Here is an 82,677-nt window from a genome sequence, read left to right as displayed (position 1 = left end):
AGGGGCGGTTCGTCGTCGGGGGAGTGCCCGTCGTCGGTGGGCCTACAGGTCGAGCGACTCGTGGGCCTCGAGTTTCACGGCATCACCGCCGACCGACTGCGCGGAGGCCTTCATGCGGTCGAAGTGCATGGCGAGTCCGGGCGCGGAGAGGGTCTGCTCGTGGGTGGGGAAGGCCAGTCGGGGCTTGACCGCCGCGACGTAGTCGATCACCTCGGCCACCTTGAGCCACGGTGCGCCGACGGGGGTCGCGAGGACGTCGACCGGCACCGGCGGCACCGTGAACTGGTCGCCCGGGTAGAACAGCGAGCCGTCGACGAGCACGCCGACGTTGTCGATGACCGGGATGCTCTCGTGGATGACCGCGTGGCGCGAGCCGTGGAACGCGAGCGTGAAGGGGCCGACCTCGACGGTGTCGCCGTCGGCGACGACGTGCACGTCGAAACCTTCGGCGGCCGTGGCCACGCCCGCCGGGCCGTAGACGGTCGCGTCGGGGTTCGTGGCGAGCAGGTGGGTCAGCTGGTCGGGGGTCCAGTGGTCGGCGTGTTCGTGGGTGACCACGACGGCGTCGACGTCGTGCAGGTCGATCAGGGGGGCCGTGAACGACCCGGGGTCGACGACGAGCTTGCGCCCGTCCTTCTCGAGGATCAGGCAGGCGTGTTCGAGCTTCGTGAGGCGCATGAGAGCGACTGTACGCGCGTCGAGTGGGTCGATCTCGACGCGCCGGTGTCTCGATTTGTGACGGACTCGCGGGGTGTGGCATACTCGACGAGTTGCAAATACGGCCCCATCGTATAGCGGCCTAGTACGTCGCCCTCTCACGGCGGTAACACGGGTTCGAATCCCGTTGGGGTCACCACCAGCACCGACAAGAAACCGCCAGGCTCTCGCCTGGCGGTTTCTTCGTTTCCGGCCACTGCACGAGACGACCCGACACGGCACGAGACCGCCGGGCTCGCGCCGGGCGGTCTCGTGTCCTGCGTGGTGGGTCAGCCCTTCGTGGCACCTGCCAGCAGGCCGCGCACGAAGAAGCGCTGCAGGGCGAAGAACACGATGAGCGGCACGATGATCGAGATGAACGCGCCGGCCGTCAGCAGCTCCCACGACTGGCCGTACGACCCCGAGAGGTCTTGCAGGGCCTTCGTGATCGGCAGTCCCTGACCTGACGTGAAGACGGTGGCCACGAGCAGGTCGTTCCAGACCCACAGGAACTGGAAGATGCCGAACGAGGCGATCGCCGGCATCGACAACGGCAGCACGATGCGGAAGAACACCTGCCCGTGACCGGCGCCGTCCATGCGGGCGGCCTCGATCACCTCGGCCGGGATCTCCGAGATGAAGTTGTGCAGCATGAAGATCGCCAGCGGCAGCGCGAAAATCGTGTGCGCGATCCAGACCTTCGCGAACGAGCCGTCGAGGCCGTTCACGCCGAGCCCCGGCAGGATGTACAGGCCACCGATGCGCAGGCCGTCCGAGAACAGGCGGAGCAACGGCACCAGTGCCATCTGGATCGGGACGATCTGCAGGGCGAAGACCAGCACGAACATCGTGTTGCGTCCCTTGAAGTCGATCCACGCGAACGCGTACGCCGCGAGGCTCGCGATCGTGATCGGGATGAGCGCCGCCGGCAACGTGATCACCAGCGAGTTCAGGAACGCCTTGCCGAGCGTGAGGCTGTCGCCCGAGTTCAGGGCGTTCACGTAGTTGTCGAGCGTGAACCCCGGGTTGGCGAAGACGGTCCACCAGCCGGTGGTCTTGATGTCGTTCGCGGGGCGGAACGACGAGATGAACAGGCCGGCCGTGGGCAGGGTCCAGATCACGGCGATGATCAGCGCGGCGATGGTCGCGCCGCGGCTCGTCGAGCCCTTCTTCAGCTTGCCGCTCGAGTTCTCGATCTTCGCGACGCCGCGCTTCAGCTGGCTCTCGGTGCGCGGGGTGACGGCGACCCCGACCGGGGTGGGCGTGGCGGTCATCGGATCTCCCTCTGCTTCTGGATCTGACGGGCGTTGTAGATCACGATCGGCAGCACCAGCACGAACAGGATGACGGCCAGCGCCGAGCTGTAGCCGGTGCGGCTGCCGAGCTGGAACTGCCGGACCATCTCGAACGCGAGGATCGTCGTGTCGTTGCGTCCGCCGGTCATGGCCGAGACGATGTCGTAGACCTTGAGCGACGCGATCGAGATCGTCGTGAGCACGACGATGATCGTCGTGCGGATGCCGGGGACGGTGATGTGCCGGAACGCCTGGAACCCGTTGGTGCCGTCGAGCGACGCCGCCTCGAGTTGTTCGGCGGGAACCCCCTTGATCGCGGCCGACAGCACCGTCATGGCGAACCCGGCCTGCGTCCAGATCAGCACGATCACGAGCAGGAGCGTGTTCCACGGTTCGAGCCCCAGCCAGTCGACCGGCTGACCGCCGAAGGCGACGAGGATGCCGTTGAGCAGACCGATCTGCTCGCCCTGGCGGATGTCGTAGAAGAACTTGAAGATGATCGAGGCGCCGACGAACGAGATGGCCATCGGCATGAACACGAGCAGCTTGAGGAACTTCTCTCCCCGGCTCTTGTCGATGAAGACGGCGTAGGCGAGACCGATCGCGGTCGCCGTGATCGGGGCGAGCAGCACCCAGATCAGCGTGTTGCCGAAGGCGGTGAGGCCGTCGGGGCTCGTGAACACCCAGACGAAGTTGTCGAGGCCGGCGAAGCCCGAGCCGTCGTTCTTCATGAAGGCCTGGCCGGCGGTCGTGATCGTCGGGTAGATGAGCCCGATGATCAAGAAGAAGACCGCGGGTGCCATGAAGGCGATCAACTGCAGCGAGTACCCGGCACCGCGCTTCGAGCGGTAGTCGAGCAGGAACAGGCCGCCGCCCAGGACGGCCGCGATGGCGGCGACCCAGATGACCGAGTTGTAGAGGCCGAACGCCAGCAGCACGACGACCGGGACGACCACGCAGACGGCCAGTCGGATGATCGTGTACTGCGGGCCTCGGCGGGGGGCGAACTCGACGAAGACGAGCACCACGGCCACGAGGGCGGTGAAGGCGACGAGGATCAAGGGGATCTGCGCCAGGGGCGGGATTCCCGCCAGCCACTGGAAGAAACTGGACATCTCTGTCCTTTCACGTTCGGGTCCGAGCAAGACGCGGCCGGTCGCCGTCACCCGGGGTGGCGAGCGGGGTGGCGAGCGGGCGCGGGGTCAGGGGCCACCGACGTGCGGTGGCCCCCGTGGCGCGGGTGTTACGAGGTGTAGCCGGCCTGGATCTCGTCGAGCACCGTGTCGGTGTCGGTGCCGTCGATCCAGTCGACCATGCCCTTCCAGAAGCTGTCGGAGCCGACCGACTTGGGCATCAGGTCGGAACCGTCGAAGCGGAAGGTGGTGTCGGTGCCCTGGAGGATCTCGACGGCGCCCTTGAGCAGGTCGCTGCCGGCGTTCTCGGGGTCGAGGCCCTTGTTCGCGGAGATGACGCCGCCGAGGGAGACGCGGCTGTTGGCCCAGTCGGCACTGGCGAGGTACGCCTGCACCTTGGCGGTGTCGTCGTCGTTCGAGAACGCGGCGACGAACTCACCACCACCGGTGACGGCTGCCGGGTCGTCCTCCTTCATCGGCGGGGTGAGGAAGGCCCAGACGTCGCCGTCCTCGGCGACCGTCGCCGGCTGACCGCTCGCGTTGTTCGCGGCCGTCAGGAAGCCCTCGAAGAACGAGGCCTGGTGGGTCAGGGCGCAGCTGCCGTTCGCCACGTTCGTCGCGACGTCGCCGAAGGCGGTCGAGTTGATCGACTTGACGTCGCCGTAGCCGGCGTTCACGAGGCTCGGGTCGAGCAGGATGTCGCCCACCGAGTCGAAGGCGGCCTTGATCTCGGGGTCGGTGAACTTCGTGTCACCCGCGACCCACGAGTCGTAGGCGTCGGGACCGGCCTCGCGCAGGACGAGGTCCTCGACCCAGTCGGTGCCGGGCCAGCCCGAGGCCTCGCCCGAGTTGAAGCCGGCGCACCACGAGGGGCCGCCGGTCTTCTCCTGGATGGTCTTCGACAGGGCGACGAGCTCGTCGTAGGTCTTGGGGACCTCGACACCCCACTCCTCGAACTTGGCGGGGGAGTACCAGACGTAGCCCTTGACGCTGGCCATCAGGGGGGCGCCGTACTGCTTGCCGTCGACCTGACCGTACTTCTGCCAGTCCTCGGACCACCCCTCCTTGACGTTGGCCAGAGCGTCGGCGGGCAGTTCTTGCACCTTGCCGGACGCGACCGTGTCGGCCAGCAGGCCGGGCTGGGGGAAGATCGCCAGGTCGGGGGTGTCGCCACCCTGGACCTTGATGCCGATCTGCTTCTCGAACTCTTTGTCGCCCGTGTACTTGATCTCGATGTCGTTGGCTTTTTCCCAGTCGGCCCAGGACTGCTCGAGGAGCGTGGCCTCGTCGCCGTTGATGGTGCCGTAGACGTTGACGACGCCGTCGGCGGTTCCGACGTCCCCGGCACCCGCGCCTCCGGCGTTCGGGTCGTTGGGGTCGGCCGTGCCGGAGCATCCGGCCAACAGGAAGCTCGACGCCGCCAGGATGGCCAGGGGGCCCGTGAAGCGGCGGTGCAGGGATGCTCGCATTGGTGTCTCCTCATTGAGTCGCAAGAGCGGACGGCCCGTGCTGTCGGGGTGATCGTCCGCCGCACGTCGTCGTCGACGCGCGTCGACGATGAGTGTCACACACTCGCAGGAGGCGCGCAACCGGGTCTGCTAGGTGGTCCGTTCGGGGGAGCGACGGCCGAGGTGCCCCGCACGACGAGACGTGGTGCCACGAGGACGTGGGGGGCGTCGTGGCGTCGACCCTCGATGCGGTCGACGAGGTCGTCGACCGCGGCGGCGGCGATGTCGGCGCCGGGCGGGTTGACGGTGGTGAGCGGGGGTGAGGTCATCTCGGCGGCCAGGTCGCCGATGCTCAGCGCGACCACCGTGAGGTCGTCCGGGATCGACCGGCCGGCCGCCGCCGCGGCCTGCACGAAGCCGGCGAGCGCCATCTCGTTGAAGGCGAGCACCGCCGTCGGCCTGGCTGCCGAGGCGACGAAGGCGTCGAAGGCCCGGCGGCCACCCGGGACGGAGTCGTCCGCCGCATGCGTCTCGAGCGTCAGGCCCCTCTCGCCGACGGGGCCGACCAGCGCCCTCGTCGTCCGGTCGAGCGGACCGGACCCGCGCTCGGGGGCCCGGATGCTCTGTCCGAGGAAGAACACGCGTCGGTGACCGAGGTCGGCGAGGTGGTCGACCGCCTGACGAGCCAGCGAGTCGTAGTCGGCGTCGACGAACCAGAGCCCTTCGACGTCGTCGGGGCGCCCGATGTTCGTGAACGGCAGGCGCGACCGCGACAGCACGGCGACGCGGTCGTCGCGCGCCGTGAGCTCCATCAGGATCACCCCGTCGACCAGGCCCTCGCTCACGAGGCTGCCGAGTCCCTCGACGTCGTCGATCGGGTTCGACCACAGCAGCAGGTGGTAGCCCCGGCGCCTCGCCCGGTCGGTGGCCGCCGCCACGTACTCGAACTCGGACGACGTGACTCCGCGGCGCCCGTACGGGTAGTGCAGGGCGAGGATCCCGCCCCGGGCGCCGGCGAGCCCCCGGGCGAACGCGTTCGGCGTGTAGTTCAACTCGGCCATCGCCGCTTCGACGCGCCGGCGCGTGGCGGCCGAGATGGTCCGTCGCCCGCTGATGGCGTACGACACGGTGCTCGACGAGACGCCTGCCAGACGCGCCACGTCGTCACGGGTTGCCGGCATTCTCGTCCACCTCGTCGTCGATCGTGTGCACAGCATACGAGCGACGGCCTCACGGTCCGCGCGGCGGAGGGGCTCGTCAGGGGTGGGTCAGGTGGGCCACACCGGTCGGAACTGCACGCTGATGCGGGGACCGACGGCCTTCTTGGTCTTCGCGATGGCGTGCTCGTGGGTCCGTTGGCAGCTGCCCCCCATGACGAGCAGGTCGCCGTGGCCGAGCGGGAACCGCCTGGTCGTGCCGGTGGACCGGGACCGGACCGCGAGCGTGCGCGGCGCCCCGAGCGAGAGGATGCCCACCATCGTGTCGCGGTCGATCGTGCGCCCGACGCTGTCGCCGTGCCAGGCGATGCTGTCGTCGCCCGTCCGGTAGAAGCACAGCCCCGCCCGGTCGAATCGCTGCTCGACGGGGGCGCCGCGCTCGTGCGCGTAGTAGTCGTTGAGGTCGTCCCGAGCCCGGGCCAGCACGGGGTCGGGTAGCGGGTCGCCCGCGCCGTAGGACGAGACCAGCCGCGGAACCTCGACCACCCGGTCGTACATCTGCCGTCGATCGGCCCGCCACGGCACGTCGGTCACGAGACGCTCGAAGAGGGCGTCGGAACTCGACGCCCAGCCGGGGACGACGTCGAGCCAGGCGCCCTCGCCCAGGTCGAGGTGGTCGACGCGCCCGACGAGCGGCGCGAGGTCGGGACCGTCCGACAGGCCGTCGAGCAGCGAGGCGGTGAAGGGGATGCTCATGCCGTCATCCTACGTCGGATTCGAACACGTGTTCGAACGGGGCCGGTGGTGGCGTCACCCACCGCCCGAGCCCGTCGGGACCGCCAGGCGCTCGGGCGAGACGAGCTCGCGGGCGACCCCGTCGACGTCCACGTCGACCAGGCGCCCCGCCCACGCGTAGACCTGGAGCTGCGCGGCGTGCTGCCAGAGGGTGCGCCCGCTCGAGAGGTCGAACGCCACGAGCGTCGACCGCCCGCCCGAGCTGCCGTACGCCAGCGCGTAGCCGACCGTCCGGCCGGCCGCCGCGAGGACGGCTCCGTCGGGCAGCGACACCCGGGCGCCGGCCGAGCCGGTGGACCCGTCGAGCGCGCGGACCACGACCGGGCCGGGGCCCGCGGCGGTCGCCGTCGCGAACAGGCGGTCGTCGGTCTGGCCGGGCAGGCCCTCGAGGGCGGACGAGCTCGACGCCGGGTCGGTCCACCGCACGTCTCCCGTCGCGAGGTCGAGGCACGTCACCGTCCGCGAGCGCACGTCGGTGACGGCGAGGCACGACCTCGTCACCGAGTAGCCGCCCCGGACGTCCCGGTCCGAGCTCCAGAGGCGCTCGCCGCCGGCGGTCAACGCGACGAAGCCCGCGTCCCCGCGTCCCGTGGCCGCGCCTCCTCGGGGGGCGTAGACGACGTCGTCGTGGACGACGTAGCCGATCAGCCGGTCGAGTCGGGCGCCCCAGGGGCGTTCGACGCCGGTGGCCAGGTCGACCTGGACCGAGCCGTCCGCCCGGGCCACGACGAGCCGGTCGCTCAGGGCGAGCGCGACGCCCGTGGTCGAGGCGGTCCCGCTCCACACCACCCGGTCGAGGTCACGCGCGTCGCGCAGGTCGTAGCGGTAGACGCCGCCGACGCCCTGCTGCCGTCCCGTGACCACCACGGCTCCGACGGTCTGGAACTGGTCCCCGTCACCGGCCGAGCCGGTCTCGACCACCTCGACGGGACGCCCGGTCTCGAGGGACAGCGTCGCCAGCACCTGCTCGCCGTCGACCGCCGCCCGGACGAGCACGAGTCCCGCCTCGGGCACCGCCGTCACGGACGACACGAGGGCGGGGCCGGTCAGGCCGAGCCCGTCGAGGTCGTCCGCGACGTCGTGCACCCAACGGAAGGCACCGCGGTCGACGTCGAGCGCGCCGATGCGCGTGCCGACTCCCTGGGTCGGGGTGGCGCAGTCGCCGTCGTTGGCGAAGCCGTAGGTCCAGGCCCCGGCGGCGCTCACGAGCGCGAGCCCCTGCTCGACGGGTGTGGCCCGGTAGCGGAGGCACTCGGCCGGGGCCTCGGGTGCGAGGGCGGCCCGCAGGTCGACCCGCCACCCGGTGGTGCCCGGTTCCTGCCGGAGGTCGTCGACCGTGACGCCCTGCCAGGGTGGGTCGGCGCCGTACTCGGGCTGCGTCGGCGCGACGAGCACCGTGGTCGCGAGTGCGGCCAGGACCACGGCGGCGTAGGCCACCGCGAGCCGGCGTCCCGGTCTCACGACGTCGCCCCGACGCGGGCGGTGTCGACGAGCCGTCGAGCGACCCCCTGCTCGTCGATCCGCACGAGATGACCGCCCCAGAACGCCACGGTGCCCGACGTCGAGGTCGCCCAGAGCGGTCGGCCGTCGTCCAGGTCGAGGGCCGCCACGTCCCGCCCCGACGAGCGACCGTCGTCCGTCTGCAGGTAGAGCACCGAGCGGCCCGCCGCCGCGAGGTCGTCGAGCAGTCCGACGGACGAGCTGAAGCGGGTGTGCCCGTCGGCGCCGTCGAGGGCGAGCAGGCGTGACCCACCCGATCGCTGCACGACGACGAACACGTCGGCCGCACGCTGACCCGGCACGGCCTCGACCGCGAACGGGGCGCCCAGGTCGGTCGTCCAGCGGACCGTGCCGTCGCGGGGGTCGAGGCACTCCGCCGCCGTGTCGCCTCCGGTGACGACGATCACGCAGGAGGGCGTGACCGCCAGGCGGCGTCCACCGGTCGGACGGCTCCAGACGGCCTCACCGTCGTCGTCGAGGGCCTCGACGGTGCCGTTCGCGCGGGTGCGCTCGATGCCGAAGGCGACGACGCGGCGCCCGTCGTCCGTCGTCACGGACGAGCCGACGGGCGGCACGGCGATCTCGTCCGGTGACGCCGCGAACGGTCGTTCCCGTCCCGTCGCGGCGTCGACGAACACGGTCTCGCCGCCCCGCGACACGAGGGCGCCGTCGTTCAGCAGCGCCGGCGAACTGCCCGAGTCGACCCCGCCCTCCCACACCGGGTCGGCGAGACGCGAGGCCTCCACGAGTTGGTACCGATCGCCCGACCCGGCGATGCCCGAGAACGTGCGCAGCTGCAGGGGGCCCCGCGAGTCGACGCTGACGCTGGGCAGGTCGCGCCGGCCGCGGGTCGACTCGACGAGCGAGCCGTCGCGCAGGTCGAGGGCGGCCAGCACGGTCGCCCCCGTGGTCTGGGTCTGCACCAGCACGCGACCGGCCGAGGGGACGACCTGCGTCGCGGGGATGCTCAGCGCGTCGGTGTCGGGGACGTCACGGGCCAGGTCGTGCACCCAGCGGACCCTCCCCGTGGCCGTCTCCACCAGCCCGATCAGGCTCGAGTCCGCCTCGGACGCGTACGAGCGGCAGGCCGGCGCGCCCAACGCGTCGCCGAAGTCCAGGTCGACCGAGGTGCCGACCGCCACGAGTCCGTCGACCGCCGGGGACGCCCAGAAGTTCAGGCACCGACGCGGCGCGTCCGGCGCGAGCGTCGCCGCCAGGTCGAGCGTCCAGCCGGTCGCGTCCGGCGACCGCCTGAGGTCGTCGACCGCGAGCCCCGTCCAGGGGCGGCCGTCGCCGTAGTGCGGAGCCACCGAGACCGCCCCGGCGGCCACGAGCGTGGACGCCACGACCAGGGCGCCCAGCACGCCCACGAGGCGACGACCCGGGGAGGCGCGGTGCCAGCGACCGGCGACCCGCGCCTCCCGGGGGTGGTCGCGTGCGCGCTCGGGGTGGCTCATGGTCGGCCTCCTCGGCGAGCGTGCCCGTCGTCCGCCCGACGGGTGTCGTCATGCTATTCGGAGCCCTCGCCCCGGGCGCTCGCCGCAGCCCCCGGGGGCGCCGGGAATGGCCGTCGCCGGAGCACGGTTCACCCCGTGACCGTCGAGAGGCCCGCCGGAGACACTGGCGTAGACTCCACGGATCATCTCGACGTCGAAACAGGAGAAAGGGCGTGCCCGTGGGTAGGACGCTGGCCGAGAAAGTGTGGGACGACCACGTCGTCGTCAAGGGCGAAGACGGCGCCCCCGACCTTCTCTACATCGACCTCCACCTCGTGCACGAGGTCACCAGCCCCCAGGCGTTCGACGGACTGCGGCAGGCCGACCGGCCGCTGCGCCGTACCGACCTGACGATCGCGACCGAAGACCACAACACGCCGACCCTGGCGATCGACAAGCCGATCGCCGACCTCACCAGTCGCACGCAGATCGAGACGCTCCGCCGCAACACGGCCGAGTTCGGCGTCCGCCTCCACCCGCTCGGCGACGCCGAGCAGGGCATCGTGCACGTGGTCGGCCCGCAGCTCGGCCTGACCATGCCGGGCATCACCGTCGTCTGCGGCGACTCGCACACCTCGACCCACGGGGCCTTCGGGGCCATGGCGTTCGGCATCGGCACGAGCGAGGTCGAGCACGTCATGGCGACGCAGACGCTGCCGCTGAAGCCGTTCAAGACCATGGCGGTCACCGTCGAGGGCACGCTCCGTCCCGGCGTCACCGCGAAGGACATCATCCTCGCCGTCATCGCCCAGATCGGCACCGGCGGCGGGCAGGGCTACGTGCTCGAGTACCGCGGCAGCGCGATCCGCGCCCTCTCGATGGAGGGGCGCATGACGATCTGCAACATGTCGATCGAGGCAGGTGCCCGGGCGGGCATGGTCGCGCCCGACCAGACCACGTACGACTACCTGCAGGGTCGGCCGCACGCTCCGACGGGTGCCGACTGGGACGAAGCCGTCGCCTACTGGGACACCCTGCCGACCGACGACGACGCCGTGTTCGACGCCGAGATCTTCCTCGACGCCGACACGCTCGAGCCGTTCGTCACGTGGGGCACCAACCCGGGCCAGGGCGTGTCGCTCAGCGACTCGGTGCCCGACCCCGAGTCGGTCGTCGACCCCAACGAGAAGGCCGCGGCGACGCGTGCGCTCGAGTACATGGCCCTCGAGGCCGGCACGCCGATGAAGGCCATCCCGGTCGACGCCGTGTTCATGGGGTCGTGCACCAACAGTCGAATCGAAGACCTCCGCGCGTTCGCGTCGATCATCCGCGGCCGTACCAAGGCCGAGGGCGTGCGCGTCATGGTCGTGCCGGGGTCGGCTCGCGTCCGCCTCGAGGCCGAGGCCGAGGGGCTCGACCGGGTCTTCACCGACTTCGGCGCCGAGTGGCGCTTCGCCGGGTGCTCGATGTGCCTCGGCATGAACCCCGACCAGCTCGCACCGGGCGAGCGGTGTGCATCGACCTCGAACCGCAACTTCGAAGGTCGCCAGGGCAAGGGCGGTCGCACGCACCTCGTGTCGCCCCTCGTCGCCGCGGCCACCGCGGTGCGCGGGACCCTGTCCTCGCCGTGGGACCTCCAGGCCGACGACGACCACGCCGCGGCGGCCTCCGCCGACGTCCGGGCGACCGACGAACCCGTCCTCGCCGACGGCACCGATCGAGCAAGGGCCCTCTGATGCAGAAGTTCACCACCGTCACCGGTGTCGCCGCTCCGCTGAAGCGTTCGAACGTCGACACCGACCAGATCATCCCGGCGCAGTTCCTCAAGCGGGTCACCAAGACCGGCTTCGAGGACGCCCTGTTCTTCGGGTGGCGCAACGACCCCGAGTTCGTGCTGAACCGGCCAGAGTTCCAGGGCGCGCGCGTCCTCGTCGCCGGCCCCGACTTCGGCACCGGTTCGAGTCGTGAACACGCCGTGTGGGCGCTGCGCGACTTCGGCTTCGACGTCATCATCAGCTCGCGCTTCGGCGACATCTTCCGGGGCAACTCCGGCAAGCAGGGACTGCTCGCCGCAGCCGTCGCCGAGGACGACGTCGAGCGCATCTGGGCCGAGATCGATCGCCGGCCGGGCGTCGAGATCACGGTCGACCTCGTGGCGCAGACCGCCACGATCGGCAGCCTCACCGTCGGATTCGAAGTCGATGCCTACACTAAGTGGCGACTCCTCGAAGGCCTCGACGACATCGGCCTGACCCTCCGCGACGAAGCGGCCATCACAGAATTCGAATCCCGCCGCGCCGCCTGGCGCCCGAAGACATTGCCGGTGAAGTAAGTGAACTCTCTCGTCCAAGACGCAGCAGCAGCAGGTGCCCGTGTGGGGCTGACCTCCGATGAGATCGTCATCCGGGGTGGCAAACCGCTGATCGGTCGCATCGAGGTGCGTGGTGCCAAGAACCTGGCCACGAAGGCCATGGTCGCGGCCCTCCTGGGCGACACCCCCAGCATCCTGAAGGACGTCCCGGACATCAGCGACGTCAACGTCGTCCGGGGCCTGCTCTCGGTGCACGGCGTGCGCATCACCGACCCGGCTCGCGGCGAGATGATCCTCGACCCCTCCGCCGTCGAGTCCGCCCACTTCGCCGAGATCGACGCCCACGCCGGCTCGAGCCGCATCCCGATCCTCTTCTGCGGACCGCTGCTGCACCGCCTGGGCGAGGCGTTCATCCCCGACCTCGGCGGCTGCCGCATCGGCGACCGGCCCATCGACTTCCACCTCGACGCCCTGCGTGCCTTCGGTGCCGTCGTCGACAAGTCGTACAACGGCATCCACCTCACCGCGCCCAACGGCCTCACCGGCGCCAACATCGAGTTGCCCTACCCGAGCGTCGGCGCCACCGAGCAGGTGCTGCTGACCGCGGTGCTCGCCAAGGGCGTCACCGAACTGCGCAACGCCGCGATCGAGCCCGAGATCATGGACCTCATCGCCATCCTGCAGAAGATGGGCGCCGTCGTCTCGGTCGAGCCGAACCGCGTCATCTTCATCGAGGGCGTCGAGAAGCTCCGCGGCTACACGCACCGGGCGATCAACGACCGCAACGAGGCCGCGAGCTGGGCCTCGGCCGCACTCGCGACCAAGGGCGACATCTTCGTCGAGGGCGCCGACCAGAAAGACCTGATGACGTTCCTCAACGTCTTCCGCAAGGTCGGCGGCGACTTCGACGTCCACGAGGACGGCATCCGGTTCTTCCACCCCGGTGGCGAGCTCAAGCCCGTCGTCGTCGAGACCGACGTCCACCCCGGCTTCATGACCGACTGGCAGCAGCCGCTCATCGTCGCCCTCACCCAGGCACAGGGCACCTCGGTCGTCCACGAGACGGTCTACGAGAACCGCTTCCAGTTCACCGAGGCCCTCAACGACATGGGCGCCGACATCACGGTCCACAAAGACGGACTGCCCGACCACGACCGCCGTGTCGCACGTCGCGAGTTCGAGCAGGCCGCGGTCATCAACGGCCCGACGGCCCTGCACGGAGCCGACATCCGCGTGCCCGACCTGCGCGGCGGGTTCAGCCACCTCATCGCGGCGCTGACCGCCGAGGGCGAGTCGAAGATCAGCAACGTCGGCATCATCAGCCGCGGCTACGAGCACTTCATCGCGAAGCTGCGCAAGCTGGGTGCCGACTTCGACTTCAAGGGCTGATCGACCGGTGTCGACAGCCGACCCCGACGCCCCCGTCGTCCCGGTCCCGGCGCGCAGGCGTCGCAAGGAGAAAGGCGCGTTCTTCCGCGTCCTCGCGACGCCTGCCGCGCCGCTCTTCGACCTGATGGCCCGGATCGACATCGTCGACGGCGACAAGCTACCGGCCGAGGGGTCCTTCGTCCTGACCCCGAACCACTACACGAACATCGACCCGGTGGTCGTCGGTCGTGTGATGTGGTCACTCGGTCGGGTCCCGCGCTTCCTCGCCAAGGCGTCCCTGTTCCGGGTGCCGGTGTTCGGCCGCATGATGCACGCCATGGGGCACATCCCCGTCGAGCGGGCGGGGCGCACCCACGACCACGACCCGCTGGCGGCCGGTCGCCTGCTCGTCGCCCGGGGCGGCGGCGTGATCGTCTACCCCGAGGGCACCCTCACCCGCGACCCCGACCTCTGGCCGATGAAGGGCAAGAGCGGCGCCGTCCGCCTCGCCCTCGCCGCCGGGGTCCCGCTCATCCCGATGGCGCACTGGGGCAGTCAGCACCTCATGGGCCGCTACTCGAGCCGCCTCCACGCCTTCCCGCGCAAGCGCATCACCGTCGTGATCGGCGATCCGGTCGACCTCTCGGCCTACCGCGATCGTCCGCTCGACCAGGCCTCCGTCACGGCCGCCACGGCCGCGGTGATGGACGCCGTCACCGAGCTCGTCGAACGGCTGCGAGCAGAGAAGGCCCCGGCCGAGCGGTGGAACCCCGCCAAGAACCATCAGAAGGAGACAGGCCGCTTTGAGTAGCTCCGAGTCACGCGAAGGCGCCATCGAGGCTCTCGGAGAAGGGGCGGTCACGACCGAGGCGATCTCGATCGTCATGCGCGACTCGATCCCGCGCCGGGTGGCCGTCCTGGGATCGGGCAGCTGGGGAACCACCTTCGCCAAGGTCCTCGCCGAGGGCGGCGCCGACGTCACCCTCTGGGCCCGTCGACCCGAGGTGGCCCGCGAGATCACCGAGAGCAAGCGCAACAGCGACTACCTGCCGGGCATCAACCTGCCCCGCACCCTCGTCGCGACCCCGTCTGTCGAGCAGGCACTCTCGGGTGCCGAGCAGGTCTACCTGTCGGTCCCCAGCCAGACGTTGCGCGACAACCTGACCGCGATCCGCGGCATGGTCCCGTCCGGGGTGCCGGTCGTCAGCCTGATGAAGGGCGTCGAGAAGGCCACCGGATTGCGCATGAGCGAGGTGATCGAGGCCGAGCTCGGCATCGATCGCGACCTGATCGCCGTCGCGTCGGGGCCCAACCTCGCCCTCGAGATCGCGAAGCGGCAGCCCACGGCTGCCGTCGTGTCGTCGTACAGCCTCGACACGGCGACCCTGGTGGCGGCCACCGCCACCAACCCGTACTTCCGCTCGTTCGTGAACACCGACGTGATCGGGACCGAGTTCGGCGGCGTCCTCAAGAACCTGATCGCCGTCGCGATCGGCATCGTCGACGGTGTGGGGTACGGCGAGAACACGAAGGCGTCGATCATCACGCGCGGACTGGCCGAGATGACCGCGTTCGCCGTGTCGTTCGGGGCCAAGGCCGAGACCCTCGCGGGTCTCGCCGGGCTGGGCGACCTCATCGCTACCTGCGAGTCGCCGCTCTCGCGGAACAACACCGCGGGTCGGTTGCTCGGGCAGGGTTACGCCTTCGGTGACGTCGTGCGCCAGATGAACCAGACCGCCGAGGGGCTGGCCTCCGTCGCGCCGATCCTCGAACTCGCGCGGTCGCGCGGCGTCGACATGCCCATCGTCCAGCAGGTGGCCGAGGTGCTCGCCGGTACACTCGACCCGCGCAACATCGCCCCACACCTCACCGAGACGGACGAGCCCCAGGGCGAGTGACCGCAGGTCGTCCGTGCCGGGGGCATGCGACGACCAGAGCCCGCTCACCGCGGGTCGGCCCGCGGGCCGTGACACCGACGAAAGGCCCTCCATGGCGAGCACCGAGCCCACCGCGACCACCCGCCTCGCCGCAGCCGACATCTCGTCGGTCGACATCTCGCCGGTCGGGGTCTCGGCCACCGAGACGGCCAAGACCGTCGTGGTCGTCCTCTTCGGTGGCCGCTCGAGCGAGCACTCGATCAGCTGCGCGACGGCCGGGGGAGTCCTCTCGGCGATCGACCGCACCCGCTACGACGTGGTGCCCGTGGGCATCACCGTCGACGGGGCGTTCACCCTCCAGCCCGACGACGCGGCGAGGTTCGCGCTCGACGCCGAGACGCTGCCGACCGTCGTCGACAACGGCACGCGCGTGCACTGGCCCGAGTCGTCCACCACCCGCGAGCTGACCGTCACCGAGCGCGACGGCACGACGCGCCTGCTGGGCGAGGTCGACGTGGTGTTCCCGATCCTGCACGGTCCGTTCGGCGAGGACGGCACGGTGCAGGGCCTGCTCGAACTGACCGGGCTGCCCTACGTCGGGGCGGGCGTGCTCGCCTCGTCGCTCGGCATGGACAAGCACTTCACGAAGACGGTGCTGCAGGCCGCCGGCGTGACCGTCGCCCCGTGGCGCACCGTCCGTCGTCGTGACTGGGACGCCGCGCCCGAGCGCGTGACCGCCGACGTCGAGCCGCTCGGCTACCCGATGTTCGTCAAGCCCGCCCGAGCCGGGTCGAGCGTGGGGGTGTCGCGCGTCGACGCGCCCGCCGACCTCGCCACGGCCATGGCCAAGGCCTTCGCCGAGGACCACAAGGTCCTCGTCGAGTCCGCGGTCGTCGGCCGCGAGATCGAGTGCGCCGTGCTCGGTGGACGCGACGGGGCGTCGCCCCGCACCTCGGTCGCGGGCGAGATCGTCCTCGCGAGCGACACCTTCTACGACTTCGAGTCGAAGTACCTCGGCGCCCCCGGGGCCGACCTGGTCTGCCCCGCCGACCTCTCCCCGGGCGACCTCGCCGAGATGCAGCGGCTCGCCGCGCTGGCCTTCGAGGCCATCGACGGCACGGGCCTGGCTCGCGTCGACTTCTTCCTGACCGACGACGGCTGGGTGATCAACGAGGTCAACACCATGCCCGGCTTCACGCCCATCTCGATGTTCCCCGCCTGCTGGCTCGCGAGCGGCCTCAGCTACCCCGAGCTGATCGACGAACTCATCGCCCTCGGCCTCGAGACCGAGCGCTGACCGAGCCCGAGGGCTGACGCAGCCTGTCCGCCCCCGCGACCGGCCCTACGGCGTCGGCGTGGGCGTCGTCGACGGGTCGTCGGCCGACCCGGCCGAGCCGGGCAGGTCGCCGGCTCCGACGCACTTCTTGCCGTCGTTCGGCAGGTAGCCGACCGCGTCGGCCAGGTCGCGCAGCACGTTGCCGCCGTTCGCCTTGGTGGTGTCGACGATCACCTGGACGCCGGGTTCGCGGCCGAACGTGGTGAGGATCGAGGTCTCGGCGTCGTCCGGGTCTTGATCGACGAGCCAGTCGACGCCCTGGATGTCGTAGCAGGGCAGGTCGGACACGGCGGGCGTCTCGACGCCGCAGTGCAGCAGCACGCTCGTCGGCGAACCCCAGGCGCCGGTCGCCTGGGCGTCGGTCTCGCGGCGGCCTTGCCCGTCGTCGACGACCTCGGGCAGGTGGACGGTGACCTGGGCGCAGGCCGGGTCGTTCGCCCCCGCGGCGGGCTGCATCGGGACGGCTTGCGAGCAGCCGACGAGCGTCGTCGCGAGACCGGCCCCGACGAGCACGAGGGCCGAGACGCGAAGACGGGGACGGAGGCGCGCGGCGAGGCGCGAGGACGGGTTCGACATCGCATCCAGGCTACCGTTCAGCACATGGAACGACGCTCCACGGACCCCCGCCCGGACGACGCCGACACCGTCGAGGGCGTCGGCGAGCTCGCCACCCTGGCCCGCATCCTGCCGCGCCTGCCCCGAGGCGACGACACGTTGCTCGGCCCCGGTGACGACGCCGCCGTGGTCGCGGCGCCCGACGGCCGGTTCGTCGTGACGACCGACCTCATGGTGCACGGCCCCGACTTCCGTCGTGCCTGGTCGACGTCGTACGACCTCGGGTGGAAGGCCGCGGCGTCGAACCTGTCCGACGTGGCGGCGATGGGCGCGCGGCCCACGGCGCTGGTCGTCGCCCTCGCGGTGCCCGGCGACACGAGCGTGACCGAGCTCGAGGCCTTCGCGGACGGCCTCCGCGAGGGCTGTTCCGTGATGGCCCCGGGCACGGGTGTCGTCGGCGGTGACCTCTCGGTCTCGCCGACCTTCACGGTCGCGGTGACGGCGTTCGGCGACCTCGAGGGGCGCGCGCCGGTTCGGCGGGACGGAGCCCGACCCGGCGACGTCGTCGCGGTGTCGGGCGCGCTCGGCTGCTCGGCGCGTGGACTCGACCTGCTGTTCCGTCTCGGCGTCGACCACGACGGGGTGCCCGACACCGCGGCGGCCGCCGCCCTGCGCGAGCGCGACCCGGACGTCGGCTGGCACCTCGCCCCCACACCACCCGTGGCCGACGGTCGCTCGGCAGCGCTGGCCGGGGCGACCGCGATGCTCGACCTGTCGGACGGCCTCGCCCTCGACGCCGGTCGGGTGGCCCGCGCCTCCGGTGTCGTGGTCGACCTGTCGGCCGGGGCGCTGGGTGACGACCCCCGGCTCGCCCTCTCGGGCGGTGAGGACCACTCCCTGTTCGCCACGTTCCCGCCCGAGGTCGCGTTGCCCGGTGGTTTCCGCGCCGTCGGCACGGTCCGCGATCCGGCAGGAGGCGCGCCCCGCGTCACCGTCGACGGTTCGGACCTCGGCGAGGCCGGCGGGTGGGACCCGTACCGACTGTGGTCCGGGGCGCAGGGCTGACGAGCCGACCCGCGCCTCCTGGTCCGGGTCAGTCGCGCAGCGCGAACCAGACGGTCGTGTCGCCGTACTGCTTCTTGACGTCGAGGGTGAGGCCGTCGGGCCAGCCGGGTTCGCCGTCACGCGAGGCGCGCTCGACGACGACGAGGGCCTGCTCGTCGAGCGAGGGCAGCAGGGCCGTGAGATCGGCGGTGAGGTCGGCGGCCGACAACTCGTAGGGCGGGTCGAAGAAGACGAGGTCGACGGGCGCCGAGCCGCCCTCGAGGTACGACCGCACGGGCTGGGTGACCACGTCGACGCGCGGGGGAGTGCCGCGCGGCGGTCGGGGTGCCCGCGCCAGCACGGACTCGACGTTGCGGCGCAGCACCTTCGCGGCGGCCGGGGCCTTCTCGACCAGGACGACCGAGGCCGCCCCTCGCGACGCCGCCTCGAGTCCGAGACCACCCGTGCCGGCGTAGAGGTCGAGCACGCGCCGGCCCCGGATCTCGTCGCGCGCGTCGAGCGACGAGAACAGCGCCTCGCGCACCCGGTCGCTCGTGGGCCGCGTCCCGACCTTGGGGACGACGAGCGAGAGGTTGTCGGCGAAGCCGGAGATGATGCGGGACATGGGGTCAACCATGCCAGGTCGACGCGCGACACCCGGCGCGCACCGGGCGCGCACCCGGCACGCACGTGGTTCGAGCATCCCAACAACGCATCACCGTCGACCACCCCGCCCGGTCGTCGGACCTGCACAACCGAGTTGGCGGTGCCCGTCGACGTCGGCAGCATCGGTGCCATGACCAGCGTTGATCGTACTGTGAGGCCCTCGTTCACGAAGTCGCTGTTCGCCGGGCGCATCGCCTCCGAACTCGTCTTCCCGTACCCGCAGATGACGGCGGCCGAGAAAGCCCGGGTCGAGACGGTCTCGGCGTCCGCCCGCGAGGTGCTCGCCGGCTACGACCCGCTGAAGGCCGAACGCGAGGGGTGGATCGGCGACGACCTCGTGCGCGAGCTGGGCGAGCGGGGTCTGATGGGGCTCTTCGTCTCCGAGGAGTACGGCGGTCTCGGGCTCAGCCAGAGCGCCTACTGCCGCGTGTACGAGGAGTTCGGTCGGGTCGACGGCACCCTGGCCACGGTCATGGGGGTGCACCAGTCGATCGGGACGAAGCCCCTGCACCTCTTCGGCACCGACGACCAGAAGGCACGCTGGCTGCCCGACCTGGCGAGCGGCCGGAAGCTCGCGGCGTTCGTGCTCACCGAGCCGAACGTGGGCAGCGACGCCTACGCGCTCGAGACCCGGGCCGAGCGGCAGAGCGACGGCAGCTGGGTGCTGAACGGCGAGAAGCGGTGGATCGGCAACGGCGACAAGGACGTCCTGACCGTCTTCGCGCAGAGCGACCTCGGGCACGTCGCGCTGATCGTCGAGAAGGGCATGGAGGGTCTGAGCACCGGCCCGCGGTTCGAGACCCACGGCCTCAAGGCCAACCACCTGCAGCGCGTGCACTTCAAGGACGTCCGGGTGCCCGCCGAGAACCTGCTCGGCGAGCCGGGTGACGGCTTCCGCATCGCGGTCAACACGCTCAACAACGGTCGCATGTCGATGGGCACGGCCATCGCGGGCGGCATGAAGAGGTTCCTCGAGCTGAGCCTCGAACACACGGAGGCGCGGCACCAGTTCGGCAGACCGCTCGCGGACTTCGAGATGGTCGGCGACAAGCTCGCCTGGATGACGCAGCAGATCTACGGCGTCGAGTCGATGTCGTACCTGACCACGGGCCTCGTCGACCGCGGCGACACCGACTTCGCGCTCGAGTCCGCCCTGACCAAGGTCGCCGCGAGCGACACCGGCTGGTACGCCCTCAACCGGGCCGTGCAGCTGCACGGCGGCGAGGCGTACATGGAGGGGCACCCGCTGTCGAAGGCCCTGCGCGACTTCCGCATCTTCCCGATCTTCGAGGGGGCCAACGACGTCCTGCGCGCGTTCGTCGCCCTGAACGGCCTCAAGACGCTCAGCGAGGAGCTGCCCGACGTCGCGTCGCTGAGCATCGGAGACCCCGGTCGGGCGCTCGGGGTGCTCGCGCCGTACGTCGCAGGGCGCGTGCAGCGGCGCATCCGGCCCGAGCGGCCGGTCGGGGTCCATCCCGCGCTCGCCAAGCAGGCCGCCGAGCTCGGCGACCAGGTCTCGCGGCTGCGCGAGCGCACCGAGGGGGCGCTCCGCAAGCACGGCAAGAAGGTGCAAGAGAAGCAGCTCGTCCAGAAGCGCCTCGCCGACGCGGCGAGTGGCATCTACGCGCAGACGGCCGTCCTCTCCCGGGCCTCGACGGCCCTTCAGGAGGCGCGGGCCGACTCCGACGCGGAGCGTCACCTGGCCGTCGGCTTCTGCAAGCAGTCCGCCCGCGGGGTGGCACGGCAGCTGCGGGCCCTCAAGGTGAACGACGACGGGCACGTGGCCGACCTCGCGAAGGCGACCCGCGCCTCCGGCGGGTACTCCTTCTCGCTCTGACCACCGGCCGGCCCGACGGGGTCCGGCGCCGCCCGGCGCGGGAGCTGTCGGGGGCGGGCGCTAGCGTGGTGTCCGTGCCCGACTCACCCCTCGACGCCTCGCTGGCCGGGGCCCTCGGCGGCCGGACGGCCACCGCCCTGCAGAAGGCCTTCGGCCTGCGCACGGTCGGCGACCTGCTGACGCACTTCCCTCGGCGCTACGCCCGGCGGGGCGAGCTCACGGCCCTCGACCAGTTGCCCCTCGGCGAGTCCGTCACGATCGTGGCCCAGGTGCTCGACGTGCGCGAACGCACGATGCGCGCCCGGCGCGGCTCGATCCTCGAGGTGCGCATCGGCGACGGCCAGGGCATCCTGACGCTCACCTTCTTCAACCAGGCGTGGCGGGCCAAAGACCTGGTGCCGGGTGCCCGCGGCATCTTCGCCGGCAAGGTCGGCGACTACCGGGGGCTCCGCCAGCTGGCGCACCCCGACTACGAGCTGTTCGACGCCTCGCACGAGGCGGTCGCCGGGGTCGGCGACCAGCAGGCCCAGAAGTGGGCGAAGCAGCCGATCCCGATCTACCCGGCCAGCGCCTCCGTGGCGTCCTGGCAGGTGCAGAAGTCGGTCGAGGTGCTGCTCGACGGCCTGCCGCCGATCGACGACGCGGTGCCGGCGTCGGTCCGGTCCGAGCTCGACCTCGTGCCCGTGTCCGAGGCGTACGAGCGCATCCACCGTCCCGAGACCGATCGCGACCACCTCACGGCCCGCGACACCCTGCGGTTCGACGAGGCCTTCGTGCTGCAGAGCGCCCTGCTGCAGCAGCGGGCGCTCGTGCGTCGATCGGCGGCCACCCCCCGACGTGCCACGCCCGACGGCCTGCTCGCCACCTTCGACGCCGCCCTGCCCTTCGAGCGGACGGGCGACCAGCGCCTCGTCGGCGACGAGATCACCCGTGACCTCGAGGCCGAGGTGCCGATGAACCGCCTCGTGCAGGGCGAGGTCGGCTCGGGCAAGACCCTCGTCGCCCTGCGGGCGATGCTCGCGGTGGCCGAGAGCGGTGGCCAGTCGGCCCTGCTGGCCCCGACCGAGGTGCTCGCGGCACAGCACCTGCGATCGATCACGGCCACGCTCGGGCCCGACCTGGCGGCCCGACTGCGCCCGACCCTGCTGACCGGCCAGATGACGGTGGCCCAGCGCAAGAAGGCGCTGCTGTCCATCGTCAGCGGCCAGGCGCACGTCGTGGTGGGCACCCACGCCCTGATCAGCGAGACCGTCGAGTTCTTCGACCTCGGCCTCGTCGTCGTCGACGAGCAGCACCGCTTCGGCGTCGACCAGCGTGAGGCGCTGCGCAAGAAAGGCGCCACGCCGCCGCACGTGCTCGTCCTGACCGCGACGCCGATCCCGCGCACCGTGGCCATGACGGTCTTCGGCGACCTCGACGTGTCGACCATCGCCGAGCTGCCGAAGGGGCGCCAGCCGATCGAGTCGTTCGTCGTGCCCCTCGCCGACCACCCGACCTGGGGCGGTCGCATCTGGCAGCGCTCGGCCGAAGAGGTGGTGAAGGGGCGACAGGTGTTCGTCGTCTGCCCGGCGATCGACGCGGTCACGGCCGAACCCGGCGACCCGCCCGACGTCGGCGACGCGCCCGGCGACGACGCGCCCGGGGCCGACGGATCCGAGGCACCGGCCCCCGAACGCGCGAGTGTCGAGGGGGTCATGGCCCGGGTTCCCACGATCCCCGTGCTGCAGGGCCTGCGCGTCGAGCCCCTGCACGGACGCATGTCGTCCGACGAGAAGGACGACGTCATGCGTCGCTTCGCCGCCGGCGACATCGACGTGCTCGTCGCGACGACGGTCATCGAGGTGGGGGTCGACGTGCCGAACGCCTCGACCATGGTCGTGCTCGACGCCGACCGGTTCGGCGTCTCGCAGCTGCACCAGTTGCGCGGTCGCGTCGGTCGCGGCGGCCACCCGGGTCTCTGCCTGCTCGTCACCCACGCAGCGGCCGACACCGTGGCCCGCGAGCGAGTCGACGCGGTCGCGGCCACGCTCGACGGCTTCGAGCTCGCGCAGGTCGACCTCGACCTGCGTCGCGAGGGCGACGTGCTCGGCAACCTCCAGTCGGGCGGCCGCTCGTCCCTGCGTCTGCTGCGGGTGGCCCGCGACGGCGACCTCATCGGCCTCGCCCGTGAGCACGCGGCCGAGGTCCTCGACGCCGACCCCCGCCTGGTCGACCACCCCGCCCTCGCCGCCGCCATCGCGCGCCGACTCGACGACCGGGGCCGCGAGGCCATGGGCAAGAACTGAGCGCGCCGTGGTGCGTGACGCGTCCTCGACCCCGCCGTCGCCCTGGGGGTCCGTCCGGGGTCGGCGGGATACAGTGACCGGATGAGCAGGATCGCCGTCGTGCCGGGTTCGTTCGACCCCGTGACCCTCGGTCACGTGGACGTGATCGCCCGGGCCGCCAACATCTTCGACGAGGTCCACGTCCTCGTGGTGCACAACCCCGAGAAGAGCGCGTTGCTGCCCCTGGCTCAGCGGGTCTCGTTGCTCACCGAATCCCTCCGCGCGGCCGGGCTGCCCGAGACCGTCACGGTCCACAGCTGGAGCGTCGGGTTGCTCGTCGACTACTGCACCGAGGTCGGGGCGAGCGTGCTCGTCAAGGGCATCCGCTCGCAGGTCGACGTCGCCTACGAGACGCCGATGGCGATCATGAACCGCAGCCTCGCCGGTGTCGAGACCGTCTTCCTGCTCCCCGACCCGGCCCACGCGCACGTGTCGAGCTCGCTCGTGCGGCAGGTGGCCTCGCTCGGCGGGGACGTGTCGCCCTACGTGCCCGAGGCCGTCGCCGCCTACCTCAGCACCACCTGACCCCGACCCACCCGACGAGGACGCCGCGATGACCACGACCAACGACCCCACCGTCGAGCCCGCCGCCGTCCGCGCGACCGGCTCCGGTCCCACGATGTCGCTCGCCGAGGTCCAGCAGCGCGCGAGGGGCATCCTCGAGGCCGTGGCCACCGTGATCGACGGCAAGGACGGCGCCATCTCGACGGCGCTCACCGTCCTGCTCGCCGAGGGCCACCTGTTGATCGAGGACGTCCCGGGCGTCGGCAAGACGCAGTTGGCCCGGGCGCTCGCCAAGGCGGTCGACGCGACCGTCACCCGCATCCAGTTCACCCCCGACCTGCTGCCGAGCGACATCACGGGAGTCTCGGTCTACGACCGGCAGAGCGGCGGATTCGAGTTCAAGCCCGGTCCCGTCTTCGCCAACGTCGTCATCGGCGACGAGATCAACCGTGCTTCGCCGAAGACCCAGTCGGCGCTGCTCGAGAGCCTCGAAGAGCGTCAGGTGACGGTCGACGGCATCACGCACCCGCTGCCCTCGCCGTTCCTCGTCGTGGCGACGCAGAACCCCGTCGAGATGGAGGGCACCTACAACCTGCCCGAAGCGCAGCGCGACCGGTTCATGGCCCGCATCTCTCTGGGCTACCCCGACGCCCGCAGCGAGCTGCGCATGCTGCAGCAGCGAGAGCGGGTCAGCCCCCTCGACACCCTGCGCCCGCTCGTCTCGCTCGACGAGCTGACCCGCATGATCGCCGCCGTCCGCACGGTCTACACTGCGCAGGCGGTCGAAGAATACGCCGTGCGGATCGTCCAGGCGACGCGCGTCCATCCCGACGTGCGTCTCGGGGCCAGCCCCCGGGCGACCCTGCAGCTCATGCGGGCGGCCAAGTCCTGGGCCGCCCTCAACGGCCGCGGTTACGTGGTCCCCGACGACGTCGACGCCCTCACCGGGCCCGTCCTCGGCCACCGGGTCATCCTCGCCGGCCGAGCCGGGGCGGGGGCCGTCTCGGCGGCCTACGACCTCGTCGCCGAGGTCGTCGAGCAGACTCCCGTCCCGCTCGGCGACGCGACCGACGCGCGCTGACCGTGAGACGGGGTGGGGTCCCCAGGCCGACCGGCCGTGGCGTCGGCGTGCTCGCCGCCGGGGTGCTCGTCGTGCTCGTGGGCTGGCTGGTGCAGGCCCCGGCCCTCGTCTTCGCTGGCTCGACGCTCGTCGTCCTGATCGTGGCCGTCACCGTCTCCCTGCTCTTCCGCACGGCCGACGTGCGGGTCACGCGTCGCTTCACTCCCGACCGCGGCGTCGCGGGGTGGTCCGCCGTCGAGACGGTCACGGTCCTTCCCCGCGGGGGTCGGACCTCCGGCACCGTGCGGGTCCGCGAGCAGCTGCCGTTCGGACGACTGTCCGACTCCGAGGCCGCGGCGGTCCTGCTCGTGCCGGGCCGCGCCTCCTCGGCGGTCTTCCGCCACCACGACCTGCCGCGCGGTCGGCACCGCATCGGCCCCCTGCACGTCGACCTCGTCGAGTCGTACGGCGTCGCCCGGCGAGGGGTCGTGGCGGCCGGCGTGGCCGAGTTCGTCGTCGTGCCCGACGTCGTCGAGGTGGGGTTGGGGCGCGAGTCCCATGCCCTGGGTGACGGGTCGAGACGGCAGCGCGAGCACAGCCTGGCCGGTGGTGAGGACGATCCGGTCACGCGCGAGTACCGCCGGGGCGACCCGATGCGTCGGGTGCACTGGAAGGCCACGGCCCGGCACGGCGAGCTCATGGTCCGACAAGAAGAGCAGCACGGCCTGCCCAGTGCGCGGGTCGTCATCGCCGTCGCGGCCGAGGGATGGTCCGACGCGCGCCCGACGGTGCCGCCGACGAGCGGCGTCCGGGTGAGGCCGGCGACCGCCGCGATCCCGCTCGTCAGCGACGCCTTCGAGTGGGCGGTCTCGTTCGCCGCGACCATCGCGGTCGAGATCGGCCACGCGGGGTCCGCGACCGTGCTGACGACACCCGGCGGCACGCTCGTCGCCCGGCACGACCCGGAGTCGACCACGGGGTTCCTCGACGACCTCGCCGACCTGCGGCTCGACGACGCGCTCGGGGCGCCCGCTCCTGCCCCGTCGCCCCGGGAGCCCGTCGTGGCGGTCGTCTCGGGACTGGGCCGGCTCGACCTCGAGCTGCTCGTCGCCTCGAGGGCTCCCGGGTCGTCGGCGGTCGCCGTCGTCGTCACGGCCGCCCTGCCCCTCGGCGCCGGCCTGACCTCGCGTCCCGCACGCCTCGCCGACGGACCGGGCCGGGGCGACGACCGCGTGCTCGCCCCCGACGAGGTCGCCGGTGCCCTGCGCGACTCCGGCTGGCGGGTCGTCGAGACCGACTCGAGCGTCGACGTCGGCCGCCTGATCACGACCTCGGGGGTCCTCGATGACTGACTCGCCGACCCGCGTGGGGTTCTTCGGGGCCGAGCCCGCGGGCGCGGCCCGCTGGCAGACCTCGGCGCTGCTCTGGCTCGTGCTCGTCCTCTCGCTCGCGAGCCTGCACCCCGTCTTCGTCGGGGTCGGCTGGTGGGTCGCGGGTGCCGTCGTGGCCGCCGTCGTGCTGGGTGCGTCCCTCGCCGTGCGGGCGCTGGGTGGCGCCTCCTGGCTGGGCGTGGTCGGTGGGGCGGTCCTCGGCGCGCTCGTCACGACGGCCTTCGCCTCCGGGGGGACGGCCCTGCTCGGGGTCGTGCCGACGGGGGCGACCTTCGCGCGCATCCCCGAGCTCTCGGCTCAGGCGAACGCGGCCATCGTCGAGGGATCGGCCCCGGTCGAGGTGAACGACGGCCTGCTGGTCACGGTGGCCCTCTCGGTGCTCGTGGTCGCCGTCGTCACCGACCTGCTGTCGTCGGTGGGGCAGCTGCCGGTCGTGACCGGGGTCTTCCCGGCCCTCGTGCTGGCCGTGCCGACCTTCGTGCCGGGCGTCGTCACGAGTTGGCCCTGGGTGGTGGCGACCGTGCTGGCCTACCTCGTGCTGCTGATGGTCTCCACCGGACGACGACCCTCGCGCGCCGGTCTGGTCGGTGCCGCCGCGTCGGTCGCCGTGGCCGGGCTGCTGACGGCCGTCGTCCCCCTTACGGGCGTGGCGCCGTTGACCGGTTCGGGCACCGGCACCGGCCTCGCGACCGGCGTGAACCCCATCATCGACCTCGGTGACGACCTGCGGCGGGGTGCCCCGGTCACCGTCCTGTCGTACCGGACCGACGACCGGCAGGGCACGTATCTCAAGCTCGTCGACCTGGTGGACTTCTCGGGTCGCACGTGGAGTCCCGCCGACGTGCCGCTCGACCCGCTCAACACGCTCGACACCCTGCCCGACGCTCCCGGCATCGATCCGGGCACCGCACGACGCGACGTCACGACCGACGTCACGATCGGGGCGTTGCGCAGCCCCTACCTGCCCGTCCCGGTGCCGCCGACCGCCATCGAGGGCCTCGACGACCAGTGGCGGTTCGTCGACGAGAGCGGCGTCACCGTCCGCAGCGAGTCCGAGGGCACGCAGGGTCTCGAGTACGAGGTGACGAGCCGGCCCGTCGACCCGAGCCCCGAGCAGGTCGTCGCATCGCTCGACGACACGGGGCCCGACATGGCGCCCTACCTCTCGGTCGACGAGGTGCCGCAGACCGTCACCGACCTCGCCGCCGAGGTGACCGCCGGCTCGGCCAACCCGTTCGACGCGGCCGTCGAGCTGCAGGACTTCTTCCGCGACGGCGACTTCACGTACTCGGAAGACACCCCGGTCCAGCGCGGCTACGACGGCAGCGGCCTCGACGCGATCGAGACGTTCCTGCAGGTCCGCAGCGGGTACTGCGTGCACTTCGCCTCGGCGATGGCGGTCATGGCCCGGACGCTGGGCATCCCGTCGAGGGTGGCGGTGGGCTTCCTGCCGGGCGACCTGCAGGGCGTCGGCGACGACGCCGCGTTCCGGGTGAGCAGCGACGACCTGCACACCTGGCCCGAGCTGTACTTCGCCGGGCTCGGCTGGGTCCCCTTCGAGCCGACCGTCGGCCTCGGCGCCCCTCAGCAGTACCTGCAGCAGACCGGCGTCGAGCCGAGCGACGTCCCCGCCGACGACGCGAGCACCGCCCCCGACGCGAGCACGGCCCCCTCGGCCTCGACCGCCCCGACCAGCGCGGCTCCGAGCGCGAGCGCCACGCCGACGTCCGCCGCCTCGGGTCCGGGCTCCGGCGTCGGGCCCGTCCCGTCGATCGCCCTCTCGGTGCTCGCGGCGCTCGTGCTCGCCGCCCTCGTCGTCCCCTCGGGTCTGCGCGCCGGCCGTCGACGACGTCGCCTGTCGGCGTCCCCGCCCGACCTGGCGCTGCACGCCTGGCACGAGGTGGTCGACACCGCTCGAGACCTGGGTGTCCCCGTGACGGCCGCGATGACCCCGCCGGCGGTCGTCGACCTGCTGGCGCAGCGCCTCGGGGCAGGGGGCGCCGTGACCGGAACGGCGACGGCACCGTCCTCCGGCCGGTCGACCAGGGCCGAGGAGGCGCGGGTCGCCTCGGTCGCGCTGCTGGACGCCCTGCAGGCCGAGCGCTTCGGAGCCGAGCCGGCCGCCAGGCAGGTGCAGGCGGACGCGCGTCGCGTGATCGACGGGCTCCGCGCCTCCTCGTCCCCGGGGCAGCGCCTCAGGGCGACCGTCGCGCCGCGGTCGCTCGTCGGGGGCACGGAGGCGGCGTCCGGCTCGACGGCGTAAACTGCCTCCTCGTGCCTCATTTCACCCAGACCCCCTACACCGTCCCGGTGTTCGACCTCGTGCACCGTCCGGGCGAGATGCGCGAGCACGAGCTCGACGTCGTCGTGCCCGAGAAACTCGGCGAGGGCCAGATCTCGGTGCCGAAGGGTGCCGAGATCGCGATCGACGTCAAGCTCGAGGGGCTGCACGACGGCATCCTCGTGTCCGCCCACGTCTCGGGCACGGCGGTCGGTGAGTGCAGCCGGTGCCTCCGCGACATCTCCGAGCCCGTCGAAGTCGATTTCGCCGAGGTTTTCGCGTACGATGTCGACGAAGCTTTTGACTATCAGGTTCAAGACGATCACGTGGATCTTGAACCCGTGGTCAGAGACGCAGTGGTTCTGTCACTGCCCTTCCAGCCGGTCTGTCGGCCGGATTGTCCGGGCCTCGACCCCGAAACGGGCGAGCGTGTGGACGACATCCCCGACTACCAGCCCCGCGAGATCGCCGACCCCCGTTGGTCGGCACTGGCAGGGTTCCAGGCTGAATCGGCACCCGCCGACGGCACGTCACAGGGCACCGGTCACGACGACCAGCGCCCGGCCGACGAGCAGCACTGAACACCACCGCGTCACCCACCATCGTCAGACCCAGGCACCCGCGAGGGTGCCGACAGAGAGAAGAGAAACCCATGGCCGTCCCGAAGCGCAAGCAGTCACGCTCCAACACGCACGCTCGTCGTTCGCAGTGGAAGGCCACGCCGGTCCAGCTCGTCAAGACGATCGAGAACGGCAAGGTCACCTACAGCCTCCCGCACCGTGCCAAGGTCGTCGAGGACAGCGCCGGCACCGCCCTGTACATGGAGTACAAGGGCCGCAAGGTCGCCGACGTCTGATCACCGACGTGAACCCGTCCACCCTCGCGGTGAGCGCATGAGTCAGCCCGAGTCGAGCCCTGGTGCCGACCGGGCTGTTCTCTTGTCCCGGCTGCAGATCGAGCTCAGCGACGCCCTTATCGACCAGGCGCTCACACACCGGTCGTACTCGTACGAGCACAGCGGCGTCGGCAACAACGAGCGCCTCGAGTTCCTCGGTGACTCCATCCTGGGTCAGGCCGTCACGGTCATGCTCTTCACCGAGAACCCCGACCTCGACGAGGGAGACCTCGCTAAGCGTCGAGCCAGCCTCGTCAGCACCGTCGCCCTGGCCGAGGTCGCCCGCATCATCGGTCTCGGCCCGTACCTGCGCCTCGGTCGCGGCGAAGAGTTGACCGGCGGTCGAGACAAGCACTCGATCCTGGCCGACACCGTCGAGGCCATCATCGGCGCGACCTACCTCGAGGCCGGGGGTGAAGCCGCCACGGCGCTCGTGCTGCGTCTCGTGGCGCCGCTGCTCGTCGACCCCGATCGCTTCGGTGCCGCGATGGACCCCAAGACCAGCCTGCAAGAACTGGCCGCGACCCTGGGTCGTGGCATGCCGTCGTACTCGGTGACCGACAGCGGCCCCGATCACGACAAGCGTTTCCACGCCGTCGTCGCCCTGGGTGACGAGCAGGGCGTCGCCGAGGGGTCGGGCAGCAGCAAGAAGCAGGCCGAGATGGCCGCTGCGCTCGGGGCCTGGACGTCCCTCAACGCGTCGGCCGCCGGGGTGGCCGCCGCCCGTCGGGCCGCCGCCTCCGCCGACTGACCGTGCCCGAACTGCCCGAGGTCGAGGTCGTCCGGGCCGGTCTGCACCCCGTGGTGGCCGGTGCCGTGGTGACGGCGGTCGACGTCCTCGACCGGCGTTCGCTCAAGCGGCACCGCGGTCCGAGCGACGACTTCGTGGACCGGCTGGTCGGTGGCACGATCGACTCCGCTGTCCGCCGGGGCAAGTTCCTCTGGTTCCCGTTCGAGCCTGCCGAGCCGCACGAGCAGCCCCTGGCCCTCGTGGCTCACCTCGGCATGAGCGGTCAGGTGCTGCTCCGCAGCCGGGACGCCGAGCCCGACCGTCTGATGCGCATCCGGCTCGAGGTCGAGAGTCCGTCGCTCGGCCCCGTGCGACTCGCCTTTGTCGACCAGCGCATCTTCGGCTCGATGGCCCTCGACGAGACGGTGCCCACGCCGGACGGGCGGGCGGCGGGGTTCGCCGGCCCGCGCCTCCTGGGGTCCGATGTCGAGGCCGCAGGCGAGGCTGCCCTCGAGGCCGGGACGGTCGCCCCGCCGACCACCACCGCCGGCACCGACGACGATCCGGCCGCGTGGGTGCGTCGGGTCCCGCAGCAGGTCTCGCACATCGCTCGCGACCCGCTCGACCCGGCCTTCGACGAGTCGCGGGTGATCACCCGTCTGCTGGCCCGCCGGACCGGGGTGAAGCGCGCGCTCCTCGACCAGGGTCTGCTGAGCGGGGTGGGCAACATCTACGCCGACGAGAGTCTCTGGGCCGCGCGGGTGCATCCCGAGCAGCCCACCGAGTCGTTGTCGAGGGCGCGTGCGCGCGTGCTGCTGGCCGAGGTGCGGGTCGTGCTGCTCAAGGCCCTCGGTGAGGGTGGGACGAGCTTCGACGCCCAGTACGTCAACGTCAACGGCCAGTCGGGCTACTTCAGCCACAGCCTCGCCGCGTACGGGCAGCAGGGACGCCCCTGTCCGCGGTGCGGCACCCCCATCGTGCGCGAGGCCTTCATGAACCGCTCGAGCCACTTCTGCCCCCGCTGCCAGCGGGTGCGCACGCGCTGATCCCTGCGCCGTCCGCCGCCGCCCGCCTCCCCGGGCGGCGGGGCCTCCACCCGTATCCTTGAGAACGGGTCACGACCTGCCGTCGGCGCCCCGGTCCGCCCCGTCCACCACCCGTCACGAGCCCCGAGGAGGCGCGGCGCATGTACCTGAAGAGCCTCACGCTCAAGGGCTTCAAGTCGTTCGCCTCGGCGACCACGTTCGCCTTCGAGCCGGGGGTCACCTGCGTCGTCGGCCCGAACGGTTCGGGCAAGAGCAACGTCGTCGACGCCCTCGCCTGGGTGATGGGCGAGCAGGGAGCGAAGAACCTCCGCGGCGGCAAGATGGAGGACGTCATCTTCGCCGGTACCTCCACCCGCGGCCCGCTCGGTCGGGCGCAGGTCGTGTTGACGATCGACAACTCCGACGGGGCCCTGCCGATCGACTACACCGAGGTGACGATCAGCCGCACCCTCTTCCGCAACGGCGGCAGCGAGTACGCCATCAACGGCGAGGGCTGCCGGCTGCTCGACGTGCAAGAGCTGCTCAGCGACTCCGGCCTCGGCCGCGAGATGCACGTCATCGTGGGGCAGGGGCAGCTCGACTCCGTGCTGCGTGCCACCCCGGAGGACCGCCGGGGCTTCGTCGAAGAGGCAGCCGGCATCCTCAAGCACCGTCGTCGCAAGGAGAAGACCCTCCGCAAGCTCGAGGCCATGCAGACGAACCTCACGCGGCTCAGCGACCTCGCGGGTGAGCTCCGCCGTCAGCTCAAGCCGCTCGGGCGCCAGGCCGAGATCGCCCGCGAGGCGCAGACCATCGCCGCGGTCGTCCGGGACGCCCGCGCCCGTCTGTTGGCCGACGAGGTCGTCGCCCTGCGCGAGTCGCTCACGGCCCGGTCGAGCACCGAGGCCGAGCGCAAGGGCGAGCGCATCGTGCTGCAGGACCGCCTCGACGAGAACAAGCAGCGCGAGCACCGCCTCGAGCAGGCCATGATCGGCGACGCCGTCGACGACGCCCGCCGGGTGGTCTTCGGGCTCGAGTCGGTCCACGAGCGCCTGCGCAGCCTGTCGAGCCTCGCGCAGCAGCGTCTCCAGCTGCTCGCCCAGCAGGCGGACCAGCCCGCCGTGGCGACCACCGTCAGCGCGGGCATGGTCGCCGACGCCCGCGACGAGGCCGAGCGTCTGCGCGGCGACGTCTCGCAGGCCGAGGCGGCGGTGGGGGCGGCCGGCGCCGAGCTGGCCACGGTCCTTGCGTCCCTCGACGCCCTCGACGTCGAGATCCAGGCGCAGAGCGTCCTCGTCTCGCAGCACGACCTCGAGGCGACCCGCCTGCGTGGCGCCCTCGAGACGGCGCGGTCGGGGCTCGCCGCCGTCCGTGGCGAGCAGCTGCGTCAGCGCGCCGCGCTCGAGGCCGCCGAGGCGCGACGTGACGCCGGGCGGGCCGAGTACGCCGAGCTCGAGCAGCGGTCACCGCGGGCCGACGCCGACGGGGTCGATCACGCCGCCGTCCAGGCCGAGGCCGAAGAGCGAGTGACGGCTCTCACGGCGAGCGTCGACGAGCTGCGCGACCGCCTGCACGCGGCCGAACGCGAGCGCGACGCCCTCGCGGCCCGGCGGAGCGCCCTGTCGCTCGCCCTGGACCAGAACGACGCCACGGCCGCTCTCGTGGCCGCGGGCCGACCGGGCATCCGCGGCCTGGTGGCCGAGCACGTGCAGGTGCGTCCCGGTTACGAGGCCGCCGTCGCCGCGGCGCTCGGCAGCGTGGTCGACTCGGTCCTGGCCGACGACGTCGAGGCCGCGGTCGACGCCGTCGCGCACGCCACCGAGGCCGAGCTCGGCCGGGTCGAGGTCGTCGTCGCCGAGCCCGTGCGGCCCCTGTCGACGCTCGACGTCGACCTCCCGACCGGAGCGGTCGCCGCCACGGCCGTCGTCACCGCGCCTCCCGGGGTGCTCGGACTGCTGGCCGCCACCGTCGTGGCCGACGACCTCGTGGTCGCGCGCTCGGCCTGGCAGGCACTCGCCGGGCACCCGGTCCCCGTGACCGTCATCACGCGGGCGGGCGAGGTGCTGACCGACTACGTGCTGCGCGGCGGGTCGGGCGCCGAGCGGTCGCGTCTCGAGCTCGTCGCCGAGCGTGACGCGGCCGCCGACCGGCTCACCGGCGTGGCCACCGAGATCGAGCGTCTCGCCCCCGAACTCGCCGAGCTGCGGGAGCGGCTCGCCACGACGCGCACCCGTGCGAAAGAGGCGGCGGCAGCCGCCCGGGACGAGGAGGCGCGGGTCACCTCCCACGGGCAGCAGCTCGGTCGTCTGCGTGCCCGGGTCGAGGCCGCCGAGGCCGAGGTCGACCGTCTCTCGGACGCCCTCGACGCATCGGTCGAGGCCGTCGACGCCGCGAGCCGCGCCGTGGACGCCGCCGCGGCCGCCCACGACGAGCACGCCGCCCGCCCGCGTCCGCTGCTCGACGCGTCGTCGCGCGACGGACTGCTGGCCGAGGTCGAGACCGCGCGGGCCGTCGAGACCGAGCGCCGCATCGCCCTCGAGACCGTCCGCGAGCGGGTCCGGGCCGAGATCGCCCGGGCCGAGGCCCTCCAACGCCAGCTCGACGAGCAACGGGCGGCCGCCGAGCTCCGGGCACGCCAGACGGTGGTGCGGCAGCGCCAGATGGCGGCCACGTCCTCCGTGCTCGAGGCCTTGCCCCCGACCCTGGACGCCGTCGCCCGGTCGGTGGCCGAGGCGCGCGCGGTGCTGGCCGAGGCGGAGGCGGCCCGGGCCGAGCAGAACACCGAGCTGCAGGCCCTGCGCCGGGCCGAGCGCGAGCTGCGGGACCGGCTCGCCACCGTGACCGAGAGCGTGCACGGCCTCGAGATGGAGATCTACGAGAAGAAGCTGCACCTGTCCGGGCTGCTCGAACGAGCCGGCTCCGAGCTCGGCCTCGTCGAGGACGTCCTCGTGGCCGAGTACGGGCCGCACGTGCCCGTGCCGAGCGACGACGAGGTCGTGGCCCGCCCGTCCGTCGACGACGAGGTCGACCTGCTCGACGTCGACGCCGCGGGCGAGGACGACGCCGTGGGCGACGTCGACGCCGTGGGCGAGGATTACGCCGCGGGGGAGCGCGCCGCCCCTGCCGCCGATCGCGCACCCCACGGTGCCACCGACCTCGACGACGCGACCCTCCCGGGGGCCGACGCCGCGCCTCCTCGGGGCGTGCCCTTCGACCGGGCGGCCCAGCAGCGACGGCTCGCCGCGGCCGAGAAGAAGCTCGCCCGGCTCGGGCGGGTCAACCCGCTGGCCCTCGAGGAGTTCGCGGCGCTCGAGCAGCGCCACGTCTTCCTGACCGAACAGCTGACCGACCTGACCGGCACCCGCAAGGACCTCTTGACGATCATCGACGAGATCGACGACAAGATGCAGACCATCTTCGCGAGCGCCTTCGCCGACACCCAGGCCGCCTTCGACCAGGTTTTCCCGATCCTCTTCCCGGGAGGCAGCGGCTCGCTGCACCTGACGGATCCCGACGACCTGCTGGCGACCGGCATCGAGGTGACGGTGAAGCCGGCCGGCAAGAAGATCGAGCGGCTGTCGCTGCTGTCGGGTGGCGAGCGGTCACTGGCCGCCGTGGCGCTGCTGATCGCGATCTTCAAGGCCCGGCCGAGCCCGTTCTACATCATGGACGAGGTCGAGGCGGCCCTCGACGACGCGAACCTCGGCCGGTTGCTGACCATCTTCGAGGACCTGCGCGAGTCGAGCCAGCTCATCGTCATCACGCATCAGAAGCGCACGATGGAGATCGCCGACGCCCTCTACGGCGTCTCGATGCGTCAGGACGGCGTCAGCGCCGTCGTCGGCCAGCGCGTCGTCGCCGAGCGCGGCACCGCCGCCCCTGCCGCCTCCTGACCCCTCCCGACGAGAAACGCAGGAGGCGCGACCTGCGTGGCCGCGCCTCCTGCGTTCTCGTCGTGCCCCGCGGGGCACCGGGGTGTCAGTCGATCGGCGTGTCGACGACCCCGCCGTTGATGCTCAGCACGCGCCAGGCGGTGCCGTCCCACTCGACCGTGTTCGCCGCGGCGTTCTCGATGTGCGGGACCTCGCGGCCGAGGATCTCGGCGAGGGTGAACCGGATGATCGTGCCGTGGCAGACGACGACGATGTGGGCGTCGTCGCCGTCGAGCGGCAGTCGCGTGTCGCGGATCATCTCGAGCGCGCCGATGCCCCGGGCGGCGACCGACTCGCGCGGCTCGATGTCGGGGTAGTCGGCGTTCGGCTGGTCGGGGATCGGCGACTCGGGGGTGCGGCCCTCGTGCGACGCGTAGTCGCGCTCGATCAGCTCGTCGTAGGCGTCGCCCAGCTCGATGCCGAGTTCGGCGGCGATGATCTGCGCGGTCTCGCGGGCGCGCCCGAGCGGCGACGACACGATGGCGCTCCACTCGACGCCGGCCAGCAGACGCGCCGCCTCGAGGGCCTGGCCGCGTCCCGTGTCGTTGAGCGGGATGTCGGACGAGCCCTGGAGCTTGTCGGCGAGGTTCCAGTCGGTCTGACCGTGGCGGATGAGTTCGAGGCGCATCGGGGTGTTCCGTTCCGTGGTGCGGCGCGGCGGTGCCGCGGGGGAGTGACGACGGGCGGCCCCGGATGGAGGCCGCCCGTCGGGGGGATCAGTGGTCGTCGTCGGTACCCGCCGTGACGCCGGCCTTCGCACGGGCGTCCCGTCGGGTCTTCGCGAGGCTCGCGACCGTCGCGACGGCGATGGTGAGCACGATGAAGCCGAGCGAGAACCAGATCGGGATCTCGGGGATCCAGGTGATCGGCTCGCCGCCGTTGATGAACGGCACCTCGTTGACGTGCAGGGCGTGGAACAGCAGCTTGACGCCGATGAAGGCGAGGATGACCGCCAGCCCCTGGGCCAGGTAGACGAGGCGCTCGAGCAGACCCGAGATCAGGAAGTACAGCTGACGCAGGCCGAGCAGCGAGAACGCGTTCGCCGTGAAGACGATGTACGCCTCTTGCGTGAGGCCGAAGATGGCGGGGATCGAGTCGAGGGCGAAGAGCACGTCGGTCAGGCCGATCGCCACCATCACCAAGAAGAGCGGGGTGAAGAGGCGCTTGCCGTCGACCTTGGTGGTCAGCTTCTGGCCGTCGTAGTCCGTCGAGGTCGGGATGACGCGGCGCAGGGCACGGATGAGCTTGCTGTCCGCCTCGTCCTTCTCGTCGTCGCCGTGGCCGCCCTTGACCTGGCTGTAGGCGAGCCAGAAGAGCAGGATGCCGAAGAGGTAGAAGACCCACGAGAAGTTCTCGATGATGACGACGCCGGCCGCGATGAACAGACCGCGCGAGAGCAGGGCGATGGCGATGCCGACGAGCAGCACCTTCTGCTGGTAGATGCGAGGCACCGCGAAGCTCGTCATGATGATCAGGAAGACGAACAGGTTGTCGACCGAGAGGGCCTTCTCGGTGATGTAGCCGGCGAAGTACTCGCCGCCGAAGGTCCAGTTCGAGAAGACGCCGACGCCGACGCCGAACAGGACGGCGATGCCGATGTAGACGCCCGACCAGATGGCCGACTCGCGGATCGTCGGCTCGTGCGGCGTGCGGACGTGACTGAAGAAGTCGAAGAACAGCAGGCCGATGATGCCGGCGATGGTGATCGCCCAGGTCAAGAAGTGGACGTCCATGTGTGTACCTCCAGTACGCAGCGGGTACCGAAGGTCTCCTCCACTCGCGTCGCGTCCTGATCAGGACGGCTGCGAACCGGTGCACCGGGTCGAGATCGGTCTCTTCCGTATTGACGACGCCACCGCGTGGGAGTACTCCCCTTCAACCTGGCGAGCTTACAGCCTCTGCACGTCCGCGGTCTCGCCCGGGGCCGAATATGCTGGCCCGCATGGCTTCTCCCTGGTCCCTCTCCGGTGCCCTCCGTGGCATGTTCGCCAAGAAGACGATCGACGAGACCACGTGGGACGACCTCGAGGCCGCCCTGATCGGCGCCGACTTCGGCCCCGACGTGACCGAGCAGATCATCGACGACCTCCAGGCGAAGGTGCAGCGCTACTCGACCACCGACCCCGCCGACCTCAAGCGCATGCTGCGCGAGACGCTCGAAGAACGGCTCTCGAAGCTCGACTCGACCCTCAAGCTCAGCGCCCGACCCGCCGTGGTGCTGATGGTCGGCGTCAACGGCGTCGGCAAGACGACGACGATCGGCAAGTTCGCCAAGTTCCTGCGCAACTACGACCGCTCGGTCGTCGTGGGCGCGGCCGACACCTTCCGCGCGGCCGCCGTCGAGCAGGTCGCGACCTGGGCCGAGCGCGCGGGCGCCCGCATCGTCCGCCCGCAGCAGCAGGGCCAAGACCCTGCGTCGGTGGCGTTCCAGACGGTCGAGCTCGCCATGCGCGAGGGCATCGAGATCGTCCTCATCGACACGGCGGGCCGCCTGCAGACGAAGTCGGGCCTCATGGACGAACTCGGCAAGATCAAGCGCGTCGTCGAGAAGCAGACCGAGATCGCCGAGGTGCTGCTCGTGCTCGACGCGACGACCGGCCAGAACGGCCTGGCGCAGGCGCAGGCCTTCATCGAGCACGCCGGGGTGACCGGCCTCGTCCTGACGAAGCTCGACGGCTCGGCCCGGGGCGGTTTCGTCCTCGCGGTGCAAGAGCAGACCGGCATCCCGATCAAGCTCGTCGGTCAGGGCGAGGGCATCGGTGACCTCACCGGCTTCACCCCCCACGTGTTCGTGCAGAACCTGATCGCCTAGCTGCCGTCGACGCTGTCAACTCGGTCCTCGGTCGCAGGCTCCCTCGGCGCTGGCGTCGCGGCGCCGCTGGCGCGTCGCCCTGAGCTCCAGCGCGCGTGCAGAACCTCATCGCCTAGCGAGCCCGGGCAGGCGCGGGTCACACGGCCTGGCGTCCGGCCCCCGCCTCGAGCAGGTGCCGCAGCGCCTCGGGCACGACCCCGCCGCGCGCCTCGGTCGCCCGTGCCCACAGCCGACCCGCACGGTACGACGAGCGCACGAGCGGCCCGGCGAGCACGCCGCTGAAGCCCATGTCCTCGGCGATCTCGCGGAAGTCGACGAACTCGTCCGGGTGCACCCATCGGGCGACCGGCAGGTGCCGGGGGCTGGGGCGCAGGTACTGGGTCAGCGTGATGATGTCGGTGTGCGCCTCCCGGAGGCGTTCGAGGGCGTCGATCACCTCACCCCGTTCTTCGCCCATGCCGAGGATGAGGTTCGACTTCGTCACGAGCCCGGCGTCGTGCCCTTGCGTGATGACGTCGAGGGACCGCTCGAAGGTGAACGCGGGGCGGATGCGCTTGAAGATGCGCGGCACCGTCTCGACGTTGTGGGCGAAGACCTCGGGCCGGGCGTCGAAGACCTGCCCCAGCAGTTCGGGGCGACCGTTGAAGTCGGGCACGAGGATCTCGACGCCCGTGCCCGGGTTCAGCTCGTGGATGCGACGGATGGTCTCGGCGTAGAGCCACGCGCCTCCGTCGTCGAGGTCGTCGCGTGCGACGCCGGTGACGGTCGCGTAGCGCAGCCCCATCTCGCGCACCGACTCGGCGACCGAGAGCGGCTCGCGGCGGTCGAGCGGGCTCGGCCTGCCGGTGTCGATCTGGCAGAAGTCGCAGCGTCGCGTGCACTGCGAGCCGCCGATCAGGAACGTGGCCTCGCGGTCCTCCCAGCACTCGAAGATGTTCGGACAGCCGGCCTCCTGGCAGACGGTGTGCAGCTTCTTGTCGACCACGAGCTCGGTCAGGGCGCGGTACTCGGGTCCCTGCCTCGCGGTCGTCTTGATCCAGGCCGGCTTCTTCTCGATCGGGGTCTCGGCGTTGCGGGCCTCGACGCGCAGCAGGCGTCGGCCCTCGGGGGCGGTCGTCGTCATCGGTGGGCTCCCACGGGGTCGGGTCGGGCAGGCAGGCGGCGAGCGGTCTCGAGGCCGGTCAGGTAGGCGGTCAGGGCCGCCTCGAGGGCGTCCGCGACGTCGGTGACGGCCACGCGCCTCCCGGAGGCGCGGGTCAGGCTGGTCACGCCGGCGTCCGTGATGCCGCAGGGCACGATCTGGGCGTAGGGGGACAGGTCGGCGTCGCAGGTGAGGGCGACGCCGTGCATCGTCACGCCCTCGGCGACCCGCACGCCGACCGCCGCGACCTTCTCGTCACCGAAGGGCCCCCGCACCCAGGCGCCGCTGCGCCCCGCGACGCGCACGGCCGACACTCCGACGCCCGAGCACACGTCGATCAGGCACGCCTCGAGCGCCCGGACGTGAGCGACGACGTCGAGCGGCTCGGGCAGGCGCACGATCGGGTAGGCAACGAGCTGGCCGGGGCCGTGCCAGGTGATGCGTCCGCCGCGGTCGACCGGGACGACGGGGGAGCCGTCACGAGGCAGGTCGGTCGGCTGCGTCCGCGTCCCCGCCGTATAGACGGACGGGTGCTGGCAGAGGACGAGGGCCGAGTCGAGCCGCCCCGCCACCACGTCGGCGTGCAGCTGCCGCTGCAGGCGCAGCCCCTCGCGGTAGTCGAGCGGCGGACCCGTCAGGCCGACACGTCGCGTCGTGGTCATGCCCCGAGGGTAACCACATTGATGCACCGAGTACAACAAAAGCGAGCCCAGGAGGCGCGACCACGCAGCGCGGGACGCCGACGGTCGGTTAAGATGGGCGCACCATGGCCACTTTTGGAACCCTCTCCGACCGCCTCGCGGAAACGTTCAAGAACCTCCGCAACAAGGGCAAGCTGAGCCCCGCCGACGTCGACGGCACCGTGCGCGAGATCCGTCGCGCCCTGCTCGACGCCGACGTCGCGTTCGACGTCGTCAAGGCGTTCACGAACACGGTGCGCGACCGCGCCCTCGGCGACGAGGTCAGCAAGGCCCTGAACCCGGCGCAGCAGGTCGTCCAGATCGTCAACGAAGAACTGGTGCAGATCCTCGGTGGTCAGCAGCGTCGGCTCGAGTTCGCCAAGAACCCGCCGACCGTCATCATGCTCGCGGGCCTCCAGGGTGCCGGCAAGACGACCCTCGCGGGCAAGCTGGCCAAGTGGCTCGCGAAGGACGGCCACACGCCCATGCTCGTGGCGGCCGACCTCCAGCGCCCCAACGCGGTGACGCAGCTGCAGGTCGTCGGTGAGCAGGCCGGCGCCCACGTCTTCGCACCCGAGCCCGGCAACGGCGTCGGCGACCCCGTCAAGGTCGCCAAGCAGGCCATCAAGTACGCCCGCGACAAGCAGTACGACACCGTCATCGTCGACACGGCCGGTCGTCTCGGCGTCGACGCCGAGCTCATGAAGCAGGCCGCGAACATCCGCAAGGCCGTCGACCCCGACGAGGTGCTCTTCGTCATCGACGCGATGATCGGTCAGGACGCCGTGGCCACGGCCAAGGCCTTCCAGGACGGCGTGGACTTCACCGGAGTCGTGCTCTCGAAGCTCGACGGCGACGCCCGCGGTGGCGCCGCCCTCAGCGTCGCCTCGGTCACCGGCCGTCCGATCATGTTCGCGTCGACGGGTGAGTCGCTCGACGACTTCGAGCCGTTCCACCCCGACCGCATGGCGAGCCGCATCCTCGACCTCGGTGACATCCTCTCGCTCATCGAGCAGGCCCAGCAGGCCTTCGACGAAGAAGAAGCGATGGCGGTCGCGCAGAAGATCGCGACCGACTCCTTCACGCTCGACGACTTCCTCACGCAGATGCAGCAGCTGCGCAAGATGGGCTCGATCAAAGGCATGCTCGGCATGCTGCCGGGCGCCAAGGGCATGCGTGAGCAGCTCGAGAACTTCGACGAGCGCGAGATCGTCCGCACCGAGGCGATCATCCAGTCGATGACCCAGCAAGAGCGCGCGATGCCCAAGCTGCTCAACGGCTCGCGTCGACTGCGCATCGCCCGGGGCTCGGGCATGACCGTCACCGACGTCAACCAGCTCGTCCAGCGCTTCGAGCAGGCCTCGAAGATGATGAAGACCGTCGCCAAGGGCGGCGTGCCCCAGGTCCCCGGCATGGGCCCGATCCCCGGGGCCTCGTACGCCGGCAAGAAGGCACAGCCCAAGAAGAAGGGCTCGAAGGCCGGCAACCCGGCGAAGCGTGCCGCCCAGAACGCCGCCCTCGCCACCGGTGCCAAGCCGGCTTCCTCGGCTCCCGGCGGTTCGGGCTTCGGGCTCGGCGGCGGTGGGGCCACGGCCGGCGGCACGGCACCCTCGCCCGAAGAGCTGGCGTCGCTGCAGAAGATGCTCGGGCGCGGCTGACCCGACCCGCGCCTCCTGACGATCGCCGACGCCCGTCCCGCCTGACGCGGGGCGGGCGTCGTCGTCCGTGCGTGACGCCGGACGCGACGGCTCACTCGGCCGCCGACAACCCCTCGTCGAATTCGCGGACAAGCGAGGCCACGACGGGCCGGAGGTCTCCGCCGTGGGCGGCGGCCACGGCGAGCTGGCGCTGGTAGCTGGCCCCGCGGTCGGTGATGATCGCGAGCGAGTGCAGTTCGTCGAGGCACCCGAGGCGTTCGGCCGCCGGCTCGAGCGTCGTCACGAGCTCGCGCAGGTCGTCCGTCACCAGCCGCTCGTCACCCGCGGCGTTCTGGATCACGATGGCGTCCATCCCGTACCGGGCGGCTCGCCACTTGTTCTCTCGGACGAACCACGGCTGCATGCTCGGCAGGTCCTCGCCGCGGTCGAGCCGTTCGGACATGTCGTCGACGAGGCACTGCACCAGCGCCGTCACGGCGGCGAGCTCGTCGGTCGTCGCGATGCCGTCGAAGACGCGGGTCTCGAGGGTGCCCCACTTCGGTGAGGGGCGGAGGTCCCAGCGCAGTTCGCTGTGGTCGTCGATCACGCCGGTGTGCGTCATGTCGGCCACCATGGCCTCGTACTCGGACCAGGTCGCGAACTGGGGCGGCAGGCCCGCCGTCGGCAACTGCTGGAACATCAGGGCGCGGTTCGAGGCGTATCCCGTCTCTTCCCCGACCCAGAACGGGCTGGACGCCGTCAGGGCCTGGAAGTGCGGCAGGTAGGTGAGCATGCCGTTGAGGATCGGGAGCGCCTTGTCGCGGTCGTCGATGCCGACGTGCACGTGGACGCCCCAGATCATCATCTGGCGACCCCACCAGCGCGTGCGGTCGATCAGGGTCGCGTAACGCTCCTTGCCGGGGGTCACCTCTTGGTCGACGTAGCGGCTGTAGGGGTGCGTCCCGGCACACATCAGGTCCGCGCCGAGCACCGAGGCGGGGCCGCGGACCTGGTCGATCGTGCCCTTCAGGTCGTCGACGGCGTCGGCGACGCGGCGGTGGACGCCCGTGACGACCTCGACCGTGTTGGTGAGCAGTTCGTTGGTCAGCCGCTCGGGACCGCCGTCGTTCACGTGCGCCAGGTCGGCGAGGATCACCGGGGCGTGCGGTGCCAGCTCGCCCGACTCGTGGTCGACGAGGGCGAGCTCCCACTCGACGCCGAGGGTCGACCGCTCTGAGGTCGTGAAATCGATGCGCATCCGCGTGGCCTTCCCGTGGGCGTCAGGGCGGGTCCATCCTGCCAGCCGAGGGCCCGAGGGGACCGTCCGCCGGGCTGGCCGGCGCCGCTCGGGTCGTCCCGTGACGCGGAGGAGGCGCGGTGTCGGACACGACGCGACGAAATTCGTGCAGATGGCCTTTCGTCTGCAACAATGGGAGGTCGAGTCTTCTGTCGTCCGACCCTCTAATCAGGCGACGTTCGACTCCCATCAGAGCTTTCGAGCCGAGTGTGCCCCCACGCTCACGGCTAGCAACTCGCCCACATCACATCACACAGGAGAATTGTGGCTGTCAAGATCCGTCTCAAGCGCATGGGCAAGATCCGCGCCCCCTACTACCGCATCGTCGTCGCCGACTCGCGCACCAAGCGCGACGGTCGCGTCATCGAAGAGATCGGCAAGTACCACCCGACCGAAGAGCCTTCGTTCATCGAGGTCGAGTCCGAGCGTGCGCAGTACTGGCTCGGCGTCGGCGCACAGCCGACCGAGCAGGTCGCCGCGCTGCTGAAGCTCACGGGTGACTGGGGCAAGTTCAAGGGCGACGCCGACGCCGTCAGCACCGTCAAGACCAAGGCCCCGAAAGAGGCCTTCGTCGCCGACGAGAAGAAGAAGCCGGTCCTCGTGCCCAAGACCGAGAAGCCCGCGGTCAAGGCCGAGGCGCCCGCCGAGTCCAGCGACGACGCCGAGACCACCGAGGCGTAGTCAGTGCTCGCACCTGCACTCGAACACCTCGTCCGGGGGATCGTCGATCACCCGGACGAGGTGCAGGTCGTGGAGAAGAACTCCCCGCGAGGTGACGTCCTCGAGGTGCACGTCCACGCGGACGACCTCGGTCGCGTGATCGGCCGCGCCGGTCGCACCGCCAAGGCCCTCCGCACCCTGATCACGGCGCTGGCCGACGGCAAGCGCGTCCGGGTCGACGTCGTCGACGGCGATCTCTAGAACCGTGCCGTCCGACCGCAAGACCGAACTCCGGGTGGGGCGACTCACCAAGGCCCACGGCCTCAAGGGTGCCCTCAAGCTCGAACTCTTCACCGACACCCCCGAGCAGCGCTTCGTGCCGGGTGCCGTGTTCCGCCTGCAGGTGCCCGCCGACAGTGCCTGGCACGACAAGACCCTCACCCTCACCGAGCTGCGCTGGTACAACAGCCACCCGGTCGGCTTCTTCGAGGGCGTCGACGACCGCACTGCCGCCGAGTCCCTCGTCAAGGCGATCCTCTGGGTCGACCAAGACACCGACGAGCTGCCGCACGAGGACGACGCCTGGTACGACCACCAGCTGGTCGGCCTCCGCGTCGAACGTGATGGCGTCGTCGTCGGCACGGTGGCCCGGGTCGACCACATGCCGGCCCAAGACCTGCTCGCGGTCGACACCGCGTCGGGCGAGGTCCTCGTCCCGTTCGTCTCGGCGCTCGTGCCGAAGGTCGACGTCGAGGCCGGCGTGGTCGTCGTGACCCCGCCGCAGGGGCTCTTCGAAGAGCTGGCCGACGACACGGACGACGAGGCGGCACCCGACGGTGAGTCCGCTCCCGACGATCAGCCGACTTCCGACGGCGAGTCCGCTCCCGACGACGAGCGCTGACGCGTGCGCATCGACATCGTGTCGATCTTCCCCGAGTTCTTCGGGGTGCTCGACATCTCGTTGCTCGGCAAGGCCCGGCAGCAGAAGCTGCTCGACGTCGAGGTGCACGACCTGCGTGACTTCACGCACGACCGGCACCGCACCGTCGACGACACGCCCTACGGCGGGGGAGCCGGCATGGTCATGCGGCCCGAGCCCTGGGGCGAGGCGCTCGACCACGTCTTCGGCGAGACGTCCACGCCCGACGACACGATCATGATCGTCCCGTCTCCGGCCGGTACTCCGTTCACCCAGGCCACGGCTCGTGAGCTCGCGTTCGCGCCGCACCTGGTCTTCCCCTGCGGTCGCTACGAGGGCATCGACCAGCGCGTCGTCGAGCACGCCGCCACCCGGGCGACGGTGCGTGAGATCAGCCTCGGCGACTACGTGTTGAACGGTGGCGAGGTCGCCGTCACGGCGATGATCGAGGCCATCGGGCGTCTCGTCCCGGGCGTGGTGGGCAACCCCGAGAGCCTCACCGAAGAGAGCCACGAAGACGGCCTGCTCGAGTACCCCAGCTACACCAAGCCGGCGTCCTGGCGGGGCCTCGACGTGCCTCCCGTGCTGCTCAGTGGCAACCACGCGGCCATCGCGACCTGGCGTCGTGAGCAGCAGCTCGAACGCACCCGCCGGGTGCGGCCCGACCTGCTCGACTGACGGGGTCCGAGGGCTGGGGCACAGGCCGGGGGCCGAGGCCCCGGCCCCGGCCCGTCCGGGTCAGCCGCGTGCGGTGAGCACGAGCGGTCCGTCCTCGGTGACGGCCACGGTGTGCTCGACGTGCGCCGCCCTCGAACCGTCGACGCTGCGCAGCGTCCAGCCGTCGGCGTCGGTGACGATCTCGTCGGTGCCCCGCATCAGCCACGGCTCGATCGCGACGACGAGCCCGGGCCGCACCGGCCAGCCCCGGCCCGCGCGTCCGTCGTTGGGCACGTGGGGATCGCCGTGCATCGTCCGTCCGACCCCGTGGCCGCCGAACTGCAGGTTGACCCCGTAGCCCGCACCACGCGCGACCTGGCCGATCGCGGCCGAGACGTCGCCCAGCTTGGCACCCGGCCTCAGGGCGGCGATGCCGGCGTCGAGTGCGACCTCGCACGTCTCGATCAGGCGGAGGTCCTCCGGCGACGCCTGCTCGCCGACGACGAACGACACGGCCGAGTCGGCGACCCAGCCGTCCACCGAGGCGGCGAAGTCGAGGCTGAGCAGGTCTCCGTCACGCAGGCGGTAGCGGTGCGGCAGGCCGTGCAGGGCCGCGTCGTTGACCGACGTGCAGATCACCTTGCCGAACGGACTCGCGCCGAACGAGGGGTGGTAGTCGACGTAGCAACTCTCGGCGCCCGCCTCGCGGATCATGCGGTGCGCGAGCGCGTCGAGGTCTAGCAGGTCGACTCCCGGGCGTGCGGCCGCGCGGGTCGCCTCGAGCACGCGGGCGACGAAGGTTCCGGCGGGCCGCATGCGCTCGATCTCGTCGGGAGTGCGCAGTTCGATCATGCAGCCATTCTTCACGATCGTTTCGTAGCCTCGACCGCATGACGATGCGCCGGGTCTTCTACCGCCTCCTCTGGGTGGCCGTGTTCGTACTGCCGCTCTGGGTGCTGCTGGGCCGGGCGTTCTTCGGCGTCCCGTTGGGACTGCAGTTCGTGGGTCAGCTGCTGCTCGTGCCCCTGCTCTTCGTTGGTCAGGCGGTGGCCACCGGTGTGGTGGTGGGTCGCCGCAGCGTCCGGCAGGCGAAGGCCGTGTCGTGGGCCGACGTCGGCTTGCTCACCGTGTCCTGGCTCGGCCAGCTCGGTCTCGGGTTCTTCATCGTCGACAGCTCCGCCGAGTCCGTGTCCGCGTCGGCCTTCACGCAGGTCGCCGGCGGGGTCTCGTCCCTCGACCTGTCCACCGCCCTGTTCGCGCTCTGCGCCGTCGTGACGATCGCGGCGGGCGTAGGCCTGTTCGCCTCGGCCCTGTGGCAGTTCGTCCAGGAGGCGCGGGCCCGCATGGCCACGTCGCTCGCCGATCTCGAGAGGGTCGCGTCGGGCACCGGGGCCGCCGCGGGGCGTCGGCCCGGCTACGGCGACGACGGCCCGGTCATCACCATCACGCCGCGAGGCTGACACGGGTGCCCGTGCTGTGGCACAATTGACGCTTGTGCCTGCGCACGACTCTGCCACAGGGGAGTCTGCCGATCCAGAGCACACCTTCTTCATCATGACGGGCGCGTGACGCGCCCCAGACACGCAGTCGACCTGTGGCGGTTGCAGAGAGCGAACGACAATGCACATCCTCGACGCGGTTGACTCCGCCAACCTCCGCTCGGACGTCCCCGACTTCCGCGCCGGCGACACCGTCAAGGTGCACGTCAACATCATCGAAGGCACGCGCTCGCGCGTCCAGGTCTTCCAGGGTGTCGTCATCGGCAAGCAGAACGAGGGCATCCGCGAGACCTTCACGGTCCGCAAGGTGAGCTTCCAGGTCGGCGTCGAGCGCACCTTCCCGGTGCACTCCCCGGTCATCGACCACATCGAGGTCGTCAGCCGTGGTGCCGTCCGTCGCGCCAAGCTCTACTACCTGCGCGAACTGCGCGGCAAGAAGGCCAAGATCAAGGAGAAGCGCGACAACTAGTCACGCGCTCCGGCGACATCCTCCGAGCTCCCCGCCATCTAAGATGGCGGGGAGCTCGGGTGGTTAAATGACGAATGACACAGTGAGGCGCGCCCTGCGTCCTCGACGCGACGACGGCAAGAAGCGCGGCATCGGCACGTTCGTGCGCGACGTCCTCGTCATCTTCTTGGCGGCCCTCCTCATCTCGTTCCTCATCAAGACGTTCCTGATCCGGTCGTTCTACATCCCCTCGGGTTCGATGGAACAGACGCTCCAGATCAACGACCGCATCATCGTCAACGAGCTCGTGCCTGACCTCGTCGACGTCAAGCGGGGCGACGTGGTCGTGTTCACCGACCCGGGTGGGTGGCTCGACGGCACCGCGCCGATCAGCACCACCACGGGCAACCCGGTGTCCGACGGCATCTCGTGGTTCCTCACGCAGGTCGGGCTCGGTGCACAAGACAGCAACGACCACCTGATCAAGCGGGTGATCGGCCTCCCGGGCGACACGGTCGAATGCTGCAACGACTTCGGGCAGATGTCGGTCAACGGCGTGCCCCTCGACGAGCCCTACGTGAACCTGCCCCCGGGCGAGACCCGCGTCTCTGCCGACGACTTCTCGGTCACGGTGCCCGCCGGCTCCCTGTGGGTGATGGGCGACAACCGCTACAACTCGAAGGACAGCCGCTACAACGGCGCCACCCCGAGCAAGGGGTTCGTCCCGATGAGCGACGTCGTCGGGCGCGCCTTCGTCATCAGCTGGCCCACGGACCGGTGGACGTGGCTCGGCGACTACCCCGACGTCTTCCGCGGCACCGAACGAGAGGGCGAATGAGCCCCGTCGTCGACCCGACCCTCGAGGTCGAACGCGAGCTGCACGCCTCGGGGGCGACCTGGGTGATCGGCTGCGACGAGGTGGGTCGAGGTGCGATCGCCGGGCCGGTCGCGGTCGGGCTCGGGGCGGTCCACGTCGAGTGCCTCGACGTCCCCGAGGGCCTGCGCGACTCGAAGCTCCTGTCCGAGAAACGCCGCGAGGCCTTGTACCCCCTCGCGACGTCCTGGGTGTCCCATCACGCGGTGGGTTTCGCCGAGGCGCACGAGGTCGATCGGCTGGGCATCGTCGTCGCCCTCGGTCTGGCGGGCAAGCGTGCCCTGACCGCGCTGCACCACGCCGGCGTCGGCATCATGCAGTCCGTCGTGGTGCTCGACGGAAACCACGACTACCTGTCGCCCCAGCTCACCACCCCGCCCCGGATCACGACCCGGGTCAAGGCCGACCGCGACTGTGCGTCGGTGGCAGCGGCATCGGTCATCGCGAAGGTCGAGCGTGACCGCTTGATGATCGAGGCCGACGGTGTGCACCCGGGGTACGGCTGGGCCGGCAACAAGGGCTACGGCTCGTCGGCGCACTACGGGGCCTTGTCCGAACTGGGGCCGTCGCCGTTGCACCGCCTCACCTGGCTGCACTGACTCCAGGGGTAGAGGTGCGAGAGGGCAGGCCTTCGGCGTCCACCGCCCCAGGGGCCGCGTAAGATGATCCTCCGATGGACGAGGACGATTTCGAAGACTACGACCGCGAGGTCGAGCTCGCGCTGTACCGCGAGTACCGCGACGTGGTGTCGCAGTTCCGCTACGTGGTCGAGACCGAGCGGCGCTTCTACCTGGCCAACGAGGTCGACCTCGTCCGGCGCGACACCGAGCACGACTTCTACTTCGAACTGTCGATGACCGACGTCTGGGTGTGGGACGTCTACCGTTCCGACCGGTTCGTCAAGTCGGTCCGGGTGCTCACCTTCAAAGACGTGAACGTCGAAGAGCTCACCACCCGCGACCTCGAGCTGCCGAAAGAACTCGCGCTCGACGAGTAGTCCCGGCCGCGACGCGACCCGCTGCAGCGGGATGCGATCCGTCTGACACGGCTCGTCCCCAGCCGTCGCCGGATCGATCGCGTCCCCAGACGATCTCTCGCCCGCCCTCCGTGGGTCAGGCCTCCGCCAGCCTGCTGGCAGGAGGTCAGACATGGCGAAGAAGGACGAATTGGGACGGCGCGGCGAAGACGTCGCGGCCGAGTACGTCGAGGCGCAGGGCATGCGGGTCGTCGAGCGCAACTGGCGGTGTCGCGAGGGCGAGATCGACGTGGTCGCCCTGGACGGCGACGAACTCGTCGTCGTCGAGGTCAAGACGCGGTCGGGCACCGGCTACGGCCACGCGCTCGAGGCCGTGACACCGGCCAAGTTGGCGCGTCTGCGACGGCTGGCGGGGGCCTGGTGCCAGGCGCATCCCACCACGACGCCCCGGGGGTTGCGCATCGACGTCGTGGGCATCACGGTCGAGCGATGCGCGGGGCACGAGCGCATCGACCACGTCCGCGGGGCCGGAGCATGAGCGTGGCGCGGACGAGAGCGGTCGCCCTGCTGGGGGTCGACGGTGCCCTGGTCGAGATCGAGGCCGACATGGGTGCCGGGCTGCCGGCTTTCGTCATCATCGGTCTGCCCGACACCTCGCTGGGTGAGGCCCGCGACCGGGTGCGGTCGGCCGCGACGAACTCCGGGTGTGCCTTGCCGGCGCGCAAGCTGACCGTCAACCTGTCACCGGCCTCGCTGCCCAAGCAGGGGTCGTCCTTCGACCTCGGAATCGCCATCGCGGCCCTGGCCGCCGCCGAAGTCGTTCCGGCCGAGTCCGTCGAGCGCGTCGTCCACCTGGGCGAGCTCGGTCTCGACGGCCGACTCCGCCCCGTCGACGGCGTCCTGCCCGCCGTGCTGGGTGCGCGTCGGGCAGGGGCCACCACCGTCATGGTGCCGACCGACAACGCCGACGAGGCGGCCCTCGTGCCCGGCATCCGCGTGGTGGCCCTGCCGAGCCTTCGCGAGGCCGCGATCTGGCACGGCGCTTGCCTCGAACCCGAACCGGTCGAGGCCATCACGAGATCGCGTTCCGAACCGGCGGTGCCGGCCGAACTCGACCTCGCTGACGTCATCGGCAACGTCGACGCCGTCGAGGCGCTCGTCGTCGCCGCGGCCGGCGGCCACCACCTCCTCATGGTGGGCCCGCCCGGCGCGGGCAAGAGCATGCTGGCGGCCCGCCTGCCGGGTCTGTTGCCCGACCTCGACGCCGACTCGGCCCTCGAGGTCGCGTCGATCCGCTCGTTGGCCGGGGTCGCCGTCACGGGCGATCTCGACCGGCGTCCACCGTTCGAAGCACCTCACCACACCTGCAGCGCGGCGGCCCTCGTCGGCGGCGGCAGCGGGGTCATCCGGCCAGGCGCCGCGTCGAGGGCGACCCGCGGCGTGCTGTTCCTCGACGAGGCGCCCGAATTCCAGCAGACGGTCCTCGACTGCCTCCGCCAGCCCCTCGAATCGGGCGAGACCGTGGTCCACCGATCGAGGTCGGTCGCCCGCTTCCCGGCGAGGTTCCAACTCGTCGCCGCGGCCAACCCGTGCCCCTGCGGGCAGTACGGTTCCCGCGACTCCGACTGCAGCTGTTCACCGCACCAGCGGCGTCGGTACCTCGGCAAGCTCTCCGGGCCGCTCGTCGACCGCATCGACCTGCAGCTGCGGGTGGCCCGCATCAGCTCGTCGCAGTTCCGCGCCTCGGCCGACGTCGTCCCGACGACGACGCGTCAGGCCCGCGACCGCGTCGACCGGGCACGCGACCATGCCGCCCGTCGGCTCGACGGCACGCCCTGGCGGTTGTCCGGCGAGGTCCCTGGTACGTGGCTGCGTGACCCGGTGAACCGCCTGGCCGTGGCCGACTCGCAGCCCGTCGACCGGGCTCTCGAGACCGGTGCCCTGACGATGAGGGGCTACGACCGCGTGCTGCGCGTGGCCTGGACCCTCGCCGACCTCGACGACGAACCCGCCCCCGTCCGCCGTCACGTCGTGCGGGCCCTGAGCATGCGGCAGTCGCTGTGAGCGACCTGCTCCGGGCGACCCCCGGCGAGCTGGCCGACCTCGTGCGGCCCGTCCTGCCGAGGCCCGACGATCTCAGCGAGGCGCAGGCCGTCCGGGCCTTCGCCTCGGGCGCCTGGACGGGCGTGGTCGAACCGGGGGACGCGGTGGGTGGGGTCGTCAGGTCGATGTTGGGCCCGACCGTGGGGCTCCGCGTCGTGCTCGAGGCGGCGGTCGGTCACGACGAACCCCGCCCGGGTCTCCTCGCGGGGGCCTTGGTCGAGGCCGGGGCGACCCTCGACGACGTCGAGCGGCTCGACCTCGTCCGCGCGCTGAAGAGATGGCGGCCGCGACTCGAGACCGGCGTGATCCTCCGGTCGTTCCACACGGCGACAGCGGTGGGGGCGCGGCTGCTCGTGCCGGGCTCCCCGCTCTGGCCCTCGGTCCTCGACGAGCTCGGCGATCACGCGCCCGTGGCCCTCTGGGCGCGAGGTCCGGCGCCGGTCCCGGCACCGGCGTCGAGCATCGCGATCGTCGGCTCGCGGGCGGCGACGGCCTACGGCGAGCAGGTGTCGGCCGAGCTCGCCGACGGCGTGGCCGACCGAGGCCTCGCCATCGTCTCGGGTGCCGCCTACGGCATCGACGGTGCCGCGCACCGGGCGGCTCTGGCCGCGTCGGCGACGACGATGGCGGTCATGGCCGGGGGAGTCGACCACCTCTACCCCGCCGGGCACGACGGCCTGCTGCGACGCATCGTCGAGACGGGCCTGATGATCTCCGAGGCCCCCTGCGGGGGCAAGCCGTCACGCTGGCGTTTCCTGCAACGCAACAGGCTCATCGCGGCCCTGACGGCCGCGACCGTCGTCGTCGAGGCCGGCGGGCGCTCGGGGTCGCTGAACACGGCCGCCCACGCCCAGTCGCTCGGTCGTCCGGTCGGGGCCGTGCCCGGCCCGGTGACCTCGCCGTCGTCCGTGGGCTGCCACGCCCTGATCCGATCCGGTCTGGCCGAATGCGTGACGAGTGCCGACGAGGTCCTCGCGCTCACCGGGGTGTCGACCGACCTCGTCGTGGCGTCCTACCAGGGGCGGCGTCTCGACCCCGAGACGATGCGGGTGCTCGACGCGCTCAGCACGACGGCGACCCGCGAGACCGACGAACTGGCCGTCGCGAGCGGTCTGTCGCTCGAGACCGTCCGCGACGTGCTCGCCGAGCTCGACCTCTCGGGTGCGGCCCGACGGTACGGGTCGGGGTGGCGGCGGGTGAGGGGGCGCCGTGATGGCTAGCCTGTCGGCATGCACGGGCCGGGGTCGAGACGCGAGGGGCGGACCCTGCCGTGACGCGCCTCCTGGGCGAGGTCGAACGCTTCGCGGACCACCTGCACGACGGCCGGGGGCTCAGCGACCACACGGTGCGCTCGTACGGGGCCGACCTCGACTCACTGGTCGTCTTCGCCGAGAACCGGCTCGGTCGACCCGGCGAGGTGGGCGACCTCGACCTCGACCTGCTGCGCGACTGGCTCTGGCAGGGCACGCAGGCCGGGCTCGCCCGGGCCACCCTCGCGAGACGGTCGGCGAGCGTCCGGGCCTTCACCCGGTGGCTCGACGAGACCGACCGGACGCCGGTCGACGTCGGTGCGCGGCTGCGCGCGCCGAAGCCCGAGAGCCGTCTGCCCCGCGTCCTCACCCGTGAGCAGGTCGACGGCCTGCTGGCCTCCCTCGCCGTCCGTGCCGACACGGGTGACCCCGGCGCGCGGCGGGACCTCGCCGTCGTCGAACTGCTCTACGGGGCGGGCCTGCGCGTGTCCGAGCTCGTCGGGGCCGACCTCGGCGACGTCGACCTCGAGCGGCTGACCGTCCGGGTGACCGGCAAGGGGGCGAAGCAGCGCGTCGTGCCGTTCGGGGTGCCGGCGGCCGCCGCTCTGGGACGGTACCTCGAACTCGCCCGCCCGACGCTCGTCACACCGGCCACGGACGCCGCCTTCTTCGTGGGGTCGACCGGGGGCCGGCTCGGCACGAGGGCCGTCTACCGGCTGGTCGCCGGACTGCTCGCCGACCTCCCGGGCGGGGGACCGGCGGGGCCGCACGCCCTGAGGCACACGGCGGCCACCCACCTGCTCGACGGGGGCGCCGACCTCCGGGCCGTCCAGGAGCTGCTCGGCCACGCGAGTCTCGGCACCACGCAGATCTACACGCACGTCTCGACCGACCGGCTGCGGGACAGCTACCGCTCGGCGCACCCGCGCGCCTGACGGCGCCCACCCTGCCTGACGAGGCCCCGCGCACCCGACGGTGCCACGGTCGCCGGCGTGGCCCGGCCCGGCGCGACCCGGCCCTGTTCAGCGGGGCCGCGTCGGCAGCAGCACCGATGGTTCGATCCCGCCCAGGAACACCAGGGGCGAGACGTACTCGCCGTCGATGCGCGCCCCCAGGTGCAGGCACGGCCGGTCGGCGCAGTGCCCTGGCTCGAGCACACCGACGGTCTGCCCCCGCGTGACGACGTCGCCCTTCGCGACGTCGGCCACCACCGGCTCGAAGCTGCTCAGCACTCCGCCCGAGTGGGCGATCGACAGCACCGGACGGTCCACCACGACCCCGGCGAAGTGCACCACCCCGTCGTCCGGGGCGGTCACGACCGACCCCTCGGTCGTGCCGACGTCGATGCCGCGATGGCCCGGCGACCACGGATTCGGCGGCCCGACGAAGGGGCGGACCACCGGGTGGGGCGAGGCGACGGGCCAGGCCCACACCGCGCCTCCTGCCCCCACCGCCCGAGGCGACGCGACCGCCGGGTCGGGCGCGAGCGTCCCGGCCGCGACGACCGCCAGGATCGTCGTCGAGGCGGAGGCGAGGCGGCGGACCGATCGTGGAAGGAATGAGCGCATACCGGCACCGTGCCGGTCGCGCAAGCTTTCTCGGCGAGGCGTAAGGTTCACCCGTGCATGAACACCCCGTGCACACCGTTTGTGGGGGAGTCGTGGCCACGAGCCCTGCTCCTCGAGCCGTGAAGGAGTACAGGTGTCGAACACCACTGCAACGACGAAGAGCTTGAACAGGCGGGTGACCGCGCTCGCCGTGGCGGCGGCCATCGGCGGGTTCCTGTTCGGCTTCGACTCGTCCGTCATCAACGGCGCCGTCCAGTCGATCACCGACGAGTTCGGCCTCACCGAGTTCGCCTCGGGCTTCGCGGTCGCCTCGGCCCTGATCGGTTGCGCCATCGGTGCCTACGTCGCCGGCCGTCTCGCCGACAAGATGGGCCGCATCAAGGTCATGCTGATCGGTGCCGGTCTGTTCCTGATCAGCTCCGTCGGTGCCGCCGCGGCCTTCGCCGTCTGGGACCTCGTGCTCTGGCGCGTCATCGGCGGCCTCGGCATCGGCATCGCGTCGGTCATCGCTCCCGCCTACATCAGCGAGGTGTCGCCCAAGGCCATCCGCGGTCGTCTGGCGTCGTTCCAGCAGCTCGCCATCACCCTCGGCATCTTCGCCGCCCTGCTGTCGGACCAGCTCTTCGCGGTCACGGCGGGCGGCGCCTCCGAGCCGTCGCTCTTCGGCCTCGCCGCCTGGCGCTGGATGTTCCTGGTGGGCATCGTCCCGTCGGTCGTCTACGGCGTGCTGGCCTGGCGTCTGCCCGAGTCGCCGCGGTACCTCGCCGGTGACGGGCGTGAGGCCGAGGCCAAGAAGGTCCTGCAGTCGATCGTCCCGGCCGAGACGGTCGAGACGAGTCTGAAAGAGATCACCGACTCGATCCGCACCGAGGCCGAACTCGAGAAGAAGTCGTCGATCCGCGGCACCCGCTTCGGTCTGCAGCCCATCGTCTGGGTCGGCATCATCCTCGCCGTGCTGCAGCAGTTCGTCGGCATCAACGTGATCTTCTACTACTCGACCACGCTCTGGCAGGCCGTCGGCTTCCAGGAAGAGGACTCGTTCCTCATCTCGACCATCACCGCCGTCGTCAACGTCGCGGTGACCTTCATCGCGATCGGACTCGTCGACAAGGTCGGTCGCCGGCCGATGCTGCTGACCGGCTCGATCGGCATGTTCGTCAGCCTCGCCGTCACCGCGCTGGCCTTCAGCCAGGCCACCACCTCGGCGAGTGGCGACCCGTCGCTGCCCGGCGCCTGGGGCCCGGTGGCCCTCGTCGCGGCCAACCTCTTCGTCGTGTCGTTCGGTGCCACGTGGGGCCCGCTCATGTGGGTGCTGCTCGGCGAGATGTTCCCGAACAGCATCCGTGCCACGGCGCTCGGCGTGGGCAGCATGGCCAACTGGATCGCCAACTTCATCGTGACGGTCTCGTTCCCGACCCTGGCCGCCCTCAGCCTCACGTTGTCGTACGGCATCTTCGCGTTCTTCGCGCTCGTGTCGTTCTTCTTCGTCCTGGCGAAGATCCCCGAGACGAAGGGTCGCTCGCTCGAAGAGATGGGCACCTCGGCCGTCCAGGCCGACGCAGGGCGGTCTTCGAAGGCCTGAGCCTGGCAGAATCGATGCACGTCCCGTCCAGCTCCTGGGCGGGACGTTCGCATTCTGAGAGGATTTCCGATGAGCCACGCCGACGACGCGACACCGGTCGCGCACGCCGACGAGACACCCGGCGACGCGACGAGCGCCGCCCGCGACCACACCCAGGAGGCGCTGGTCACGCCCCGCCGGAGGGCCTTCGCCCCGTGGGTCTTCTGGCCCGCGGCGGTCGTGATCCTCGGCTTCGTCGTCTTCGCCATGGCCTTCCCGACCGTGGCCGAGGGCCTGTTCGGGTCGATCCAGAGCGGCATCGTGGGGGCGTTCGGCTGGTACTACGTGCTGCTCGCGGCCGTCTTCGTGGTCTTCGCCCTGTGGATGGGCGTCAGCCGATACGGCGACATCAAGCTCGGCAAGGACGACGACGACCCCGAGTTCTCGCGCCTCTCGTGGCTGTCCATGCTCTTCGCGGCCGGCATGGGAATCGGCCTGGTGTTCTACGGGGTCGCCGAACCGCTGAGCCACTACGCGAGTCCGCGCCCGGGCGTGACCGGTGACGACAACCAGCTCGCCGGCCAAGCGCTGAGCCAGACCTACCTGCACTGGGGCGTGCACGCGTGGGCGATCTACATCGTGGTGGGGTTGGGCATGGCCTACGCGATCCACCGTCGTGGCCGTCCGGTGTCGATCCGGTACGCCCTCGAGCCCCTGCTCGGCACGCACGTCCACGGACTGTGGGGCAACGTCATCGACGTGGTCTCGGTCGTCGGCACGCTCTTCGGCGTCGCGACGTCGCTGGGTCTCGGGGTGCTGCAGATCTCGGCCGGGCTGTCGGCGGCGGGCATCGCCGAACCGACCCTGGTGATCCAGGTGATCCTGATCGCGGCCATCACGGGTGTCACGATCTTCTCCCTGGTGAGCGGGGTCACCAAGGGCATGAAGTGGCTCTCGAACGTCAACATCGTGCTGGCGGCCCTGCTGCTCGTCTTCGTGTTGGTCAGCGGCCCCTCCCTGTTCCTGCTGCGCGACTTCGTCCAGTCGCTCGGCAACTACCTGCAGAACGTCGTCGGCCTGACCTTCACGGTGAGCGCCTTCTCGGGGGCCGAGGGCGAGGCCTGGCAGGGCGCGTGGACCACCTTCTACTGGGGGTGGTGGATGTCCTGGGCACCGTTCGTCGGGATCTTCATCGCGCGCATCTCGAAGGGCCGCACCGTCCGCGAGTTCGTCGTCGGCGTGCTCGTCGTGCCCACGTTGTTGACCTTCCTCTGGTTCAGCGTCATGGGCGGTGCCGCGCTCTACCGTGAGGTCTTCGGGGGTGGCGGCCTCGTGGGCGCCGACGGCTCGGTCGACACCGAGGGAGCCCTGTTCGAGATGCTGCAGGGCTTGCCCGGCGGTTCGATCGCGGTCTTCGGGGCCATCCTGTTGATCGGTCTCTTCTTCATCACGTCCTCCGACTCGGGCTCTCTCGTGCTCGGCATGATCTCGACCGGCGGCGACACCGAGCCCAAGACCTGGGTCCGCATCTTCTGGGCCGTGGTCACGGCCCTCGTCGCCATCGCCCTGCTCGTCACCGGCGGGCTCGACGCGCTCAAGACGGCCGCGATCATCACGGCGCTGCCGTTCAGCGTGGTCATGATCGGCATCTGCGTCGCGACCTTCCGGGCCTTCGACGCCGAGCACCGGCGGTTCCTGCGCGCCCAGCGCACGCAGTTGCGCGACGACTTCGGCGACCACTACGGACTCGAGGAGGCGCGGGCCCCCAAGCGCGGCCTGCTCGGCCTCGGTCGCCGCCGCTCGTAGTCGAGGTGCGAGCCTGCGGTGGTCGCCGTCCTCGGGTGGCGGCCACCGCCTCCTCGGACCCGTGGTGGTGCTAACATGAGCGATGCAGCCTGCTCAGCAGGCTGACTTCGCGTGCCCTGTGCGTCCTCGGACGCACCGACGTCGAGGCGACCTGGTCGCCTCGCGCCGCTCCCGGCCTCCACGTCCACTCGGTCCGAACGCGCCTCACGGTGTGATCGGCGGACGTGTGCCCGGGCACCAGGCAGTGGCGACCGACCGGTCGCCCGACAACCGACAAGCAGGCGCACCCGCGGGTGCGCCCAGAAACAAGGAGAACGACCATGGCCGTCGTCACCATCCGCCAGCTGCTCGACAGCGGCGTCCACTTCGGACACCAGACCCGCCGCTGGAACCCGAAGGTGAAGCGCTTCATCCTCGCCGAGCGCTCGGGCATCCACATCATCGACCTGCAGCAGTCGCTCGGGTACATCGACAAGGCGTACGACTTCGTCAAAGAGACGGTCGCCCACGGTGGCACCATCCTCTTCGTCGGCACCAAGAAGCAGGCCCAGGGCTCCATCGCCGAGCAGGCCAACCGCGTCGGCCAGCCCTTCGTCAACCAGCGCTGGCTCGGTGGCCTCCTGACCAACTTCCAGACGGTCTCGAAGCGCCTCGCCCGCATGAAAGAGCTCGAAGACATCGACTTCGACGACACCACGCAGGGCTTCACCAAGAAAGAACTGCTGATCAAGAAGCGCGAGCTCGACAAGCTGCACAAGACGCTCGGCGGAATCCGCAACCTCACCAAGACGCCGTCCGCCCTCTGGGTCGTCGACACCAAGAAAGAGCACCTCGCGATCGACGAGGCCAAGAAGCTGGGCATCCCGGTCATCGGCATCCTCGACACGAACTGCGACCCCGACGAGATCAACTTCCCGATCCCGGGCAACGACGACGCGATCCGTTCCGTCGGCCTGCTGACGCGCATCGTCGCCGACGCCGCCGCCGAGGGCCTGGTGCAGCGTCACCAGAAGCCCGAGGACGCCGACCAGCCCGTCGAGCCCATGGCCGAATGGGAGGCCGAGCTGCTCGCGCAGGGCGAGGCCAAGGCCGCCGACGCCGCCGCCGAGGCACCTGCTGCCGAGGCCCCGGTCGCCGAGGCCCCTGTCGAGGAGAACGACGCCGACGCACAGGTCGCCGCGAAGCCCCTGGGCGAGCCGGTCGTCGAGCCCGTCGCCGAGGCCACCACGGCCGAGCCGGCCGACGCCGACTCGAAGTAGTCCTCCTCCACCCTTCCGACTCCACGAAAGGAAGTCAGACACATGGCCAACTACACCATCGCTGACGTCAAGATCCTCCGTGACCGCCTCGGCGCGGGCATGGTCGACAGCAAGAACGCCCTCGAAGAAGCCGACGGCGACATCGAGAAGGCCGTCGAGATCCTCCGCGTCAAGGGACTGAAGGGCGTCGCCAAGCGCGAGGGCCGTCAGACCACCGCGGGTCTCGTCGCCGCGAAGCCCGGCTCGGGCTACGCCACGCTGATCGAGCTCGCCAGCGAGACCGACTTCGTCGCGAAGAACGAGAAATTCGTCGCCCTGGCCGACCAGGTCCTCGAGGCCGTGCACGCGGCCGGTGCCTCCAGCGCCGCCGAGGGCAACGCCGCCGCGATCGGTGGCCAGACCGTCGAGGCCTTCGTCAACGACGAGGCCGCGCTCATGGGCGAGAAGGTCGAACTGCGCACCGTCAACCGCATCGAGGGCGAGCAGTTCGCCATCTACCTGCACAAGACCTCGAAGGACCTGCCCCCGCAGGTCGGCGTGGTCGTGGGCTACACCGGTGACGACGCCGAGACCGCTCGTTCGATCGCTCAGCACATCGCCTTCGCCGCGCCGACGTACCTGTCGCGCGACGAGGTGCCGGCCGAGCAGGTCGACAAAGAGCGTGCCATCGTCGAAGAGACCGCGAAGAACGAGGGCAAGCCCGAAGCGGCCCTGCCCAAGATCATCGAAGGTCGCCTCACCGGCTTCTTCAAGGAGATCGCCCTGCTCGACCAGGCCTACGCGAAGGACAACAAGTTGTCGGTCGCCAAGGTCGTCGACGAGGCCGGACTGTCGATCACGGGCTTCGCCCGCATCAAGGTCGGCGCCTAAGCAGCACCGTGACGGGGCCCGAGACGAACGTGTCTCGGGCCCCGTTCCCGTGCCCGGCCGAGGTGACGACGCCGGGTGCATCATCGGCGACGGACGGCGACCAGCCCGAACTCGCTAACCTGGCTAAGGCCACGACGAGACGGAGACTCGCATGACATCGGAAACCACCGGACGACGACGCGTCCTGCTGAAGCTCTCGGGCGAGGCCTTCGGCGGCGGCCAGCTCGGCGTGAACCCCGACGTGGTCGGTGCCATCGCCCGCGAGATCGCCGACGCGGCGAACGACGTCGAGATCGCCATCGTGGTCGGCGGCGGCAACTTCTTCCGTGGCGCCGAGCTCAGTCAGCGCGGCATGGACCGGGGCCGGGCCGACTACATGGGCATGCTGGGCACGGTCATGAACGCCCTCGCGCTCCAGGACTTCCTCGAGCAGGCCGGTGCCGCGACGCGTGTCCAGTCCGCCATCGCGATGACCCAGGTCGCCGAGCCCTACATCCCTCGTCGTGCCGAGCGGCACCTCGAGAAGGGACGCGTCGTCATCTTCGGTGCCGGCGCCGGTCTGCCGTACTTCTCGACCGACACCGTCTCGGCCCAGCGGGCCCTCGAGATCGGGGCCTCCGAGGTCCTCGTCGCCAAGAACGGCGTCGACGGCGTCTACTCGGCGGACCCGCGCCACGACCCGTCGGCGGTCAAGCTCGACCGGCTCACGTACCAAGAGGCACTGATGCAGGGGCTCAAGGTCGTGGACTCGACCGCCTTCAGCCTCTGCATGGACAACGGCATGCCCATGCACGTGTTCGGCATGGAAGGCGAGGGCAACATCGCCCGCGCCATCCGCGGCGAACGCATCGGAACCATCGTCAGCAACTAGACGACTAAACTCGACCGCGAACCGAACAAGGAGCACCAGTGGCGATCAACGACGTACTCACCGAGACGCGCGAGAAGATGGACAAGGCGCTCGACGCCGCCAAGAACGACTTCGGCACGGTGCGAACCGGCCGCATCAACCCGGCTCTGTTCCAGAAGATCCCGATCGACTACTACGGCACCCCGACGCCGCTGGCTCAGCTCGCCTCGCTGCAGGTGCCCGAGGCGCGCACGATGATCGTCACGCCGTACGACAAGACGGCACTGAAAGAGATCGAGAAGGCCATCGCGACCTTCCCGAACCTCGGGGCCAACCCGACGAACGACGGCACCATTGTCCGCGTCACGATCCCCGAACTGACGCAAGAGCGTCGCAAAGAGTTCGTCAAACTCGTCCGCAGCAAGGGCGAGGACGCCAAGGTCCAGGTGCGCAACGTCCGTCGCAAGTCGAAAGAAGCGCTCGACGCCCAGAAGACCGAGGTCGGCGACGACGAGGTCGCTCGTGCCGAGAAAGAGCTCGAGTCGATCACCAAGGGCTACATCGACTCCATCGACGACGCGCTGAAGAAGAAAGAAGCGGAGCTGCTCGAGGTCTGATGAGACAGCGACCCGACGGCGCCGGCCCCGACGACTCGTCACCGGCTCAGAAGAGCACCCTCGGCAGTCGCCGTGCCGACTTCGACGCTCGTGCGCAGGCGGCACGGCACGACATCGAGAACCAACTGCGGGCCGGCAAGGCACGCCTCGACTCGCGCAACGAGAAGTTGACGGCGCGCACCGGTCGCAACCTGCCGGCCGCCATCGCCGTGGGCGTGCTCCTCGGCGCGGCGGTGCTGCTGAGCCTGATCTTCGTCAAGGCGTTCTTCATGATCGTGGCCGCGGCCCTGATCGGCTCGTTGTGCTTCGAGCTCGCCAGCGCCCTCCGCTTCGCCGGCCGCGACGTGCCCCGCCTGCCGAGCGTCCTGGCCGGCGTGGCGGTCGTGCCCGCGGCCTTCTACGGGGGAGCCGGGGGCCAGTGGGCCGCTCTCGTCGGCGGCATCGTCGTCGTGTCGCTGTGGCGTCTCGTCGAGTTGGCCCGTCCCTCGCACCGTGGTGGCGCCTCCTCGCTCGGTCGCGACCTGGGTGCCGGGGCGTTCGTCCAGATCTACTGCTCGTTCCTTGGCAGCTTCATGGTCCTCATGGCCGCCCGACCCGACGGCCAGTGGTGGACGCTGTCGGCCCTCATCGTCGTGATCGCGGTCGACACCGGTGCCTACGCGACCGGCCTCAACTTCGGCAAGCACCCGATGGCTCCCCGCATCAGCCCGAAGAAGACCTGGGAAGGCTTCGCCGGCTCGGTGGCCGCCAGCCTCATCGCGGCCGTGCTGCTGTCCGTCTTCCTGCTCGACGAGCCATGGTGGTTCGGCCTCGTCTTCGGCGGCGTCATCATCGTGACGGCCACCATCGGCGACCTCTCCGAGTCGCTCATCAAGCGCGACCTCGGCATCAAGGACATCAGCACCTGGTTGCCTGGTCACGGCGGTTTCCTCGACCGGCTGGACAGCACGCTGCCGTCGGCGGCTGCGGCCTACGGTCTCTACCTGCTGTTCGCCTAGGGCACTCCGCCGAGAGCGAGGGGCCGCGCGTCCAGCGGCTTGCCATCGGGCCATGCGGCATGATGGTGGCCGTGAGCAGCACATTCCCGATCGTTCCCAAGGGCAAGCGGGGTTACGACGTCGACGAGGTCGACGCGTTCCTGGACGAGGCCCGCAAGGCCTACGCAGGCGCCGTCAGCCTCGGCATCGACTCCGCCCGCATCCGACGCACCGCCTTCGGATTGACCAAGAACGGCTACTCGACGGCACATGTCGACGCCGCGCTCGAACGTCTCGAGGACGCCTTCGCCAGTCGCGAGCGTGAACGTGCGGTCTCGTCGGGGTCCGAGTCCACGTGGTTCTCGACCGCGCGGTCCGGGGCCGAGGACATCGTGGCTCGGCTCGAGCGACCGCAGGGGCACCGCTTCGATCGGGTCGGCATCCTCACGACGGGCTACCACCCGCGAGACGTCGATCGCCTCACCCGACGGCTTCACGGCTACTTCACCGACGGCCGCCCCCTCAGCATCGACGACGTCCGGGGATCGGTCTTCCGGGCCAAACGTGGCGGCTACCGAGAGAGCCAGGTCGACCTGCTCCTCGACACGGTGGTCGACGTCATGCTCGCCGTCCGCTGACGGCCGCGGCCCGTGCCTCGCACGGCGGCGGGGTGCGTCGCGACACGCTGACGCGTCGTCCCTGGTCCTCCGGCGTCCCATCGGTTACCCTGGACGGACTCATGGGCAGGCACGCAGCGAATCCGACCCCCGGTCCCTCTCGACGAGAGCACCCGGCCGCGGTCGAACGACCCTCGACCCGCCGACGCGTCCGCGTGCCGGCTTCCCAGAGCGTCGTCCGTCGCCCGGCAGCCGGTTCACTCGCGTCCACCGGGCCCGCCCGCGGAACCGACTCGGCTCTTCGTCGACCCGGTGTCCCGCGTCGGGTCGTCCTGCCTCTCGTCGGTTTCTGTGCGTCGTTCGCCTTCGTGTCGGCCTCGCTCGTCAACCCGCTGGCCGGTGCCGAGGCCGCGACGACCGTTCCTGGTGCCGCGTCGGTGCTGACGGCCCCCGGCCAGACCCTCACCGTCGCCGCTGCTGCCGTGACGGTCGCCGACCGAGACGCGTACGGCGTCACCGAATACGTGCCGCCGCCGCCTCCGCCCGTCGTGGTGGCCGAGACCGAGAAGCCCGAGGCCTCCTCGAGTGCGACGCCCGGTGCCGCCAAGAAGTCGTCGGTTGCTCCCGTGGCTGGTACGCCCGACCCGGGCAGCGCCAAGGCCGTCGCCGCAGAACTCGTCGCGGCTCGGGGCTGGGGTTCCGACCAGTACGACTGCCTCGTGTCCCTCTGGCAGAAAGAGTCCGGCTGGAACGTCTACGCCTCCAACCGGTCGAGCGGGGCCTACGGCATCCCCCAGGCTCTGCCGGGTAGCAAGATGGGTTCCGTCGGCGCCGACTGGCAGACCAACCCGGCGACGCAGATCACCTGGGGGCTCAACTACATCGGTGGCCGCTACAGCACCCCGTGTGGTGCGTGGGCGCATTCCGTCGCCAACAACTGGTACTGACCCGTCGCACGGCCCTCGACCCCGAGGGCCGTTGCTACGCTGGTCGTCATGCCCCGCAGCAACCGTTCCCGTCGCTCGCGCGACCGGCGTGAGGCAGACGAGGCGTACGACATCAGCCGGGCATCGTTCGGCGGTCTGACGGTCGAGACCAAGCACGGGCGTTCGTTCAACGTGCAGTCGGTCTCGGCGTCGTCGGCAGTCAAAGAATACGTCTGCCCCGGCTGCTCGCTGGGCATCGCTCCCTCGACACCGCACGTCGTGGCATGGCGCGCCGACGGGCTCTTCGGTGCCGAGGACGACCTGGCGGCGCGCCGTCATTGGCACACCCACTGCTGGAGGATCTCGTGACCACCCCCGACACCGACACCGACGCCCTCGACATCCGCGGGGGAGTCCTGCTGCCCGCGCGCCGCGAAGACGTCGAGCTGCACACCGGCGACGGTCTGACGTTGGTGGGCGAGTTGAGCCTCCCGGCGGACCGCGAGCCCGTCGGCACGATCGTCGCGCTGCATCCCCTGCCCACCGCCGGGGGGTTCATGGACTCCCACGTCATCCGCAAGGCTGCGGCCCGCCTGCCCGCCCTGGCCGACCTCGCCGTGCTGCGGTTCAACTTCCGCGGGGTGTCGTCCCCCCGCGGACGGTCCGAGGGCGAGTTCGGCGAGGGCGTGGCCGAGGCGGCCGACCTCGCCGCTGCCGTGGCCTTCGTGCGCGATCGGGGCCTGCCCACCCCGTGGTTGGTGGGCTGGTCGTTCGGCACCGAGGTCGCCCTGAAGCACGGCCTCGACGTCGAGGTGGCGGGCGTCGTCCTGCTGTCCCCGCCCCTGCACCGCACGTCCGATGCCGAGCTCGAGGCCTGGCACGGCTCCGGACGACCCGTGGTCGCCGTCGTGCCCGAGTTCGACGACTACCTGCGGCCCGACGAGGCGCGACAACGGTTCGCCCTCGTGCCCGAGGCCGAGGTCGTCGCCGTCGAGGGCGGCAAGCACCTCTGGGTCGGCGAGAAGCAGACCAGCCGCGTGCTGACCGAGATCGTCGGCCGGGTCGCCCCCGGTGCCCTGCCGCTGCCGTCCACCTGGCCACCCCGCGCCTCCTGATTGCACGGCCGCCGGATGGCGGCCCGCGTCGCCCACCGTGGGGCGCAGCGGGCAGGTGTGATGCCCCTCAGAGCTGGTTCTGGCGGGGGACGTAGACCTCGCGGATGATCAGCAAGATCGACGCGGCGACCGGGATGGCGATGAGGGCGCCGAGCACGCCCAGCAGCGTGCCGCCGACGAGGGCCGCGATGACCACGATCACGCCCGGCACGCGGACCGCCCGACGCATGATTCTCGGACTCAGCAGGTAGGCCTCGACCTGCATGTAGACGAGGTAGTAGACGGCTGCGGTGACCCAGGTGGCCGGTGACTGGGGCAGCAGCGCGATCTGCGCCAGCACGATGATCGCCGAACCGCTGATGGTGCCGACGAGGGGGATGATCGAGCCGAGGAACGCGATGAACGCGAAGACGGCCGGCTGTTGGGCTCCGATGATGGTTAGGAACACGAAGCTGAGGATGCCGTTGAGCGCCGCGAGCGTGAACTGACCGATGACGTAGCGACCCACCGACTGGCTGATCTGTTCGGAGATGTCGACGAACGTGGCCCGTTTCGAGGCCGGGACGAGCTGGTACAGGGCGCGCTTGACGCTGTTGATCGACGAGGTGAAGTAGATCGTCAGGATGACCACGACGACCGTGCCGAAGAGGCCGTTGCCGATCGCGACCCCGACGGCGAGGACTCCACCACCGATCGTGACGACGTTGTCGGGGTTGGTCAGGAAGTCGACGATGGAGTCGAGCGCGTTCTGCACGTCGAAGACGTTCTGCGGGACGAGTTCTTGCAGGTTGTCGACGAACTGTTGAGTGGTGACGCTCTGCAGGTACGAGGTCAGCGCCTCGATCAGGCTCGTGGTCTGCTGGACGATGACGGGGACGATCGCGAAGACGACGCCGACGAAGGCGCCGACCACCGCCACGAGGACGATCACGATGGCGATGCCCCGGGGCACCCGGCGCTTCTCGAGCCACGAGACGATCGGGTCGAGACCCAGTGAGATGAACAGGGCCGCGCCCACGTAGGTCAGGATCGTCGACAGCTGGCCGACGGCGCCCCCGATCACGAGGGCGACGAGCACGCCCAGGCCCGCGAGCAGACCGATGCGGAACGGGTTGTGGATCTTCACGGGCGGGCTCCTGTCGACGGCGCGGGCCGGTCGAGGCCACGGCGGCACCGACTGCCCGACACGGCCTGTCGTCCTACTCTGGCGTACCGCCGCCGACTTGTCCGATCATGCCACGCAGGTTCTCGAAGTAGTCGGCGACGGCGTCGCGTTCGCGCGTGATCTCGGCGAGGCGCTCTTCGGCGTCGCCGACGATGTCGTCGGCCCGCTGCTGGGCGTCGGCCAGGATCGACCGCGAGCGTTCGTCGGCGTTGGTGAGGACCTCGTGGGCCGTCTCGTCGGCGTCCGTCCGCGTCGTGCGGGCGTACTCGTTCGCGCTGCGCTCGAGCTCGTCGGCCTCGCGCCGCACCTCGGTGGCACGACGGGTGGCCTCGGCGAGCTGTTCGGCCGCCGAGTCGAGCAGCTCTTGGGTCTCGGCGACGGCTTGCTGGTGTCGCTGCGTGAGCTCGACCTCGGCTTCGTCGCGACGGGCCAGCAGCTCGACCTCGAGGTCGGCCCGCCCCTGGTCGACGTCGCGACGCAGGTCGGCCGTGGCCCGCTCGCGGTCGGCCTCGAGCCCGGCCCGGACCCGGACGTCGTCGGCGGCCAGGCGGGCGCGCTGGGCCTCGGTCTCGTCCGCCAGGGCGGCGCGGGCCTCGGCGGTCTCGGCGGCGAGTTCGGCACGTGCCTGCTCGATCTCGGCGGCGAGTTCGGCCCGTCGGTCGGCGTCCTCTCGGGCGAGACGGTCGGCCTGCGCCTCGCTCTCGCGGGAGAGGCGCTCGTCGGTCTCGACGGTGATCCGCTCGATGCGTTCGCGGGACGTGGTCTCGGCGAGGTCGAGTTCGTCGCGGCGACGCCGGGTCTCGCGGTCGAGCTCGGTGCGGGCGTCACCCACCTCTTTCTCGAGTTCGGCCCGGGCCTGCGCGATCTCGGCCGCGAGGCGGTCGCGACCGGTGGCGATCTCGCGCTCGAGCTCGACCCGGGTGGACTCGACCTCGTCGGTGAGGTCGGCACGGGTGGCGTCGACGTCGCGGGCGAGGAGCGCCCTGGTCTCGGCGACCTCGTGGGCGAGCTCGGCGCGGGCCGCGGCGACGTCGCGCTCGAGTTCGGCGCGCTGGGCCGCGACGTCGTCGGCCAGGTCGGCCCGGGCGGCCGTGATCTCGCGCTCGAGTTCGGCGCGGCGGGCGCCGACCTCGGCGTCGAGGTCGGCACGGGTGGTCTCGTCGAGCCGGGCCAGCTCGGCGCGGATCGTGACGCCCTCGCGGTCGAGGTCGGCGCGCTGGCGCTCGGAGTCGCTCTCGAAGACGGCTCGGGCCTCGCGCGTGTCGGCGGCGAGCGTCTCGGCCTCGTCGCGGGCCTCGGCGAGGTCACGGGCGACGGCGGCCCGCTGTTCGGCGACCTCGTGCTCGACCTCGGCCCGCAGCGCGGCGGCCTCCCGTCGCGCCGTCGACACGTTCTGGGCGGCCTCGGTCGCCGCCGAGCCGCGGATCGAGATGGCGTCGCGCTGTGCCTCTTGCAGCAGGTCGCGGGCCTCGGCTTTGGCGCGCGCGACCAGACGGTCGGCGTCGGCGGTGGACTCCGCGACCTGCGCCGCGGCACGGCCCCGGGCGTCGTCGAGCACGGCCGCGGCCCGTTCGGTGGCGTCGTCGACCAGGCGCTTCGCCTCGGACGTGGAGGACGAGCGCAGAGCCTCGGCGTCGATGTCGGCCTGGCTGATCAGGAGGGTGGACTGCTGTTCGGCCAGGCGCAGGGTCTGCTCGAGCTTGCTGCCGAGGCCCGAGTACGTGGGGGTGCCGGCCTCTTCGAGTTCGGCACGGATCTCGTCCACCCGCTGTTGGAGGAACGCGACCTCGCCGGCGCGGTCGGCCCGGTCGGCGTTGGCCTTGATGAGCTCGCGGCGCAGGTCGCCGAGCACGCGGTCGACCTCGTCCTTGCGGTAGCCCCGGAGTTCAATGCCGAAATCGGCTTCGTCAGCGGCCACGGTGTCTCCTTCGGTGCAGGGTTCGGGCCAGGGGAGCGCGGCCCGCGTCACGATGCTAGTGGGAGGCCCTCGACGGACGCCGACCGACGGGTTAGGCGCCTCTCAGCCTCGTCGGATACGCTGAGCCGTCTTAAATTCTGCTGCCGCGCCCGGCCTCCTGGCCAGGCTCGTGCGAGGCCCGTCGTCGACTACGACGGTTCCTGGCGCCCCGACCGGGATGGTGGCTCGGAGGGAGAGAAACGTGCGTTTCATCGTCGCAGTCGTCGTCGTCGTCCTGGCGGCGGTGATGGTGGCGTTGGGCTTCGCCCAACGCACCGTCTTCGCGCCCCCGCCGAGCGTGTCGTCCCAGGTCGACACCAGCGACTCCGACGCGACCGTCACGGTCGTCCCGGCCTCGGCGCTGCACGGCCACGACGGGCGTCAGACGGTGTCGGTCTCGGGTGGCGAGACCGCGTTCGCCGCCTACGGCCGCACGTCCGACGTGCTCGGCTGGGTGGGTGACGCCAGCTACAACGAGGTCGAGTACGACCAGGCCACCGGCGAGCTCGCCAGCCGCACGGTCGCGGGCGACACCGCCGAGGTCCCCGACCCGACGGACTCCGACCTCTGGTTCGACCAGTTCACCGGCAGCGACCTCACCTTCTCGCTCGACGCGCCCGACGACGTCTCGCTCGTCATCGTCTCGGACGGCACGCAGCCGGCCCCGGCCGACGTCCGCATCACCTGGCCTCTCTCGACCGCGACCCCCCTGGCCGGGCCGCTGATCGTCGGCGGCCTCGTGGTCCTGCTGATCGGCATCGGTCTGTACGTCTGGGCGATCCTGCACCACCGCCGCACGCGCGGCCCGCGCCGACGCTCGGGCGACGGGAAGCGACCCCGCCTGTCGCGCCGGGCCGGCCGCAAGGCGGTCAAGGCGCTCGACGCCGCCGGCACCGAGACGCTCGCGCCCGGCCGTGGTCGGGCCCGCGGCATCCGTCGGCTCGTCGCCGTGGTGCCGATCGTGCTGGTCTCGTCGCTCGCCCTGTCGGCGTGCACCGCCGACTACTGGCCGCAGCAGGCACCGGCGGCGGGTTCCGACTCGGCCACCCCGACCCCGACGCCCACCTCGACCGACGGCACGGAGTCCGGTGACACGGGCAATGCGCTGCAGCCCCCCGTGATCAGCGTCGCCCAGGCGAAGCGCATCGTCGAACGCATCTCGGCGACGGCGACCGAGGCCGATGCCTCGCTGAACGCCGACCTCGCGGCCACCCGCTTCACGGGCCCCGCCCTCGAACAGCGCCAGGCGAACTACACGATCCGTTCCAAGGACGCCGCAGCCGCCGCCCCCCTGGCCATCCCGACCGGCACCGTCACGCTCACGCTGCCGCAGCAGGCAGACTCGTGGCCACGGTCGGCGTTCGTCGTCGTGCAGGACGCCGACACGAGCGTCGCACCCGTCGCCCTCACGCTCGAACAAGAGACCGCGCGAGACCCGTACAAGGTCGAGTACGCGGTCAGCCTCCAGACGCAGACGCCGTTGACGGTCGCCCCCGCGTCGATCGGCGCCGCCCGGCTCTCGCCCGACGTCAAGCTGCTCAAGCTGCAGCCCGACCAGCTCGCCGAGGCCTACGGCGACATCCTGCGCAACGGCGACGAGAGCCAGTACGCCGCCCAGTTCCAGACCGACGGCGACACCCTGCGCGAGAAGATCGGCAAGGCCTACAAGGACGCCAAGCGTGCGGCCCTGCCGACCACCGCGTCGATCGACTACACGTCGCAGGCCGACGACGAGACCCCGGTCGCCTTCGCCACCAACGACGCCGGAGCCATCGTCTCGGTCGCGTTGAACGAGATCGAGACCGTCAAGCCGACGGCCACCGGCGCCAAGGTCAACCCCGAGGGCACCGTCAAGACCCTGCTGGGCCTCGACGAGTCGTCGAAGGGCATCGAGGCGACCTACGGCGTCGAGCTCTTGTTCTCCGTCCCGCCCGTCGGCAGCGACGACCCGATCGTCCTGCTCGGTTTCAGCCAGGCCCTCACCTCTGCCAAGGAGCTGCCATGACCAACCTTCCCCCCGTCCCCGCAGGTCTCCGCGGGGCCGTCGACCTCTCGTCGCTCGTCAACCGCCCGCCGGCCCCCACCCCGGCCGGCCCGTCCGACGGCTCGCCCGCCGACGGCGCGACCGCAGGAGGCGCGGGTGGCGCCCCGGCCCCGGCCGCCGGTCAGGTCGCGGTGCCGGGCCTCGTGCTCGACGCGACCGACGCCACCTTCACGCAGGTCCTCGAGATCAGCAACACCGTCCCGGTGATCGTCGACCTCTGGGCCGAGTGGTGCGGCCCGTGCAAGCAGCTCTCGCCGGTCCTCGACAAGCTGGTCGGCGAATACGCCGGCCGCCTGCTGCTCGTCAAGGTCGACGTCGATGCCAACCCCCAGCTGACGCAGGCCTTCCAGGCCCAGTCGATCCCGGCGGTCGCCGCGGTGATCGGCGGCCGGCCCGTCCAGCTCTTCGTCGGGGCCCTGCCCGAGGCCCAGGTGCGCGACGTCTTCGAGCAGGTGCTCGAGCTCGCCGCGCAGAACGGCGTGACCGGCACGGCGGTGGTCGACGGCGCCCCGGCGGGCGAGGCCGACGAGGTCGAGCCCGAACCGGAGCCGCTGCCCCCGCACCACCAGGACGCCTACGACGCGATCGACCGGGGTGACTACGCCGCGGCGATCACCGCCTACAAGACGGCCATCGCTCAAGACCCTCGCGACCAGCTCGCCGTGGCCGGTCTCGCCCAGGTGTCGTTGCTCGAGCGGCTGCAGGGCGCGTCGCTGGCCGACGTCCGTGCGGCGGCTGCCGCCGCCCCCACCGACCTCGGCGCCCAGCTCGACGTGGCCGACCTCGACCTCAGCGGTGGGCACATCGACGACGCCTTCGACCGTGTGCTGACCGTCTTCCCGTCGCTCGACCCCGAGGGCCGTGACGCCGCCCGGGCCCGCCTGCTCGAGTACTTCGAGATCGTCGGGGTGGACGACCCCCGGGTGGCGACCGCCCGCCGTCGTCTGGCGATGCTGCTGTACTGAGCCGCGCCTCCTGCGTGGACGACGGAACCCCCGCGACCCGGAAGGGTGGCGGGGGTTCCGTCTCGGTGGAGCCGAGGCTCAGCGGCGCAGCTTGAGCCAGACGACGCCGAGCGGCGGCAACTGTACGTCGGCCGCGGCGGGGCGTCCGGCCCAGGGGTCGTCGGTCGCGGTGACGCCGCCGAAGTTGCCGACACCCGAACCGCCGTAGACCTCGGCGTCGGTGTTGAGGATCTCGTCCCACCGACCGGCCTCGGGCAGGCCGAAGCGCATGCGCACCGGTTCACCCGAGAAGTTCGCCAGGACGGCGACCGAGTCGCCCGAGCCGGACTTGCGGAGGAAGGCGACGACGCTGTGCTGGGCGGCGCCGCCGTCGATCCACTCGAAACCGTCTGTGTCGAAGTCGTGCGCCCAGAGCGCGGGCTCGTCGCGGTACACCTCGTTGAGGCGCGACACGAGTCCGTGCAGCCCCTGGTGCACGGGCTGGTCGAGGATCCACCAGTCGAGCCCTCGTTCTTCGCTCCACTCGCTGGGCTGGCCGAACTCGCTGCCCATGAAGAGCAGCTGCTTGCCGGGGTGGCCCCACATGTACGCGAGGTAGGCGCGCAGGTTGGCGAGCTTCTGCCACTGGTCGCCGGGCATCTTGTTGAGCAGCGACCCCTTGCCGTGCACGACCTCGTCGTGGCTGATCGGCAGCATGAAGTTCTCGCTGAACGCGTAGACGAACGAGAAGGTGATCTCGCCGTGGTGGTGCGAGCGGTAGAGCGGGTCCTCGGCGACGTAGCCGAGGGTGTCGTGCATCCAGCCCATGTTCCACTTGATGCCGAAACCGAGTCCGCCCTCGCTGGTCGGGCGGGTGACGCCGGGCCAGCTCGTGCTCTCTTCGGCGATCATGACGATGCCGGGGTGACGCTTGTAGGCCGTGGCGTTGGCCTCTTGGAGGAAGCTGATCGCCTCGAGGTTCTCGCGTCCGCCGAACTCGTTCGGCAGCCATTCGCCCTCGTTGCGGCTGTAGTCGAGGTAGAGCATCGAGGCGACGGCGTCGACGCGCAGCCCGTCGATGTGGAACTCCTCGAGCCAGTAGAGGGCGTTCGAGACGAGGAAGTTGCGCACCTGCGAGTCGCCGAAGTTGAAGACCAGCGTGCCCCAGTCGGGCTGTTCGCCGCGGCGCGGGTCGGAGTGCTCGTAGACGGCGCGACCGTCGAACTTCGCCAGGGCCCACTCGTCCTTCGGGAAGTGCCCGGGCACCCAGTCCATGATCACGCCGATGCCGGCCTGGTGCAGCCGGTCGATCAGGTAGCGCAGGTCGTCGGGGCTGCCGAACCGGCTGGTCACGGCGTAGTAGCCGGTGACCTGGTAGCCCCACGAGCCGCCGAAGGGGTGCTCGGCGAGCGGCATGAACTCGACGTGGGTGAAGCCGAGCTCGCCGACGTACTCGATCAGCTGGTCGGCCAGTTCGCGGTAGTTCAGCCCCGGGCGCCAAGAGCCGACGTGCAGCTCGTAGACGCTCATCGGGCCGGCGTGGACGTCGTTCTCGGCGCGGGCGGCCATCCAGGCGTCGTCGGCCCAGGCATGGGCGGCCTTCGTGACGACCGAACCGGTGAGCGGCGGCACCTCGGAGGTGCGAGCCATCGGGTCCGCGCGTTCGACCCAGACGTCGTCGGGGGTGAGCACCTCGTACTTGTAGATGCCGTCCGTCACGCCGGGCACGAAGAGCTCCCAGACGCCGTTGCCGTCGAGGCGGCGCATCGCGTGCCGCTCGCCGTTCCAGCCGTTGAGGTCGCCCTTCACGCGGACGGCACGGGCGTGCGGCGCCCAGACGGCGAACGAGGTGCCGGTGACGCCTTCGTGCTCGCGCACGTGGCTGCCGAGCATCTTCCAGAGCTGCTCGTGGCGGCCCTCGCCGAAGAGGTACAGGTCGAACTCGGTGACGGTGGGGGCGAAACGGTAGGGGTCGTCGGAGACCCACGCCGCGCCTCCTTCGTAGGTCGCCTCGACCGTGTACGCGTCGACCGGCTCGCTCGTGACACCCTGCCAGAGGCCGTGGGCCACGTGCTCGAGCGCGAGGGACGACCCGGAGGCGCTGGTCACGGTGACCGTCTCGGCCAGCGGTCGGACGACGCGGACGGCGGTGCGGCCGCCGCGGGGGTGCGCGCCGAGGACGGCGTGCGGGTGGCCGTGGGTGCCGGTGGCGGCGGAGAAGACCTCGTCGTCGCCGAGGGAGAACAGGCCGTCGGCGTCGCTCGCCACGGCGGGGTCGACCCGGGTGTCGGTGCCCTGGTCGGTGCCGGTGCCGGCGTCGGGGCCGGTCGGGGGAGTAATGGTCATCGGGTCGCTCCTACGGGGCTCGGTTGAGGTCGACGGAGAGAACGTGCACCGGTTCGACGAAGGCGTCCAGTCGGACGTAGTTGTCGTCGCCCCAGGTCCACGACTGACCGGTGATGAGGTCGCGCACGGTGTAGGTGCCACCGGGCTGCAACCCGAACTTCGTGACGTCGAGGTGGACGGTCGTCTCGCGCGCCGAGTGCGGGTCGACGTTCGCGACGACGATGATGCCGTCGGCACGTCCGCTGCGGGTGTGCGCACGGGACAGGTACTTCGAGAAGACGAGGATCGACTCGTCGTCGCTCGAGTGGATCTCGAGGTTGCGCAGCTGACGCAGGGCCGGGTGGGAGGCGCGGATGCGGTTGAGCTGCGTCAGGTACGGCGCCAGCGATGCCCCGGCCTCTTCGGCGGCGGCCCAGTCGCGGGGCTTGTACTCGTACTTCTCGTTGTCGATGTTCTCTTCGCTGCCCGGTCGCGCCACGTCCTCGAAGAGCTCGTAGCCCGAGTAGACGCCCCAGGTCGGCGAGGCCGTCGCGGCGATCGCGGCACGGATCTTGTAGGCCGCAGGCCCGCCGAACTGCAGGTAGGGCGTGAGGATGTCGTGCGTGTTGACGAAGAGGTTCGGGCGCAGCCAGGCGCTCGTCTCCTTCGACAGCTCGTCGAGGTACTCCTCGAGCTCCCATTTCTCGTTGCGCCAGGTGAAGTACGTGTACGACTGGTGGAACCCCACCTGCGCCAGCGCCTGCATCATGGCCGGCTTCGTGAACGCCTCCGAGAGGAAGACCACCTCGGGGTTCGTCTGCCGGATCTCGTGCAGCAGCCACTCCCAGAAGCGCACCGGTTTCGTGTGCGGGTTGTCGACGCGGAAGATCGTCACGCCGAGCTCGATCCAGTGCCGCACGATGCGCAGCACCTCGCGGCTGACGCCCTCGTAGTCGTTGTCGAAGTTCAGGGGGTAGATGTCCTGGTACTTCTTGGGCGGGTTCTCGGCGTAGGCGATCGTGCCGTCGGGCAGGGTCGTGAACCACTCGGGGTGCTCGGTGACCCAGGGGTGGTCGGGCGAGCACTGCAGCGCCAGGTCGAGGGCGAGCTCGAGGCCGGCGTTCTTCGCGGCGTCGACGAACCAGCGGAAGTCCGCGACGGTGCCGAGGTCGGGGTGCACCGCGTCGTGCCCGCCGTCAGCCGAGCCGATGGCGTAGGGCGAGCCCGGGTCGGCCGGACCGGCGGTCAGCGAGTTGTTCGGGCCCTTGCGGAACGTCGTGCCGATCGGGTGCACGGGCGGGATGTACACGACGTCGAAGCCCATGCGCGCGATGGAGGGCAGGCGGCGTGCCGCGGTGCGGAACGTGCCGCTCTTCCACGTGCCGTCGGCCTGCTTGCGGGCGCCCTCGCTGCGGGGGAAGAACTCGTACCAGCTGCCGAGGCCGGCGCGGCTCCGCTCGACGCGGAGTGCTTCGGGCGCACTGCGCGTGACGAGGCTCGCGAGCGGCTTCACCAGGAGGACCGCGGCGAGGCGCGGGTCGGTGGCGACGCGGAGGCGCGAGGCAGGGGAGAGGGCGGGGTTCGCGAGCGCCTTGGCCGCATCGCGGATGAGGGTCGTGTCGGGGTACTCGTCGACGGCGTCCGCCAGCAGACGACTGCCGAGGGCGAAGGTGACCTCGACGTCGAGCCCGGCCGGCACCTTGATCTCGGCCGCGTGCAGCCACGTGGCCCAGTCGTCGGTGTAGGCCTCGACCTGCCAGGCCCAGTCGCCCTCGGCCTCGAGCTGCACCTGGGCCGTCCACCGGTCGGTGCCGGGGATGCCGGCGACCATGCGGTGCCGGGTCTCGGCGCCCTCGGGGTCGATCGTGACGAGGTCGGCCCCGATCAGGTCGTGGCCCTCGCGGAAGACGGTCGCCCCGAAGGTGACCACCTCGCCGGAGAAGGCCTTCGTCGGGAACACTCGGTCGGGTGTCGTCGGGGTGAGGCCCGTGATGGGGATCCGCCCGACTCTGGGTTCGTATGCTGTCGCCACGTTGTCGACCGTACCCGGTCTGGCCCGCCCGGTCCCGACCCGGACGCGACCCGGGCCCGGGTCGGGGCGTCGGGGGCGGATCGGGGTGCAGATCGCTCCTTTCGGGGTACAAACCGGTGTCCACCCTGTCACCGACAGACGTCACGGTCCGTTTTGTCCCCCCAACTGGGTGCATGCATCGGCATGGATGGCCTGTCGGCACTTTGGGGGACCGCGTAATGTCGGATCTGTCGTCGCGGCCTGCCCGCCCGAAGAACCCGAACTCCTCGAGAGCCCGGCGCCCGACGACACCGATCGGCCGCCCGACCCGGAGCCGACAGCCCCTGCAGCGCCGTGTGCCACCCCGACGTCGACCCGACCGACGGTGCACGGCGGTGCTCGAGCGCGCCTCGGCGCGCGGAACAGGACCCACATGAACAAGCTCGTCAAGGGTGCCGTCGCCGGCGCCGCCGGCATCGCCCTCCTCCTCGGTGGCGCCGGGACCTTCGCCCTCTGGAACGCCAGCACCGAGGTCAACGCCGCCAGCGTCGCCTCGGGCACCCTCTCGCTCGCCCAGTCGTCGGCGGGCAGCTGGACCGACGTCACGAACGGCCGGAGCACGGCCCTGACGACCGCCCAGGTCGCCGCCTACAAGATCGTCCCCGGCAGCAAGCTGCAGTTCACGCAGCCGATCACCATCGCCGCCTCGGGCAACGACCTGCGGGCCGACCTCACCTACGACGCGGCCTCGGTCACCGGCAGCCTGAAGCCCTACGTGACGAACACGCTGACCCTCTCGACGGCCGCCGGCGCCACGACCCTGCCGTCCGGCGTCACCGCGGGCAGCACGGCCGGCAGCTACGTCGTCGCCCCCGTGGCCGCCGGCAGCACCTCGGCCGTCGTGACCTTCGTCGTCGAGCTGCCCTCGACGGTGACCGACGCCGCCAGCCAGGGCGGCACGCTCGACCTGAGCAAGCTGACCTTCACGCTCAAGCAGCGCGCCATCGCGTAGCGGGTGCCGGTGGCCCGACGGCCGCCGCACCCGGCCTCACCGACCGGTGACCGGACCGTACCCGACGCGGTCCGGTCACCACCTCCCGTCCGAACCTCCCGACCAGGGGATCACGGGCCACCGCATCGCACGACCGACCACCAGGGGGTGAGACGTTGACCGGACAGCCCGGCGGACGCGCACGTCACCGCTCGCCCGAGCGCGCCTCCTCGTCCCGTCGTCCGCTGCGCTCGCTGTGGGCGGGGACGGCCGTCGTGGCCGGGGCGGTCGCCGTCGCGCTCGTGGCGACCGGGGGCACGTACGCGCTGTGGAACTCCGCGGTCGCGCCCACGGCCGTCACCGTCACATCGGGCACGGCGGGCCTCTCGGTCGGCAGCGTCAAGGCCCTCGACACGTCCGCCCTCGGCCCCGGCGGCGCCACCGCGGGCACCTTCAGCGCGACGAACACGGGGTCGGTCGCCCTGGCCATGCGGGTGACGGCCGGGACCACCACGGCGTCGGCGTCCGCCCTGCCCGGTGAGCTGACCGTGAAGCTCGCGGCCGTCACGAAGTCCGCGGACTGCGTCGCGGGCGTCGGCGGGTACTCGGCACGACCCGCGGCGTTCGACACCGGCAGCGGCTACTTCACGCTGCCGGCGGGCGCCACCGTCACCGGCTGCATCGTCGTGACGCTCGACTCGGACGTCCCGGCGACCCTGCAGAACCAGACCTCGTCGATCGGGCTCGTCCTGACCGGGACGCAGGTGGCCGCGTGACCGGGCGCCGTCTCGTGAGCGGACGGCGGCACGTGATCGGCCCACGTCCCCGGTCCCGCGTGCGATCGGCCCTGGCCGCCGTCGTCGTCGGCGTGGTCGTCGGCGTCGCGCTGGCCTCCGGAGGCGCGGCCTCGGCGCTCTGGACGGCGTCCGCCACCCTCACTGAACAGGTCAAGACCGGCGCCGTCGGGCTCACGGCCGGAACCGTCGACGGTCTGCAGGCCGACTACTCCGGATCGACCCGGTCGCTCACGGCGCCGTGGACCTTCACGAACTCGGGCACGGTCGCGGCGACGTACTCGACGCGCGGCAGCCTGAGCTCGGGCAGCTCCGCCGACCTCGCCGCGTCGATCGCCGTCGTCGGCTGGCCGGTGTCCGCGGCGTCCGCCTGCACCTCGACGTCCACCGTCGGCTCGGGGAGCGTCAGCGGCACCTGGTCGGCCGTGCCGAACCTGTCCGGCACCCTCGCCGCCAAGGCCAGTGCGACCTGGTGCCTCCGCACCTCGATCGCGACCTCGTCGCCCACCGGACGCGTCAACCCGGTCCTCACCGTGGCGCTGGCCGCCGGATCGTGGACCGCGACCCCGCAGGACCGCCGGATCGTCCAGAACAACACGATCGTCCCCCCGCAGACCGCGGTCTGCCGCACCGACGGCGAGGCCTACGCATGGCTCGACTTCGACCCGTCGACCCGCGCGACCCCGACCCGCTACGCGACCTACGTCGGCAGCACCCGGGTCTCGAACAACGAGCAGACCGGCGACTACCCGCACTTCGCCTTCACCCGCGACAACCTGCCGAAGGACCCCTTCGGCGACGGCCTGATCGGCGTCGACATCCGCGTGATGGTCGACGGCCAGCCGACCGACCTCATGGCCGTCGGCACGCTGAAGGTGGTCTACGACCAGTACGGGACGAGGAACATCCAGTGCGGGTGACCGGCGGCCGGGTGGTCGCGGCCGTCGTCGCCGTCACGGCGCTCGGCGTCGCCACCGGCCTCCTGGCGGCCCCGACTCCCGCCACGGCCGCCACCGAGCCCCGCCTGATGGTCAGCGGCGACGGCGAGCACTGGCAGGGTCGCCTCGACTCGGCGCTGTTCGGCGACGACCTGCGGCTCGTCCCCGGGGCGAGCACGACCGGCACCTTCTGGGTGAAGAACCTCTCAAGCGAGCCGGCCGCGCTCAGCGCCCGCCTCGTCGACGTCACGACCTCGTCGCCCGCGTTCGCCGAGGCGGTCACGGTCAGCTCGCACTCCGACCTCGACGTCGGCGACCTGCCGCCCGTCACCCTGGCCGGCGACGGCTGCACCCCCGTGCTCGCGCCCGTCCGGCTCGCCGCGGGGCAGGAGGTGCCGGTCACCGTCTCGGTCGCCCTCGACGGTTCCGCCGCCGACGGCACCGGTGACCAGACCCTCGACTTCGGCGTGCTCGTCACGCTCACCGGCCTGGCCGGGGCGGCTGTGCCGGCAGGGTGCGCGTCGGCCGGGACCACCGGCGCGGCGGACGCGGGCGCGGACACGGACACCGACACGAGCGCAGGAGGCGCGGGGGGCGACCGCGTCTCGAGCGCGACGATCGAGGCGGTGACGACCCGCGCTTCCTCGGCTGGTGAGGCCGGCGGGGCGGCGTCCTCCGTCGGCGACGACGCGTCGGACGGGACCACCGACGCGTCGGGCACGGACACCGAGCTGCCCGTCCACGCCCTCGACGTGCTCGACGACTTCGTGCCCGTGCCGTTGCGCGGCAGCTGGCTGCCGCTGCTCATCGCGGCGATCGCCGTGCTGGCGGGCGCGTTCGTGGCGGTCGGTCGCCGGCGCCCGGACGACGACGACACAGCGGGGGAGCAGCCGTGAGCGGCCGCCGCGCCGCCGTGCGGGAGAAAGGCCTGCTGCACGCGCTCGGCCTCGGCCTCAGTGCGGGGCTGTTCGTCCTCGTGCTCGGGCTCGCGACCGTGCTGATCGTCGTGCCGAAGGTCGCGGGGGCCACCCCGCTGACGGTGCTGACCAGTTCGATGGAGCCGCGGCTGCCCCCGGGCACCCTGATCGTGGTGAAGCCGACCCCGGCCGACGAGATCCGGATCGGCGACGTCGTGACCTACCAGATCGAGAGCGGCCGGCCCGAGGTGATCAGCCACCGGGTGATCGAGATCGTGTCGTCGTCGGACGGTGGCACCGCGTTCGTGACCAAGGGCGACAACAACTCCGAGCCGGACGAGGCCGCCGTGCTGCCCGAGCAGGTGCGCGGCACGCTGTGGTACTCGGTGCCGTGGCTCGGGTTCGTCAACCAGGTCGTGAACGGCGACGCCCGGTCGTGGATCGTGCCGCTGCTGGCGATCGCCCTGCTCGGCTACGCGGGTTACTCCCTGGCCACCGGCCTGGTGGAGGCGCAGCGTCGGCGGGCGCGGACGCGGGCGCGGGCGCGGGCGCGGACGCGGAAGGCCCGCCCGTCCCCACGCTGAGCGAGGGGCCGGACGGGCCTCGGGCGGTGCTCCTACTTCGTGAAGCCGACGACCGTCCAGTCCACGTCGCTCGCTCCGGCGCGGGCGCCGAAGTTCGCGAGCTTCGGGCTCTGGAACGAGATGTACGGCGCCTGGATGATCGGCATCGAGTGCCCGATCTCCCAGATCTTCTCGTCGGCCTGGTTGTACAGGTCGGCGGCCTTCTCGGGGTCGCCCTCGGCCACGGCCTGGCTGAGCAGGTCGTCGATCTCGGGGCTCGAGACACGACCGTAGTTCTGACCCTGCTCGTCCGAGTTGTAGATGCTGACGCCGGACGCCTGGTAGCCGGTGCCCGCCCAGACGAAGATCGTCATGTCGTAGTTGCCCGGCGTCACGTTGTCCTCGAAGAACGAGTCGACGCTGACGGCGTTGATCGTCAGCTTGATGCCGACCGCGGCGAGCTGGCTCTGCATGACCTCGGACAGCTGCTGCGAGATGGGCGTGCCGGACGGGATCGTCACGGCGATCTCGAGCTGCTTCCCGTCCTTCTCGAGCACGTCGCCGTTCAGCTCCCACCCGTCGTCGGCCAGGATCTTCTTCGCCTCGTCGACGTCGTAGTTGCCGGTCTCCTTCGCGTTGTCCTGGTACGCGCCGTCCGTGCTGAGGAAGAGGTGGTTGTTCAGCGTGGTCAGCTCGTAGGGCAGGGTGCCCGTGATGACCTTGCCGAGCGCCTCGCGGTCGACCGCGTGCTGGATCGCCTGACGGATCTTCTCGTCGGCGAGGACGCCCTTGGTGCTGAAGTCGACGTGCGTGTACCGAGCCGACGGTGCCGCCCGGATGTCGGTGTCCTTCGCGTCCTTCAGGCGGTCGTAGCGCTCCGACGAGTTGCCCGTGACGAAGTCGATCTCGCCGTTCAGGTAGGCGTCGACGTCGGCGTCGCTGTCGAGTGCGCGGAAGACCACGGAGTCCAGCTTCGGGGCGTCGCCCCACCAGGTCTCGTTGGGCACGATCGTCACGGTCTGGGCCGTCGTGTCGATCTTGTCGACCTTGTACGGACCGCCCGAGACCGGGAGGGTGTCGACGTAGGCCGTGTTGAAGGCGTTCGGGTCGTTGTAGAGGCTCGCCGGGTACAGCGGGGCGAACATGCTCTTCCAGTCCGAGAAGGGCTCGGCGTAGGTCACGACGACCTGCTTGTCGCTCGAGCCCGCCTCGACGGAGGCCATGCGGTCGGGGCCGAGCGTGCTGCCGACCAGGTACTCGGGGTTCGAGCCGTCGAGTGCTGTCTTCCAGGCCTGGAAGTCGGCGACCGTGATCGGCGTGCCGTCGCTCCACACCGCGTCGGGGTTGATGTCGTAGGTCACGACGAGCGGGTCCTCGCTCGTGGCCTCGGCGCTCGTGACGAGGTTCTCGTCGATCTGCGCGACGCCCTTCTCGTCGATGCGGAACGGTTGGGGAAGCACGGCGCTCTCGATCAGCGAGGCGTCGGCCAGGGCGCCGTCGAGCTGCCCGTAGTTCCACTGCGAGGGCAGCTGGCTGAGGGGCAGCGTCAGTGTGCCGCCCTGCTCGACGTCGGCCGCCGCGGTGGCGTTGATGTCGCCGTCGGGGGACAACTCGCCGTTCTTGGCGGCCCCGTCGCCGTCGTTGCCGCCGCCGCCGCTGCACGCCGTGACGACGAGAGCGATGCTGACGAGGCCGGCCGCGAGGCCGAGCTTCTTCGTGATCTTCATGGCACTCCGAACTGAAGGGTGGTGAAAAGTGCTGATCAAACCCCAAGTTGCGTCGCTGTCGACCCGTGAGGGCGCCGACGGCTGCGCCTCCTGAGGGCTGATCGCGTGAGCCCAAATGTACGGACGCCTTGAATCCACGCAAACTTTCATGTGAATTTGTTACACGCTCGAAACCTGGCCCGCCTGTCCCGGCTCGGGGTACGTCTAGTGTCGATCTCCATGGCCCGATTCCTCGCCCGCCGGCTGGTGTACTACGTCGCCCTGGTCTTCATCGCGACGTCGCTCACCTACTTCCTCGCCTCGGCGACCCTCAACCCACGCTCCGTCTACGCCGACCGCAACCCGCGTCCGTCCTCCGAGATCGTCGACGCGAAGCTGAGCTCGATCGGGGTCAACGACAAGGACCCCCTCGGCGAGCGGTACGTCCACTGGCTCGGCGGCGCGGTCACCGGCGATCTCGGCCAGACTATCCAGGACAAGCCGGTCGCGGCGGAATTCGGGCCGAGGCTGGGAGTCAGCCTGCGCCTCCTGCTGGTGGGGTCGATCCTCGGCATCGTGCTCGCGGTCGTGGTCGGCACCTGGAACGCCATCCGGCAGTACAAGTTCTCGGACCGCGTCTCGTCGGTGTTGTCGTTCATCCTGATCAGCACGCCGGTGTTCCTGACCGCGGTGCTGCTCAAGATCGGGGCGACGAAGCTCAACGACGTCCTCGGGTACCAGCTGATCACCTTCACCGGCGAGGCGACCCCCAACCTGACCGGCGGGCTCGGCACGATCGCCTGGGACCGCATCGCCCACCTGCTCCTGCCTACCATCTCCATCGGCGTCGGCTTGATCGCCGTCTACAGCCGGTACCAGCGGGCGACGATGCTCGACGTGCTGCAGGCCGACTACATCCGCACCGCCCGCGCCAAAGGGCTCCGTCGTCGCCCCGCGATCTTCAAGCACGGGCTGCGCACGGCGTTGATCCCGATGACGACGCTGTTCGCTTTCGCGTTCCTCGGCGTGCTGACCGGGGCGACCTTCACCGAGAAGATCTTCGCGTGGAACGGCCTCGGCGCCTGGTTCATCGACGCCGTGCAGGCCAACGACATCAACGTGGTCGTCACGTACACCCTCTACAGCGCCGTCGTCGTGCTGCTCGCCGGCTTCGTGTCGGACGTGCTCAACGCGGTGCTCGACCCGCGCGTCCGAGCGCAGAAGTAGGGCCGCCCCATGACCCGGTTCACACCCGACCTGCTCGAGGGGCCGTCCGACGCGGTCGCGCCCGAGTCGCGAGAAGAGGTCGCGGCGACGTCGCCGAACCGCTTCGCGCTGACCTTCCGACGACTGTTCGCCAACCGCGGGGCCACCGTCGGCCTCGTGACGATCGTCCTGCTCTTCGCCTTCGCCTTCGTCGGCCCGCTCGTCTCGCCGTACGCCTACAACTACATCGACTACACGGCCCTGTCGTCGCCACCGAGCGGCGCGCACTGGTTCGGCACGAACAACATCGGGCAGGACGTCTTCGCCCAGACCGCCCGGGGCCTGCAGAAGTCGCTGCTGATCGGTCTGCTGGTCGCCCTGTTCTCGACGGTGATCGCCGGCATGCTCGGCGCGATGGCGGGCTACTTCGGCGGCTGGATCGACCGGGCCGTCATGGTCTTCGTCGACCTGCTGCTCGTGCTGCCGTCGTTCTTGATCATCGCGATCCTCTCGCCGCGCCTCAAGCAGTACGGCTGGTTGATCCTCGTGGCCCTGCTCGCCCTCTTCGGCTGGATGATCACCGCCCGTGTGGTGCGCTCGCTCACCCTCAGCATCAAAGAGAGGGAGTTCATCCGCGCCGCCCGCTACATGGGCATCGGCCACTTCACGATCATCGTGCGGCACATCCTGCCGAACGTGGCGTCGTTCCTCGTGATCGACGCCACCATCGCGATCGGCGCGGCGGTGCTCACCGAGTCGGGGCTGTCGTACTTCGGCTTCGGCGTCCAACCGCCCGACGTGTCGCTCGGCACGCTGATCGCCCAGAACCAGAGCGCGGCGACCACCAAGCCGTGGTTGTTCTTCTTCGCGGCCGGCGCGTTGATCGTGTTCGCCCTCGCGAGCAACTTGCTCGGTGACGGGCTGCGCGACGCACTCGACCCGACCTCGACGGCCGGGCGCACGGGTCGCCGGCGTCGTACCCGCGGCCGGACGGCCGAGAGCGCAGGAGGCGCGGCGCCGCTCGGTCGCACCGGCGGCGTATCCGAGGCCGCGAGCCCCGCCCCCGGGGCCGACGTCGGCTCGCCGGCACCGACCCGCACGTCCCCGGCGTCCGACCGACAGCCGACGTCCGACACCCGGCCGATGTCCTCCCCGACCCGCACGAACGACGAGAAGGGGGAGCGCGCATGACGCTCACCGAACCGGTCGACCGCACCCGCGCCTCCTCGGCTCCGGTGCTCGAGGTCCACGACCTCACCGTGACCTTCCCGACCCCGGACGGCGACGTGCGCGCCGTGCGCGGCGTCGACCTGACGCTGCGCCGTGGCGAGGTGCTCGGCATCGTCGGCGAGTCGGGCTCGGGCAAGTCGGTCACGAGCCTCGCCGTGCTCGGTCTGCTGC

General features: G+C 71.1%; 76 protein-coding genes and 1 tRNA gene (1 of these 77 cut by a window edge). 55 read left to right on the top strand and 22 right to left on the bottom strand.

Annotated elements, in window-relative coordinates; genetic code table 11:
- Window positions 1-42: 42 nt before the first annotated feature.
- Window positions 43-678: an MBL fold metallo-hydrolase gene (locus BIV04_RS03995; RefSeq protein WP_071254264.1), complete on the bottom strand. Its 636-nt coding sequence runs from the start codon at window positions 676-678 to the stop codon at window positions 43-45.
- 102 nt (window positions 679-780) lie between these two features.
- Here BIV04_RS03995 and BIV04_RS03990 point away from each other — a divergent pair.
- Window positions 781-856, top strand: a tRNA-Glu gene (locus tag BIV04_RS03990).
- Between the two features lie 130 nt (window positions 857-986).
- Here the strand turns inward: BIV04_RS03990 and BIV04_RS03985 are convergent.
- The 7 genes from BIV04_RS03985 to BIV04_RS03955 all read right to left on the bottom strand — a co-directional run bounded on the left by BIV04_RS03985 (window position 987) and on the right by BIV04_RS03955 (window position 9,481).
- The gene (locus tag BIV04_RS03985; protein ID WP_054145644.1) at window positions 987-1,970 is read right to left on the bottom strand and encodes a carbohydrate ABC transporter permease; all 984 of its coding nucleotides are present in this window, start codon (window positions 1,968-1,970) and stop codon (window positions 987-989) included.
- Complete coding sequence (locus BIV04_RS03980) at window positions 1,967-3,106, bottom strand: carbohydrate ABC transporter permease (RefSeq protein WP_054145643.1); 1,140 nt, start codon at window positions 3,104-3,106, stop codon at window positions 1,967-1,969. The genes BIV04_RS03985 and BIV04_RS03980 overlap by 4 nt, the downstream gene beginning before the upstream one ends.
- A 128-nt stretch (window positions 3,107-3,234) precedes the next feature.
- Window positions 3,235-4,593: an ABC transporter substrate-binding protein gene (locus BIV04_RS03975; protein ID WP_043593965.1), complete on the bottom strand. Its 1,359-nt coding sequence runs from the start codon at window positions 4,591-4,593 to the stop codon at window positions 3,235-3,237.
- A 95-nt stretch (window positions 4,594-4,688) separates the two neighbouring features.
- Window positions 4,689-5,753, bottom strand: a complete 1,065-nt coding sequence (locus tag BIV04_RS03970) for a LacI family DNA-binding transcriptional regulator (RefSeq protein WP_071254262.1) — start codon at window positions 5,751-5,753, stop codon at window positions 4,689-4,691.
- A gap of 87 nt (window positions 5,754-5,840) precedes the next feature.
- On the bottom strand, window positions 5,841-6,485 hold the full coding sequence (locus BIV04_RS03965; RefSeq protein ID WP_071254260.1) for an alpha-ketoglutarate-dependent dioxygenase AlkB: 645 nt from the start codon (window positions 6,483-6,485) through the stop codon (window positions 5,841-5,843).
- Window positions 6,486-6,539: 54 nt separating this feature from the next.
- Window positions 6,540-7,985, bottom strand: coding sequence for a PQQ-binding-like beta-propeller repeat protein (locus tag BIV04_RS03960; RefSeq protein WP_143048532.1), 1,446 nt, complete (start codon window positions 7,983-7,985; stop codon window positions 6,540-6,542).
- Window positions 7,982-9,481: a PQQ-binding-like beta-propeller repeat protein gene (locus tag BIV04_RS03955; RefSeq protein WP_071254256.1), complete on the bottom strand. Its 1,500-nt coding sequence runs from the start codon at window positions 9,479-9,481 to the stop codon at window positions 7,982-7,984. The genes BIV04_RS03960 and BIV04_RS03955 overlap by 4 nt, the downstream gene beginning before the upstream one ends.
- A gap of 218 nt (window positions 9,482-9,699) precedes the next feature.
- Between BIV04_RS03955 and leuC the strand changes: the two genes are divergently transcribed.
- The 6 genes from leuC to BIV04_RS03925 all read left to right on the top strand — a co-directional run bounded on the left by leuC (window position 9,700) and on the right by BIV04_RS03925 (window position 16,313).
- A complete protein-coding gene (leuC, locus tag BIV04_RS03950) occupies window positions 9,700-11,196 on the top strand; it encodes a 3-isopropylmalate dehydratase large subunit (RefSeq protein ID WP_255364155.1) in 1,497 nt (498 codons plus the stop codon).
- Entirely contained in the window at window positions 11,196-11,792 is a 597-nt protein-coding gene (gene leuD / locus BIV04_RS03945; protein ID WP_071254254.1) for a 3-isopropylmalate dehydratase small subunit, read from the top strand. The genes leuC and leuD overlap by 1 nt, the downstream gene beginning before the upstream one ends.
- Window positions 11,793-13,160 carry a UDP-N-acetylglucosamine 1-carboxyvinyltransferase gene (gene murA / locus BIV04_RS03940; protein ID WP_054145636.1) on the top strand — a complete coding sequence of 456 codons (1,368 nt, stop codon included), beginning with the start codon at window positions 11,793-11,795 and terminating at the stop codon, window positions 13,158-13,160.
- Window positions 13,161-13,167: 7 nt separating this feature from the next.
- On the top strand, window positions 13,168-13,950 hold the full coding sequence (locus BIV04_RS03935; protein WP_071254252.1) for a 1-acyl-sn-glycerol-3-phosphate acyltransferase: 783 nt from the start codon (window positions 13,168-13,170) through the stop codon (window positions 13,948-13,950).
- Between the two features lie 73 nt (window positions 13,951-14,023).
- Window positions 14,024-15,037, top strand: a complete 1,014-nt coding sequence (locus BIV04_RS03930) for an NAD(P)H-dependent glycerol-3-phosphate dehydrogenase (RefSeq protein ID WP_071254774.1) — start codon at window positions 14,024-14,026, stop codon at window positions 15,035-15,037.
- A 91-nt stretch (window positions 15,038-15,128) separates the two neighbouring features.
- The gene (locus tag BIV04_RS03925) at window positions 15,129-16,313 is read left to right on the top strand and encodes a D-alanine--D-alanine ligase family protein (protein WP_083396105.1); all 1,185 of its coding nucleotides are present in this window, start codon (window positions 15,129-15,131) and stop codon (window positions 16,311-16,313) included.
- Window positions 16,314-16,358: 45 nt separating this feature from the next.
- Here the strand turns inward: BIV04_RS03925 and BIV04_RS03920 are convergent, their stop codons facing one another.
- On the bottom strand, window positions 16,359-16,928 hold the full coding sequence (locus BIV04_RS03920) for a DUF3515 family protein (RefSeq protein ID WP_071254250.1): 570 nt from the start codon (window positions 16,926-16,928) through the stop codon (window positions 16,359-16,361).
- 24 nt (window positions 16,929-16,952) lie between these two features.
- Here BIV04_RS03920 and thiL point away from each other — a divergent pair, with 24 nt between their 5' ends.
- Entirely contained in the window at window positions 16,953-17,972 is a 1,020-nt protein-coding gene (gene thiL, locus BIV04_RS03915) for a thiamine-phosphate kinase (protein ID WP_071254248.1), read from the top strand.
- A 28-nt stretch (window positions 17,973-18,000) separates the two neighbouring features.
- Here the strand turns inward: thiL and rsmD are convergent, their stop codons facing one another.
- Window positions 18,001-18,576, bottom strand: coding sequence for a 16S rRNA (guanine(966)-N(2))-methyltransferase RsmD (rsmD, locus tag BIV04_RS03910; RefSeq protein WP_071254246.1), 576 nt, complete (start codon window positions 18,574-18,576; stop codon window positions 18,001-18,003).
- Window positions 18,577-18,747: 171 nt separating this feature from the next.
- On the opposite strand from rsmD, the gene BIV04_RS03905 reads away from it, so the two are divergent.
- From BIV04_RS03905 to BIV04_RS03855, 11 genes are all read left to right on the top strand, one after another.
- On the top strand, window positions 18,748-20,454 hold the full coding sequence (locus tag BIV04_RS03905) for an acyl-CoA dehydrogenase family protein (RefSeq protein WP_071254770.1): 1,707 nt from the start codon (window positions 18,748-18,750) through the stop codon (window positions 20,452-20,454).
- A gap of 74 nt (window positions 20,455-20,528) precedes the next feature.
- Window positions 20,529-22,739, top strand: coding sequence for an ATP-dependent DNA helicase RecG (locus BIV04_RS03900; RefSeq protein WP_071254769.1), 2,211 nt, complete (start codon window positions 20,529-20,531; stop codon window positions 22,737-22,739).
- Between the two features lie 81 nt (window positions 22,740-22,820).
- Entirely contained in the window at window positions 22,821-23,303 is a 483-nt protein-coding gene (coaD, locus tag BIV04_RS03895; protein ID WP_054145631.1) for a pantetheine-phosphate adenylyltransferase, read from the top strand.
- A 28-nt stretch (window positions 23,304-23,331) separates the two neighbouring features.
- Window positions 23,332-24,363 carry an AAA family ATPase gene (locus BIV04_RS03890; RefSeq protein ID WP_369700689.1) on the top strand — a complete coding sequence of 344 codons (1,032 nt, stop codon included), beginning with the start codon at window positions 23,332-23,334 and terminating at the stop codon, window positions 24,361-24,363.
- A gap of 47 nt (window positions 24,364-24,410) precedes the next feature.
- Window positions 24,411-25,694, top strand: coding sequence for a DUF58 domain-containing protein (locus tag BIV04_RS03885; RefSeq protein ID WP_071254244.1), 1,284 nt, complete (start codon window positions 24,411-24,413; stop codon window positions 25,692-25,694).
- Entirely contained in the window at window positions 25,687-27,996 is a 2,310-nt protein-coding gene (locus tag BIV04_RS03880; protein WP_071254242.1) for a transglutaminaseTgpA domain-containing protein, read from the top strand. The genes BIV04_RS03885 and BIV04_RS03880 overlap by 8 nt, the downstream gene beginning before the upstream one ends.
- A gap of 77 nt (window positions 27,997-28,073) precedes the next feature.
- On the top strand, window positions 28,074-28,595 hold the full coding sequence (locus tag BIV04_RS03875; RefSeq protein ID WP_082486437.1) for a DUF177 domain-containing protein: 522 nt from the start codon (window positions 28,074-28,076) through the stop codon (window positions 28,593-28,595).
- Between the two features lie 71 nt (window positions 28,596-28,666).
- On the top strand, window positions 28,667-28,870 hold the full coding sequence (rpmF, locus tag BIV04_RS03870) for a 50S ribosomal protein L32 (RefSeq protein WP_043593937.1): 204 nt from the start codon (window positions 28,667-28,669) through the stop codon (window positions 28,868-28,870).
- A 37-nt stretch (window positions 28,871-28,907) separates the two neighbouring features.
- On the top strand, window positions 28,908-29,660 hold the full coding sequence (gene rnc / locus BIV04_RS03865) for a ribonuclease III (RefSeq protein WP_071254238.1): 753 nt from the start codon (window positions 28,908-28,910) through the stop codon (window positions 29,658-29,660).
- Between the two features lie 2 nt (window positions 29,661-29,662).
- On the top strand, window positions 29,663-30,685 hold the full coding sequence (locus BIV04_RS03860) for an Fpg/Nei family DNA glycosylase (RefSeq protein ID WP_071254236.1): 1,023 nt from the start codon (window positions 29,663-29,665) through the stop codon (window positions 30,683-30,685).
- A 140-nt stretch (window positions 30,686-30,825) separates the two neighbouring features.
- A complete protein-coding gene (locus tag BIV04_RS03855) occupies window positions 30,826-34,557 on the top strand; it encodes an AAA family ATPase (RefSeq protein WP_071254234.1) in 3,732 nt (1,243 codons plus the stop codon).
- 85 nt (window positions 34,558-34,642) lie between these two features.
- On the opposite strand, the gene BIV04_RS03850 is transcribed toward BIV04_RS03855, so the two are convergent.
- A complete protein-coding gene (locus tag BIV04_RS03850) occupies window positions 34,643-35,224 on the bottom strand; it encodes a histidine phosphatase family protein (protein ID WP_071254232.1) in 582 nt (193 codons plus the stop codon).
- 88 nt (window positions 35,225-35,312) lie between these two features.
- Window positions 35,313-36,329 (bottom strand): TerC family protein, encoded by a 1,017-nt coding sequence (locus BIV04_RS03845; RefSeq protein ID WP_071254230.1) that lies wholly within the window; start codon window positions 36,327-36,329, stop codon window positions 35,313-35,315.
- Window positions 36,330-36,526: 197 nt separating this feature from the next.
- Here BIV04_RS03845 and ftsY point away from each other — a divergent pair, with 197 nt between their 5' ends.
- On the top strand, window positions 36,527-37,408 hold the full coding sequence (gene ftsY / locus BIV04_RS03840) for a signal recognition particle-docking protein FtsY (protein ID WP_369813588.1): 882 nt from the start codon (window positions 36,527-36,529) through the stop codon (window positions 37,406-37,408).
- 136 nt (window positions 37,409-37,544) lie between these two features.
- Here ftsY and lipA read toward each other — a convergent pair whose 3' ends face one another.
- Window positions 37,545-38,531, bottom strand: a complete 987-nt coding sequence (gene lipA / locus BIV04_RS03835) for a lipoyl synthase (protein ID WP_071254228.1) — start codon at window positions 38,529-38,531, stop codon at window positions 37,545-37,547.
- Window positions 38,528-39,211: a lipoyl(octanoyl) transferase LipB gene (gene lipB, locus BIV04_RS03830; RefSeq protein ID WP_083396103.1), complete on the bottom strand. Its 684-nt coding sequence runs from the start codon at window positions 39,209-39,211 to the stop codon at window positions 38,528-38,530. Before lipB ends, lipA begins: the two co-directional genes overlap by 4 nt.
- A gap of 104 nt (window positions 39,212-39,315) precedes the next feature.
- Between lipB and ffh the strand changes: the two genes are divergently transcribed.
- Window positions 39,316-40,887, top strand: coding sequence for a signal recognition particle protein (ffh, locus tag BIV04_RS03825; RefSeq protein ID WP_071254226.1), 1,572 nt, complete (start codon window positions 39,316-39,318; stop codon window positions 40,885-40,887).
- 91 nt (window positions 40,888-40,978) lie between these two features.
- Here the strand turns inward: ffh and BIV04_RS03820 are convergent, their stop codons facing one another.
- A complete protein-coding gene (locus BIV04_RS03820; protein WP_071254224.1) occupies window positions 40,979-42,124 on the bottom strand; it encodes a glutamate--cysteine ligase in 1,146 nt (381 codons plus the stop codon).
- A 303-nt stretch (window positions 42,125-42,427) separates the two neighbouring features.
- On the opposite strand from BIV04_RS03820, the gene rpsP reads away from it, so the two are divergent.
- The 4 genes from rpsP to trmD are packed head-to-tail and all read left to right on the top strand — an operon-like array spanning window position 42,428 to window position 44,420.
- Complete coding sequence (gene rpsP / locus BIV04_RS03815; RefSeq protein WP_055971869.1) at window positions 42,428-42,844, top strand: 30S ribosomal protein S16; 417 nt, start codon at window positions 42,428-42,430, stop codon at window positions 42,842-42,844.
- Window positions 42,845-42,847: 3 nt separating this feature from the next.
- A complete protein-coding gene (locus BIV04_RS03810) occupies window positions 42,848-43,084 on the top strand; it encodes an RNA-binding protein (RefSeq protein ID WP_043596309.1) in 237 nt (78 codons plus the stop codon).
- Between the two features lie 4 nt (window positions 43,085-43,088).
- The gene (gene rimM / locus BIV04_RS03805) at window positions 43,089-43,724 is read left to right on the top strand and encodes a ribosome maturation factor RimM (protein ID WP_255364133.1); all 636 of its coding nucleotides are present in this window, start codon (window positions 43,089-43,091) and stop codon (window positions 43,722-43,724) included.
- Window positions 43,725-43,727: 3 nt separating this feature from the next.
- The gene (gene trmD, locus BIV04_RS03800) at window positions 43,728-44,420 is read left to right on the top strand and encodes a tRNA (guanosine(37)-N1)-methyltransferase TrmD (protein ID WP_071254220.1); all 693 of its coding nucleotides are present in this window, start codon (window positions 43,728-43,730) and stop codon (window positions 44,418-44,420) included.
- A gap of 60 nt (window positions 44,421-44,480) precedes the next feature.
- Here trmD and map read toward each other — a convergent pair whose 3' ends face one another.
- Complete coding sequence (gene map, locus BIV04_RS03795; RefSeq protein WP_071254218.1) at window positions 44,481-45,251, bottom strand: type I methionyl aminopeptidase; 771 nt, start codon at window positions 45,249-45,251, stop codon at window positions 44,481-44,483.
- A gap of 38 nt (window positions 45,252-45,289) precedes the next feature.
- Here map and BIV04_RS03790 point away from each other — a divergent pair, with 38 nt between their 5' ends.
- The 9 genes from BIV04_RS03790 to BIV04_RS03750 all read left to right on the top strand — a co-directional run bounded on the left by BIV04_RS03790 (window position 45,290) and on the right by BIV04_RS03750 (window position 52,484).
- Complete coding sequence (locus tag BIV04_RS03790) at window positions 45,290-45,859, top strand: hypothetical protein (RefSeq protein ID WP_071254216.1); 570 nt, start codon at window positions 45,290-45,292, stop codon at window positions 45,857-45,859.
- A gap of 160 nt (window positions 45,860-46,019) precedes the next feature.
- Window positions 46,020-46,367: a 50S ribosomal protein L19 gene (gene rplS / locus BIV04_RS03785; RefSeq protein ID WP_043596315.1), complete on the top strand. Its 348-nt coding sequence runs from the start codon at window positions 46,020-46,022 to the stop codon at window positions 46,365-46,367.
- 67 nt (window positions 46,368-46,434) lie between these two features.
- Entirely contained in the window at window positions 46,435-47,184 is a 750-nt protein-coding gene (lepB, locus tag BIV04_RS03780; RefSeq protein ID WP_071254214.1) for a signal peptidase I, read from the top strand.
- On the top strand, window positions 47,181-47,819 hold the full coding sequence (locus BIV04_RS03775; RefSeq protein WP_071254212.1) for a ribonuclease HII: 639 nt from the start codon (window positions 47,181-47,183) through the stop codon (window positions 47,817-47,819). The genes lepB and BIV04_RS03775 overlap by 4 nt, the downstream gene beginning before the upstream one ends.
- 74 nt (window positions 47,820-47,893) lie before the next feature.
- Window positions 47,894-48,217 carry a DUF2469 domain-containing protein gene (locus BIV04_RS03770; RefSeq protein WP_043596320.1) on the top strand — a complete coding sequence of 108 codons (324 nt, stop codon included), beginning with the start codon at window positions 47,894-47,896 and terminating at the stop codon, window positions 48,215-48,217.
- Between the two features lie 151 nt (window positions 48,218-48,368).
- Window positions 48,369-48,734 (top strand): YraN family protein, encoded by a 366-nt coding sequence (locus BIV04_RS03765; RefSeq protein WP_071254210.1) that lies wholly within the window; start codon window positions 48,369-48,371, stop codon window positions 48,732-48,734.
- Window positions 48,731-50,260: a YifB family Mg chelatase-like AAA ATPase gene (locus tag BIV04_RS03760; protein WP_071254203.1), complete on the top strand. Its 1,530-nt coding sequence runs from the start codon at window positions 48,731-48,733 to the stop codon at window positions 50,258-50,260. Before BIV04_RS03765 ends, BIV04_RS03760 begins: the two co-directional genes overlap by 4 nt.
- The gene (dprA, locus tag BIV04_RS03755) at window positions 50,257-51,519 is read left to right on the top strand and encodes a DNA-processing protein DprA (RefSeq protein WP_071254201.1); all 1,263 of its coding nucleotides are present in this window, start codon (window positions 50,257-50,259) and stop codon (window positions 51,517-51,519) included. The genes BIV04_RS03760 and dprA overlap by 4 nt, the downstream gene beginning before the upstream one ends.
- A 50-nt stretch (window positions 51,520-51,569) precedes the next feature.
- Window positions 51,570-52,484, top strand: coding sequence for a tyrosine recombinase XerC (locus BIV04_RS03750; RefSeq protein WP_143048530.1), 915 nt, complete (start codon window positions 51,570-51,572; stop codon window positions 52,482-52,484).
- Between the two features lie 87 nt (window positions 52,485-52,571).
- Here the strand turns inward: BIV04_RS03750 and BIV04_RS03745 are convergent, their stop codons facing one another.
- Window positions 52,572-53,117, bottom strand: a complete 546-nt coding sequence (locus tag BIV04_RS03745; protein ID WP_071254199.1) for a murein hydrolase activator EnvC — start codon at window positions 53,115-53,117, stop codon at window positions 52,572-52,574.
- Between the two features lie 133 nt (window positions 53,118-53,250).
- On the opposite strand from BIV04_RS03745, the gene BIV04_RS03740 reads away from it, so the two are divergent.
- The 11 genes from BIV04_RS03740 (at window position 53,251) to BIV04_RS03690 (ending at window position 63,715) form a co-directional block, all read left to right on the top strand.
- Window positions 53,251-54,699, top strand: coding sequence for a sugar porter family MFS transporter (locus BIV04_RS03740; RefSeq protein ID WP_071254196.1), 1,449 nt, complete (start codon window positions 53,251-53,253; stop codon window positions 54,697-54,699).
- A gap of 69 nt (window positions 54,700-54,768) precedes the next feature.
- Window positions 54,769-56,484, top strand: a complete 1,716-nt coding sequence (locus BIV04_RS03735; RefSeq protein WP_071254194.1) for a BCCT family transporter — start codon at window positions 54,769-54,771, stop codon at window positions 56,482-56,484.
- A 320-nt stretch (window positions 56,485-56,804) separates the two neighbouring features.
- The gene (rpsB, locus tag BIV04_RS03730; RefSeq protein ID WP_071254191.1) at window positions 56,805-57,743 is read left to right on the top strand and encodes a 30S ribosomal protein S2; all 939 of its coding nucleotides are present in this window, start codon (window positions 56,805-56,807) and stop codon (window positions 57,741-57,743) included.
- A 42-nt stretch (window positions 57,744-57,785) separates the two neighbouring features.
- Window positions 57,786-58,613 carry a translation elongation factor Ts gene (gene tsf, locus BIV04_RS03725; RefSeq protein WP_043596332.1) on the top strand — a complete coding sequence of 276 codons (828 nt, stop codon included), beginning with the start codon at window positions 57,786-57,788 and terminating at the stop codon, window positions 58,611-58,613.
- 151 nt (window positions 58,614-58,764) lie between these two features.
- Window positions 58,765-59,484, top strand: a complete 720-nt coding sequence (gene pyrH, locus BIV04_RS03720) for a UMP kinase (RefSeq protein ID WP_071254190.1) — start codon at window positions 58,765-58,767, stop codon at window positions 59,482-59,484.
- Window positions 59,485-59,561: 77 nt separating this feature from the next.
- Window positions 59,562-60,080, top strand: coding sequence for a ribosome recycling factor (gene frr / locus BIV04_RS03715; RefSeq protein WP_054145670.1), 519 nt, complete (start codon window positions 59,562-59,564; stop codon window positions 60,078-60,080).
- Window positions 60,080-61,078, top strand: a complete 999-nt coding sequence (locus BIV04_RS03710; RefSeq protein ID WP_083396101.1) for a phosphatidate cytidylyltransferase — start codon at window positions 60,080-60,082, stop codon at window positions 61,076-61,078. The genes frr and BIV04_RS03710 overlap by 1 nt, the downstream gene beginning before the upstream one ends.
- A 62-nt stretch (window positions 61,079-61,140) precedes the next feature.
- On the top strand, window positions 61,141-61,695 hold the full coding sequence (locus BIV04_RS03705; protein WP_083396100.1) for a DivIVA domain-containing protein: 555 nt from the start codon (window positions 61,141-61,143) through the stop codon (window positions 61,693-61,695).
- A gap of 347 nt (window positions 61,696-62,042) precedes the next feature.
- The gene (locus BIV04_RS03700) at window positions 62,043-62,621 is read left to right on the top strand and encodes a transglycosylase SLT domain-containing protein (RefSeq protein WP_143048529.1); all 579 of its coding nucleotides are present in this window, start codon (window positions 62,043-62,045) and stop codon (window positions 62,619-62,621) included.
- Window positions 62,622-62,669: 48 nt separating this feature from the next.
- Window positions 62,670-62,969, top strand: a complete 300-nt coding sequence (locus tag BIV04_RS03695; protein WP_043596338.1) for a hypothetical protein — start codon at window positions 62,670-62,672, stop codon at window positions 62,967-62,969.
- Window positions 62,966-63,715 (top strand): alpha/beta hydrolase, encoded by a 750-nt coding sequence (locus tag BIV04_RS03690; protein WP_255364132.1) that lies wholly within the window; start codon window positions 62,966-62,968, stop codon window positions 63,713-63,715. Before BIV04_RS03695 ends, BIV04_RS03690 begins: the two co-directional genes overlap by 4 nt.
- Window positions 63,716-63,782: 67 nt before the next feature.
- On the opposite strand, the gene BIV04_RS03685 is transcribed toward BIV04_RS03690, so the two are convergent.
- A complete protein-coding gene (locus BIV04_RS03685; RefSeq protein WP_055971909.1) occupies window positions 63,783-64,841 on the bottom strand; it encodes an AI-2E family transporter in 1,059 nt (352 codons plus the stop codon).
- Window positions 64,842-64,914: 73 nt separating this feature from the next.
- On the bottom strand, window positions 64,915-66,798 hold the full coding sequence (locus BIV04_RS03680; protein ID WP_143048528.1) for a hypothetical protein: 1,884 nt from the start codon (window positions 66,796-66,798) through the stop codon (window positions 64,915-64,917).
- 241 nt (window positions 66,799-67,039) lie between these two features.
- Here BIV04_RS03680 and BIV04_RS03675 point away from each other — a divergent pair, with 241 nt between their 5' ends.
- On the top strand, window positions 67,040-68,842 hold the full coding sequence (locus tag BIV04_RS03675; protein WP_071254184.1) for a hypothetical protein: 1,803 nt from the start codon (window positions 67,040-67,042) through the stop codon (window positions 68,840-68,842).
- Window positions 68,839-69,846: a tetratricopeptide repeat protein gene (locus tag BIV04_RS03670; RefSeq protein WP_071254182.1), complete on the top strand. Its 1,008-nt coding sequence runs from the start codon at window positions 68,839-68,841 to the stop codon at window positions 69,844-69,846. The genes BIV04_RS03675 and BIV04_RS03670 overlap by 4 nt, the downstream gene beginning before the upstream one ends.
- A gap of 78 nt (window positions 69,847-69,924) precedes the next feature.
- Here BIV04_RS03670 and glgB read toward each other — a convergent pair whose 3' ends face one another.
- Window positions 69,925-72,171 carry a 1,4-alpha-glucan branching protein GlgB gene (gene glgB, locus BIV04_RS03665; protein WP_083396099.1) on the bottom strand — a complete coding sequence of 749 codons (2,247 nt, stop codon included), beginning with the start codon at window positions 72,169-72,171 and terminating at the stop codon, window positions 69,925-69,927.
- 10 nt (window positions 72,172-72,181) lie between these two features.
- Window positions 72,182-74,182: an alpha-1,4-glucan--maltose-1-phosphate maltosyltransferase gene (locus tag BIV04_RS03660; RefSeq protein WP_083396098.1), complete on the bottom strand. Its 2,001-nt coding sequence runs from the start codon at window positions 74,180-74,182 to the stop codon at window positions 72,182-72,184.
- 412 nt (window positions 74,183-74,594) lie between these two features.
- Here BIV04_RS03660 and BIV04_RS03655 point away from each other — a divergent pair, with 412 nt between their 5' ends.
- The 5 genes from BIV04_RS03655 to BIV04_RS03635 all read left to right on the top strand — a co-directional run bounded on the left by BIV04_RS03655 (window position 74,595) and on the right by BIV04_RS03635 (window position 78,385).
- Window positions 74,595-75,173, top strand: coding sequence for an alternate-type signal peptide domain-containing protein (locus BIV04_RS03655; protein ID WP_071254180.1), 579 nt, complete (start codon window positions 74,595-74,597; stop codon window positions 75,171-75,173).
- A 155-nt stretch (window positions 75,174-75,328) separates the two neighbouring features.
- Window positions 75,329-75,928 (top strand): TasA family protein, encoded by a 600-nt coding sequence (locus BIV04_RS03650; protein ID WP_071254178.1) that lies wholly within the window; start codon window positions 75,329-75,331, stop codon window positions 75,926-75,928.
- The gene (locus BIV04_RS03645; RefSeq protein WP_143048527.1) at window positions 75,925-76,866 is read left to right on the top strand and encodes a hypothetical protein; all 942 of its coding nucleotides are present in this window, start codon (window positions 75,925-75,927) and stop codon (window positions 76,864-76,866) included. Before BIV04_RS03650 ends, BIV04_RS03645 begins: the two co-directional genes overlap by 4 nt.
- Window positions 76,863-77,780: a hypothetical protein gene (locus BIV04_RS03640; RefSeq protein WP_143048526.1), complete on the top strand. Its 918-nt coding sequence runs from the start codon at window positions 76,863-76,865 to the stop codon at window positions 77,778-77,780. The genes BIV04_RS03645 and BIV04_RS03640 overlap by 4 nt, the downstream gene beginning before the upstream one ends.
- Window positions 77,777-78,385, top strand: a complete 609-nt coding sequence (locus BIV04_RS03635; RefSeq protein WP_071254172.1) for a signal peptidase I — start codon at window positions 77,777-77,779, stop codon at window positions 78,383-78,385. The genes BIV04_RS03640 and BIV04_RS03635 overlap by 4 nt, the downstream gene beginning before the upstream one ends.
- A 32-nt stretch (window positions 78,386-78,417) precedes the next feature.
- Here the strand turns inward: BIV04_RS03635 and BIV04_RS03630 are convergent, their stop codons facing one another.
- Window positions 78,418-80,091, bottom strand: coding sequence for an ABC transporter family substrate-binding protein (locus BIV04_RS03630; protein ID WP_071254170.1), 1,674 nt, complete (start codon window positions 80,089-80,091; stop codon window positions 78,418-78,420).
- A 219-nt stretch (window positions 80,092-80,310) separates the two neighbouring features.
- On the opposite strand from BIV04_RS03630, the gene BIV04_RS03625 reads away from it, so the two are divergent.
- The 3 genes in view from BIV04_RS03625 to BIV04_RS03615 are tightly spaced (at most 9 nt apart) and all read left to right on the top strand, a layout consistent with a single transcriptional unit that may run on beyond the window.
- Window positions 80,311-81,297: an ABC transporter permease gene (locus BIV04_RS03625; RefSeq protein ID WP_071254755.1), complete on the top strand. Its 987-nt coding sequence runs from the start codon at window positions 80,311-80,313 to the stop codon at window positions 81,295-81,297.
- A gap of 9 nt (window positions 81,298-81,306) precedes the next feature.
- Window positions 81,307-82,467: an ABC transporter permease gene (locus BIV04_RS03620; protein ID WP_143048525.1), complete on the top strand. Its 1,161-nt coding sequence runs from the start codon at window positions 81,307-81,309 to the stop codon at window positions 82,465-82,467.
- On the top strand, window positions 82,464-82,677 hold the start of the coding sequence (locus BIV04_RS03615) for an ABC transporter ATP-binding protein (RefSeq protein ID WP_071254168.1). Its footprint extends 1,904 nt past the window's final position; the window shows 214 of its 2,118 coding nt (coding positions 1-214); it begins with the start codon at window positions 82,464-82,466; the stop codon falls past the right edge of the window. The genes BIV04_RS03620 and BIV04_RS03615 overlap by 4 nt, the downstream gene beginning before the upstream one ends.

The organism is Frigoribacterium sp. MCBA15_019, assembly GCF_001864945.1.
Taxonomy (GTDB): Bacteria; Actinomycetota; Actinomycetes; order Actinomycetales; family Microbacteriaceae; genus Frigoribacterium.
The sequence above is the reverse complement of the archived record's forward strand: the minus strand, read 5'-3'. Positions and strand labels throughout refer to the sequence as shown.

Bases quoted from the DNA above. Each gene is read 5' to 3' on its own strand.
- BIV04_RS03695 (WP_043596338.1), top strand. From the start codon at position 62,670: ATGCCCCGCAGCAACCGTTCCCGTCGCTCGCGCGACCGGCGTGAGGCA.
- lipB (WP_083396103.1), bottom strand. From the start codon at position 39,211: ATGACCACGACGCGACGTGTCGGCCTGACGGGTCCGCCGCTCGACTAC.
- BIV04_RS03820 (WP_071254224.1), bottom strand. From the start codon at position 42,124: ATGCGCATCGATTTCACGACCTCAGAGCGGTCGACCCTCGGCGTCGAG.
- leuD (WP_071254254.1), top strand. From the start codon at position 11,196: ATGCAGAAGTTCACCACCGTCACCGGTGTCGCCGCTCCGCTGAAGCGT.
- BIV04_RS03845 (WP_071254230.1), bottom strand. From the start codon at position 36,329: ATGGACGTCCACTTCTTGACCTGGGCGATCACCATCGCCGGCATCATC.
- BIV04_RS03705 (WP_083396100.1), top strand. From the start codon at position 61,141: ATGGTGGCCGTGAGCAGCACATTCCCGATCGTTCCCAAGGGCAAGCGG.
- BIV04_RS03655 (WP_071254180.1), top strand. From the start codon at position 74,595: ATGAACAAGCTCGTCAAGGGTGCCGTCGCCGGCGCCGCCGGCATCGCC.
- BIV04_RS03925 (WP_083396105.1), top strand. From the start codon at position 15,129: ATGGCGAGCACCGAGCCCACCGCGACCACCCGCCTCGCCGCAGCCGAC.
- BIV04_RS03875 (WP_082486437.1), top strand. From the start codon at position 28,074: ATGCGCGAGCACGAGCTCGACGTCGTCGTGCCCGAGAAACTCGGCGAG.
- coaD (WP_054145631.1), top strand. From the start codon at position 22,821: ATGAGCAGGATCGCCGTCGTGCCGGGTTCGTTCGACCCCGTGACCCTC.
- rsmD (WP_071254246.1), bottom strand. From the start codon at position 18,576: ATGTCCCGCATCATCTCCGGCTTCGCCGACAACCTCTCGCTCGTCGTC.
- BIV04_RS03905 (WP_071254770.1), top strand. From the start codon at position 18,748: ATGACCAGCGTTGATCGTACTGTGAGGCCCTCGTTCACGAAGTCGCTG.
- rnc (WP_071254238.1), top strand. From the start codon at position 28,908: ATGAGTCAGCCCGAGTCGAGCCCTGGTGCCGACCGGGCTGTTCTCTTG.
- BIV04_RS03855 (WP_071254234.1), top strand. From the start codon at position 30,826: ATGTACCTGAAGAGCCTCACGCTCAAGGGCTTCAAGTCGTTCGCCTCG.
- frr (WP_054145670.1), top strand. From the start codon at position 59,562: ATGGACAAGGCGCTCGACGCCGCCAAGAACGACTTCGGCACGGTGCGA.
- BIV04_RS03625 (WP_071254755.1), top strand. From the start codon at position 80,311: ATGGCCCGATTCCTCGCCCGCCGGCTGGTGTACTACGTCGCCCTGGTC.
- BIV04_RS03890 (WP_369700689.1), top strand. From the start codon at position 23,332: ATGACCACGACCAACGACCCCACCGTCGAGCCCGCCGCCGTCCGCGCG.
- BIV04_RS03710 (WP_083396101.1), top strand. From the start codon at position 60,080: ATGAGACAGCGACCCGACGGCGCCGGCCCCGACGACTCGTCACCGGCT.
- BIV04_RS03970 (WP_071254262.1), bottom strand. From the start codon at position 5,753: ATGCCGGCAACCCGTGACGACGTGGCGCGTCTGGCAGGCGTCTCGTCG.
- BIV04_RS03760 (WP_071254203.1), top strand. From the start codon at position 48,731: ATGAGCGTGGCGCGGACGAGAGCGGTCGCCCTGCTGGGGGTCGACGGT.
- BIV04_RS03995 (WP_071254264.1), bottom strand. From the start codon at position 678: ATGCGCCTCACGAAGCTCGAACACGCCTGCCTGATCCTCGAGAAGGAC.
- BIV04_RS03955 (WP_071254256.1), bottom strand. From the start codon at position 9,481: ATGAGCCACCCCGAGCGCGCACGCGACCACCCCCGGGAGGCGCGGGTC.
- BIV04_RS03920 (WP_071254250.1), bottom strand. From the start codon at position 16,928: ATGTCGAACCCGTCCTCGCGCCTCGCCGCGCGCCTCCGTCCCCGTCTT.
- BIV04_RS03790 (WP_071254216.1), top strand. From the start codon at position 45,290: ATGACGATGCGCCGGGTCTTCTACCGCCTCCTCTGGGTGGCCGTGTTC.
- BIV04_RS03765 (WP_071254210.1), top strand. From the start codon at position 48,369: ATGGCGAAGAAGGACGAATTGGGACGGCGCGGCGAAGACGTCGCGGCC.
- map (WP_071254218.1), bottom strand. From the start codon at position 45,251: ATGATCGAACTGCGCACTCCCGACGAGATCGAGCGCATGCGGCCCGCC.
- BIV04_RS03985 (WP_054145644.1), bottom strand. From the start codon at position 1,970: ATGACCGCCACGCCCACCCCGGTCGGGGTCGCCGTCACCCCGCGCACC.
- BIV04_RS03775 (WP_071254212.1), top strand. From the start codon at position 47,181: ATGAGCCCCGTCGTCGACCCGACCCTCGAGGTCGAACGCGAGCTGCAC.
- rpsB (WP_071254191.1), top strand. From the start codon at position 56,805: ATGGCCGTCGTCACCATCCGCCAGCTGCTCGACAGCGGCGTCCACTTC.
- BIV04_RS03620 (WP_143048525.1), top strand. From the start codon at position 81,307: ATGACCCGGTTCACACCCGACCTGCTCGAGGGGCCGTCCGACGCGGTC.
- BIV04_RS03735 (WP_071254194.1), top strand. From the start codon at position 54,769: ATGAGCCACGCCGACGACGCGACACCGGTCGCGCACGCCGACGAGACA.
- pyrH (WP_071254190.1), top strand. From the start codon at position 58,765: ATGACATCGGAAACCACCGGACGACGACGCGTCCTGCTGAAGCTCTCG.
- BIV04_RS03745 (WP_071254199.1), bottom strand. From the start codon at position 53,117: ATGCGCTCATTCCTTCCACGATCGGTCCGCCGCCTCGCCTCCGCCTCG.
- BIV04_RS03975 (WP_043593965.1), bottom strand. From the start codon at position 4,593: ATGCGAGCATCCCTGCACCGCCGCTTCACGGGCCCCCTGGCCATCCTG.
- ffh (WP_071254226.1), top strand. From the start codon at position 39,316: ATGGCCACTTTTGGAACCCTCTCCGACCGCCTCGCGGAAACGTTCAAG.
- BIV04_RS03930 (WP_071254774.1), top strand. From the start codon at position 14,024: ATGCGCGACTCGATCCCGCGCCGGGTGGCCGTCCTGGGATCGGGCAGC.
- BIV04_RS03630 (WP_071254170.1), bottom strand. From the start codon at position 80,091: ATGAAGATCACGAAGAAGCTCGGCCTCGCGGCCGGCCTCGTCAGCATC.
- BIV04_RS03880 (WP_071254242.1), top strand. From the start codon at position 25,687: ATGACTGACTCGCCGACCCGCGTGGGGTTCTTCGGGGCCGAGCCCGCG.
- BIV04_RS03965 (WP_071254260.1), bottom strand. From the start codon at position 6,485: ATGAGCATCCCCTTCACCGCCTCGCTGCTCGACGGCCTGTCGGACGGT.
- lipA (WP_071254228.1), bottom strand. From the start codon at position 38,531: ATGACGACGACCGCCCCCGAGGGCCGACGCCTGCTGCGCGTCGAGGCC.
- rpmF (WP_043593937.1), top strand. From the start codon at position 28,667: ATGGCCGTCCCGAAGCGCAAGCAGTCACGCTCCAACACGCACGCTCGT.
- BIV04_RS03850 (WP_071254232.1), bottom strand. From the start codon at position 35,224: ATGCGCCTCGAACTCATCCGCCACGGTCAGACCGACTGGAACCTCGCC.
- BIV04_RS03670 (WP_071254182.1), top strand. From the start codon at position 68,839: ATGACCAACCTTCCCCCCGTCCCCGCAGGTCTCCGCGGGGCCGTCGAC.
- rplS (WP_043596315.1), top strand. From the start codon at position 46,020: ATGCACATCCTCGACGCGGTTGACTCCGCCAACCTCCGCTCGGACGTC.
- BIV04_RS03770 (WP_043596320.1), top strand. From the start codon at position 47,894: ATGGACGAGGACGATTTCGAAGACTACGACCGCGAGGTCGAGCTCGCG.
- lepB (WP_071254214.1), top strand. From the start codon at position 46,435: ATGACGAATGACACAGTGAGGCGCGCCCTGCGTCCTCGACGCGACGAC.
- BIV04_RS03980 (WP_054145643.1), bottom strand. From the start codon at position 3,106: ATGTCCAGTTTCTTCCAGTGGCTGGCGGGAATCCCGCCCCTGGCGCAG.
- thiL (WP_071254248.1), top strand. From the start codon at position 16,953: ATGGAACGACGCTCCACGGACCCCCGCCCGGACGACGCCGACACCGTC.
- tsf (WP_043596332.1), top strand. From the start codon at position 57,786: ATGGCCAACTACACCATCGCTGACGTCAAGATCCTCCGTGACCGCCTC.
- glgB (WP_083396099.1), bottom strand. From the start codon at position 72,171: ATGACCATTACTCCCCCGACCGGCCCCGACGCCGGCACCGGCACCGAC.
- ftsY (WP_369813588.1), top strand. From the start codon at position 36,527: ATGCTGGCCCGCATGGCTTCTCCCTGGTCCCTCTCCGGTGCCCTCCGT.